Source organism: Halorhabdus sp. SVX81, assembly GCF_029207715.1.
Lineage (GTDB): Archaea > Halobacteriota > Halobacteria > Halobacteriales > Haloarculaceae > Halorhabdus.
Map to the genome: position 1 here is coordinate 567,602 of NZ_CP104322.1, position 114,078 is coordinate 681,679.

Sequence of the window (114,078 nt, forward strand, 5' to 3'; positions counted from 1 at the left end):
GCTATCGACCTGCCGTCGTTTGCACCGAGTATATCGACCTCTACGAGGACGTGATCTGATTTTCGCCATTTTGGGATCGCCCGGCATAGACGGTTGTCGTGCGACCGGCGACCGATTCCCAGGAGAACTGCCGGGACGTCTGGGCGAATGCATCTATGACGCGCCTCTGGACCTCCCGCTCGGAGTCGAACTTTCGAATTCGATCGGCCACTGCGCTCCCATCCCTCTCGGTTAGAAAGGCGTCTTCACACTCGATCATGTGCCGGAACGCGGGACAATCCGTCACGATCGCCGGGACGTGCCAGCTAAGCGTGTGGCTGAGTATTCCGGACATCGACGTATGGTGTTCGTAGGCGAGCACTACCACGTCCGCCTCCTGAAATGCTTCGAATAAGGTTTCCTCCGGGACGAACTCCGTAACCCATTCGATCCGGTCGTTGACTCCAAGCTGGTCGGCTATGGACCGGATTTCGCGAAAATATTCCTCGTTCCCGATGCCCCCGACGATTCTCAGTTCGACGTTCTCGATGGACGGGAGTGCACTTATCACAACCTCGTGTCCCTTTATGGGGCGAATCCCGCCTGGCAAGAGGATCGTGTCGATCTCCCGTGGATGTCGATCGACGTTGTCGCGTGCGACGACTCCGTGTTCGATAACGGTCACTTTCGGGTGGTGTCGCTTCCAGATCAGTTGCTTTCGACCGTCCGTATGGACGATGACTGTATCGACAAAGCAGTACAGCAGTTGATGATACAGGAACAGCAGCGTTGGGGCAGGGAGGTTGTCGAAGCGTTCGTGTTGTGTCATTACGACCCGGGTCCGCAACAGGATGCAGATACCCAACAGCAGCGGGAACGAGAGCAGATATCGACCGAAGGCGTACTGCACGTGGACGACATCGCGCCTGAACAGATTGCTGAGCAGCGTTCGATTCAACAGCGCGATCCCGCTTCCTCGGAGATGAATCGGCTCGTTGTCCCACGGGACGACTGCAACGTCGCATGAGTTGCGGAGCTTTGGAACGAGAGCCCGGCTGTAGGTTGCCAACCCGCCATTCCGATTCCAGGGGGAGATAAACGTAACTGTCGGTGGCTCGCCAGTCATTATTTATACCCGAGCGCTTCGAGTCGTCGCTCGATGTTTCCATCAACGTTTTCAGACGGACGCTTCCCATCGCCAGTCTCCCGTCGGATCCGCTCTTGGACGTGCGTTTCAAGTTCGGAACGCAATCCCTGATCGGCACAGTCCGCGTACTCGACGGCATTGGACCCACAGTCACGCTCGCACCTGCAGGTTTCCTGGTGTGTCCGTACCGCATATCGCTTGAGATGGCTGTGATTGTCTTCCCCCTGAACCTGAAGAAAGACGGGCCGATCCCCGTCTCGGTCCGCAAGCGCTGATTCTCCCGGGAGATCGGCGTCCCTTCCAATCATATCCAGTATCGTGGCTGCGATATCAAGTGTACTCGTCGGCGCTTCGAGCACGCTGGCTTTGTTCCCGGGCGGTTGCACGATCATCGGCACGTGTGTGAGTTCGTCATGCAAATACCGGGGATGCCCATAGCACCCATGTTCCCCGAAGGCCTCCCCGTGATCGGCTGTGATGAGGACGATCGCATCCTCCAGTAGCTCACGCTCCCGAAGCGACGCTAAAAACCGTCCGATATATTCGTCGTTGTATTTTATCTCCCCATCATATAGGTCAATCAAAAGGCGTTGCTCATCGTCAGTGATCGATTCCGGGTCGTTGATAGCTCGCTTGTAGAGACGTTGTGCTTCCCGTCCGGAGATCTCACGGTCGGCGTACAGCGTAGCGTATTCCGCTGGTGGATTATACGGTCCGTGTGTGTCCAGGTAGTGGTTCCAGAGGAAAAACGGCTCCCCGGTATCGATGGAGTCGAGCCACGCAAGCGCCCGTCGATTGATTTCTTCCGCTCGCGCGTAATGCCGGTTCCGGAGCTTATCAAGTGCCCGCTGAGCGAGCGCAATGATTTTGTGTTGTCCCAGGTAAAGGTCGTCGTCAAACGTGTCGAATCCCCGGTCGAAGTTGTAGGACCGAGAGAGGTATGGATTCGAGTGAAAGCCGGCGGTTGCATACCCGTGTTCCGAGAGCCTCGATGCGATCGTATCCGACACGAGGTGGTATTTCGAATCGATCGCGACATCCGGGTACTGGCCAGTCATCAACGCGGGGACTGCTTCTCGGGTGTGGGAACTCACGCTATACGCGTTCCTGAACCGCACCGATCCCTGTGCAAACTCGTCGAGTTCCGGCGTGGTGTTTCGTCTGTACCCATAGCAGCCGAGGTGATCTGCTCTGAGAGCGTCACATGATATGAGTATCACGTTGTTCGAGGACCCGGTCATTTGAACTATCCTATTGTTGGTTGTGTGATTTATTTGTTCTTTTTGATTTAGGAGAATTCAGTATGGCTCTTTTATCTGGCCCCACTATCCCGGCTGCAACGCAGAGGAGGCATCGCCCCGATCTTGACAAGTTACTGTACTTTCATAGGGTATATCAAACAGTGCTGAAATACTGTACGTACTCAGATGCGCATCCTGATGATCAACAAGCGCCCGCCCTATCGGAACACGGGCGCCGAGAAGGTATTATGGGGGATCGCCCGGAAACTGGTTGAGGCGGGCCATTCCGTGACGATTTTTTGTCCGACCCCTGCAGACCGGGAGAGCGAAACACATCCCGAAATCGACTTCCGATATGTGTCTACAGGCGGTGGCCCGGACAGAAGCATGATCGAATTCTTCCTGAAGGGCCCCCGGACGTATCCATCGGTATACCGTGACGTTTCTCCGGATCTCGTCTACGACAATCCATCGCCGTTTCCGTTCCACCTTGCCCACCTCTATGGGGACGCCCAGCGAATTACAAAGCTGCATGGGATCTATCGACGTCTCGCGTTCTCCTGTAAGGATCATCCGCTGGTGAAGGTCGGCACAGCTGTCGGTGATGAACTGTATCGGCTCTTTCGCGGTGAAGTTATCACGACAAACTCACTCTCGACAGCCCACCGAGCCAGACAGGTCTTTACTACTGACTCGAATCGTATCATCGCGAATCCGATCGGTATCGACGCTGCTGAATATACGTTCTCGATCCGATCCGATGAGAAACACGTGCTGAGTCTCTCGGAATTGCGCACCAGAAAACAGATCAACGTGCTCCTCAGGGCGTGGAAATACGTTGAGTCGGCCCACCCGGACGCCAGATTGACCGTCGCCGGTGACGGCCAGCAGCGGGACTCCCTCGAACGATTGGCAACCGACCTTGATTTGGAAACCGTCACTTTCGAGGGATGGGTCACGGAGGAACGAAAGCACGAACTGCTGGAGTCCGCAGCGATTTATGCGCTTCCGACGCTCTACGAGGGGTTCGGGTTGGCTAATCTCGAAGCGATGGCGTCCGGTTGTGCTGTCGTGAGCACTGATACATGGGGGGTCCGGGATTATCTTCGGGATGGGGAAAACGGGCGGCTCGTCCCGACAAAAGACCCGCCAGCGCTCGCGACGGTCATTGATTCATTACTGAGTGAGCCTGCACAGATCGAACGACTCGCAACCGCCGGCCGCGAGACTGCGGCCGAATATTCGATGGCGGAGAGCATTACTCGGGAAGTCCGACTCCTCGAACAGATTCACGAAGACGGAGATATGTTCGCCGAAGCGTGATCGCCTGGGTGATGAACCGGATGGGTTTTTAATTTAGGCCGATAATGGGTTCGTAATGACACGTACAGTTGTCATCGGGCTGGATGGCTCCAACTGGCCGCTCGTACAGCCCTGGATCGATGCGGGTCGACTCCCGAACTTCGCCACCCTACAAAGCGAGGGGTGCCACGGCATTTCCCGCTCGCATCTCCCCCCGGTAACCTGCCCGAACTGGAAGTGCTACGCTTCGGGCAAGAACCCAGGTAGGCTCGGCGTTTACTGGTGGGAACGCATAGACACGGAGAACCAGACGATGCAGCTTCCGGATGCAACGGACTTCATTGCTCCGGAGATCTGGGACTACCTCAATGACGAAAACGAAACAGCCGGGGTCATCAACCTCCCGATGTCCTACCCACCGCGGGACATAGATGCATTCATGATCGCCGGCGGTCCCCGATCGAGGGAGCAACACTACACGATACCCGAGACCTTGGAGGCGGAGATCGAAGAGCGGTTCGACTATCGCGTCCATCCCGAGAACGTACTGACGACGAACGAAAACGCGGACGCGGAAGTCGAGATGGTCTATGACTTACTGCGGACGCGGCTCCGTACGGCACGGACACTCCTCGAAGAACGCGACCTCGAGTTTCTTCACGTCACACTCTTTCATCTCAACGTTCTCCAGCATTACTTCTGGGACGCACAGGAGACCAGGCGGGCCTACGAGATCATCGACGAAGAACTGGAACCGTTTCTCGACGGTGAGTACAATCTCGTCCTGCTGTCGGACCACGGGTGTACCGATATCGATACCGTCTTTTACGTCAATACGTGGCTTGCGGAACACGGGTATCTTTCGACAAAAACCAGCGTATCGTCCAGACTTCACGATGCGGGTCTCACACAGGAACGCATCGCGAACATTATCCGAACGGTAAACCTCGAAAAGTACATCCGGCCGCTCGTTCCACGGTCGATCATCGAGCGATTCCCGACCGACGACGGCGTCGTTCGTGAAGCGAAACTCAACATGGTGGACTGGGGGAATACAACAGCGATCGGTAGCGGCCAGGGACTGATCTACGTGGTCGCGGACACCGACCGGGAACGGGAACGTATTCTCTCCGACCTGGAAGCGGAGCTATCGGCTGCCACGGCGTTGAACGGGGAAGCGATCACACGGGCGGTTCACCGCCGAGAGGATGTCTATGAAGGTCCGCACGTAGAGACGGCCCCGGACCTGATCTTCGATCAGCGCCCCGGCGTTCACACCAGTGAGGCGATGGGGCGGGACGAAGTCATGTCCGAGCCGACGAATTGGCGTGGCGAGAACGTCCCGGATGGCATGGTTCTGTTCCACGGTGAGGACATTCAGGCGGGTGAACTCGATCCGGTCCGGATAACGGACATCGCGCCGACGATCCTTCACTGGATGGGGCACCCTGTGCCAACCGACATGGACGGTGGGGTCGTGGATGCCGTGTTTACACCCGACAGTGACCCTGGAACACGTGATGTCACGCACCGTCCGCCGTTGCGTACCCAGGACGGGGCAAGCGAAGCGCTCACCGACGACGTGGAGGACCGGCTAGCGCAGATCGGCTATCTGGAGTAGTCGGTCCCGTTCGGCTGTAAGCTATCCGCAAGTCCGTCGAGTGTTTCGAAGGCATACCCGGCCTGTCTACTGCGTCGGAGAAATCGATCCAGCAGCTCGAACCCATGGTCGTTCCGCGCATAGATCGTCTTGTACAGCGGTGACAGCTCGCTGTAGGAGGGGGGCGTCACCAGGTCGTGCATGTGAACGTTGAAGATCAGCGTCCGCGGTGGCCTGCGTTCGAGGAGTACGGCAAACGGTTTGCCGAGGACTCGGACGTACGAAAGGGCCGTCGGGATCCGAACGGAATCAGCGTATACCGTAAACGGGATCTCGACGAGTCCAACGTCGGGGAGTACATGCGGGCGGGTCGGGAGATCGGTGTTGTCGAAGTGATTCGGCCGCCACGACGGAAACACACTCGCATCGAACCGGTACCCGTGGTCGGCCAACAGTTCATAATCGGCCGGTGTGATGTTCCCGTTCGGAAACCGATAGCCAGTCGGTTGCTCCCCGAAGAACTCCACGTAGCGCTCCGTACTTCGTGTGAGTTCCGTGCCGATCGATGATTCCGACCGTGGTCTGTGCGTGTGGGAATGTGGGTGAAACGCCACCTCGGTTTGACTCGTCTGTAAGGTCTCAACCACGTCCGGCTTGACCTCGAGGAGTTCGGTCTGGACGAACGTTGTCAGCGGGACTCCGTGTGTTTCGAGCAAGTTAACGAGCCGATCAACGTGTTCGACGGCTCCATACCGGTTCTCCGATAGCGCCGTGCCGAAATCGCACTCAAAATCGAGCGTCAGATAGACTGTCTGTTCGTGTGGCCAGTCGCGAAGGTCACGCTCAGTCTCACTCATATCGTCTCGGTGCGTTTAATCGAGGTGCTGGTTCAGCGAGTGTAAGATAATCGCCGTAAATGAAGCGAAGACACCTGCCAATCCGAAGAACACGGATGCGATTGCGATCCCCATCGGAAACGTTCCGGTGGCGATATAGTTCGAGAATGTCCAGTAGCCGAACCCGATGCCAAGCAGCGACAGACAGAATCCGGGGATCCCCAGAATCGTCACCGGCCGGTCCTGCTCGATGGTCCGTAGAATATTCATCACGAGCGTGATCCCATGTGAAATCGGGTTGATATTGCTCGCGTCTTCGACGTCGTAGTTCACCTCGGCCCCCGCTTCTTCGATATCGAAGTTATTGTGGTGGGCATGGTACAGGATGTCCGTACTTGCACTCATCGTGTCGCCGATATCGTCAGCGTCCGCCAGGCTGTCGATCGCGACGCCTGAATACAGCCGGAACCCGCTCTGGGTATCCGTGATCCAGGACGCCGGTCGAACCACGCCCAGGCTCAGGTTTGTCAATATGTTTACGACGCCGAGTCCGAAGCGCCGGTATAGCGGCGCATCGGTCCAGCCTCCGTCGGAAAATCGACTGCCGATGACGATTTCCGCGTCGGTTGCCTGTTGTGTTTCGACCAGCGCCGGGATCTCCTCCGGGTCGTGCTGTCCGTCGGCATCGACGATCACGAGCGAGTCAGCGTTTACTCGCGACGCGTTCTCGAAAATCGTCTTCAGCGCGCCACCGTAACCCTGGTTGGTTTCGTGTTCGATAACTGTCGCCCCGGCGCTGTCCGCCCGTTCCACCGTTCGATCGTCGCTTCCATCGTCGACGACGAGTACGTCATCGGCGTTTGGTTGTGCATTCGCGACCACATCGGCGATCGCCTGTTGTTCATTGTAGGCCGGGATTCCGACCAGAACGTGTGGCTCAGGGGGGAGCGGCGGTTCGTATGACGCTTCGATAACATAGTCTGCTCCGGTCTGCAGTCGTTGGGCACTTCTCTCGAAGTCAATCCTGTATTCGAGATCATCTTTGAGCAGGACTCCAGGATAGCCCGTCGTCCGTGCAAACAACGTAACGAGGTCGACAGGGTCCGCATCTGCTCGTTTCTCCGGTTGGATCACTGGCACCTCGAGTTGGGCAATGATATCCTTGATCAGGTCAGGAATCGTTACCGAGGAGTAGATAATCACGTCGTGGTTTGCCTGCTGGGCCCGTAGAATTGAGCCGGCAAGCCGGTCCAGGTCGGTGGTCTTCCTGAATTGAATGCCAACAACGGGGCTGTCAGTCGTTGTCTGTTCCTGGGAGAAGGTATCGACGATCGAATCGGGGCTCCCCGCTTCGTGCTCGGATATATCCTGGAATTTCATTGTTTCTCGTGTGCAGTCACTGGGGTCTCTGTTTTCGGACACCGCCTTTTGATAATATTGACAAATATACCGCTTTAGAAAGGCGACTGGTCGACCCAACTGCCCCGCGACGATCTACTGGCAACACGATGTCATTGATTCGGTCTTGCGTTGCTGGCTGTTGGTACTGTTTTCCGAGCAGCAGCCGGGTTTCACTTGGCTTGTGTTGCCCGATAATTCTCCCGTAAACAACCGATAATGGCTCTCTCTGACTGGCTCTCGGCGTCAGGGGTGCACGACATTGTGACCGACTGAACGTCGGATCTCGAGTTGAGCGGGGAGACCAACTCATTGACGATATGTTAGTAATGAATGTATTTAGTACTTGTTCTATAGTGGGGTATTTGCCAGAATACACATACTCTAATTTCACGTGATAGGACTTGTATACGAAATATGCTAATATCGGATTTAAATATCAATTCGTCTATTTGGGGGATGGGCGCAAACGATCGCTTGCATGTCAACCGAGGGACTACGTCGGCTTGATGGGCCGATCACGTTTCGGCGTCCGGGGTCACTGATCGGCACGCTTCGTCCCGATTCCTGTCCGATCAACTGCATCTCGAACGCGATCAATCCGCTCTCATACGTTACAGGATCTCACAATGTGGGCCGCTGGTCGGTTCGTTCAGTTCCGGGTAGCCGGACAACCGACCATCTTATTTACGTTCACCGAGTTCCTTCCGGTATGGTATCACGTTCGGACTGGCGGTTACTGCTGCCCGAGCGAGTCCGACGCCTTCCGTTCGATCTGGCGTTCGTCTTTACGTCCGTCGTCGCGGTCAACGTGGTTGTCTTTCTCCCCTTTCTGCGGGAGACACCACTCGTTGTGTTCGGGGTTCCGTTTGTTCTGTTTGTTCCCGGGTACGCGTTCATCGCGGCACTGTTCCCGGAACGTAGTCAGCGGCCTGCGGAGGAGAGGGCCGAGACGCCGGACGGACCTCGATCCACGACTGACTGGGGGATCGACGGAATCGAACGTGTCGTCCTCTCCGTTGGATTGAGTACCGCGGCCGTTCCGCTGCTCGCACTCGTGCTCAACGTTACGCCGTTCGGAATCCGTCCCGTTCCGATCATGGTGACAGTCAGCCTGTTCACTGTCGTGATGACAATCATCGCCGCGTACCGACGCCGGAAGCTTCCACAGGAGCAACGCCTTCGAGTCCCGTACCGCCAGTGGACCGAACTGGCCAGAACGGAACTGTTCGCTCCCGACAGTCGGACTGACGCCGCGTTGAACGTCCTCCTTATCGTGAGCATTCTGCTCGCGACAGCCAGTGTCGCCTACGCCGTCGCCGTCCCCAAACAGGGCGACGGGTTCACTGCAACGTATTTGCTCACGGAATCCGACGACGGCGACCTCGTCGCCGACAATTACCCGACGAACTTCACGGTCGGCGAGCCACAGTCACTGATCGTCGGTGTCTCCAACCACGAACACGAACGGACCGACTATACGGTCGTGGTGGAACTCCAGAACGTGACGCTGCTCACGAACGAGTCGGCCCAGGTCGATCGGATCCGACAGAATGCGACTCGATCGGGTGCCGTGTCGATCCACGTGGATCGGACCGTCGAACTCGACCGATTCACAGTCCCGCTCTCTCACAACGAGACCTGGCACCACGAGCACGCGGTCACGCCTCCGTTCGCCGGGGACGACCTTCGGCTGACTTATCTGGTGTATCGCGGCGATCCACCGGCAGACCCATCGACGAAGTCGGCCTATCGGTGGCTCGCACTTCGGGTCGATGCCGCCCCTGACACGTAGCGAGCGCACGCCCACCCGAGGGGTGGAGACCGTCAAGTCGCGTGTGCGGTGGCTCCCCGACGCTGCACAGCTATCCGCTCCATACCCAACGTCTATGTAGACCGAAATCTTGTTAATTGATAATGAGGGTACTATGTCCGGATCAGTGACTGTCGGGTGTCCATCCACGGGGTATCGAACATGAGCGTACTCAAACAAGTTGCTACCGTCGTCGTGGCGATCGTGATGGTCCTCTCGATCGCCGGGGCGAGCGCCGCCTTCGCGGTCAATGGGACGATTCTGAACAGCGATCACATCGCCGGGACGTTCGAGGACGAGGGTGTCTACGAATCGGTGGCGGCGGACGGCCGCGAGCGGATCAGCGGGGACCTAGACGACACGTTCGAACAACGAGCCGACGATATTCCGGCGGGGATCACCTTCGATATCGACGGTCAAGCCGCCGCCGAGGCGGCACTGACGGAGGCGTACGTCGCCGGGGAGTTCGCCACCAACATCGACCAGTTGCTCGCCTATCTGAAGGGTGACACCGCGAAGCTCTCCCTCCAGGTCGACCTGGTTCCGGTCAAAGTGTCGCTGGGCGAGTACGTCGCGAACGACACCATCACCGTCGACACGGTCGCCCTGGCGAACGAACGGGGGATCAACGTGACGACGGCCGGAGTGACGGTCGACAGCGAGCTGCTCGCCCGGCTGAACGAAGACCGGGCGGGCTACGAGCAGACCCGGATCCAACTCCGATCACAGGCTGTCGAGGGGGCGGACGTTCCGGTCTCTCTCGATGCCAACGGATCTGTCGTAGTCGATACTGCCACGTTCCTTCGACAAACGGCGTTCGACGCGGAACAGGACGGTGTCACGGTCGACACCGCGATGCTCCTCCGGATGAATGCAAACCAGTCCGGGTACGCCCACGCCCGGGTCGATATTCGATCCCAAGCACTCCGACAGACGGATATTCCCATGACAATCGCCGACGACGGCAGCGTTGCGGTCAATACAGTCAATATCAGCCAGGAGGCTAATTTCACGTCGAGTCAGGACGATGTGGCGATCGACGACGGGATGATCGCCCGGCTGAACGCAAACCAGTCCGGGTACGACGCCGTTCGTGTCGAGGTCCGCTCACAGGCACTTACGGCGTTCCCCGTCGACGTCGACGGCAACGGCACGGTCGTCGTCGAGACGGTCGACATCGCCCGGGAGATCGATTTCGAGTCCGACACTGCCGACATCGACGTCACTAACGACATGATCGAGCGGCTGAACGACGGGTCGGACGGATACGCGGCGGTCCGGTCGGACATCCGTGACCAGGTCCGGGACGAACTGCCACCGATGGCGACGTCCGCTCAGGTCGATTCCGCCCTGCGGGAGATCAATACCGAACTCACGGCGAGTGCGACCAGCCAGGCCCGTACTGACTACGGGGATAACGTCACCGAAGAGACGCTCGATGACATTATCGCGTTGCAGAACACGGTCATCGATGGGCTGACCGATCCCGATCTCACCGACTACGACGACTATGCGACCCGACGCGACGACAACGAAGCCACGCTTTCGGATTCGTTCGGTCGCGAACTCGACGATGGGCTCCGGGAGGCCAACGACGCGATCAAGACGGACGCCGCCGAGCAGGCCCGTACTGACTACGGGGACTCAGTCTCGAACGAGACGCTTGGTGACATCGTTGCCCTCCAGAATACAGTCATCGACGGCTTGACCGACCCCGATCTCACCGACTACGACGAGTATGCAACCCGGCGCGATGCCGACGAGACTGCCCTGGAGGAATCCCTCACCACTGAGTTAGAAGACCGGCTCGGAGATGTCAACGAAGAGATCAAGGCGGACGCTGCCGCGGAGGTCCAATCCGAGTACGGGGACGACGTCTCCGCGGAGACGCTGGCAAACATCACCGCATTGCAACATACCGTCATCGACGGGCTCACGCGACCAAATCGGACGTACGACGAGTACGCAAGCCAGCGTGACGCCGACGAAGCCGCCCTGGCGGCTTCGTTCGACCGTGAACTCGACGACAAACTCAGAGACGCCGGGACAGAGGTCAAAGCGGATGCCGCAGATCGGATCCGGAATGAGTACGGCGATGACGTGTCAGGGGACACCCTCGATGATGTCATCGCGCTGCAAAACACAGTCGTCGATGGATTGACTGACCCTGATCTCACGTACGACGCGTACGCCAGCCAGCGTGACGACGCCGAGGCTGCCCTGGAAGCGTCACTCGCCGCCGAACTCCGCGACCGGATCGACGACCAGGTCGACGATCGCATCGCACTCGGGAACGTCACCGGCGAGGGGGCCGACGCGCTCTCGACTGTCCGGAGCGGCGTCGGATTGGTCGGCTCGCTCGGACTCGTCCTGGGACTCCTCTTTTTGGCACTGGTCGGCGTCGTCTACGCCATCACCCGGTCGATCCACCGGACGGTTTCGACGACCGGGTATTCGCTGCTGGTCGCCGGCATTGTCGGCGTTGCCGTCGGGATCCTCGCGAACGCTCCGGTACTGGATCTCGTCGATACCGCCCTCGAATCGTCCGAGGACGAGCTGTCCGGCACCGGCGTCGGCGAGGCGATCCGAAGCATCATCGAGAGCCTGTTCGGTGCGCTGACGATGCAATCGGCCGTGCTTGCAATCGTCGGCGTCGTGCTCGTCGCGTTCGTCCTCGCCGAGAAGCGTGGCCATCTCGAGGCGCTGAAAGAGCGGGCGCGCGGTTCCTGACCCCTCGCTTTTGAAGCACCGTCTCCGTCCCGAATACACCCCTTCCGGAACCCACCCGCCAAGAGTTAAGTAGCGTCCGGGGCGTCCTGCAAACGATGACCGACGACCCCGAGGAGGGGATGCTCTCCTGGGACGAATCCGTCTTCCGGGACGAGCACGTCTTCGAAATCGACTACGTCCCCGAGACGTTTCGCCACCGCGAGAGCCAGATGGAGAGCCTGAAATACGCCCTCCGGCCCGCGGTGCGTGGTTCCCGCCCGCTGAACGTCATCGCTCGGGGCCCGCCGGGGACGGGCAAGACGACGGCGGTCCAGAAACTCTACGGCGAACTCGGCTCCCAGACGGACGTCCGGGTCGCCCGCGTCAACTGTCAGGTCGACTCGACGCGGTATGCGGTGTTTTCGCGGCTCTTCGAGAGCGTCTTCGAGTACGAACCGCCGGCCAGTGGCATCTCCTTCAAGAAACTGTTCGGCCAGATCACCGAGAAACTCGTCGACGAGGGCGAGGTCCTGGCCGTCGCACTGGACGACGTCAACTATCTCTTCTACGAGGGGGAGGCCTCGGATACGCTCTATTCGCTCCTTCGCGCCCACGAGGCCCACTCCGGGGCGAAGATCGGCGTGGTCGTCGTCTCCTCGGACCTGGATCTGGACGTTATCGAGGAATTGGACGGGCGCGTCCAGAGTGTCTTCCGCCCGGAGGAAGTCTACTTTCCGAAATACGACGAGCCCGAAATCGTCGATATCCTCGACGAGCGCGTCGAGCGTGGGTTCCACGAAGGCGTCGTCGACGCGCCGATTCTGGACCGCGTGGCCGAACTCACCGCCGAGCAAGGCGGGGACCTCCGGGTCGGCATCGACCTGTTGCGCCGGGCGGGGCTGAACGCCGAGATGCGTGCGAGCAAACACATCGAGGGAGAGGACGTCGAGGCGGCCTTCGAGAAATCCAAGCACGTCCACCTCTCCCGGCACCTCACGGGCCTCTCCGACAGCGAGCGTACCCTGCTGGCGGTGATCGCCGATCACGAGGGCGAACTCGCGGGCGACGTCTACGAGACTTTCAACGAGGAGACTGATCTCGGGTACACCCGGTATTCGGAGATCATCAACAAACTCGATCAACTCGGACTGATCGAGACCAGCTATACGAGCGTCGATGGCCGCGGGCGCTCGCGTGAACTTTCCCTGCAGTACGAACCGGACGCCATCAAAGATCGGTTATAGCCCACGACCGCTCTCCGGAGGTCGGCTGTTGGTCGTCCCGTCTCAGTCCTCTACCGCGACGTCGACAGGGCTGTCAGTCTCTTCGGGTGCGTCGATAGCGACGTCGGGTTGCTCATCCTCGTCAGTGAGTGCCCAGGCGAGCACCGAAACGACGATCGACACCACGATGCTCGCGATCACGAGCCGACCGATCGATCGACCGTCGTCGGCGTCGGCAGCCTCGTCCGCGACGGTCGCTTCGGGTTCCGGTTCGTCCTCGTTGGCCATGCCGGGGCCGATTCTCGCGTTGTCGAGGTGGACCTCGAACAGTGTCAGGTTTTCTAGTACCATATCGACACTTCGCCCGGGACTGGTATATACCTGCCGTGCGCGACGCACGTGCGCCGGTGGCGTGTCGACGACCGAACTGATCGGAAAGCGCGTGGGCCGGCCCTCGCTCAGATTCGGAGCCGGCGGACTGCTGTCGTTGCGTCGCTGAGGGAATCGTCGCTCGCGGCGGCGACGATCAGTCGGCTCTCGCCGTGGTCTACGTCAAGCGTTCCCTCGAAGGTCCCATCTTCGACCCGGATGCGCGTCGAATCCACCGGGCTCTTGACTGCCACTACCTGCCCGTCGGTCTCGCCGAAGACCTCGATACTGTTGCCGCGGAACGTCGTTTCGACCCGCAGGTCGGGACGCTCGGCGTCGTGTAGGCCCCGCTCGCGGAATCGGTCGGCGACGACTTCGGGCGTCTCGACGGGTTTGCCGGCGTCGATACCGTGGGCCAGCCGGACGTACTGGGCCATCGCCCAGGCCAGCGGCGTCGCCGACCCGGTCCCTTCGCCGAACTCCCAGCCGTAGTCGGTTTCGACATCCCGGTCCCAGACCTGCTCGGCGATCATCCGCCCCTCGTTGGCGAAGGTGGCCATCGCCCGCAGGCACCCCGCCGCGCCCAGGTCCGTCTCGGTATGGAGCTCGAACTCGCCGCGTTCGCCCGTCAACAGCGGCCATAGCCGCCCCTTCCCCGAGTGCTCGACCGACCAGGGGGCACCCTTATCACCCCGCTCGCGCTCGCCGTAGCCGTCGCCGTTGTACCGATAGAACCCGGCGGCCTCGCCCACGTCGACGCGGATCGTGTCGTCGACTTCCACGAGTGAGTTCCCGATCACGGGATCGTCGGCGGGCGTGATGCCCAACCGGACGAGCTCCAGAAAGCCGGCGTCGAGGACGTCGCGTTCGTCCAGTGTGGGTCCGTCGTTGGCCAGCGTCCGGAGGTAGCCGGCGTCCGGGTCGCCGTCGGCCGTCACCCGCACGTAGTACGGTGTCGTCGTGTGCCGATCCGTCCCGGTCGTCGTCGCGGTCCAGGAGTCGACCGACCTCGCCCACTCGTCGGCGACCGCCTGCCAGACCAGCGCGTCGGCGTCGTGATCAGTCTCGGCAGCGAGCTGACTCGCACAGGTCAACCCGGCGATCTCGGCTGCGATCGACGACGGCGAGTATCCCGACTCTTCCTCCCAACGTTCCTGGGCGGAGTCGGGGCCGTTGCGGGCGACGTAGTCGGCCGACCGGGCAACGTTGACGTAGTCGTAATCGGTGTCGGCAAAGCCGATCCCCTGGTTGGCGAGCTGGTAGGCCATCACCTGCGGGAACGAGATGTTGTCCATCTGTTCGCCACCCCACCGCGTCCGCCCGTCGACGTAGGTGTTCTGGGGGATAAAACCACGTTCGTCCTGCTGGTACTCGTAGATGTACTCGAGTTGGGCCTGGGCGATATCGAGCGCACCGACGGCCTCGAAGACGGTGAACACCTGATAGAGATCCCGTGACCACACGAAGTTGTAGCCGTACCCTTTCGGTTCGTCGGCGGGGACGGCCTCGCCCCAGGGAACCGATGGCGAGGCGATCGACGCGCCGTGGAAGGTCTTGTCCTCGACGGCGTAGAGACTCATCAGCGACGTGCGGTACTGGGCGGCAAGCGTCTCGTCGTCCGCGACGGCCCCGGGGAGGGGCTTGTCCGCCACGAAAGTCCGCCAGGTGTCGTCGTAGGCCGTGCCGACGGTCCCGAAGCCGCGTTCGAGCGCGCCAGTGGCCTCACCGAGCGCGGCAGCCGTATCCGCGTGCCGGGCGAATCCGAGTGCGATCGTCCCGGCCGTTCGGGTGCCGGTCCCCAGCCGGCCAACCAGGACGACGTTCTCGCCGTCGACAGTCTCTCGGGCCGGCGGTAACTCGCCGTCACGGTACAGCGCCCGGAGTTCCTCGCTGCCGGCCGTGGCGACTGTCGCCCACTCGAAGCGACTTGCCGCTGCCATCGCGATCGCCACCGAGTACGCCTCCCCATCGGCGTCAGCCAACAGTGTGCCGTCGGTCTCGCCGGTGTAACCCGTCGGATCGCGGGCGACCAGGTGATGGTCGCCCCGGTTGCCGAGTCTGATCCCCCGGTCGGCCACGGCCGTATTGGTGAGTGCGACGTCCGTGACTGCGTAAATCTCGTATTCGGTGTCGTCGGTCGCCTCGAACGACACGTCGGCGACGAGGGCGTCGTGGCTGGGATCGGTGACGTACTCGACGGTGAGTTCCCAGGTATGGCCCTGGCCGTTGCCCCCCTCCTCGAAGACGTGACGGAACCGAAGCGATTCGTCGTCTATCGGCTCGACGCGTCGTTCTAGGGTGTCTTCGGAGCGACGGTCCTCTTTGTGGGTTCGGATCGTGTATTCGCCGTCCGCCGACCGGACCAGGAAATCAAGCGTCCGGACGTTCATGAGGTCGACCCGCGGGAATCGCACTTCCGTGAGGGCTCCGCGGGTGAGTGTCGACCAGACGCGCGAGGGGTCGGCGGTATCGTGGTCGGCCGCGGTCACCAGCCCGAGTTTCTCGCCGGTCGTCCAGGTGGGTTGTTCGTCCGGTCCCTCGATCGCCGTTCGGGCCGGGAGTGCGGCCTGGTCGTCGAGCAGCGCTGTTGTGTGCAACCGCAATGCGTGTGCCCATCCCAGCGGTGCGGCGCTGTCGAGGTCGCCGTTGTCGAAGACCTGTTCGGCGAGGTAGCCTGCTTCCGTCGTTAGTGCCCCGTCCTCGTCGAGTAGCTCGTAGAGCTCGGCCGCCTGGTCGAGGAAGCGATCACCGTCCCGGTCGTGCGCGTCGAGCAGGACGGCTAGTTTCGCGGCGGCCACCGCCCCCCAACTCGTCGAGACCGACCAGATCTTCTCGTGGCCCTGGTCGTCACGACGCCACTGATCGCCTTCGTACCGGGCCAGACCAGCGACCGGACTCCCGTCAGGATCCCGATACAGCGTCCCGATCGTCGTCTCGACGTGAGTTTCGAGGCGATCGACCAACTCCTCGCCCAGGATCGTCCCCTCGACGTGATCGTACGCGTCGACCGCCTCGACCAGCGCCAGCCCGGCGCTATCGAGCCGACGGTCGGGTTCGGCGTCGTCCAGCCGCATCACGTAGGCCCCCATCTCGTCGTCCCAGAGAGTCGAGAGCCCGGACAACACCGCTTCGGCTCCACTCAGTGCCCGCTCGCGGATCGGCTTTCGAATCGGTGCTCTGGCGACTGACGACAGCGCCTCGATATAGGTGGCTGCCGTGTGGAGTGACTGCCCGGTGGCGTCCTCCCAGAGTGTCTGACAGGGAGATGGCAACCCGTTGTCGTCGATGTCCCGCACCAGCGCGTCGACGGCTTCGACGATCGTTTCTCGGATGGAAACGGTCACGTCGTCCTCGAGGTCGCCCTGGCGCTCTCGAAGCAGCGTCGCCAGGAACGCCGTCACGGAGGCGGTCTGGTCGGCCTGGTACTCCAGGGACTCGTCGTTGTGTTCGACGTTCGCGTTCGCCCAGCCCGGTGCTAGCGAGCCGTCCGAGGCCCAGACGCGGTGGGGCCAGGTCCCGTCGGGAAGTTGCTGGCGGCACTGAAAGCGGGCGCTGCGCTGGAGTGCGTCGAGAACGTCCATCTGGAGGCGGTCCCCGGCCGCAAGCAGTCGGTGAGCGATCTCGGCGTCGTCACGGAACCAAACGTAGCCATAGCCTCCTGAATTGGCGAAGAACGTGTCGAACTCCGGGGCTGCGATGTGGCCCCCGTCTTTCGCTTCGAGCAGGTCAAGCACTCGCATGTCCGTCCGAACCAGCGACGAACGGGGCGTCTCCTGGGGAACGGTAACAAAGGTGCGGTCGCGGGCCGCTTCCCGGAGGGCGTCAGCGCTCGCGTGCTCGCGCGCACAATTGCGGAGATCCGCAAGCGCCGTCCCCCGGTTGATCTCGGCGTGATCGGAGAGCTGGCTCACCAGCGTCGTCCGGTTGCTCCGGCCGGCCCGTTTGAGGGGTGCACTCACCAGGAAGTCCCCGCTGAGGCGGGTCTGGTCGTAGGCCTGTGTCGCCGTCCCGCGCGGGAACGAAACCGGCTCATCCCCCAGGATCTCCTCGAACTGCTCGGGGCGCTGGCCCTTGATCGATTCGAGCCCCGTCGAGGCCGCCAGGTAATCGTGTTCGCGCCGGTGATAGACTTCCAGCGCCCGCGTGCCGTCGGGCCCGCCGTCGTCGTGGATCAACGCTCCGACGCCCCCCTCCTTGCCTTCCGGGGCCAGCGTGAGGAAGGCGACCAGGCTGGCCGCTTCCGGGACGGCACCCCGAAGTTCGACGTGGGTGACGTGGGCCCGCCCGAGTGTCAGGTCGTACTGGTGGACGGTGTAGGCACCCGCGTCGTATTCCGTCTCGACGAGCCTGGTGTCCCGGTAGTAATGCTGGCGGATCGTCTCCAGGTCGTCGAACCACTGGACGCCCTCCGCCGTTTCGATCCCAAGCCGCGAGCGATCGAGGCCGTACAGCCCCGACAGCGGCGAGGAGTAATCCCGTATCGATCCGTCCGGCTGGACGTGGACCAATCGGTCCTCGTACCCCGAAAAGGATCCCTCGATGGTCTTGCTCTCGTCGGGAAAACGCCCGCTTTCCCCCTTGTATTCGTTGAGCGCCGTCTTCAGCCGCATGCCTACCTACAACGTACAGGCGCAGATAAACTTGCCACTCTGTTTAACTGACGTTTCCATTCGAATATACGTCCCACGTCGGTCCGCGGCGGCAACTGGCCCCCGACTGGTCGTCCACCCAGTGGCCACACAGCGCTCCGTTACGCCAGGACTGTGTCCGGGTCCGCCGGGATCACGGCGACGGTGTCGACCGTCAGCCCCCCGGCTGTCCCGATCGACCGTCCGGAGACGGCGTCGCGTGTCCCGGTGGCCGCTGGCAGGGCAACTGTCGCTGTCCCGGAGCCAAAGTGCAACACGACGGCGACCGCGTCGTCGTCGCGGACGCGACCGAACGCGACGACACGGTCCGCGTCGCCATCCCGGACGGCGTACTCGACTCGCTTGAAGTCCCCCTCGGGACCGAGTGCCGGTTCATCACGGCGGGTCGTCGCCAACTGCCGGACGAACGACTGCAACTCCTCGTCGGTGTGATCCCAGGCGAGGTCGTCGCGCTTGCCGCGCTGGCCGAACTCCTGGCCGGCGTACAGCATCGGTGCCCCGGGAAGCGTAAAGAGTGCGCCCGCGGCGGCTGCGGCGGCCGCCCGGCCACACTCGACGATGTAGCGCGTCTCGTCGTGGTTTTCGGCATAGAGCATGAAGCCGGCGTGGGGTGGGAATCCGATCTCGGCGCGCTCGTCAACGGCGTCGAGAATCCCCTCGGCGGGCGCGCCGTTCCCGACTCGTCGGAGAGCGGCGTAGGTCGTCGAGTCGAAGTGCATGTCGAAACACCCGCCCTGGAAATCCGGGATGTACGGGATCGTCTCGTCGAGTAGCAGGAAGTCGTCGTCGATCGCCTTCGCCCGGTCGTGGACCTCCCGCCAGAAGGTGTTCGGGACAGCCCACGCCATGTCGATCCGGAAGCCATCGACCAGCGGTGCCCACTGATCGATCGCGTCAAGGAGGTGCCGGCGGACCGGCAGGTGGGTGAAATCGAAGTTCGCGATGTGTTCCCACTCGAAGTACGTCTCTGGTTCGCCGGGGCCGCGCCACTCGTACCACTCGTGATACTCGCTGTCGGGATCGGCGACGGCGGCCTGGAAGTGTGGATGGGTCCGCGCCGAGTGGTTGCACACGAGGTCGAACAGGACGTTCATCCCGCGGTCGTGGGCCGCTTCGACCAACCGCTCGTAGTCCGACCGTGTCCCCAGATCCGCGGCGATCGAGAAGAAATCCGTGATGTTGTACCCGTGGGGCGCGTGATCGTTCTCCAGGACTGGCGTCAGCCACAACGTATTGACGCCCAGCGACTCGAGGTGGTCCAGGCGATCGATGATCGCGTCGAACGCGGACCGCTCGTCGCTTCCAGCACCCTCCCCGTCATCGTCCGGGTTCTGGCCCGCGAAGGTTCGGACGTAGATCTCATAGATGACCGCGTCTTCGGCCCACGCCGGCGGATCGTACAGATGGCTCGCGGAGACATCGCCAGCCGAACTCACCGCCGTTCCCGTCGCCTCGCCGCGCGCGAACTCCACGGCGTCGGGGACGCTGTAGCCGGTGTCCCCGACCGAAACAGCGTGCACCCGGAGTCGATCGCCGATCCCAGCCAGGGGAACTCGGAGTTCGGTGTCCGCGATGGCGACCGCGTCCCGGTCGACGGCGTCCCGATCGTCGAGCAGGAACTCCACGTCGAGATCGGACGGCGTTTCCGTCCCGTCGGGATGGGGGATCGGCGTGGCCCGGACGACGGCTTGTGCGCCCTCGATGGCGGGTTCGAGCCGAACGCGCGGTCGGCCGCCGTCGCCAGTCGGGACCGAGACGCCGCCACTCCCGGACCCCCTGTTTACGCCCGACCGGCCGCTGGCGCCCTCGCCGCTCTCGAAGCCGCTTCGGCCGGCCGAAACGCCTGATTCGCCCCCGGTCGCCGGGGAGCGTGACGAACCGAACGCACGAACGGTGAGCTCGTGGTCGCCGTCCGGTGCCGAGAGGTGGACGACGTAGGTCCCTTCCACGTCGGGTTCGAAGTGCTCGACGGCGGCGTCACCGACGGTTACTGTCGATCCGTCCGGTCGGTTCGCTACCGTCCAGGCGTAGGCCGCATCCGGGTCGGGATCGCGGGGGGCGAGTTCGATCGCCTCGCCAACGGCGACGAAGCGAGGTGGGCCAGGGTGGTGCATCCTACCTCGTAGCTAGATGACAGACGCCTTTGTCCTTGTGGTGGTGACAGACACTGCCTTCCACCCGTCAGAACGCTTAAGTCCGGACTCGACGGACATGTACCCATGGGTTCAGGTGCGTCATCGGGTGGGTCAACCGCGGAGACGCCCGTCAGTGTCACGACCGAGATCGAGGACGGTCGAACGATCGTGACTGTCTCGGGGGCTCGGAACGTCATCGTCGTCGTCAACTCCGCGTCCGGCGAGCGCGTTTATCTGCCGCCCGGCGAGACTAACGACGCGGGTGAATCGAGTCCATATCGTCCGACGGACAGCAGCGATAGCCCCTACGAAGGAATAGCGGACGACAGTCCCTACGGCTCGCGCCCCCAGCCGGACGCCACCCTCGGCGTCAATCCAACGGCCAACGGGTTTCGCCTAGTCCATCCCGAACCCGCCGATGACGTTCGATTTCTTCGGTGACGACTCCCCGTTGAGGCGATTCAGCGAACGACCGTCACCGGGACCGGTGCCTCACTGACCACGCTGGTCGCCACTGTCCCGAGCAGGCGGCGGCCTGTGTCTGTGCCGCTTCGATCACCCGCGCTGCCCTGGCTTGGGCCTCGTCGATCCGTTCATCTTCGGTCGGCATCACGCGGGCTTCACTCATCCCCGCATCGAGCGGCGTGATCACGTTCAGGACAGTAATCGGGCACTCGAATACGCCAGGGCGTGTTCGAGTGCCGCTTGCGCCAGCGTCGAGCCGTCGAGCGCCACGAGAACGTGCGATGGAGCCACGATCCGCTCTTTGTTCCGGATGGCCTCGTCCGCTCCGTCGATACGTGGTCTTTCACCGTTCGGACCGACGACCGCTACGCGTCGAGGATATCGTGATAGAACTCGACGTGCTCGTCGGCGACGGTGTCCCAGGTCCGCTCCTCGTAGGCGGGGAGGGGGCCGGCGTCGAGCGCGCGTCTGATTCCGTTCGCGATCGAACGGGAGTTCGGTTCGACCTCGACGATACACCCCTCGGGCAGGATCTCGGCCGCCCCCGACTCGCAGGCGACGACCCGGGTCCCGACCGAGAGGGATTCGACGATGGTGATACCGAAGGGCTCCGACAGCGACGGCGAGACGAAGACATCCGCACTCGCGTAGTAATCACCCAGTTCGGCCTCGGGTACGTAGCCGACGAACTCGACCATCGCCTCGATCCCCAGGATCTCGACGAAGCGCTTGAGGCGATCGGTCAAGTGCCCGGTGCCGCCGATGACGAGGGTGACCTCCTCGGCGTCGAGTCGGTCAAGCGCGTAGACGAGATGTTCGATCCCCTTCTGGTGGGTATGTCGCCCCACGAAAAATAGCATCTGTCCGTCGATTCCCAGCTCGGCGGCGATATCGCGGCCGGTCGTCTCGACCGAGGAGAAGCCGTTGTAGATCACCTGCGGGTCGCCGTCGTACTGTTCGCGGACTGACCGACGGAGGACCTCGCTCACGGCGATGAGGTGATCCGCCCCCTCGACGATGCGCTGTTCGGTCCGAACTTCCCGATCAGGGGGATTTCGATTTCGGTCGGACGTCAGTGAATGAAACGTCGTCACCCACTCGACGTCGTGGGTACTCGCGGCCCGGGACGCCGGTCCGTAGCCGAACCAGTCGTGAGTGTGGACGATGTCGGCGTCAGCGGCGCGGTCGGCGAACTCGCCTGCGAGTCGGTTGATCCGATCCGCGACGTCGCCCTCACCTGTCGGGACGCCGTGGATCCCGTCGCGATCCGGCGCGTACTCGGCCGGCAGCACGAGTTCGATCTCGACATCGTCGCGGGGTTGGAACTGCTCGAACAGTTCCCCGACCGCCGTGTCGAGACCGCCGCTCACGTTCGGCGGGAACCCCCAGCCGAGCATCAGCACCTTCGGTACCATTCGTTGTGAATGGTTGCGGTGGCGGTTACTTCACTGTTCGCTTCACCGAAACGGAATGTTCGGCCGAACCCCGGCCGGATTTTCGACGCCTGCCTCTCCCGGGCTGGATAGGGTGTCCGGCCCCCGCCACCCTAAATAGTCAGGGAGATGACAGTCACCGACTTCTTGGTGTGGGCCTTCGAACCGTCGGTCATGTTCGATCGGCAAAGCGGTGTGTTCCTGCATCTCACCTCACTCCCCGGCCCGCACGGCATCGGCGACCTCGGTGCTGGTGCCCGGACGTTTCTGGACGTGCTTGAGCGCGCCGAACAGTCGCTGTGGCAGTTCTGTCCCGTAACGCCGACGGTGGGGGTGCACGGCCACTCGCCATACGCTTCGCCGTCGGCGTTCGCCGGGAACCCGCTGCTCGTCGACCTGACCGCCCTCGTCGATCGCGGCTGGCTTGGGGCGAAAGCGCTCGAAGATCCGCCGGCCGATCCCCACACGGTTCACTACGACGACGTGGCTGCTTTCAAGCGTGACCGGCTCCGCATGGCTTTCGAAGGGTTCGAGGCGAACGCAGGCGAGGATGCGCGGGCGGCCTTCGACGCGTTCCGGGAGCGCGAATCGACGTGGCTCGAAGAGTACACCGTGTTCGCGGCGCTGAAAGCGGCCCACGACGGGGCACCCTGGGTCGAGTGGCCGGCCGACCTCGCCGGACGCGACGCTGGGGCACTCGCCGCCGCGCGCGAGAACCACGCCGACGCGATCCGGTATCACGCTTTCGTCCAGTGGATCTTCGACGAGCAGTGGCGTGACCTCCGGGCCGCGGCCGATGAGCGCGGTATCTCGCTGGTCGGCGACCTCCCGATCTACGTCGCCTGGGACTCGGCGGACGTCTGGGCGAACCCGGACGCATTCGAACTCGACGAGGCGGGACAGCCGACTGCGGTGGCGGGCGTGCCGCCGAACCCCGGCGACGACGGCCAGCGGTGGGGCAACCCGGTTTACGACTGGGAGACACTCCGGGCCGACGAGTACGGCTGGTGGCGGCATCGACTGGATCGGCTGCTCTCGCTGGTGGACATCGCCCGGATCGACCACTTCAAGGCCTTCGACGAGTACTGGGCGATCCCGGCGAACGCCGATGATCCGGCAGCCGGCGAGTGGCAACCCGGTCCCGGCGCGGACTTCTTCGAGACAGTCCGTGCAGAACTGGGTGAGTTGCCGTTCATCGTCGAGGACCTGGGCTTTCTCGACGAACGTATGGTCTCCCTCCGGGATCAATTCGAGTTCCCTGGTATGCGCGTGCCTCACTACGCCGACTGGTGTCAGGAAGGCCATCGCTACAAGCCGACCGTCTACCCGGAGAACTGCGTCGCCTATACGTCGACCCACGACACGGACACCGCCGTCGGCTTTTACGAGGACCTTCCGGCCGACCAGCGCGAGTGCCTGGAGTACGCACTGGCGACCGACGGCGAGGGGATCGCCTGGGACCTGATCGAGGCCGTCTGGCACTCCGAGGCGACACTGGCGCTGACAACCGTTCCGGACCTTCTCGAACGGGACAGCGAGGCGCGACTGAACCGCCCCGGGACCGACGAGGGCAACTGGACGTGGCGGGTGAGTGCCGACGAACTCGACGGGGATTTCGTCGACCGCCTGGCGTCGATCACCCGGACGGCTCTCCGCTAGTTCGGCACTCGCTCACATTTTCGCCCCGACCCGATCACTCCGAGTCGCGGTGCTGTTCCCACACCCAGGGGTCGGGTGGCGTCTGGGTGAGTGAGGTGTGGGCCCCGATCTGGGCGTTCGAGAGGTTGACGTCTTCGAGCTCGGTTTCCTCGTCGATGAGCGAGGAGATGATCCGGCAGCGTTCGAGGGATGCGTCCGGGAAGACGACCGACTGTTCGAGTTTCGAGTTGACGACCGTCGCGCCCTCCATGACGTGGACGTTCTCCCCGAGGTCCGACCCCTCGACCGTCGCGTCGGGATGGACGAGCGTCCCACCGTCGAGATACCACGCGACGGCGTCGAGATAGCCCTCCGGCGTCCCGATGTCGAACCATGCCCCCTCGAAGGGGAACGCGTACACCGGTTCGCGCTCGATGAGCCACTGAATGAACCAACCGGGTTCGTCGGGATTGTTATCGCCCGAGAGATACGTATCGAAGAGTCCCACCGTCTCGGCGGGGAAGGCATAGCACGCGATCGAGACGAGGGTGCTCGCCGGGTCGTCGGGTTTCTCCTGGAACGCGACGACGCGGTCGTCCTCGACGTCGATCACGCCGTACTGGGTTGCGCTCTCCAGGTCGCCGACGTCGTAGGCGGCCAGCGTCGGCCCGTCGTTGGCCTCGAAGGCGTCGACGAACGCCGAGATGTCGAAGCTGATCAGGTTGTCCCCGGCGATCACCAGCGTGTCGCTGTCGATGCCCTCGCGCTCGACCAGTTCGCCAAGCGCCCCGACGACGCCGAACTTCTCGTCCTCCGCGCGGGCTTCCTCGACGGAGACGCGTGGCTTCTCGAAGGGCGAGTCGGCCAGGTGGTTGCGGAACTCCTCGGCGAACTCCTCGTTGGTCGAGACGTAGACGTCCTCGATGCGGTCGTCGGCTTCGAGTTCCCGGAAGATGCGATCGATCACCGTCGTGTCGCCGATCGGCAGGAACATCTTCGGCCGGTTGCGGGTGATCGGCCACAGTCGTGTCGCGAACCCACCGGCAAGTACAACGGCATCCATGGATTGACAGATGGTGTCAATCCACTTTGGTGTGCCGGTGACCGCAACGCTTGTTCGAGCGTCGAGTCCGGCTTACGCTTCGAGCTCGAATCGACCGGTATCGACGAGGTCGTCGTCGGTCCAATAGAACAAATCGGGTTTGTGGATCGCATCCGTCGCCATCGCTAATTTGGCTCGGCTCCCGCATTACTGTTCCAAAGTCGATATTTTGGCCGCGGCTGTCGATGAAGTAACGCAGACACTGTACCGGGAATTGACCTTCAGCTACTGCACAAGAGCGCGGATTTTTAGTCCGGTGACCGACCGGATGATTCAGTTTGAATACCTAATCGGGATCAAACCTCACTTCTAGACCTCCGTACTCTCCGTTAGGATCAGATATTTGCACCCATGCAACTGGGCTTGCGACTCCTACTTCCCAATTGTCCACTCCCTCGGGCCCACTGACCTGTCCCATGGCAGTATAATGGCCAAGTACCTCATCTTCACTGTCTGTTGTTTCTGCTTTACGCACTACTGGCACGTCTTGCTCTATATATGAGTAGCCAGAATCTTCACCTTCTACATATACTATTTCAGATATGTTAAATGAATAGTTAAAACTTTCATCTCCTCTTATTTTCCTAACTACCGCGCGCCTGGCCCCCGATGCTAAAAGATCTCCTTCTACCACCTCCGAATTGTGCTTATCATTGTCCCCGCTACCGTTTATTCCCCCACTCGCCACTGTATTCAGGTCGAATTGCACGGCCGAGCCAGACTCTTGGTGGACCGCAATAATTTCACCGATTTCATGGGGTAGCCAATATCGGTCTTCATTGTTTTCAGAGACTTTTCCGTAGACCTGATTGTCTACGACAGTGACCCCGTCGTCGCTATCTATATCCAGCCCTTTCGGACTGCTATCCCAGCATGTCCCTACGTCGTTGGCCGTACCTGCGTTTGGAAGTATAATATCATATTCCCAACTGCTGCTGGTGGAGGCCACCAGCACTTCACCGGGCAGAGTTTCTACATCACTGTCACAATATTCGGTAGAATTCACTTCTTTACCGGCCAGCGTCTCTACTTCAGCTTCGGTTGCCGCTCCAGTACCGGTCGCAGCCATTCCACCAGCGATTCCGACCGCACCGAGAGCAGCTGATCGGAGGAACTGTCGTCGACTGGGTTTTCTCTCTCTCATAATCCATTTTGGATGTCCTGGCCCATTATTATAATATTTTTCTATATGATTCTGATATTTCGTCTTCGGTGTAACTAACAATCTCGTCCATACCTTTCTCCCCAATTAGCAGGAGCCGACTGGGCTGATGACAGGCCACCGGCGTCAGGAGATAACTGTCCCGTGGGTCGTCGCCGGCCGCAACGACACTGGTCCCCTCGATACCCCTATTCTCGGAGTTCGAACCGCGCGGTGTCGACGATATCGTCGGCGGCCTGGCCGACCATGAGATCGAATTCGCCGGGTTCGGCCGCCCACTCCTCGTCGGCGGTCCAGAACGCCAGGTCACCCTCGTCGATTTCGACCGTCACGGCCGCCGACTCGCCGGGTTCCAGATCGACGGTCTCGAAGCCAACTAACTCTTTGCGTGGTCGCGACCGGCTCCCCACGAGATCGTGGACGTACAGCTGGACGACGTCGCGGCCGGCGACATCGCCGGTGTTCTCGACCGTGACGGTCGCCTCGAGCGTCTCGCCGGACGAGAGCGCGTCCGAGGAGAGGCTCAGATCGGTGTAGGCGAAGTCCGTGTAGCTTTCACCGTGGCCGAAGGCGTACAGCGGCTCGTTGGGCACGTCGAGGTACTTCGAGGCGTAGTCTCTCACGCCCTCTCCCGGCGGCCGGCCCGTCGGCAGGCGGTCGTGGGCGACCGGGATCTGGCCCTCGTTGTAGGGGAAGCTCATCGGCAGATGGCCGCCCGGGACGGCCTCTCCGAACAGCGCTTCGGCGACGGCCGGGCCGCCCTCGACGCCGGGGTGCCAGACGTCGAGGATCGCCGGCACCGACTCGGCCAGCCACTCGATCGCGAGCGGCCGGCCGTTCATGAGCACGGCCACGACGGGCGTGTCGGTCGCTCCGAGTGCCTCGATCAGTCGCCGCTGGTCGCCCGGCAGGTCGATCTGACTCCGGCTCGCGGCTTCGCCCGTGATGTCGGCCGGCTCGCCAACCACGGCGACAGCCACGTCGGCGTCGGCCGCCGCGTCGACCGCCGCCTCGATTGATTCGTCCGTCACCTCGCCAGGGAGGCTATACCCCGGCGCGTACGGGACCTCGCGATCGAGGAATGATTCGAGTCCGTCCCGGATCGTGATGACGTCCTCGGGTCGCCCCTCGAAACTCCAGGCTCCGAGGGCGTCCTCGGCGCTGTCGGCCAGCGCGCCGATCACGGCGACGTCGTCGGCCGGGTCGAGCGGGAGCCGATCGTCCTCGTTTTCCAGCAGGACGAAGGACTGCCGGGCGGCCTCGCGGGCGGCGTCACGGTGCTCGTCGGCGAGCATCGCCTCCTCGCGACGGTGTTCGTCGAAGTACCGGTAGGGATCCTCGAAGAGACCAAGCAGACCCTTGACGGTCAAAACACGCCGGACGGCGTCGTCGAGTCGGGCTTCGCTTACGTCCCCGTCGCGGACGAGGTCGGCGAGTTCGTCGATGACGACTTCGCTTGCCATGTCGATGTCGGAGCCAGCCTGGATCGCCTTGCGTGCGGCCTCTCGGCGGTCACCCGCGGTCCCGTGCTGGATCTGCTCGCGGAAGGACGCCCAGTCCGAGACAACCAGCCCGGAGAAGTCCCACTCGCCTTTGAGAATTCCGTCGACGAGCGATTCGCTGCCGCTCGCCGGAATCCGCTCGTGGACGTTGAAGGCGTTCATCAGCGATCCGACGCCTTCCTCGACGCTGGCCGCGAACGGCGGCAGGTGGCGCTCGCGCAGGGCCGTCTCCGAGACGTTGACGGTGTTGTACTCCCGGCCGCCCTCGACAGCGCCGTAGCCGGCGAAGTGTTTCGCACAGGCGAGGATAGTGTCCGACTTGCGCAGATCCTCGCCCTGGAAGCCCCGGACGCGCGCCCTGGCGAAGGCACTCCCGAGTACCGGGCTCTCGCCGGCCCCCTCCATGACACGGCCCCACCGTGGGTCACGCGAGACGTCGACCATCGGCGCGAACGTCCAGTTGTGCCCGTCGGCGCTGGCCTCCGTGGCGGCGATTCGTTCGGCTCGCTCCGCCAGGTCGGGATTCCAGGAAGCGGCCTGTGCCAGCGGCGTCGGGAAGACGGTTCGGTACCCATGGATCACGTCGTAGCCGATCAGGAGAGGGATCCCGAGGCGACTCTCCTCGACGGCGCGTTCCTGCAGCCGGCGTTTCGTCTCGAGGTCGCTGACGTTCAACAGCGACCCGACCTCGCCGTCGGCGACTGCCCCCTCGAGTTCGTCACTCTCGTCTTCAGTCCCCGTGATGAAGTGTACGGAACGCTGATTGAGTTGGCCGACTTTCTCCTCGACGGTCATCGCTTCGAGTAGCGACTCGACGTGTTCGTCGATCTCCGCCCGGCGGTCGTCGTCGACGTACTGACCGAGCCGTTCGTCCGAGAGTTGCATGCTACTGATCACTATCTCCCGTGCCCATTTAATCTTTGCAGAATAATTTCATCCCAAAAGCAGCCACGATGCTTGAAGCCGGCCCGGTCAGCCGCTGAACCCCTTGGTCATCCGAAAAATATACGTTCATCAATACATCATATATCCGTTAAGTTGTGGGCGACACATCTGTCATCAAATACCTGCTGTCCCGGGGAAACGCGTTAGAAAGTTATTCAAGTCCCGTTTCCGTCATTTGATGTATGGCGAAGCGACACTTACATGATATCGATACGAGCGTCGATCCCTGGGAGTTCGTCGACGACGTGGGGACGTTTCGACTGGACGACCCCCAGCGGTCGAGTTACCTGTATTTCCCGCTGGTCAACGAGGCGGGCATCATGTCGGCGATCACGCCGACGCTCCACGGCGACGTCAACGCGAGCCAACACGAGTTCCTGACGCCACCGACCGCCGTCGAGGACCTCCACAACAAGCGCTCTGCCCGGAACTTCTGGGTGTACGAACACGGCGAGGGACCGTGGTCGGCCGCCGGCAACAGCGCCACACAGATTCCCGAAGAACGCCCCGGCGGCGCGGAGTCCGTCTCGATGGAGGGCGGCCTGCTGTATCACGAGATCACCCGCGAGAACGACGAACGCGGATTGCGTGCCGAGATCACCAACTTCGCGCCGGTGCGGCCCGACATGGTCGAACTCATGCGCGTGGCCATCACGAACACCGACGATGACGCGAAGACGATCACGCCGACGGCTGCCGTCCCCATCTACGGTCGCTCTGCGGACAACGTCCGGGACCACCGCCACGTAACGTCGCTGCTTCAGGAGACCTGGACCGAGGAGTACGGCGTCCTCGTGCGTCCGACCCTCTCCTTCGACGAGCGGGGCCACACGCGAAACGAGACGACCTACGGTGTCCTCGGCACGGAAGCCGACGGGACGGCCCCCGAGAGCTTCTACCCCGTCGTCGAGGACTTCATCGGCGAGGGGGGCAACCTCGAGTGGCCCGAGGCCGTCGTCGAGGACCTCGAGGGCGTCTCAGCCGGCACCGAGGTCGACGGCTACGAGAGTCTCGGCGGCCTCCGCTTCGAGACGACGGAACTCGAACCCGGTGAAACCGCCGAGTACGTCGTCATGCAGACTATCTGGGCGGACGACCCCGACCCCGCAACCCTGGTCGAGCGCTATGGCTCCAGCGAGGCCGTCGCCGAGGAACTCGCCGCCTGTCAGGATCACTGGCGCGAGAAATCCAGCGCCGTCGAGTTCGACACCGGCGACGACACCTTCGATCAGTGGATGCGGTGGGTCACCCTCCAGCCCGTCTTCCGTCGCCTCTTTGGCAACTCCTTCCTGCCCTATCACGACTACGGCCGCGGCGGCCGTGGCTGGCGCGATCTCTGGCAGGACATCCTCTCGCTGTTGCTGACTGAACCCGACAACGTCACCGACCTGCTGTACAGTAACTTCGCGGGCGTGCGCTTCGACGGGTCGAATGCGACGATCATCGGCGACGAACCGGGCGAGTTCACCGCCGACCGGAACAACATCCCTCGCGTCTGGATGGACCACGGTGCCTGGCCGTGGCTGACGACCCGCTTCTACCTGGATCTCAGCGGCGACCTACAGTTCCTGCTGCGCGACCAGCAATACTACAAGGACCTCCACGTCGATCGGGCCAGCGAGCAGGACGAGGCGTGGTCGCCCGAAGACGGCACCGAACTCTACACCGACGACGGCGACGTCTACGAGGGCACCGTTTTGGAGCACCTCCTCGTCCAGCACCTCACGCAGTTCTTCAACGTCGGCGAGCACAACGTGATGCGCTTAGAGGACGCCGACTGGAACGACGCCATGGACATGGCCCCCGAACGCGGCGAGAGCGTCGCGTTCACCGCGCTGTACGCCTGGAACCTGCGGGACATGAGCGACGTCCTCGAGACGCTGCAGGCCGAACTCGGCGTCGAGGAGATCGAGATCGCCCGGGAGATGCAGACCTTGCTCGATACGCTCTCCGAGCCGGTCGACTACGACGAACCCGAGGCAAAGCAGGCGCAACTCGACGTGTACCTCGACACCTGGGAGCGGACGGTCTCCGGCGAGAAAACCACCGTCGCGATCGACGACCTGGCGGCCGACCTGGAAGACAAGGCCGAGTGGCTCTACGAGCAGCTGCGCGACCAGGAGTTCATCGAGAACGAAGACGGCCACCAGTGGTTCAACGGCTACTACGACGACAGCGGCCGGCGCGTCGAGGGCGATCACGACAACGGCGTCCGGATGACCCTGACCGGCCAGGTCTTCACGCTGATGGGCGGGGTTGCGACCGACGACCAGGCCGACGCCATCGTCGAGGCCGCCGACGAGTACCTCTACGAGCCGAAGATGCGGGGCTACCGCCTGAACACCGACTTCGACGAACTCAAGACTGACCTCGGGCGTGGCTTCGGCTTCGCGTTCGGGCACAAGGAGAACGGCGCGATGTTCAGCCACATGGCCGTCATGTACGCAAACGCCCTGTACCGCCGCGGGAAGGTCGAGGCCGGCCACAGGGTCCTCTCGGGCATCTACGAGCAGAGCACGGACTTCGAAGTCAGCCGGATCTACCCTGGCATCCCGGAGTACTTCAGCGAGCGCGGCCGCGGGATGTATACCTTCCTGACTGGCTCGGGGAGCTGGCTGCTGTTGACGACCGTCACCGAGGTCTTCGGCGTGAAGGGCCGACTCGGCGACCTGCGCCTCGAACCCAAACTCCTGGCCGAGCAGTTCGAGGACGGCGAAGCGGCGGTGACCTGCCAGTTCGCCGACCGCCGACTCGACGTGACCTACCACAACCCTGACGCCGCCGACGTCGACGACTACGAGATCACTGAGGTCACGCTGAACGGGGATCGCGTCGAGTTCGAACGCACCGACGACGGCGTCGTGATCGACCGCGACGTCATGACTGGTCTGGACAGCGAGGCCGTCCACGACGTCGACGTCACGCTCGAATAGGGATCGACGGTCAGACACCACCTACACACAACCATGGACCGACATTCATTCGACGACCGCGACCGTTTCGTCATCACCGACTACGCCGACCGCGACCCCTTCGCCAGCTTCCTGCCCGGCATCGCCGGCGAGATGGGCATCCCGCTGTGGGTCCTGTACGTCAATCGCGGGCAGGCCATCACCAGCATGGGCGTCGGGGACAAGGACGGCGCGATCACCGAGTTCCTGCCGGCGAACAAGGCCTACCGACAGACCCACGAGGTGGGATTCCGGACGTTCCTCGACGTCGATGGGACGTTCTACGAACCCTTCGCACCTGACTCCGATGGCGACCGCCAGATGCACGTCGGCGCGAACGAACTCGAGATCGTCGAGACTCACGACGAATACGGCCTGGAAACGACGGTCCGGTATTTCACCGTGACCGAAGAACCGTTCGCCGGACTCGTCCGGGACGTCACGATCGAGAACGTCGGCGCGGAGCCGACCGACCTCTCGGTGCTCGACGGCCTCCCCGTCGTCGTTCCCGCCGGCGTCGAGGACGCCGAACTCAAGAACGTCTCCCGGACTGCCGAAGCCTGGATGGCCGTCAAACATCTCGACTCGGGCTTTCCCTTCTATCAGGCCAACCCGACGATGGGCGAGGACGCGACGCTCGAAGCAGTCGAGGGCGGGCACTTCTACACGGCTGTCAGCGACGGCGAACGCCTCGATCCATTCGTCGATCCGGACGTCGTCTTCGGACAGGACACCGCTCTGGAGCGCCCCGACCCGTTCCTCGAAGGCGGCCTCGACGCGCTCACAGAGGCCGACCAGATCACGGTCGGCCGGACGCCGTGTGGCTTCTTTGGCACCGAGCAGACGCTCGAACCGGGCGAATCCCTCTCGCTCGATGCCCTCGTCGGCCACGCGGCCGACCACGAAGGCGCACTCGAGCACGCCGATCGGCTCGACGCCGACTTCGTCGACGAGCAGCGCGAGCGCGCGAACGACCTCGCCCGGGATCTGACGGACCACGTCGCCGTCGAGACCGCCGACGACACCTTCGACGCCTACACCCGCCAGACGTTCTTCGACAACGTCCTCCGTGGCGGGTGGCCGGTCCTGCTCGGCGAGGACGACGATATCGTCCAGCACGTCTACTCCCGCAAACACGGCGACCTCGAACGCGACTACAACGACTTCTACGTCGCCCCCGAGTTCTACTCCCAGGGCAACGGCAACTTCCGTGACGTCCTCCAGAACCGCCGGGAGGACGTCTGGCTCAAACCCGGCGTCGAGGACTTCAACGTCGTCTCCTACATGAACCTCCTCCAGGCCGACGGCTACAACCCGCTGGTGCTGGAAGGTAATCGCTTCTTCGTCGAACCCGACGATCGCGAGGCGATCCTCGAGCTGGTCGAGGGTCCGGACGCCGTCGAAGAGACGCTCGAAGACGCGTTCACCCCTGGTGGACTTCTCACCGCCGCGATCGTCGAGGACGGCGGGCTGACGGTCGAGCCCGACGAGTTCCTCTCGGTCGCCCTCGAGCAGGCGACCCGGCACTTCGAAACCGCCTTCGGGGACGGCTACTGGGTCGACCACTGGACGTACAACCTCGATTCCATCGAGAAGTACCTCGACATCTACCCCGACCGCAAAGCCGACCTCTTCTTCGGCCGCGAGGAGTACACCTTCCAGGACACCCACGTCAAGGTCCGCCCACGGACGCTGAAGTACGTCGAGATCGACGGCGCGGTCCGGCAGGCGAATCCGCTCGAATTCGACGACGAGAAGCGCGAACTCATCGAGTCCCGTGACGCCCGGCCGTTCGCGGTCCGGACCGACGACGGGCATGGCGAGGTCTTCGAGACGAACCTCCTCGGGAAGCTGACCACCCTCGGGCTGGTGAAGTTCGCGACGATGGACCCGCAAGGCATGGGCATCGAGATGGAAGCCGGCAACCCCGGCTGGGACGACGCGATGGCCGGGCTGCCGTCGATCTTCGGCTCGTCGATGCCCGAGACGTACGAACTCTCACGGCTGCTCGCGATGGTCCGGGACGCCATCGACGACGCTCCCGAAGACGTCGACAGTCTCACACTCCCCGTCGAGATCTACGACCTGCTGGAGGCGGTCCGTGAAGCCCTTTCGTGGTACCGCGAGACCGACCGCGCCGAGCGCGATCACGCCTACTGGGACCGCGTCGCGACCGCCCGCGAACAGTACCGCGACCGCGTCCACTGGGGCTTCGACGGCGAGACCGTCGACGTCACGCTGTCCGAACTCGACGACGCACTCGCGGCCTTCGAGGCGAAAGTCGAGCAGGGCATCGCTCGTGCCAAGGACCGCAACGACGGCGAGGTCCCGACGTACTTCCGCTTCCACGTCGAGGAATACAGCGAACGCGAGGTCGGTGACGTTCCGGAAGACCTCGACCACGCCGGTCCGTTCGTCGAGGTCGAATCCTTCGAACCCGAGGCTCTCCCGCTGTTCCTCGAGGGTCCGGTCCGGGCACTCAAGAGCGGTGCCGAGGCCGACAACGCCGCGGCCATCTACGAACAGGTCCAGGATAGCGGGCTCTACGACGAGAAACTCGGCATGTACAAGGTCAACGCCGACCTCTCGGGCCAACCGTTCGACATCGGCCGCGCCCGCACGTTCACGCCGGGGTGGCTCGAGAACGAGTCCATCTGGCTCCACATGGAGTACAAGTACCTCAAGGCGCTGCTCCGGGCCGGCCTCTACGAGGAGTTCTTCGCGGACTTCCGTGACGCGGCAATCCCGTTCCAGGACCCCGAGCAGTACGGCCGCAGTCCGCTGGAGAACTCGTCGTTTCTCGTCTCCAGCGATCACCCCGACGAGTCGCTGCACGGCCGCGGGTTCGTCGCCCGGCTGACCGGCTCGACCGTGGAGTTCCTCAGCATGCTCCATCACATGCTGTTCGGCGAGCAGCCCTTCGCGCTCGAGGACGGCGAACTCACGCTGACGCTCGATCCGAAACTCCCTGCCTGGCTGTTCGACGACGGCCGGCTCACGGGCACGTTCCTGGGTGAGACTACCGTCGAGTATCGCAACCCTGCGAACGAAAACACGTTCGGCGACGGCGTCTCTCCGGCGAGCGTGACCGTCGAATTTGCCGACGACGAGGGACACAGTCCCTCGGACAGCCGGACGGCGTCCGGCGACGGCGAGACCGTCGAGATCGACGGCGCGACGATCGGCGAGCCGTACAGCCGACGGATTCGCGACGGCGAGGCCGAGCAAATCATCGTCGAACTGCGCTGAGACCGATTGGCTGGCCCCGACTCAAGCGTCCGCGGCCCACGGCTGTCCGTCAGCCATCCGATAGACGCTTCTCGCCGCCACCAGCGCGATCGCGATCTCGAGTCCGCCGGCGGTCAGGAACGCCGCGAGAAAGCCGTAGCGATCGGTGACGACGCCGCCGACGAGAAAGCCCGAGAGCATGCCGAGGCTGCCGAAGACGTTGAACCCGCCCATGGCCGCGCCGCGCTCGCTCGCCGGGACCAGGTCAGTCACGAGCGCCATCGTCGCCGGGGCGACCGCCGCCCCGCAGACGCCGACGACGACCATCAACGCCGCCGCGAGGACGAACACCGGCGCGAGGCCGACGGCGATGATCGTGACGCCGTAAAGAAGCGACCCGACGACCACCGGGACAAACCGACCGACTCGATCCGAGAACTGTCCCATGTGGTACTGCAGGGCCGCGAAGGGCAGGAAGAACAGCGCCAGCGTCACGCCTGCCACTGCCGGCCCAACGTCGAAGGCATCGGTGAAGTACGCGACGCCAGTGAGCGCGAAGAAGCCGGCCGTCAGGCGATCGATGAACCCGAACGCGTAGGGCACGAACAGCGCCGGCCGACCGCGTAGCCGATCGAGAAGCGGTGCGAGTTCGATGCTACCCTCGGGCGTCCGATCCGGGACCGTCGCCGCGAGCAGCGCTGCGCCGCCCAGGACGGCCGCACCGGCGTACAGTGGGCCCAGCGGGTCAACCGTGGACAGCAAGCCGCCAGTGGTCGATCCCAGCGCCGCACCGAACCCGATCGCGGCACCGGCAGCCCCCATGTTCCGCCCGTGGCCGCCCGTGAGGTCCATCAACTTCGTGATCGACAGCGAGAATGCGCCGATGGTGAACGCACCGCCGAGGACCCGTAGCGCCAGCACACCGCCGAAAGCCACGCCGAAGTCCGGGGCGAACGCCACGGCGAGGTAGCTGGCCGCGCCGCCCGCAGCGCCGGCGACGACCAGCGGCGTCCGTCGGCCGATGGCGTCGCTCGCCAGGCCCCACACGACCGCGACGGTGACGAACGCGCCGAACTCGGCGACCAGAAACCACGTCCGGGCCAGGATGGAGCTACCACCCCCTAAAGCGCGGACGACCTCCTCCAGGCCGGGATAGAGCAACACCTGCGAGACCAGTACCGCCCAGACGACGACCGCGAGACGCGTCCGCTCGGTCATAGGCGGTGTCCGGGTAACTGCCATCCGTCGTCGCGCTGCCCAGCACCGCTATCCGGGGCCGTCACAGCGGGCCAATCAGCCAGCACCCTCATCACCTGACTGGATGGGTCCGCCACGTTTCAATGGTCGGCCTCAACTCTTCCGGCGACGTGCCCGCCCCCACTCTTCCCCCCGTCGGACCGCGTCCGGGATCGATCGCGCTACAGCGACACTGGCTCGTACCACTCGGCGTCCGGGAGCGGTGGGTCACGATCGCTGTAGTACTTCCGGCCGATCGCCCCCTCGCTGACCGACGACAGCACCGTCTGGCGTGCCTCCCGCTGGCTCCGGAGCGTTCCGGCCTCACACCGATCGATGGCCTCGCCGACCGTCTCCTTGCCGGTCTGCAACGCCAGTACGTGATCCCCGCAATGCTCGACGACGTCCGCACACTTCGCCGGATATGACACGTCTTCGAGGGCTTGTTCGATATTGAGGTACATCACGACCCCGTTATGCGGGCGCGTTAATTGATACCATGCCATTATATAGTGGCCCTTTATATGTTCGTGTGACAGGACGGGTTCAACTACCCGGATCGGCCAGTGGGGATCGGCCTGTCCGCCGGGACGAACTGCACAGGTGGCCGTCATCCGGCGGCTGTTTGGTGTCTCTCCGCTGGTGGTCTTGCGATCCGCGCCAAGCGATGTCGTCCTGCGTGTGCGATCCGCGGATTGCCGAGTGACGGGCGTTGTCAGAGGGTGAAAAGCGCTTACAGGCCATCGACGCCCCAAAACAATCCACTCGTTTAACAGGCCTTTCCGTGCACTGTCGAAATGGGCCGGGACGCCCCCGTCCCCGGCCAGGAGAGGTCCCGGAGCTGTCTGGATCTCCATGTACGGTGTCGCCAACGGGTTCGCCCCCCGAACCCGTTGCACACCGATTATCGACGCCGGGTTTACCCCCTTTCCCGGCATCCCCTTTCCCCTTTTGCTGAACTTTCAGCCGTGGCTGTCCTGATGGCCAGCCACTCGTTGACGGGAACCGCCACTGCGTCTCCGAAGCGGCCGACGCCTGGGATGCAGCCGGAATGTGACGTGGGTCCTCGGTTCTGCGCACGCACGGAAGGGAACCACGGCTGGCTCACGATGCGTGTCTGTCCGCCCGTAGTGCTGTACGTGTTCGCGCACTCGCGCGGTTGTGCCTGCGGGAGGCGCGGCTACGCGGTATGGGATGCTACTGGTTAGGGGTGTGTGAGAAAATACCGCGAGAAGATAGATGCTACGGCGCTACGTCAGGGTTCCCAGCTCGTCAGGATCTCGGAGGTGTCGGAGTTCGAAGCGCGCCACACGAGATCGATCGAAGCGTCGTCGAGATCGAGGTTGCTAAGACTGTTGCCATCTGTGGCTTCCAAATTCGAATTCGACGGGCTAATTTCAACCGAGTTGCTGGCGGAGACGTCCGTGGTTCCACCACTTAGTGTTTCCCACGTGTATTCACTTTTCAATTTGTCTGTATCAGTGCTGTCTCCGTCGTTGGATTCCACGTTCGTTGCGCCATCAATCACGAAGTACAATTTCGCACCGTCAGCTCCACCACCGCCGTCGTGGGTGAACGTCACAACGTCTGCTCCTGATGAGGACGTATCACCAGTCACGTCCCAGTTCGTCGTCGGTGCTGTTTCCTCGTTCGGCCCCATGTTCATCACGAACGTCGCGATCACCGCGGCCAGAATCACGGTGATCGCCACCATCAGGATCACGCCGATGACCGGCGAGACACCGCGATCGTCGTCGAAGAGGTAGCCCTTTAGATCCATGGTTTAGGGCTCCCAGGTCGTGAGGACTTCGGAGGTGTCGGAGTTCTCAGCCTCCCAGATGAGTTCGACGGATGCGACGTTAGCGGTTTTGTAATCGGCCGAGCTACCTGCTGAATCCATCTCAGCATACGGGGTGATCGTTCCACTAAGGCCACTATTCCATGCGTCCGAGGTGTTGTAGATCCGGAACGAACTCGATGCATTGAGTGTCACATCACTCCCGAAGCCATTGCTACCTGTGAGCTCGAAAGTTTCTTGCGACGGACTTGAAAGACCGTCGTAGCTCACGACAACACTCAGTTTACTCGCTTCGGCACCACCACCGCCCGTGTGGTCGATCAGAATATGGCTGGATTCGTTCGTGACGTCCCAGCTCGCGGTGGGTGCTGTCTCTTCGTTCGGCCCCATGTTCATCACGAAGGTCGCGATCACCGCGGCCAGGATCACGGTGATCGCCACCATCAGGATGACCCCAATTACTGGCGATACGCCTGTGTCGTCGTCGAGTAGGGATTTCAAATCCATACAGTGATAGGATACACGACAGGGTATAAAAATCGGGACGGATCGTTTTGGGGTCGACAGGCTTTTTCAGCCCGTGTAATTACCGTCTCACTCCAGTATCATCATCTGATAATGGCTCGCCGTATGGCGATTCAGTGAACAGACGCCCCGTGTTACACGATTGCTCCGGGTCGGCGGATTCGATCCGTGATTTTGGGGGGTCTTGCTGGCATTGCACCGCCGAAAAATACTTTTGAACTTACAATTGGTGGTGTAACGACCACCTCCACCAGTCCGTCACCGGCAATGCTGCCGTGGTGGGTGCCGCCTGCTCAGGACGTCTGTTCGTCGCAGAAGTAGTCCATCCTGGATTCGAACCAGGGTCGCGAGCCCCAGAAGCTCGCAGGATTGGCCACTACCCTAATGGACTCCGTGCATTCGAAGCGTCGCGGTTCCACAACTAAACCCTGTCGCTTTCGTGTGGCCCTGTTATTCATTCTCGACCGTTAACTCCGCATGCTCGGGTACTTCATAATGTTCTTTCCGATGACAGTTTGCACACAGCACTTGACAGCTATCGATTTCGTCTTTGATTTTCTGTTTCGCGTATCCGTTGGCGACCATCTTCGAAACGCCGAGTGTTTTCTCGTCTGCGTTTACGTGGTGAAAATCGAGCGCAGCCGGATTTCCTTCGCCACAACGTTTGCAGCGACAGTGTTCGGCTTTATAGTCGTGTAACCACCCGCGACGTCTCGCACGCCGGCGGTCCTTCTTGGCGATGTCTCGCTCTCGATTTTTGTAGTACCATCGCATGTTTCCGGACAGTTCTTTCCAGTCTTTCTCAGCTGGTAGTTCGACCCAGTCCGGCTTGGGTTGGACGTCAATTCCCCCATTTTCTCCTTGCGCATACGTCTGGAGACCTGCCGCTTCTTTCGCCTCGTTCCACCCACCGACAACCCGAAGAATGGTAGAGGCCGACGGCGTCAGTCCGAGCGCCTCGTACTCGGCTTTCGTCGGTGATGCCCCCAGACGCTCTGCCGCGTCCTGGATCGCGCGGATACAGTCTTCCCGACTCGTCATACGCCCCTTCCTTGCGTTGTCCCATAAAAAGTCCGGGCGAAATGCAGATGCTTGTCCCTGTCTTATACAGCCGTGTGGACCGCCAGACGATCATCGCGGAACTCGACGTCACCTCCCCACGGGTTGTGCTCGGCCCGACGCTCGCGAGCGACTACGACGTCACCGTCTATGCCGAACGGCTGCCCGTCTCCCACGAGGGGACGACCTGGTTTCACGTGACCGTCCTGGCTGCGGACTTCGACGCGTTCGAGGAGGTCCTCGCGGCGGATCCGACCGTCGCCAACAGCGAGGTCTTCGCTGCCTACGGCGACCGGCGGACGTACCGGCTTACGATCGCGCCGGAGGTGCCGGTGCTGACCGAACACGTCGCCAGTTTCGGCGACGAACTGCTCGACCTCCGTTCGACCGCGGACGGCTGGCGCGTCCGTATTCGAACGACCGACCGCGGCTCGATTCGCGAATTTCTGGCGTTCTGTGCCGAGCAGGACATCGACTGCCGACTCGCCCGCGTCTTCGAGGCGAGCGATCCGGTCGGCGAGATGGCCGTGCCCGTCGAACGCGACGCATTCGACATCCTCCACACTGCATACGACGCCGGCTACTTCGAGGTCCCACGCGAGACCTCACTTGCCGAACTCGCCGACCGCTTCGACGTCTCCGAGTCGACGATGTCCGTCCGACTCCGCCGGGCGCTGGGTCACGTCGTTGCAAGTCTCGTCGCCGCGGACGCATCTGCCGAGACGACTGACAGCGAGTAATCGGGTTTCGAGGCCACCGGCGCCTTGCTTATAAAGTCCGGAATAATTCGACAGAGATGGCATCCGATGGTACCGCCTACCATGTACTGTCATGAAACGGAACGTAACTATCGATGCCCGTGGCGGCCAACACGATCGCCCTGACGTTCGGCTAACCGTCGAGATCGCCGGACGGCGACTCGTCTATGCGGAAAGCGATCTCGAGTCCGTCGGCTTTACCGCAAACGAGTTATAAGGAGACCTCTTCGAGCGAGTCGGATTCGGCGGTGACCTCCTGGTTGAACGCCGCGACGAAACCGGCGAAGTTCGGGGCGTGAGCGCGCAGGTCATGCGCCGAGGGGGGCTGATACTGTGAGAGGAGATAGATCCCGCCTTCGCCGCCGACCCGGAGGTAACTGGTCCGGCCGTCCTCCCACTTGAGTTCCCAGCGTGAGCCCCCGGAGCCGGAACTACTGCGTCTCGATCCGCCGGAGCCACCGTTGTCTGTCACGCGTGCCGAAAACGTCCCGTAGTCGCCGCCCTCGTAGCGCTGGAGCTGGCGCGCCATAGCGTCGGTCGCCTCGCGCATCTGGCCGAGGATCCGTTCGCGTTCCGCGACCACGCTATCGACCGATTCGATGGCGGGGAAGTCGCTGTTCACGTCGTCGAGCACGCCCGCGAGCGAGCGGACGTGGTCGTTGAACGCCGCCACGAACGCGTCGTAATCCGCCATCGCCGTTGCGAGGGCGTCCGGCTCGGGCGGTTGCTGGGTCGAGACGACGTAGACGTCCGCCCCCCGACCGTCGAAGCGGAGGTACTGGACGTCGCCGGCCTCGTATTTGAGTGTCCAGGTCCCCGCCTCCGTCTCGAAGTCCGCCTGGCCGTAGTCGCCACCCTGCAGCCGGGCGAGTTCGCGGGCGATCCGGCCGGCGTGTTCGGTGACTTCGGCGACCACCTCGTCGCGGCGCTCGGCGGCGGCCTCGGTCCCGACGATCTCGCTGTCCAGACCAGTCGTCATTGCCACTGGAGAGGAACTCAGAGCGGATAACGCCACCGAGTCCGATGCTGTCGATCGCGGAACCGACACCTACTTTCCGGTCTGCGTCTCAGGAGGGAACATGTACGTCGGACGATTCGTCGTCGTGGCCCCGGAGGTCGGCGCGTATCGCGTCTCCTCCCGTTCGTTTCCCAACCGCAAGGCCGTCGATCGCGACGGGACGATCACCGTCGCGCCGACGGCCGAGGCCCCCGAGACGGATAACCCCTACATCTCCTACAACGCGGTCCGGCTGACCGACCGCGGCGCGGTGATCGGCAACGGCAGTCATGTCGATCCCATCGCCGAGAAACTCGCCCTTGGAACGCCGGCCCGGGACGCGCTGGCCGAGCCCCTGAAAGCGCTGGACTTCGAGAAGGACGACTACGACACGCCCCGGATCGCCGGCATCGTCGGCGTTAGCGAGGACGATCCCACTGCTGGCGAGGCCGGCGCAGCCATCGGGATCGTCCGTCGGGACGCGCTGGTGGTTGAGGCCGTCGAGGAGCCGACGCTCGTGGCGACCTACGAGCGTGACGACCCGGTCCCGTTCGAGCTCGGGGCGAGTGACGCCGCGGGCGCGGCGCGAGAACTCTACGACCACGAGTTCGAACACGCGGTCTGTGCGGCCGGTGTTTCCGGGTCGGCGGGCGACTACGAGACGGCGATCGTCAACGAGTGATCGACGGGTAGCGTCAGGTCCGTTTTTTCAGCGGTGTCGATACCACGTCAACCGGAGTCAGATCCGTCCCGGGCGACAATTCGGTAGTCACACATTCAGTCGAGACGATCAAGCGAGCCGTGGAGTTCCTCGTTTTGGATGTGGGTGCAAAACTGTGCACAGAGTCGACAACAGTCGATACCGTCAGTAAACGTTCGGACGCTGGTGTCCCAGCGAGCGTGCACGGATCCAAGCATCGCACTCCGCACTGATGGTTCGGTCGCGACCATGATCCGTCGCGTTCGCTCCGGTGGAATCGCATCTGTTGCAGGTCCGTACATATCATCTGTCGATAACAAATCTTCGAGAACACTCCCGATCTCGATGCCGACACCGAGGTTGTCACCGACCTGTGGGGCGATAAACACTATTGCATTGCTTGCCCGTGCAAAGGCGATACTCTGACTCGCTGCATCCATTTCATCGAGCGGGATCCCGACGTCAATAGCCAGAAACGCGTTGAAGCCACGTTCGCGCAGGCAGTCTCTCGTTTCTTCTAGGAGCCGCAGGACTTCGTCTTCGGCGTATTTACCACTGTCTTGGTCCCACGTGGCAAACGATGGGGCATCAGTTTTGACGTCGGCGTCAGACGGTAGCAACGAATCGACCTCGAACGTTCGGTATGGCCCCATCAGATAGACGAGAAACCGCTCTCTCCTGACCGGGGCGAGGGAGTCCGAGTCGCCGACAGCACGAGGAAGGTTCTCGATAATCCGCTGTCGCATTCGTGTTGAAATTACTTAATGATGGTATATAAATCTTCGTCTTTTCAAGAACTCTCTAGTCAAGAACGACTAAGTATGTGGCATCCGATTACTGAACTGAGACAGTTCCAAATGTCAGAGACTGATCGCCACCAGACAGACGAGGTTCGTCAGCCGGAGCCCCCGCTGCCGGAAGAGAGCGGATTGACGCTCGAGGAGTACCTCGCGATGCAACAGGCGATCGGCCACCAGACGCGGTTTCGAATCGTGCGCGCACTTGTCGCTAATGACGAACTGAGTGCCACCGACCTCAAGTCGACGGTCGAAGCCGAGCCCGGGAATTTCCACTACCACCTCGAGCAACTGGTCGACGTCGGACTCGTCGACAAACGGAAGCGACGAACTGCCGATAGCAAGGGATTTTTCACCTACTATCGACCGACAGCGATGGGTCGTGGCATCCTCGAGTATGGCGTCGAGGAGCTGATGCGGCGCGAACGCGAATTCGACGACGCCTACTCGTAGATGCCGTGAAAGTGATCAGTCGCTCGGGACGACGTTCGGCCCCACCTCGCGGTCCCGGACGAAATGGACGACCGCGTAGACGAACGGCGTGTCGAACACCGCGACGCCGATTTTGACGAGGTACTGACCGACGATCAACCCGGCGGCGTCACCCAGTGGTATCCCCTTGAAGAGGATGAAGGCGACGGTGATGAAGATGACCGTGTCGACGAACTGGCTCGTCGCCGTCGACCCGACGTTGCGCAGCCACAGGAGTCGGCCGTCGGTGCGGTCCCGAAGCCAGTGGAACGTGAAGACGTCGAGGTTCTGGCTGACGAGGTAGGCGAGCATGCTCCCGGCGACGACGCCCGTACTCGACCCCAGCACGCTGGCGAACGGTGACTGGTCGACGGGCGAGCCGACAAAGATGGGTGCTTCGATCGCGAGCCATACCAGCCCAAGCAGGACGAAGTTCATCGCGAAGGCGACGTTGACCAGCTTGGTCGCCTCGCTGCGGCCGTACAGTTCGGCGTAGCAGTCCGATGCGAAAAAGGTCACCGCGTAGGCGAAGGCGGCCGCCGGGACGATCAGCGTCGACCCCCTGAGCGGGAGCGAGAACGGGATCTCGATGCCGACGAGCTTGCTTGCGGTCACCTGGGAGGTGATCAGCGCGGTCACGAAGACCGCGATCAGCCCGAGGCGGGCGAGCGGCAACGGCGGTGCGGATCGCTCAGCGCTCATCCGTCTGCCTCCCCTGGCGCTCGTCGATTTCGTCGAGTAGATCCAGCGTCTTCCGGATCGAGGCCCGGATCGCCTCCGAACGGTTGACGAACTTGCCGTCCTCGCCGACGTGATCGTCTAAGTCCGCCAGGAGTTCTGCCGGTACTTCGACGCTTATCTTGGGCATACTGGGGACTTCTCTCAAGAATACTTTAGCCTCGCGGTTCGCTCGCGACACTCGTCACTCAGATATCTATTTACCCGCCGCAGTCGTAGGTCTCCTATGGCAACGATTCTCGTGTGCTACGGCACCAGCGAGGGCCAGACCGAGACGATCGCCGAACGGATCGGCGACCGGCTCACCGAACGTGGCCACCGCGCGCCCGTCCGGAACGTGGCTGAGAACGACCTCGACCCGACCGGCTACGGTGCCGTCGTGATCGGGTCGTCGATCCACATGGGGAGTCACCAGTCAAGCATCGAGGGGTTCGTCCGCGAAAACCGCGAGGCGCTCGCCGGTCGTCCGACGGGGTTCTTCCAGGTGTCGCTATCATCCGCCACCGACGACCCGGACCGGCGTGCCGAGGCTGCGGGCTACGTCGAGGACTTCGAGGACTCGACGGCGTTTCATCCGGACCGCGTCGGCCTGTTCGGCGGCGCATTGCGGTACTCGAAGTACGGGTTCCTCAAGCGGTTGTTGATGAAGCAGATCGCAAAGCGGGCAACGGGGGATACGGACACCTCGCGGGACTACGAGTACACTGACTGGGACGAGGTCGAGGCCTTCGCCGAGGACTTCGCTGCGTTCGTGGAGGGACATCTCGGCGAAGCCCCGCCGCGGACCGAGTGAGCGGTCGCCCGCGAACCGGGGGTGTTGGCGACCGTGAGTTTGATACGAGAACCGACAGTATCTACTGACAGAGCGGCCACGTTTCAGGTAGACAGATGGTCGAAGCACTTCTCGTCGTCGGGATCGTCATCACCGCGTTCGTCGCGTACAACATCGGCGGCGCGACGACCGGCCCAGCCTTCGGTCCCGCGGTCGGCGCGGGCGCGATCGGCAAGGTCGGCGCGGCCGCGCTGATGTCCGTTAGTTTCTTCGTCGGCGCGTGGACGATCGGCCGGGAGGTCGTCGACACGCTCGGGACGGAACTCGTCACCGATCCGACGATCTTCAGCCTGCCGGTCAGTATCACTGTCCTGTTTTTCATCGGCGGGGCGCTGTTGATCGGCAACCTCTCGGGTGCGCCCGCCTCGACGTCGATGACTGCCGTCGGCGCGATCGCGGGGCTCGGCATCGCCTCCGGGACGCTCGATCTCACCGTCGTGGGCGAGATCGTCTCCTGGTGGATCGTCTCACCGGTGATCGGCTTCTGGATCTCTGCGGTCATCGGCCGATACTTCTATACGCACCTGCGACGACTCATCGCGATCGATCAGTCCGAGGGACCACTGTTGACGCTCGACCGTGAGGGTGGGCTCCCCCGACCCGCTCCCGGCCCGAACACGTCCCGTCGCGAGATCGTCGGGACGGTGGTCCTTGTCGCGATCGGGTGCCTGATGGCCTTCAGTTCCGGGACGAGCAACATCGCCAACGCGATCGCGCCGCTGGTGGGTTCGAACGAGCTCAAGATGAACCCCGCTATCCTTCTCGGCTGTGCGGCCGTCGCCGTCGGGGCCTTCACGATCGCTCGCCGGACCATGGAGACGCTTGGCAACGACATCACCGATCTGCCGCTGACCGCGGCGATCGTCGTCGCTGTCGTCAGCTCGACGATCGTGATCGCGCTATCGGCCGCCGGCGTCCCGGCGAGTTTCGTCGTGATCGCGACGGTGAACATCGTCGGTCTGGGGTGGGGTCGGGCGACCCGCGTGGTCAAGATTGAGGACGCCGTCGTCGGCGACGAAACCCCACCGGTGTCGGTCGGGGCGCTGGCTGCGGACGACGACGCCCCGACGGTGGGGAAACCGGAGCTGATCGAGGACGAACACGACCCGGAGCCGATCGGGGATGAACCTATGCAGGAATCTCCCGCCGAGTCGGACCTCTTCGATCCATCGACGACCGCACGGGTCCTGCTCATGCAGAATCTGGTCCCCGCCCTCGCGACGATCGCTTCCTTCGGGACGTTCGAACTGCTGTTTGTCGTCTGATACTCAGATGACGTCGTTCCGGCGAGTATTCTGACCGCCGCTGGTCTCGGTGGCTCTTCTCGGCCGAAACGGGTTTGCCAGTCAGGTCGTCGCTGGGGTCAGCGGCCCCTTTCGTCTCCCGCCGAATGTATACAGCCAGAGGATGCCCAGCCCCAGGAGATACGAAAGCGATGCCGGAATCGCAACCAACAGTAGCGAGAACATCCCGCCGGGGGTGACCACCATTGCCAGCGCGAACAGCGCCAGGACGACCACGCGCCATCGGGCGGCCATAGTCTGATACGAGACGAGGCCGCCACGGTGAAACAGCAGCATCGTGACCGGAATCTCGGCGAGCAGGCCGATCCCCACAGTGGTGAACACCAGCAACCACCCGAAGGTATTGACCCGATACTTGACGACCATGTGTGCATCGATCGCGTCGGCGGCGAGCCACGACATGACTCTGGGTGCGATGAAGCTATACCCGATGTAACTTCCCAGGCCGATGCCGACAACGAGTGACCCGCCCCAGACCAGGAGCGTCCGTCGGTCACCGGTCACCCACTCGCGGTCTTTCAGGGCCGGCCAGACGTAATAGCAGACCAACGGGAGAATGGCCACCACGCCAAGCAGTGTGCTGACCTTGAGTTCGAACACGAGGTGCTCGACGGGATGCAACACGGCGATATCTCCCTGAGCGATCATATCGGCCGGGAGTCGCCGGAGGAAGTCCTTTCGGATGTAGTTGATGCCACCCATATAGAGTGCCCCGAACGCTGCGATAAACACCGCCATGAAGACGGCAACGAGGACGAACATCTTCGAGGTGAGTGACTCCAGAATGAACCGCAGATCGTAGTAGTACCCGCCGATATCGTCTTCGGTCGTTTCGTCTTCGGTGAACGCGTCGACGACTCCCGTTGCCGTACCCGAGACGATTCCCGAGTCGTCCGAGCTCTCTTCGTCAGCTTCGTCCGCGTTTTCCTCCTGTTGGGCACGCTCGTTGGCCTCGTCGAACCGTTCGAGGATGAGTTCGGCCTTCTCGTTGTTGCCGTTCTCTAAGGCCTGGTTGATGTAGCTGAGCGCCTCGTGCTCTTCGAGCGCTTCAAACGCTTCCGGTGGCGCGGCCTCGATCCCGGCCCGGTCGAGGTTTGTAAGATCGATCTCGGTTGGATCTCCCATCGTCGCCATCGCGATGCCGGCCTCCTGCTGTACTTGCTTGGCGACCGATCGATACCCGACCCAAGCGACCACGGGCACTGCAAGAGTGGCCGCGACCAGTGCCGCTGCGTACGACTCCGGGAGTCCCAGGGCGGTTCCGATCGTCGGGACCGGTCCGAGGTTGCCAGGAGCGATTGCGAGCCCCTCGTTGATCACACTTACGCCGCCCGCAGCGAAGAAGCCATAGACAACCGCAAAGGACGCGATCGCCGCCCCAGCGAGAACGTTCCACCGCTCACGGAGCGTGGCCGTCACGTTGACCTGCCCGCGTGATCGTTTGGCACCGACGACGAGTTTCGTGATCCGCAGACTGACGGCATAGAGCGCGACCAGCGGCGTCGCCCACATCAATTGTGTCAACGGTTCCGGTGGCGTAAACATCGCCCCTGCCGCATAGAGGCCCAACACGGCGTGCTTCCAGCGGTCCCTGAACGTCTCGTAGGGGACAATCTCGGCGTACGCGAGCGTACTCATCACCAGCGGGAGCTGGGCTGCGATGCCAAACGAAAGCGCCAGCAGGAAGATAAACTCGACCCACTTGACGATGTGATACGTCGGGACGAATCCGGCCTTGATCGCGTTTGACGCCAGAAAGCTGAACATGATCGGAAAGAAGACGGTATAGGAGTATGCGACCCCACCGACAAACAGCACTAGCGTGGCCATCACCAGCAGCACGAGCTTCCAGCGGGCAATCGGGGCCTGTGGCAACCAGCCCCGCCGTCTGAGCGCGTCACGCGAGAAATACAGGAACAACGGAACTGAAAACAGTGCGCCGACGATGAGCCCAATCTTCACCTGCAATAGAATGACATCGAACGGGGAAACGACGACGACGTTGGTTCCCTCGCGGACTTCATCAGTCATGCCCGCGAACAAATCCGCTTTGAGTCGGTCCCACACGTACGTCTGCAGTATCCAGATCGACCCCACGAGTCCGAAGACGAACGCGATAAAGACCTTCTGGATATCCTGCTGTGCAGACCGAAGCATCGCTCCCAACGTTTCTCGACCACTCGCAAGTGTGCGACGTGTACCGTCGTCGATCGCTCCGGACATCTTCGTTCGGGGGACTAACGAACTCGCCGTTATCAATTTATTCATCGACGTATCGGTCTGCCGGTGTGACTCCGTTCTGCGGACACGAAAAGAAGGCTTACAATAGGGGGGTGCAAACTCGCCGAAACGATGACCGACGGCGACAGTCCTGACGACGAGGACGACGCTCCGAATGGCGGCCATGATGCTGCCGACACCTCGAGGGATACCGCCGTCGATTCGGGCGACACCCGGGACGACGATACCGGAAGTCCAGCGGAACCAGACGATCAATCCGACGAGTCGACGGACGGTCCTGTCCCCGATGGGACCGACTCGGACCAAGCCGAACCTGCAACCGTCGAGGACACTGACGCCACCGCGGCCGATCGCGGTGATCGCTCCAGCAGCGCTGGTGAGGCAGTTTCCGATGGCGAGAGTGACAGCGATTCGAGCCAACAACGCGAGGCGACAGCAGACGGCGACACGACAGACCAAGACAACGACCCAGCTACGGATCCCGGGGATATCGCGGCTGGGCCGACCGAGCCGGTCGGGATCGAAGACGAACCGTCCCGTCAGGAGCCGCCACGGGAGACCTTCGACTCTGATCCCACCGAGACGACGGCCGAAAGCACAGCCCCGGATGACGAGGAAATGCCGCTGGCCGATCACATCGAGGAGATGGTCCGCCGGCTCGGCGTCGTGCTCGTGTTGATGGCTGGCGTCAGCGCCGTGGTCTTTCCCTTCGGCGAGCAGATCATCAACACCATCTGGTATTCGTTCCTGCCGGGAACCTTCGAACAGTGTCCGACGACGGGTTCGGTCGTGACTAATACGGGCGCGACGATCAGGCCGGCCTGTCCACGGGTGTACAATCCGCTTGCGACGATCCTCGCGCGATTCAAGGTGGCGACGCTGGCCGGGTTCGTCGTCGCGCTTCCGGCGTTTGTTTACGAGACGTACCTGTTCATGCGCCCCGGTCTGTTCCCCCGTGAGCGTCGGTACTATCTCGCTGCTGTGCCAACGAGTCTCGTGCTCGCCACGGTCGGGCTGGCCTTTGCCTACCTGCTTGTCCTCCCCGCGATCTTCACGTATTTCCTGTATTACTCCGAGAGCGCGGCGGACATCGCCTTTGGCTTGACAGAGACCTTCGACATTATGGTCCTGATGATGGGCTTTTTCGCCGCCATCTTCCAGATTCCACTGTTCATCATGCTCGCGATCATGATGGGTGTGACCTCCCGGCAGTGGCTGGCCGACCGCCGGTTGCTGTTCTGGGCGGCCTTCGGCGGGATCGCGTTCATCTTCAATCCTGACCCGACCGGGATGGCCCCGTTCATCGTCGCGGCGACGATGATCGCGCTGTTCGAGGGGACGCTCCTCCTGTTGTCCTGGACCGGCAGCGAAGGGCTGGTCCCCGCTCCGGATGCAGTGTCGGCTCGCCGACCCTACGCCTGGCTGCTCGCGGTGGTCACCGGCTACCTCGCCAGTGACGCCCCGCTTCCGGCGGGCTATTACGACCAACTCCCCGGATTCGTCACTGGCTTCATCGAGAGCAACGGTCTGGTCGGGATAACGCCGCTCGTCGTCGGTGGCGCACTCATTGCCGTCTACGAGGTCTTGACGGTGCTCCTGCGGCAGTATCTGCCAATGGGGCGGGTCAAACTGGCACTGTTTACCGGTCGTATCTCGGTACTTCGGTTCCGTGCACCGGTCTGGCTCCTCTCAATTGTCGTTGGCTACTTCGCGAGTCCGGAGCCGTTCCTGCTCGATCGCGCGGGTGAAATCGCGCTCGCGCCGATCGAGGCGGCCGCGCTCGCCGGCGGGTTGATCGTCGCCTTCGAGATGACCCTCGCGATCTGGCGCTTCGTTCGGCCGGAGGAGGGCCAGCGTCTGCCCCTCGAGCGGTGATCGACTGCAGTCGGTTGGCCAACCGTCACGCAACTGTCCGACGATTGTGAGCGATGTTTTCGCGTCCCGGTCAGGCCAGTTACCGTGTGAACTGACCGAAATACTCTTATACTACAATTGACTACATTTGATTACAATATGCCGGTCCTCCTCAACGATCACGATTCCGACCTTACCCTTCGGCCAGGGACAACGAAGTCGGATATCGTCGCGTACCTCTATCGAAACCCCGAGTGGGGATATTCCCCGAAGGACATCACGGAGGCCCTCGACATCCCCCGCGGGACTGCCACGACGACCCTCAAACGGCTGTACGACGACGATTACGTCGGGAAAACCGACGACGGCTACTACCACGCCCTGGGCGAACGAGATGACATTCGACGGTATGTCTCTAGCCTTGAGCAGGCACATCGACTGTTCGGTCACCACCGCGATGCGGACGCCACGCCGGAAGAACCCGAGAAACAGATCGCTGAAGACCGCACTGACGAGGAACTTGATGCCGAACTTGCGGCGTTAGAAGACGAGATCGGCGACAGCGATGAGTAAACTATCAGCAGGAGACGTGTGTTGGGCACAGGACCCGACGGGAGCTCATCCGAAGCGACCGATCATCGTCCTCGCTCACGAGACACACCCGTTCAGTGCGACTGACTGTACGGTGATGTGTGTCGGGACGAGCGCCGGCAAGTATCAGCAAACGACACCCGAACTCGAAGACGAACATCTCAGGGACATCTCCTTTACCGATACGTCCTATCTGATGCCGTGGGCGCTGTACACGATCCCACCGGGGACGATTAACGGACAGACGAAGGGAGAACTGACGGAAGAGGGGCGGAGACTCGTGAAGAAGTCACTCATCTCACTCATGCCGTGACTGGTGGGCAGTAAACCCGGCCACGGTTTGCGTGCAGTTTCCGACACACACCGGGAGTACGTCGCCCTCGCTGCTCGCGGGTCGTTCCTCCCCGCTCGCATTTTTCGAGACCTCCCTTCGGTCGGCCTCGCCCTCGCTGCTCGCGGGTCGTTCCTCCCCGCTCGCATTTTTCGAGACCTCCCTTCGGTCGGCCTCGCCCTCGCTGCTCGCGGCTTCGCCGCTCGCTCATTCCGAGGGCTCGCTTCGCTCGTCCTCGCTAGGACTCACACTCCCCGTCCGATACCCCTCCAGGTCGAGCGTGACGTGCTCGAATCCCAGATCGCCGATGTGCTCGCGCGCCGCGGCAACGAACTCCGGATCGAGCGCCGCTTCGAGTTCCTCCTCGCCAACCTCGATCCGGGCGATGCCGTCGTGATCGCGGACGCGGAACTGCTCGAAGCCCCACGTCCGGAGGACGCGTTCGGCCTCCTCGATCCGCGTGAGTTTCTCCTCGGTGACTTCCAGGCCGGTCGGGATGCGCGAGGAGAGACACGCCATCGAGGGCTTCTCGGCCACGGAGAGGTCGTAGTGACGCGCGATCTCCCGGACTTCCTCCTTCGTGATGTCGTGTTCGAGCAAGGGGGAGACGGCGTCGAGTTCCTCGACGGCCTGCAATCCGGGGCGGTGTCCCTCGCCGGGGTCGGCGGCGTTCGTCCCGTCACAGACTGTCTCGATGCCGAGCTCCTTGGCCCGGTCGTACATCGCGGAGAGGCGCATCGACCGGCAGTGATAGCACCGGTCGCCGTCGTTTTCGATGAACGCCTCGCTTTCGAGTTCGGAGAACTCCACGATATCGTGACGGATGCCGATCTCCTCGGCGACACGCTTGGCCTCCTGCAGTTCGGCCTCGGGGAGCGTCTCGCTTCTGGCGGTGCAGGCGACCGCGTCCGCGCCGAGTGCGTCTTCGGCGATCGCGGCGACGACGCTCGAATCGACCCCGCCCGAGAAGGCCACGAGGACGCCGTCGCGCTCGGCCAGGTCGGCGCGGGCCGCCCCGCGTTTGTCCTCGACGGACCGCTGGGTGGATTCCATCGGGCCGTAGTAGGAAATGGACGCGCAAAAGCCCGTTGTCCCATGGTGGGGGTGGTCTTTGGTTAATCGAGTCACGGTTGGGAACAGCCAGAAAGCCCCCCAAGGCCGGTTGGTCAGCCGGCATGGGCAGGACTGAAAGGGGCGAGGCGTGCGCGGCGGTGCAACCGCCGCGACCATTCGAGGCCGGCTCGCCGACCTCGCGCTCGGCGACGGCGCGAACGGGCAAGCACTGTCGTCCGAGAGAGCGAAGCGCGCGACCGGCGCACCGAGCCGACCGCATCGGGGCATTCTGGCTGTTCCAGGCGATCCCTGCGAAACGACACACTACCCAGGGCGGGGCGACGGGACAGCCCCCGGCCACGAAACTGCCGGGAGCCCAACGGTTACCCCCCGGCGTCCCCGCCTTCCACTATGGATCTCTCGCTGGTCGATCTCTCGCCGGTCCCCGAGGGCGGCACCGCGACCGATGCCTACGCGAACACCGTCACCGCCGCGAAACAGGCCGAGGAACTCGGCTACTCGCGGGTCTGGGTCGCAGAACACCACGCCATGGGCGACACCCTCGCCGGAACCACGCCCGAGGTACTGCTCGGCCATCTCGCGGCCGAGACCGACTCGATCCGGCTTGGCTCGGGAGCCGTCCTGCTCAATCACTACAGCCCCTACAAAGTCGCCGAGGTTTTCGGCGCGCTCGACGGCCTCGCGCCGGGCCGAATCGACGCCGGACTCGGACGGGCCAACGGCTCGCCGGCTGCCGATCGCGCCCTCGGGACCGAGCGCCGGGTCGAGAACCCCGACGCCGAGCACCGCGAGAAGATCGAGTCCGTCGTTGCCCACCTCTACGACGCATTTCCCGACGACCACGCCTACAGCGACCTGAAAATCCCCCGCTCCGGCGAGGAGCCGCCGGTCCCGTGGGTGCTCGGATCGAGCCCGTCCAGTGCGAAAGTCGCCGGGCAACTCGGCTTGCGGTACTGTTTCGCGGCGTTCATCCGCCCGGGCTTCGCGACCCAGGCCTTCGAGACCTATCGCGAGCACTTCGAGCCCGCCGACAGCGACGGCGGCCTCGACGAACCGGAAGGGATGGTCGCCGTCAACGCCATCGCCGCCGAGACCGACGCGCAAGCGGCGCGCAAGCGGGCGGTGGCCGAGGCGTCCTTCCAGCGGATGGCACGCGGGGTCGTCGGCTCGACGCCCTCAATTGAGGAAGCGATCGACGAACTCGGCGGCGTCCCGGACCCGACACCGGCCACCCTCGACCCTGGCGAGTGGCCGCGGGCCATCTCCGGGAGTCCCGAAACGCTGTCCGGGTTGCTCGAACAGCTGTCGGACCGGGTCGGCGTCGAGGAGGTCATGATCCAGCAGGTCGTCGCCGATCACGACGACGCGCTGCGCTCGCACGAACTACTGGCTACAGGGGTTGATCTCTCACCTCGCCCCTGACTGGAGCGGGCACATCGTCGGCTTGACGTGTGGCTTGTCACGGGCTCGCAAGTATACCGGCGGAAGGCAGAATTAAGCATATCTGGACCCTAGATAGGGTAATGGAAACGGGTGACGCGATCGCTCGAAAAGCCTTCGAGAAGGCGGCCACGATCATGGTCGTCCTCGACGCTGACGGGGTCATCCAGCGCATCAACGACCGTGGGTGTCAGGTACTCGGATACGATCGGTCGGCCCTGCTTGGAGCAGACTGGTTCGAGACAGTCGTCCCTGCGGGTAGTGATGTCGATCTGGACGCTTTGCTTGGGGCCGTTCAGGGAAACGAGTCTGTCGACATCCACGAGAATACGGTCCGGACCGACGACGGCGAGATTCGATGCATCAAGTGGCACGTCACTGGCCTTCGGGACGACGCGGGGAACGTCACGGAACTGCTCGTCTCGGGATCGGACATCACCGAGCGCGAGGAGACCGAACGCCGGCTCCGCCGGTACGAACAGACCGTCGAGAGTTCGACCAATCAACTCGCAGTCGTCGACCGGGAGTACACCTACGAGTTGGCCAACCGAAACTACCGGCGATTCCACGGCCTGGGCGAGGAGATCCCGGCTGAACTGACGATCGCCGACGTCTACGGGACCGAAACTTTCGAAGCGATCAAGCCCGCCGTCGACCGGGCGCTGGCCGGCGAATCGCTGGCCTACGAGACCACGCGTCCCGGCCCGGACGGCGACGATCGCACGTTCGACGTCCGGTACTTCCCGCTCGTGGCTGACGACGACACGGTGGAGGGTGCCGTCGCCGCGTTGCGGGAGGTCACCGAACAGCGGGCACGCGAGCGCGAGCGTCGGGAAACCAGAGACACTTTCGAGGGCCTGTTCCACGGGATCAACGACGCCGTTTTCGTTCACGATTTCGACGGTCAGTTTCTCGCCGTCAACGAGACAGCCCGTGAGCGGCTCGGATACGACGAGGGTGAACTCCTCGGGATGACGCCCTGGGATATCGACGCCAGCGAACACGCGGACTCGATCGACGAGCGGATCGAAACGATCCTCGAAGAGGGGGAGCTGACCTTCGAGGCCGTCCACATCACGAAGGCCGGCGAGCAAATCCCTGTCGAGATCACGTCGAGTCTGGTGACGTACTTCGGCGAGGAGGCGATTTTGAGTGTTGCCCGGGACATCACCGACCGCAAGGAGCGAGAACGACAGCTCGAGCGGGAGGTCGATCGGCTCGCGGAGTTCGCGGGCGTTATCTCCCATGATCTGCGAAACCCCCTGAACGTCGCCCAGAGCCGACTCACGCTCGCCGCAGAGGAGTGTGACGAAGACCACGAGCACCTCAAACCGATCGATCGGGCGCTCGGCCGGATGGAGGCGATCATCGAGGATACGCTTACGCTCGCCCGTCAGGGCGAGACTGTCGGCGAGACCGAACCCGTTCACGTTGCCGACGTCGTCGGGCAGTGCTGGGGCGCGGTGGCGACGGGCGAGGCCACCCTCGAGATCGTCGATGAGTTCGCGATCTGGGCCGATCGTGACCGCCTCCAGCACGTCTTCGAGAACCTCTTCCGGAACACGATCGAACACGCCGGCAACCAGGCCACGATCCGGATCGGCCGACTCGAGGGCGGGTTTTACATCGAGGACGACGGACAGGGGATCGACCCGGCGGATCGCGAGCGCGTCTTCGAGCCCGGGTATACGACCCAGGAGCGGGGCACCGGCTTCGGGCTCACGATCGTCCGCCAGATTGCCGAAGCCCACGGCTGGACCGTGACGGCGACCGACGCCGAGACAGGCGGCACCCGCTTCGAGTTCATCGGCGTCAACATCGTCGAGTAAGTCGGTACGTTCCCGGGTGATCGCCTGCTGGGACGGGTTAGTTTTTGCAGTATTGCCAATGGTGTCCACAACAGGTAAATGGTCAGCCGCCGAACGTATGGGTACAATGGAACCAAACGTCGGCTCACTGGATCGAAGCGTCCGCATTGCGATCGGTATCGTCCTCGGGATCGTCGGGGCTGCCGTCTTCGCCGGCCCGCTGTCCAGTCTGGGAACGATCGTCGGCGCGATCGCGCTGGTCGCCGGGGCAGTCATGCTCGGGACGGGGCTGACCCGCCAGTGCATGCTCTATCGGCCGCTTGGCATCGACACCTGCGAACGATAGTTCCCGGCGGACACAGAACTATCGGACGAGCCGTGGCCGGAATCGAGACCGTTGTTCTCCATCACTACTTGGGGAGTGACTGGGCGATCGGGCAGGACGTGAGGTTTTTTCTCACGGGGCATCGAGACATCGATAGATGGACCTGACGGCGATCCCCGGCGTCGGCGAGAAGACCGCCGCATCGCTTGCCGAACTCGACGATCCAGCGGCGGCGATCGAGAACGGCGACGTCGCGGCCGTCGCGCGGGCACCCGGCATCAGTCAGGGTCGTGCCGCCCGGATCGTCCGCGCGGCGATCCGCGAGCGCCACGGCGACGCGGGCGAGTTCCTGGCGACGGCGCGCGCCCGGGAACTATACCAGTCTGTGCTGGACTTGCTCGAAGCCCGCACAGTGACCGACTACGCGGCTGCACGGCTCGAAACGCTGTATCCAAGCGCCAGCGACTCACGTATCGCGGAAGTCCGCGCCCTGAGCGAACGTGCGATGGAGCGCGATCCCGACGAAGCCGTCCTCGGGGTACTCGACGACGTCGAACCGCTCGAAAGACCGGGCGACGTCCGAGTTCGTGATCGATGTCTCGCGACGACAGACGGCGAGACCTACGCGCAAGCCCGCGAGGCGATCCCGGAGTTGAGCGTCGAAGTCGTCGAGGATAGCCGTGATCTGGCGGAACTCGCCCGCGGCTATGCGACAGTCGTAGCGCTCGACGATTCCTTCGCCGGTGTTGACGTCGAGGGAGACGTCCGCGTCGAACCGGATGCACTCGACGATCCGGCGTCAGTCGTGCCCGAGCGTCCGCTCGCCTTTTTCGCACACAACCGCGACCGCATCCTCGCTGCGATCGCCGTCCACCGGACGGTTGCTCTCGACGCATCTTGTGACCTCGACACGCTCGAAGCCGCGCTGGATCGACTCGATGCGGAAGGGATGCCGACTGGCGACGACGAACTCCGGCGGCTTCAGACGGCTGTCGACGACCTCGACGCCGCCGTGAGCGAGGCCGAATCGGTCGCCAACGACCGCCTCCGGGAAGCGATCGAAGCGCAGGACGTCACCATCGAGGGGGCGGACCTGCTCTCGCTGGTCGAGCGCGGTGCGGGCGTCGACGAGGTGCTTTCGAGGGAACTGGCCGACGAATACGACGACGCCGTCGAAGCGGCCCGCGAGCACGTGATCGACACACTGGATCTGCGGGACGTCGCTGACATTGCGAAGCGGGCGTTCCCGGACGAACCCACGTTTCCGGTCGAGCGTGAGGAAAGCGTCGTCTCCCGGCTCCGGGAGGAGCTCACGACCGCCCGCGATCGGCGGGCCGAGCGGCTCAAGCGGGAACTGGCCGACGACCTGGCGTCGATGCGCGAACCAGCCGAAGCGCTCGTCGACGCCGCACTCGAACTCGACGTCGAACTCGCCATCGCCCGCTTGGCTGCCGATTTCGACGCCTCAATGCCCGACATCGGTGGCGATGGAATCACGATCGAGGGCGGGCGATCGCCGCTACTCGACGTGGACTTCGAGGACGTGGAACCGGTCGATTACGCGGTCGACGGCGTTCGCCTCCTCTCGGGGGTCAACAGCGGCGGGAAGACCTCCACGCTGGACCTGCTCGCGCTGATTGTCATCCTCGCGCACATGGGGCTGCCGGTGCCCGCCGAACGGGCCCGCGTCGGGCGGATCGACGCCCTCCACTACCACGCCAAGACCCAGGGGACACTCGACGCCGGGGCCTTCGAGAGCACGTTGCGCTCCTTCGGCGAACTGGTCACTGACGCCGCAAGCGAGGGGGAGACGCTCGTGCTGGTCGACGAACTGGAGAGCATCACCGAACCTGGCGCGAGCGCGAAGATCATGGCCGGCATCCTCGAGGCGCTGGCCGAGCGCGACCAGACGGCCGTGTTCGTCTCCCACCTCGCCCGGGAGATCCGCGAGACGGCCGACCAGGACATCGGCGTCGACGGCATCCAGGCGCTGGGACTGGTAGACGGCGAGTTACAGGTCGATCGGACGCCCCGGAAGGACACGCTGGCGCGTTCGACGCCGGAACTCATCGTCGAGAAACTCGCGGAGGATGGTGGGGATGGCACTGGCGTGGCGGAGTTTTATGGCGACCTGCTGGCGAAGTTTGAGTAACGGGCCCGATGGCTCGCTCCGATCACCGCGGTACGGCCCGCGTCGCCGCTGCCTTGAACGCCGCGACGACCGCGACGCCGGGTGAAAGCTCCAGGTTCGCGACGCTCGTCCGGGTGACGGTCACGCGCAGGCGAATATCCGACGCGACCTCGACAGTGACGTGGGCGATGGCTTCACCGTAGTCGATCGCCGCGACAGTGCCGTGAAACCGGTTGCGGGCGCTGGTGTCGGCGGCCGGCGGTGCCGTATCCGGGCGGTGAAGCGTGATCGCGTCCGCGCGAAAGAGGACCTGGACGGCCTCGCAGTCCTCGGCCAGCAGCGCGCGGACGGTCCCTGCGTCGGTTTCGACGGTGGCGAGTTCCCCCTCGCGGTCGAGGACGCGACCGTCGATGGCCACCTCTTCGGTCCGGGCCGAGTCGTCGAGGACGGCCTCCAGGCGCTCGAAGCGAGCAAGCAGCTCCCGGGCGTCCTCGGTCAGCCGGCTGCCACCCCCTCCCGAACCGCCGCGCCGGCGCTCGACGAGTCGCCCGACGGCCGACTCCAGATCCGTCAGGCGGGCGTGGGACCGCGAGTACGATCGGCCCAGCGCGTCGACGGCGGCGTTCAGCGACCCCTGCTCGTCGATCGCCCGGAGGAGCGCGGCGTCCGCCCTGTCGAAGGTGACGCCGTCGATCCGGAGATGGGCCTCGAAGCCCGCATCCATGTTCCACCCTTCAAATGGACGGCCCATAGCCCTGTCGACCCGGTGTCGTTGCCCCGATTCCTGGGTTCGGGACAATCGTTATGTTCCTACAGACACATCGCCGTTATGTCTTCGATGAAACAACGCGCGAAGGGGGCCGACGGGACCCGGACCGGTGGGAAATCTGCCCCCAGTGCCGTCGCCGGAGCACACACGCGTCGGGGCATCCTGACCGGCGTGGCCGGGCTCGCGACGGGTTTTTTGGCCGGCTGTCTGGGGGGCGAGCGGACGGCATCGGTCCTGGCGGCCGGCAGTCTCGCGTCGGCCTTCGGTGAGACGGTCGGGCCGGCTTTCAAGCGGGAGCGGGGGTACGCCTTCGAGGGGGAGTATCGCGGTTCGAACGCCGTCATGCGGATGGTGGCCGACGGCCAGCGCAAACCCGATGCGGTCGTCAGCGCCGACGCGGGGTTGCTCCGGGAGCGTCTCCGGCCGGAGACGGCCGACTGGGACGTCGTTTTCGCGACCAACGCAGTGGTCATCGCCTACAACCCATCCACGCCGGCCGGGTCCCGCCTGGCCGACGGCGAGCCCTGGCCGACCGTCCTGGCCGACGCCGACGCCGAAATCGGCCGGACGGACCCGGACCTCGACCCGCTTGGGTATCGGGCTGTCCAGCTGTTCGACCTCGCGGCGCGGTACTACGATCGCCCGGAATTGGCCGATCGACTGCGCGCGAACACGACGGTCGACCCCCAGGAGGCTCACCTGCTGGCGGCCGTCGAAACCGGCGACCGGGCGGCCGCCGTCGCCTACCGGAACATGGCTGTCGACCGCGACCTCCCGTTTCGCGACCTGCCGCCGGAGTTGAACTTCGCGGACCCCGCGCTCGCCGACCACTACGCCACCGCCACGTACACGACCGAGGAGGGCCGGGAGATCCGGGGGCGACCGATCCGGTATAATGCGACTGTGCCCGCCGGCGCGCCCCGGCCCGAGGCCGGACGGGCGTTCGTCGGCTTCCTGGCGCGACGGCCCGACCTATTGGAACGGGCTGGCCTGGTCGTGCCGGCAGCGCTCCCGCGGGCGAAGGGGGACCCACCCGGGGGTGTCGTGCCGTGAGTCGGGCCGTCCCGACCGGGGTGTGGTCGCCGTGAGTTACGCCGATCGGCTTCCCGCCTTGCCACCCGGCCGTGAGGAGTGGGGGTCCGACGCACGGAGACAGCGCGTTGGCCTGGCGCTGTTCGGTGCCGTCCTCCTCGCGGTGCTGGCGGTCCCGTTCGTCGGGTTCTTCGCCTTCGTGGGCGTCCCGGCCCCGGCGGCGTTCACGGACCCAGACGTCCTCTCGGCGATCCGGGTCTCGCTGCTGACGGCCCCTGTCTCGACGGCCATCGCGACGGTGTTCGGCGTCCCGCTGGCGTACGTCCTCGCCCGCGAGCAGTTCCCCGGCAAGCGGATCGTCGAGGCGCTGGTCGTGTTGCCGCTGGTCACGCCGCCAGTCGTTGGCGGGACGATGCTGCTGTCGGCCGTCGGCCGGTTCACGCCGCTCGGGCGGGCGACCGCCGCAGTCGGTCTCGACATCACGGGCGGGTACGCGGGCGTGATCCTGGCCCAGACGTTCGTCGCCGCGCCGTTCCTGATCGTGACCGCGCGCTCGGGCTTTGGGGCCGTCGACGAGGACCTCGAACGGGCCGCGCGCAACCTCGGCAAGGGGCCGCTGGCGACCGTCCGGGAGGTGTCGTTACCGCTCGCTCGCGGGAGTATCCTCGCCGGGATCGTCCTCACTTTCGCCCGGGCGCTGGGGGAGTTCGGCGCGACGATGATGGTCGCCTACCAGCCACACACACTGCCGACCCAGATCTGGGTGACGTACATTTCGGGCGGCGTCGAGGCGACAGCCCCACTGGTGATCGCACTGCTGGCTGCTGGGCTGGCGGTCGTCGCCACCCTGCAGTACGTCGGCGCGTCGATCGGGGTCGATCGATGACGCTACGCGTGTGCGATCTCCGGGTCGATTACCCGGCGACGACCGTCGGCCCTCTCTCGTTGACGGTCCCGCCCGGCGTGACCGCCGTGCTTGGTCCCTCTGGGACCGGGAAATCGACGCTGTTGTCGGCGATCGCTGGCTTCGAGGAGCACGGCGGGACGGTTATCCTCGACGGCGAGCGGCTGGACGGCCGCCCGCCGGAGGACCGAGCGGTCGGGATGGTCTTCCAGGACGGGGCGCTGTTCCCGCATCTGTCCGTCCGTGAGAACCTGGCTTTCGGTTCGAACGACGGGGACGACATCGAGACGGCGGCCAGCCGACTCGAAATCGACCACCTGCTCGACCGAGCTCCCGAGACGCTCTCGGGCGGGGAACGACAACGCGTCGCACTCGCCCGCACGCTCGTGGCCGATCCCGACGCGCTCCTGCTGGACGAACCGCTGTCGAGCCTCGATGCCCCCATTCGCCGGCGGCTACGCGTCGTGTTGCGCGAGGTGCTGGCCGACCTGGCGGTGCCCGTGCTCTACGTCACCCACGACAGACAGGAGGCGACGATCGTCGGCGACCGGCTGGCGGTACTGGTCGAGGGCGCGATCGTCCAGACCGGCCCGGTCGAAACAGTCGTCGAGTCGCCAAAGACACCACAGGCGGCCCAGTTTGTCGGCTACGAGACACTCATCGACGGGACCGTCGTCGAGCGGGGCGATGATTGGGCAGTCGTCGATGTCGGCCCGACGACAGTTCGGGTTCCCGACGATGTCGGGGTCGACGAGGTGACGATAGCGGTCCGGCCCGCCGACGCGACGCTCGCGCCGTCGAATTCAGCAACGGCACTCGACTGCCGGGTCGTCTCGATCACCGCCCAGCACGGCGACGCGCTGGTCGATTGCGCCTGGCCCGGCGGCGATCCGATCCGGGCGCGGGTCGATCGGGCGGCAGTCGCGGACCTGTCGGCGGGCGATCGCTGCCGCGTCGGGATCGATCCCGAGGCGAGTCGGCTCCTCCCACAGGAGGGGTGAGCGGGCTCGCTACTTCGAGCGGCCGGTGATCGTCACCGGCAAGTCGGCGTCGAGCACGACCGCCTGGGTGACGCTGCCGTACAAAAGCGAGCCGAACGGCGAGCGCTTGCGACCGCCCAGGACGAGCTGGTCAGCGGGGAGTTCCTCGGCCACGTTCAGAATCTCCGAGGCGGGATCGCCGATCCGGGACTCGACCTCGTATTCGACGTCGGTCCCTTCGAGACGCTCGATCGCCGCCTCGCCGCCGGGGACGTCCGCCACCGTCTGCCCATCGGCGTCGGCCTCGTCGGCGAAGACGTACAGCACCGTCACGTCGACGGATTCGGCGGCATCAGGCAGGGCCTTGACGGTCTCGGCCTGGGCTGTTCCACGGGCGCGACTACTGTCGACCGGCATCAGTACCGTGTACATCAATCGACGAACTCGACCAGAAAGTGGAAATAATAACCGGAAAATGGCAATAGTTGCGACGTCGTTTGGGCGTCCAATCGGTAATTCGGAATAGAATTAGACGTATGTCGAACGTCTCCGTCACCGAAAGCGGTCGTCCGCCCGGCGCTGCTCGACCGCGTCGTCGCTCGCGGGGATCCAGCTGTCGTCGACCCTGTCGGGCACGTCGAAGCGGCCGACCAGCGGTTTCACGTCGAGCAGCGGGGTCCCGTCGACCACGTCGATGCCCGAGACCTCGATGGTGGGGCCGTCGACGGCCTCGATCCGAACGACCGAGAGGCCAACGTTGTTGGGCCGTCGTGGGGCGCGCGTGGCGAAGAGGCCCCGCGGCTGGTCGTCGAGGAACGGCTCGACGGAAAGGGGCGCGTCCGCGGGCGATTCGTGGAAGTGATAGAGGAGGATACAGTGCGAAAAGCTCCCGAGGTCGGCCAGGCCCGCGGCGTAGTCCTCCTCGAGTTCGACGGTCCCGCATGCGTCGGACCCGGCCGGCTGGATCGGCATCTCGACCGCCGACTCGAACGCCGAGTGGATCGTCCCGATCGGTTCGTAGGTGATGGATTCGTCGGTCATGGCTGTCGCTCATCGCCCGGGCCCGTCAATCTCCCGGTCCGACCCCGGGTTAGTCCCGGAACCGGGCGGTGACGAGCATTGTTCGGCCAACCCGTCCAGCAGAGTGTCGCAATACGACCGCAAGTCTTCGAGCCGGTCGGCCGCCGGGAGCAGGGTTTCCGGATCCTGGACGGACGGTCCCGGGTCGACCTCGGTCGCTTCGATCAGCGCCGCGATGCTTTCGGCAGTCGCCTCCGGGTGACACTGGAACCCGACGACCCGATCCTCGGAGACGAACGCCTGATTCACGCAGGCCTCGCTGCTGTAGAGTCGATCGGCCTCGTCCGGGATCGCGAAGGTGTCGCCGTGCCAGTGGAACACGGGGAACCGATCGGGCAAATCCGCCGTCGGCGGCCACTCGCGGGCGCGATCGGTCGCCTCGATCGGGTACCAGCCGATCTCGCGGCGGTCGTGCTCGCGAACCTCGGCCCCCAGGACCTGGGCGAGCAACTGCCCACCGAGACAGATCCCGAGGACGGTCTTGCCGGCCGCGATCGCCTCGGCGATGAGTCGCTTCTCCGCGTCGAGCCAGGGATGGGCCTCGGTGTCGTGGACGCTCATCGGCCCGCCCATGACGACCAGCCAGTCGAACTCGGCAGGTTCGGGCAGCGGATCGCCGTCGTAGAGGCGCGTGCCGTCGATCGTGTGGCCACGGTCGCGCGCCCATTCGGCGATTCGACCGGGGCCCTCGTGGGGGACGTGCTGGAGGTATTGAATGTGCATGCGTCGACGGTCACCTGGGGGTTCGATCAGCGTTGGCCCTGGCACAGATCACGCCCGCGGAAATCCAGCCAGCGTCGACCACGGCAGGGGTCAAGCGTCCGAGTGTGCTCACGGCAAGTCGCCCTCCCGCGTGGTGGCGTCCTCCCGGTCGGCCAGCGCCCGTGCGGTGCTGCCGGAGTGTTTGCCGATCGCGATCCGGCGGGACTGGCCGACCGCCGAGGGGTCCAGCCCCTCGTAGGTCGCCGGGTCCTCCAGGAGTGCGTCGACGTGGATGCCGGACTCGTGGGTGAAGGAGTGCTCGCCGACGACCGGCTGGGTGGCCGGGAGGTCGAGGCCGCTCCGTTCGGCGACTGCCCGCGCAAGCGTCGATAGCCCCGTGGTGTCGATCCCGGTCTCGACGCCGTGGATCGCCTCCAGCGCGACAACGACCGGTGCCAGCGCGGCGTTGCCGGCCCGTTCGCCGATGCCGGTGACGGTGACCGCGCCCACGTCCGCCCCGGCCGCCAGGCCCGCGAGCGTGTTGGCGACGGCGAGCCCGCAGTCGTCGTGACAGTGGACGCCGACCTCGGTGTCATCGGCGAGTGACTCATCGACCGCCCCGACCAGCCGAGCGATCGCGGTCGGACTCGCACCGCCGGTCGTGTCCGGCAGATGAACCCGCGAGGCACCGGCCCGCTCGGCTGTCCGGGCGAGTTCGCGCAAGCGATCGATCGGCGTCCGGGTCGCGTCCTCCGCCGAGACTGTCACCGCGATATCGCGGGCGAGCGCGTGTCTGACCATCGACCCGACACGATCCAGCAGGCCGCCCACGTCCCAGCCGGTCTTGGCGTCGAGGTGGCCGTCGCTGGCCGGCGCGACGATCGTCACGCGGTCGACGCCGCAGTCAGCCGCCGCGTCGATGTCGTCCGGATCAGTGCGGGCCAGCGCCAGCGTCTCGGCGTCCAGGCCCGCGGACGCGATCTCGGCGACGGCCTCGCGTTCGGCCGGCGAGATCGCAGGGAATCCCAGCTCGATCTCCGGGACGCCCGCGCGGTCGAGCCGGGTTGCGATCTCGAACGTCTCCTCCGCGTCGAACGTGACGCCCGGGGTCTGCTCGCCGTCCCGGAGCGTGGTGTCGTACAGCGTCGGCTCGCCGTCGATGTCCGGATTGTAGGGGCTCGTGTTTGCGTTCATGGGCGACGCGGGGAACGCACGCTAGCGCACCCCTCCCTCCAGGTCGGTATCCAGCGTCGTGTTCGAGACGAGTCGCTCGTTGCCCCCGCGGAGGAAGGCGTTGACCACGTCGTCGAGCAGGTTGATCGACCCGCGGTAGCCGACCGTCGCGCGGCGATGGTAGCCAAAGCGGTCCTCAACGGGGAACCCGGTGCGCACCAGCGGGATGTCCTGCTCGTCAGCGAGGAATTTGCCCTTCGACGGGCCGACCAGCAGATCGACCGGCTCGTCGTCGAGCATGTCCTCCAGTTCCTTGAGATCGGACTCGTGGCGGACGTGCAGGTCCAGATCGTGGCGATCGGCGACCGCGAGCATGTCCTCGGTCCACGCGTCGGATTCGAAGGACGTGAGCGCGTGGACCGGTTCGGACCCGGCCTCGGCGAGGAACTCCGTGATCCCCTCGATCCAGTCCGGGTCGCCGAAGACGCCCACGCGCAGCCCCGAGAGGTACATGTGCGCGTCGACGATGGCGTCGAGCAGGCGGGCGCGTTCCTTCTTCAGACGCTCGGAGCGATCGAGGCCGGTGATCTGGGTGACGGCCTCGACGAACCGATCGGTGTTGCGCACGCCGACCGGCATCGGCCCGACGCTGACCTGCTGGTTGTACTCCTCGCCGAGGATCCGTGCGCCCTCGCCGCCGACGTGCTTCTGGAGAGCGACCGTCCCGCGGGAGTTCGCGGCGTCCTCCAGATCCTCGATCGGCGTGCCGCCGGGCGGGTGGTCGGGGTCGTCCGCATACAGGCCGCCGTCCAGGGGGTCCGAATAGTCGGTGAGCCACAGCGGGTTCGCGCCGATCTCCTCTAGGATGTGGCGGATCTCCCGGATGTCGCCCGGATCGACCCACCCCGGGATCACGTTCAGCCGGTTGGTCGGCTTGCCGGGTTCGGGGAAGCACTGGACGACCTCGGTGACGAAGTTGTCCATCCCGGTGATGTGGGTGCCGACGTAACTCGGCGCGTTCACCGAGAGGATCGGCACGTCCACCTCCGGGTTGGTCGCCTGGTACTCCATGACGATCCCCTCGATGTCGTCGCCGATCGTCTCGGAGAGACACGTCGAGATGCCCGTGATCATCGTCGGGTCCACCCGCTCGTAGATGTTCTCCAAGCCCTCGATGAGGTTGTCCGCCCCGCCGAAGACCGTCGAACCCTCCGTCAGCGAGGTGACGCCCGTCTCGACGGGCTCCTCGAAGTGGCGGTTCATCTCGTGGCGCGGGTAGGTCGCACAGCCGTTCGACCCGTGGATCAGCGGGACGCCGCCGTGGACACCCAGCGTGCCGATCATCGCACCGATCGGCGCGCACATCCGCACGGGATTGATGAAGCCGGTGCGGTCCTGCGAGCAGGCTTCGGCCCCGTCGGGGACGCCCTCGGGAACTTCGTCAGTGTCACTGCTCATAATTAATCTGCCACCCCCGAGGCGTCGCCGACGTGATCGAGCACGTCCGGACTCCCGTCGCCGCCGAACGGTTCGGCCTCCTCGCCGACCAGGTCCCAGACGGGGTTGTTGACGGCCTTGTCCATGTCCTCGGCGAACCCGAGCAGGCCGCGGAAACCGGCGTAGGGCCCCGAGTCGTAGCTGTGGCCGTTGACGAAGCTGATGCCGCGCTTGTAGGCGAGGAACTTCTCCTTGTTGCCCGAGATGAACAGGTCGATGTCGTAGTCAGCGAGGATCTCCTCGAGTTCGGGGCCGTTGGGGTTGTCCACGACCAGGGTGTCCTCGCCGACGCGTTCGAAGATCTTGCGATGGTCGTCCTCGTGGCCGAACGTCGAGCCCACGGCGACGACGTCCATCCCGAGGTCCTCCTCTAACATCGGCGGCCAGTGCCAGCACCGCGGGCCGCCCTGGTAGATGAACACCCGGTTGCCTTCCAGGCGGTCGCGGTAGTACTGGAGTTGCTCGTCGATGGCGGTCAGTTCCGAATCGATGACCTCCTGGCCGCGCTCCTCGATGTCGAAGAAGTCGGCGACTTTCTCGATGGCTTTGGACATGTGGCGGGTCCCCCAGAAGGAGACCTCGATCGAGGGCGTCCCGTAGGCGTCCTCGATCATGTCCGTGATGTAGCCAGCCGAACGGGCGCAGTGAACGACGTTGAGGCTTGCCTTCGGCATCTGGCGGATGCTCTCCAGATCGCCGTCGCCGGTGAACGTGACGTTGATGTCCAGGCCCAGCTCCTCAAGCGGCGGCCGGATGACTTCCAGGTCACCCTTGATGTTGTATTCGCCAACGATGTTGATCGTCATCTCCTCGCGTTCGGGCGTCTCGGCGGGGTCGATCAACTCGTCGAAGATGACGTTGTTGCCGACGTGGTGGCCCTTCGACTGGCTGACCCCCGAGAACCCGGCACACGGGAAGAACGTCACCGGCACGTCGTCGTCGATTTCCTCCTCGGCCCGTTTCGCGACGTCGAAGCCGTCGTCACCGATGAGAGCCGGTGAGCAAGTGTTGTACACGAAGATACCCTCGGCGTCGGGGAATTCCTCGTGGGCCTCGAGGATCGTCTCCAGCAGGCGGTCCTCCCCGCCCATGATGATCTGGTTCTCCTGGAGGTTCGAGACGAAGACGTTGTCCATGTGCTGGCTCGTGTCGCTGGCCAGGTGGGGCCGGTAGCCCCAGGAGTAGTACGCACACCCTGTCGGGCCGTGGGTGACGTGCAGGACGTCTTTCACGGGCCCGCCCACGACGCCGCGACAGCCGGCGTAGGTACACCCGCGCTCGGTCATGTCGCCGGGCGTCGTCGGTTCGTTGCTGTCGATACACTCGCCGGGATTCTCCGGGTCGTACTCCTCGGATCCCTTCCGCACGACGTGGTCGTCGCGGTCCGGGATCGGGTCGTTGCAGTTCAGTCTCATGGCTGTCCTCCGGTGACGTTGACTGACGCGAGCGAGCGGTCGTCGGCCAGCATGCCGGCCGCGTCGGCCCGGCACTGCTGGCAGTTGCGGAACTGGTTGAGGTGGCCGCCACAGGCCTCACGGACGGCGGCCACCTGCTGGTGATCGGGCGATTCGTGCTCGGCGAACTCGGCCATCGGAATGAGTGGCGTGACGTTGTGGACGTACGCCCCGAGGTCGGCGGCTGTCTCGGCGACGGTCGGCAAATGATCCTCGTTGACGCCGGGGATCAGGATGGAGTTTACTTTCACGACCATCCCGCGATCGACGGCCTTGCGGATGCCTCGCAGTTGCTGGAAGAGCAGCAACTGGAAGGCCTCTTGTCCCTGGTAGACCGTCCCCTCGTAGGTGACGCCGCCGTAGATCTCCTCACCGATGTCCGAATCGACGGCGTTGACGGTGACGGTCACCGTCTCGACGCCCAGGTCGTCGAGGCGATCGACGCGATCGGGCAGGAGCAGGCCGTTCGTCGAGATACAGCCCTTCAGTTGCGGATGCCGTTCGTTCAGCAGTTCCAGGGTCTCGAAGGTCTCCTCGTTGGCCAGTGAGTCGCCGGGGCCGGCGAACCCCGCGACGGTGATCCGGGATTCCTCGTCGAGGATCTCGCCGACGCGATCGACCGCCTCCTCGGGCGAGAGGACGTCCGAGGAGACGCCGGGCCGGTTCTCGTTCGGACAGTCGAAGCGCCGATCGCAGTACCCACAGGAGACGTTGCAGTCGGGCGCGACCGGCAGGTGAATTCGGCCGAACTCCTTGTGGGTTCCGTCGCCGTAGCAAGGGTGATCGGCTGTCCCGGACTCCTCGGCCGCTTCAACGTGCGGGTCGTCGGGTGGTTCCGCGGCGGCCTCGACGTGCGGGTCGTCGGGTGGCTCCGCGTCCATCAGTCGGCGGCCTCCCCCTCGGCGGCGTTGGGCGTGACGACGCCGTACTCGCGCATCAGCGATTCGAGTTCCTCCTGTTCCATCGGATCGGGGACGGTGTAGGTGTCGTTTGTCTCGATCTTCTCGGCCAGTTCCTTGTACACCTGGGCCTGATCGACGCTGTCGTCCCAGTCGATGACGGTCTTCTTCTGGATCTCGGCGCGCTGGACGTCCTTATCGCGCGGGATGAAGTGGATCATCTGGGTGTTGATCCGGTCGGCGAACTCCTCGACGAGTTCGCGTTCGCGTTCGACGTTCCGGGAGTTGCAAATGATCCCGCCCATCCGGGCGTAGCCCCGGTTAGCGAACTTCTGGACGCCGATGGCGATGTTGTTGGCGGCGTACAGCGCCATGTACTCCCCCGAGACGACGATGTAGATCTCGTCGGCGTAGTCCTCGCGGATCGGCATCGCAAAGCCGCCACAGACCACGTCGCCCAGCACGTCGTAAAAGACGTAATCGAGGTCGTCCTCGTAGGCCCCCTTCGCTTCGAGGGCCTCGATGGCGGTGATGACGCCGCGGCCGCCACAGCCGACGCCGGGCTCTGGCCCACCGGCCTCGACGGTCTTGACGCCCTCGTAGCCGTCGATCATCAACTCGTCGAGGTTCAATTCCTCGGGGTCGCCCGCCTCCCGGACCTGGTCGAGGACCGGTTCCAGGCGTTCGCCCCGGCGGAGCAGGCGGGTACAGTCGGCCTTGGGGTCACAGCCGACGTCGAGGATGTTGTGGCCCTTGTTAGCGAGTGCTGCGGCGGTGTTCTGCTGGGTCGTGCTCTTGCCGATCCCGCCCTTGCCGTAGATGGCGATCTGCCGTGGACCGTCGTCCGCGTCGTCACTCATCGGGCGTCACCCCAGTTCTCGTGCATTCGATCCTTTCGGACGTCGATTCGTTCGGTTCGGTAGTCGTTGCGTACATCGTGCGTTCCTCCCGGAAGCCGGCAATGGTTTCCGGCTCTCGGACATCCGGCCCTCTCGCGAGAGGGAATATAAAACATTCGGCTAATTTACATCCACAATCTAGCGATACTAGGAGAATATAATGCCGTTATCCTATATGATTGCCCAATTAATTGCGGAGATTGACGAGATACTCAAAAAACGTTCGATAACAGCGATAATAGATAATCGGTTTTATCTCGACAGCAGAACGATCGGACGTGAGCGTCGGGCGTCCAATGTACAGCCCGAACCGTCCCTAAAGATCCATCCCGCCGTTGACGTCGATCACCTCGCCCGTGATGAACGACGACCGCTCGCTCGCGAGGAAGGCAACGACGTCGGCGACTTCCTCGACGTCGCCGATCCGGCCGAGTGGGGTGTCTTCCTCGACCTGCTCGATGATCGACTCGGGCAGGTCGGTCACCATGCTCGTCTCGATGAACCCCGGGGCGACGCAGTTGGCCGTCGATCCCTCGCGGGCGAGTTCCTGGGCGAGCGTCCGGGTGAACCCGAAGATGCCGGCCTTCGCCGTCGCGTAGTTGGCCTGGCCAAGGTTGCCACCCTTGGCGACGATGCTCGAAATGTTGATCAGGCGACCGTCCTCGGCCCCCGCAATGTCGTCGTAGAAGGTCTGGGTGCAGTGAAAGGCTCCGTCCAGGTGGACGTCGAGAACGGTGTCCCACTGCTCGTGGCTCATCTCCTTGAAGAAGACGTCCTGATTGATGCCGGCGTTGTTGACCAACACGTCGACCGTGCCGAAGGCGTCTTGGATGTCCTCGGCCATCGCCGCCACCTGTTCAGGTTCGGTCACGTCGGCTTTGACGGCGATCGCCGACCCACCGGCGTCTTCGATCGTCTCGACGACCTCACGGGCGGCTTCTCCTGAACTCCGGTAGTTGACAGCGACCTCACAGCCCGCGTTGCCGAACCGTTCGGCGATCCCACGGCCGATTCCTCGCGATGCGCCGGTCACGACGCAAGTCTTCGCTTCCATATTGGCCGATCAACGTGACGAGTGAAAACGATTCGCTGTGACGCAAATTTAGCCAGACGCACTCTGGTGTCACCAAGCGCCTGTCCGACCTGTCCCGTCGTGGTGGATACCATGTGGAACTCTCCCGTGTGAGACCGTTACATTGATAGGGGTATATCGTGAACAACCAGCGTGGTACACAATGTCGATGGGCGCGTACGATGACGAGGAACACGAACGCCGTGAACGCAAGAACAGTTCGGTCGACGCGAGTTTCGACGACGACCGGACGGACTACCACGGCAGTGTCGACTACGAAAGTGAGGACTCGACCGAGGAACTGCTGGAGACGTTCAAGGAGATCCAGTCCGACTGATTTGCCGTGCAAATTGGTACTGTCTGTCCCCAACCAGTAGCGATGACGCTCTCTTTGTTCGGGCCCCGCTCGAACGCGATCACTGACTTCCGTCCCACCCGGGCGTGGGCGTGGCTCCGCGCCGGGTTTCGATCGTCCGTGCGAGCGTCGGATCGGCAGCGCTGGTTTCCGCCCGTCGTCGCCACTCGGCTATGGCCTCACTGATCCATGACTCGGTGGTTGCTGCCCGCTCGCGAACCTGCTCGTACCGCCTCGGCTCGACCTCTAAGGTGCCCGGACTCGACGCTGCCGCGACCGCGATGAACTCCGCGCGGTCGTCCCGCGTCGATTCGCCATCGCGAAGCCTCGTGATGGCGTCCCCGATCCGATCCGGATCCGGATGTGCGAAGACTGTCTCCCCGATCGCCGCGGGACCGAAGTTCGGCGTCGCATCTTCCGGGGGCTCGTCGTCGAGCAATCGATCGCCGCCGTGTTCGGCCTCGACGCGTTCACACTCCGTTTCGACATCGAGGACGAGGTTCTCGCCAGGGTAGATTTCGCAGGTCTCGGGATACCGGTCGGTGTTGTGGATTCGACACTGCAACGTCGTCGGGTCCAGAAAGACGCAACTCGACAGCCAGGTCGGTTCGTGGCCGAACGGAGCCACCGGCTTCGGGACGGATCGCAGGCCAACGAAAAACGCCGGGCGGCCGTCGATCGCTGCCACCGAGACTCCGCCGACGTCGATGCCATCCTCGCTCGCGAACAGTCTGGGGACGAGTGCGTCGGCCAGCCCCTCCTCCACGAACCCGCGGATCGCCTCACGATGGAGGGGAACGAGGTTGTACTCGTCGTCGAGTGGTTCGTAGGGGCCGCGCCGCTCGTGATCGATGTCCTCCGCGGCGAGCGGTCGCCAGTCGATGCAACAGCCCGCACACCCCTCGCAATCGACCTCCATGTCCCGGTGGACGCTATCGTGAACCAAAGACGTGTGGGTGGGATCGGATCACTCGACCACGGGACCGGGCGACGGCGGGTGTTCGGGTGATCGACGCTGTCGATCGGTGTGCTTAGGATCGTCCGTCCATTTCCCAGGAGCGTGGATCCCTCCCGTATCGAATCGGCGTTTCCCGCACCCTCCTATCGCGGCAACCAGGAGGACGCCCTGCGTCGTATCCGGGCGGCCTTCGAGGACGGCAACGACGTCGTGCTCGTCCGCGCCCCGACGGGCAGCGGCAAGTCCCTGCTGGCGCGGGCGATCGCCGGCTGTGCCCGCGGGGGGAGCCAGGCCAGCGCGACCGACCCGATCGGGGCCTACTACACGACCCCGCAGGTCTCCCAGCTCGACGACGTGGCGAGCGATCCGCTCCTCGACGATCTTTCGATCATCCGCGGGAAAGGAAACTACAAGTGCATCCTCTCGGGGGAGACCGACACGCCCGTCACGCAGGCCCCCTGTGCCCGCGAGCGGGAGTTCGACTGCCAGGTCAAACACCGGTGTCCGTACTTCTCGGACCGCTCGATCGCCGCCAACCAGTCGATCGCGGCGATGACGCTCGCCTATTTCATGCAAACCGCCGGCTCGGACGTCTTCGGCACGCGCGACGTGGTCGTGATCGACGAGGCCCATGGCCTGGGCGAGTGGGCCGAGATGTACGCCGCGATCGATCTCGCGCCCGACACGGTCCCAGTCTGGGACGAACGCCCGCCCCCTGAGATCGACGACGTCGAGACGGCCGCCGACTACGCCGCCGGCCTCTCGCGGGTCTGTGATCGGCGATTGACCGACCTCCGCGCACAGGTCGAACTCGAACCCGAGGAGGCCAAAGAACGCGACCGGCTGGAGGAACTCCGGTCGGATCTGACGTGGTTCCAGGAGGCCGTCCGCGATCCGGACAGCCCGACGACGTGGGTCGTCGATCAGCCCGACGGCGAGGGCACCCGGACGACGTGCAAGCCCCTCAATCCCGAGCGCTTTCTCTCACACACGGTCTGGGATCGCGGGAACAAGTTCGCGCTGCTCTCGGCGACGATCCTCAACAAAGAGGCGTTCTGTGCGAGCGCCGGCCTCGATCCTGACCGCGTGGCGCTGGTCGACCTCGAACACACCTTCCCCGTCGAGAACCGGCCGCTGGTCGACGTCACTCGGGGGAAGATGACCTACGAGGAGCGCGAGGCGACGATTCCGAAGATCGCCGAGACGCTCGTCTCGCTGATGGCGCGCCATCCCGAGGAATCCGGGCTGGTGCACTGTCACTCCTACGCGATCCAGGACGCTCTCGAAGCCGAACTCGCGGCACTCGGGGTCGAAGACCGCGTTCGCTCTCACGACAGCGAGGATCGCGACGGCCAACTCGCCGCCTGGAAGCGCAGCGACGATCCGACGGTCTTTCTCTCGGTGAAGATGGAAGAAGCCCTGGATCTCGACGGTGATCTCTGTCGGTGGCAACTGCTCTGCAAGGCTCCCTACCCCAACACGCGGGATTCGCGGGTCGCGCGTCGCCTGGAAGACGGCGACTGGGCGTGGTACTACCGGAGTGCGCTCCGGACGGTGATCCAGGCCTGCGGGCGGATCGTCCGCTCGCCCGAGGATCACGGGGTCACCTACCTCGCGGATTCGAGCCTGTTGGATCTCTTCGATCGCGCCCGGACCGACATGCCGGGGTGGTTCGCCGACCAGGTCGATCGGATGGAGCGCCCCGATCTCGCCGATCCGGATCCTGACGCTGCGCTCGCTGGACTGACCGACGGCCGGTCGAGCGGTCGGTCGGGGTCGGGAGGCTCGCGCCGCTCACGACGCAGTTCCCGGTCGGGATCGAATCCCGTCGCCGATGTCTGGGACACGGAGTGATTTTGGGTCACATGTTGTCGGCTTTCGACGGGGGACGCTGCGACGAATCGTCCCGTCGATCCCGAGTGCGTCCGCAGTCACGATCGGGCAAACCACGGAACTGGAACGACCCGCTACACGATGTAAATCCGCTTGACGGATTCTCGAACGGGATCGGTGTTTGCCGGGGCACTCGACGCACTCAAAACAGGCTGGACGCCGCGTAGGCGAACGACGACCCGACCATCAACACCACGAGGATGATCGCGAGGATCTGCTGTCGGTCCATATCGGGGCTTGAGCGCCGGGACGAATAGGTGTTACCCTCTCGGGACTGAAATGCTCACCCTCACCGGATCCGTGCGTCCACGACGACGTGTTCGACGCCCTCGCTGTAACTCTTCACCCGACGAGTGTCGAGTACTTCGACCGACCGGCCTCGATCGCTCGCGGCCGCCTCCAGCCGATCGATCGGCCGGTCGAACACCAGGTCTTCCGGCGTCGCTTCGTGAAGGTGCACCGTTCCCCCTGATTTCAGCGCGTCGAGGGCGCTGTCGAGGTACTCGTAGGCGTCGTAGTAGCCCATGACGACGCGATCTGCACTGACCCCATCGACCACATCACGACAGTCGGCCCGATAGGGCTGGACACGGTCGGTCACGTCGTTGAGCCGGGCGTTCTCCAGCAGGTACTGGAACGCGGTCGGGTTGCGCTCGACGGCGACCACGTCCCCGCCGGCCCGGGCCATCGGCAGCGTGAAGTAGCCGATCCCGGCGAACATGTCGAGGACGGTCTCGCCGTCACTCACCACTTCGGCCATGCCTGCCCGCTCCTCCTTGTTGCCCGGCGAGAACATGACTTTCGCGAGGTCCAACGCGTAGCGCGTGCCGTGCTCGGTGTGGATCGTCTCCGTATCGCCCTCGCCGGCGAGCACGGACACGTCCGGCTCGCGGTGCTCGCCGGCGATCCCGTGGCGTTCGAGGACGGTGTCGGCCTCGCCGTGGAGGTCGAGGAGCGCCTCGCCCAGTTCCTCGGGCCGCGGTGCGTCGCCGATCTCGACGAGGATCACGCTCCCGACGACGGCCCACGACGACGGCGCACGGTCGACCTCCGCTCCGGTCCACCCGCGCTCGCGGAGGTGATCGGCCAGCGTCCGCAGTCGAGGATCGCCGACCTGCCGGACGACTTCGTGAAAGTCGACGGTTTCGGGGACGGCCGTCACGGGGATCGAGACGCCGCCGTCGCCGTAGGCCCGGACGCGCCGGTCTGCATCGTAGACGCCCTCGTCGGTCAGGGCGTCGATGGCTTGCTGGGCGCGGGGTTTCTCGACGACGACAGCGAGCTCACCCTCAGATTCCCCGGTGAGAACCCCGGCCCCTTCACTTTCGCCGCTGAGAACCTCGGACACCTCCTCTTCGTCGTCCGGAATCGGACTGTCGTCACTCATCGTTGATCTCGTCCGCGTCGTCGCTCGGGAGGACGTGCAACCCGGCTCGTGATTTCAACACTGGTACCGTCTCAGCGTCGGCGTCGAGATAGTCGGGCCGCGGGATCGACTTCGTCTCGTAGGTCTCGGGATCGAGCACCTGGACGGCGTGATCGTCCTCGACTGCCACCAGCGTCGTCTCGACGCCGTCCGATTGACCGCCTAGTCGTCGGGCGTCGGGTGCATCACCCGCCTCGAAACTCGCCTCGTAGGCGTCGCCGGTCTTCAGCCGCGTTCCCTTGAGGTTGCCCTGGACGCTCCGAACGATGACCGGGCCGTCGCCGTCTTCGGGATCGATGACCTCGCCTGGTCGATAGGGCGGCAACCGGACGGCGTAGGTCACCCGGTAGACTTCGTTGCCGTCCTCGTCCTCGGTGATCAGCGTCTCCGAGTCCGAAAAGGAACCGCCGAACTCGCCGACGATCCGGCTGGCGATCTGCTTGCCGATGTTCGTCGTCGAGACCTTGATGTTCACCCCGTCGTCGTCCTCGCCCACCTCGGTGACAAACGCGTCACGAGCGCCCGTCGCCTCCATGTCGGCGACGATTTCGTGGGCGATCGCTTGGGCACGTTCGATCTCGTCGTCGGTCGGCGTCCGGTCGCGTGCCCGCACCTGGACGGTCGAGGCGTAGGACCCACCGGCGATCCGGCCACACCGCGTGCAGACTTGCCGGGAGACCTTCACGGGGACGACGACCTCCTCGGTGACCGCCGTCCCGCGGACGACCCCCGAAAACGTCGCGTGCATCCGGATCGTGTTGCGGTCGACCTGCTCGGGCGCGACCTGCCAGGAGACGTCGGTCGCATCGAGGTGGACACCCAGCGACTCGCTGGTTTCCTCGATCGCGACGTCGGTGTAGTCCTCGGCACCGACGTCGAGCCAGCGGTTGCCCCGGTGGACGGCCCCACACCGCGAACAGACGCGGACCTCGATCCGCTCGGGCGCGTCCACGAGGTCGAACTCCTCGAAGTAGCAGGCGTCACACAGCACGCTGTCGGGATCGTGCGCGCCAGGCTGGCCCGGCCGCTCGGTCGGGTCGCTCTCGATCGCATCGCCACACCGCGGACAGAACGCACCCGATCGCGTCATTACACTGCGGTAGGGGATTGGTCTGTAAAAACGGCGCGGGTTCGAACTTAGCCGACAGAACGTAGCGCTTTGATCGGTGCTTATCTGAACACCGCCTTGTATTCCGCACCAACAATTAAGATGTTGCACTTCGTAACAACAACCGTGCCCGGAGATGATCTCGCCCAGCCCGTCATCGAGGTCACGAAGGACTTCGGTGACCGCTATGCTGAGATCAATGCCTACCGGGTGCCCGAATCAGATCGGTATCCGGAAGAGATCAAGTACTCGATGCAGTATGGCAATGCTGCAGGGGAAACGATCCTTCGCTACGACAACTTCCCTGACCACCCGGATACGGCACGCCATCACAAGCATACGGCCGACGGGAGTGTCGATGACGTCGAGTTCAACGGGCTGGAGTCTCTCTTCCAGCAGTTCAAATCAGAGGTGATCGAACATGGCCACGACTGGTAACGATACTGACCGTACGCTTCACGTTCGCTTTCGCGAGGGTGACGACGAGCAACTCTCGGACACGCTCGCCGCCCTCGACCGAGGCGAGACACCCGACCCGCATCTCGAAGTGGTCTACACGGACCCCGCGGACGTACACAGCGTAACACGACCGAAATCACTGGAACTGCTGCGGGCGATTGTCCAGCACGAACCCGGGAGTATTCGTGAGACTGCACGCCTCGTCGAACGTGACGTGAGTCAGGTCCACCGTAATCTGACCGAACTTTCGGAGTTGCATTTGATCGATCTCGTCGAAGAGGGCCATGCCAAACGGCCGGTCGTGTGGTACGACGCGATCGATATCGATCTCCCGCTGGTGGCATCGGCCAGTGATTCGGACGAAGCTGTCGTGTAGTTTCTCCGTTGGGCATTCTGCCGACACCGTCACCCGGAGGGGTTTTCTTTCCCGATCACCTACGAGTGTCCGTATGCAGTGGCAACCGGACTGGGGGCTGCGCGGGCGCATGGTCGTGACGATGTTCCTGCTGTTTGCCCTCTACATCGTGTTCGTCGGGGTGCTTGCGAGTGCCGGCGTCGGCCTCGTGGGTATCGTCGTCGTGATGGGTATCTTCTCGTTCGGTCAGCTGTTCTTCAGCGACAAACTCGCCCTGCGAAGCATGGGCGCGAAGAAAGTCGACGAGAACGAGTACCCGGAACTCCATCGGAGCGTCTCCCGGCTGGCCCAGCAGGCCGACCTGCCGAAACCCGACATTGCAGTGGCAGACTCGTCGGTCCCGAACGCCTTCGCGACCGGTCGTTCGAAGAAGAACTCGACGGTCTGCGTGACGACGGGCATCATGGAAACCTTAGAGCAGGACGAACTGGAGGGCGTCATCGCGCACGAACTCGCCCACATCAAGAACCGCGACGTCGTGGTGATGACGATCGCTTCGTTCCTCTCGACGATCGCCTTTCTGATCGTCCGGTGGGGCTGGCTGTTCGGCGGCGGACGCAACCGCCGGGGCGGTGGCGGCGGGATCTTCGTCGCCATCGCCGTCTCGCTGGTCGTCTGGATCGTCTCCTACGTCCTGATCCGCGCTCTCTCCCGGTACCGGGAGTACGCCGCCGATCGCGGCGGGGCGATCATCTCCGGCCAACCTTCGGCGCTGGCCTCGGCGCTCGCGAAGATCGACAACCGGATGGACCGCGTTCCCAAGGAGGACCTGCGGAGCCAGTCGGAGATGAACGCCTTCTTCATCGTCCCGATCTCGAAGGGGATGATCGCCAACCTCTTTAGGACCCACCCCTCGACGGAGAAGCGAATCGATCGCCTCCAGGAACTCGAACGCGAGATGGAGACGGTCTGACAGCCGGATCGTTCTTTCCCTCGAATTGTCCTATTCTGCTCCCGCCGCCAGCCTTATATTGAGTTATGTATAATTCATAACCAGGATGGCGCAGTCCCCACCACAGTCGGGTCAGTCACCCATTCGGCAGCTACAGACAGTTGCCGACCTCCTGGAAACGCCGGCACTCGCCCGGGTTTACGCCCAGGTTTTACGGGACGGTCCGGTCACTGTGTCCGATATCGTCGACGCACTCGACATTCCGCAGGGGACCGCCTACGAGTACGTCCGGAAGCTCGAAACGGCCGGATTGCTCGAGAAAACCCGCGACCAGCGTCCGTACGAATACGACGCCGAGCCGATCGCCCTCACGCTCTCGGCTGCCGAGGAGACGCGAACGATCACGCCGGCACTGATCGCGGCCGTTGCCCGTCGCGAAGCGGACGAGGACATCGACGTGTACATCAACCGACACGGTCTCGACGGCCTCGCTGTCGCGCTCGAGTACGCCTTCGAGTACGTCGAGGGCACGGTCAACCATCGCATTGCGGCCCGGGAACTCGATCTCTCACCCCTCGAAGCCGAGATCATCTTACAGGCGCTCGAACCAGTCGCCACCGAGTACGCTGAAGAACGTAAATGACGACTGTCTACGTCGCTGATACTGGTGTTTTCGTTCGCTGTGGCGGGCCTGAGAAAGACAAATCCCAGCGGCTGCGCCGGGCTGTTCGACAGGCAGACATCTCCCTGCGAATTCCACAACGCGTCTACGAGGAACTCGGTGGCGATACTGCTGCGGAGGAATACCCCTCGAGACGTGCCGTATTCGGCTGGCATCCGATCGGGCTGGATCGTCGTCGCCGACGAACTCGACTACACCAATCCGTTGGTTTCGACGGTGATGGACGAGACACGCAGATTCATCGCCAGCGAGACCGACCGCGACGAGGATCGCATCGAGAAGGCGGACACGGCCCTCGTTGGGCTTGCCGGACAACTTTTGGATGCCGGCGAGGCGGACCGCATCGTGCTGTTGACGACGGACAAACCGGCGGGACGAGCGGCTGTGCGCTTACTTCCTACCCACGGCTTCGAGGACTGTATCAAGTTCCGATACGTTAGCGAGGTGTTTCTGGAGACGATCACTGTCGACGAATTTCGTTGAGATTCCGCATTCCGAAGGCGGCATATCGGAGTTATTTTCTTGCGACGGTGACAACGAACCGCGTCCGCATGCAACTCGAGGCCTTTCCGTCCGTGTCTTTGCACAACGTCGCCGAACTCGCCCCGGCCGACTGGACCAACGGCGGCGGCCATCTCCATCGCGTCCCGCGTTCGGTGGCCGCGAATCTCAACGTCATGGCCCGCGACCGCGTCCAGAGCCCGACAGGTAGCGAGATTCGGTTCGTCCCCGACGGCGAGGACGCGACCGTCGAGGTGACGCTCTCGGCTGCGGGGGAGACGACCGTCCAGCCCTTCTGGGGGCCGTTCCAGGGGGCCGAACCGTTCGAGATCGGCCCGGACCCTTCGACGCACTCTTTTGCCGTCCCCGACCGGATCCGAAACCTCGATCCGGCGGCTGCCGAGAACGCCGCGTATGACACCCGAATCTGTCGCCTTCGCTTCGACGCGTGGTCCCGTGTCGCACTTCACGACGTTGCCGGCGACGCTCGTCCACCCCGAGACGCAGAACTCCCCGAAACCCGGTATCTCGCTTACGGCACCTCCATCACCGAGGGGGCGCTCTCGAATCCACACCTGGCGTACGTCGCCACCGCCGCTCGACAGCTGGGTGTCGATCCGATCAACCTCGGCATGGCCGGCTCGGCGTACTGCGAACCGGCCATCGCCGACCACATCGCCGGTCGCGACGACTGGGACGTCGCGACGATCGCCGTCTCGGTCAACATGTCGAATCGGGGATTCACTGTCGAGCAGTTCCGCGAACGCGCCGATCAGTTGCTCGATACCGTCGCCGGCGCACACCCAGAAAAGCCGATCGTCGCCGTCTCGCTGTTCCCGTATCACGCCGACGTCGTCGCGGGCGACGATCCCGAACGGGCGGCGGCCTACCGGGAGACGCTCGAAACACTCGTTGCTGACTCAGCGCACGACAACCTCTCGTTTATCGACGGCTCGAAGCTGCTCTCCGTGCCCGGACTGATGGACGACATCCTTCACCCCGGCGACGCCGGGATGGTCGAGATCGGGCACAACCTCGCCGACGAACTCGCGCCGCTGGTGGAGTGAGTCACAGCCCACGCCGCTGTCGAGCAATCACATCCACAGCAACTGTGCGTGGCGGGTCCCGTCGATGTCGAGGACGTTCGCTTCGTCGACGAACCCCTCTTCGATGGCGACCTCGACCGCCGTCGACCCGACGAGGTTCGCCGTGTCACACCGAGCCAGACTCGCAGCGACCGCCTCGGTGCTCGCCGAATCCCCGCCGTAGAACTCCTCGGTCACCGCAAGTGAGAGTTCGCCGTCTTCGAAGGTCTCGCCCAGGACGTCAGCGTCACACACCGAAACGAGCAGTCCCTCCTCGGTCTCGCGCTCGGTGAGCAGGAGTTTGGCATCCGCCGGCGCGTCCGTTCCCTCGTCGTCGGTCATCTTACTCGTAGAGTTCCGTCTGGGCACCGTCGTCGATCAACTCCTCTTCGGTCTCCTGGCGGAGTTCTTCGGCCTCCTCGACGAGTTCCTCGGCGCGTTCGTCCTCGCCGACTTCCTCGTGGGCGCGGGCCTTCTCCTCCAGGAGGGTCGCGTTGCGAAAGCCGAGCCGGATGGCGTTGTCGAAGGCGTCGATGGCTTCCTCTGCGAGGCCGCGTTCGAGCAGGAAGAAGCCGCGGTTGTACCACGCTTGCGGGAATCGGGGGTCGATCTCGACGGCGCGTTCGGCGTGTTCGAGCGCCTGCTCGGAGCGGCCGGACTCCCAGAGCGCGTACGCGAGGTTGGTCTCGGCCGTCGCGGCGTGCTCGGAGTCGGGATCGATCTCGATCGCCTCCCGGTAGGCCCCCATCGCGGCGTCGTACTCCTCGAGTTCGGCGTGAGCGGCCCCTTTGTTCGCCCAGGCCTCCTGTGCGACCGAGTCGTCGTCGGCGTAGCGGGCGGCGCGTTCGAGGGTCTCGGTCGCCTCCTCGAAACGCTGGATCCGGGTGTAGCTGATCCCGACGTCGAGCAATTCCTCGGCGTCGACTTCGTCCCCGCCGATCGATCGCTCGTCGAGGAGGTCGCTCACGACGCGGGAGTCGACCGGGTCGACGCTGTCGGGATCGACGTTGAGCTCCGGCGGTTCGAGATCGAACCCCTCGTAGGGCTCTGAAAAGCCCTGGCCCTCCGAGAACTCGTGGTCTTCGGGTTCCTCAGTCATGTAGACCGTCTATGGCAGTCAAATGGTTAAGGCCTGCGTCACCAATGGCTGATATGGGCAAGCGACTGTTCGTCAGCATCGACCTCGACGGCCTCGCCGAGGCGATCGCGGCCGTCCAGGATCGCTTCGAGGGTGCTTCGGGGCTGAACTTCGTCGATCCTGCACAGGCCCACGTCACGCTGAAGTTCCTGGGCGATACCGACCCGGACCGCCTCCCCGAACTCACCGATGAACTCACCGCGGCAGTCGAAGAGAGCGGCGTCGCCCCCTTCGAGGCGCGCTTTGGTGGCCTCGGCGCGTTCCCCAGCGAGGAGTACATCACCGTCGTCTGGGTCGGCGTCCGCGAGGGCGGCCCGGCGATGACAGCCCTCCAGGCCGCCATCGAGGATCGAACCGTCGCGATGGGCTTTGACCCGGAAGACCACGAGTTCACGCCCCACGTTACCGTCGCCCGGATGGACCACGCGGGCGGGAAGGAACAGGTCCAGACCGTCCTTCGCGAGGCTGATCCGACCGTTGGTACGCTCGACGTCACCGAGGTCTGCCTGACCGAGAGCGTCCTCACCGACGATGGCCCCGACTATTCGACGCTCGAATCGTTCGAACTGTGACGCCTGTGGTGTGTAATATAAGGAATATGGTGTATTCTGGAACAGGGAACTGCCAATAAATATCGGCTCTCATCGGATTAGATGGCTATTTAGGCCGGACAAACGACTTAGGCCAACCAAAATTGGTTGGTATATTGATAATTCTTAAGTGCGTCCCGGCCCAACTATCGTTCAATGAGTTTGCTGGCGAATCTGACGCTGGTGTTCGTCGCGGGATTCATCACCGCGCTGGCGACCGGGCTGGGCGCGCTGCCGTTTTTCCTGGTCGAGGACATCAGCGACCGGTGGTACGTCGCGCTGTGGGGGCTCGCTTCGGGGATCATGGTGGCGGCGTCGCTCTTTGGCCTGATCTTCGAGGGGCTCGCCGAGGGGACGGCGATCGAGATCGCGATCGGGATGGCGGCGGGCGTCGTACTGGTCATCCTCGCCCACCGCGTCCTCGACGGTGCGGAGATCGACCCCCAGGAGTACGCGGAGGCCGATTACAAGAAGCTCGTGCTCATCCTCGGCATTCTGACCGTCCATAGCTTCCCCGAGGGCGTGGCCGTCGGCGTCTCCTTCGCCGAACTGGGTCTGGAAGGGGCCCAGGGACCGATGGTCCTCGGCGTGACGGTTCCGATCCTGGCGGTGTTCATGACGATCGCCATCTCGATCCACAACGTCCCGGAGGGGACGGCGATCGCCATCCCGCTACGGTCGATGGACGTCGGCGAGTGGCGGATGGTCTGGTGGGCGGTGTTTTCGAGTCTCCCCCAGCCGATCGGTGCCGTCCTCGCCTTCGCGTTCGTCCGGGTCGCCAGGGACTTTCTCCCCTACGGCTTTGGGTTCGCTGCGGGGGCGATGATCTACCTCGTCCTGACGGAGTTCATTCCCGAGGCCTTGGAGACGGGGGCGGACCTGCCCTCGCGGGGCCGGCCCGAATTAACTGCCGGCGTCGTGGTCGGGGTGGCCATCATGGTTCCGCTCGCGCTGGTGTGAGGGTCGAAAGAACACAACTATAAACGACGACAGCGAACGATGGCCTACAATGGGTAAGAAATCAAAGGGCAAAAAGAAGCGGCTGGCGAAACTCGAACGCCAGAACAGTCGCGTCCCTGCGTGGGTCGTGATGAAAACCGATCAGGACGTACAGCGGAACCCGAAACGACGCCACTGGCGACGGAACGATACTGACGAATGAGCGCCGAAGAATTCGAGGAGCGGGTCGTCACCGTCCCGCTTCGTGACGTCCAGGCAGTACCGAACGGCGAACGAGCCGGCACGGCGATGTCGCTCATCCGCGAGCACCTCGCACAGCACTTTTCGGTCGCGGAGGATGACGTCCGTCTCGACCCGTCGATCAACGAGGAGATCTGGTCGGACGGCCGTTCGAACCCCCCGAGTTCGATCCGCGTTCGTGCTGCGCGCTTCGAGGAAGCGGGCGAAAGCGTCGTCGAAGCCGAACCCGCAGAGTAACCATTGCTCCGCACGGCCTTCGCCGGATCGGCGTACGTCGGTGTCTACGCACGCGCTACTGACGAGTACCTCCTGATCCGGCCCGACGCCGAGGAAGACGTCACCGAGGCCTTTGGTTCGGAACTGTCCGTCCCGATGGTCGAGACGACGATCGGCGGTGCCGGAACGGTCGGCGCGCTCGCCGTCGGCAACGAGAACGGACTGCTCGTCACGAGTCGCGTCACGGATCACGAACGCGACCGCATCCAGGACGTGATCGACGTGCCCGTCGTCGAACTTCCGGGCCGTATCAACGCCGCCGGGAACGTGGTCCTCGCCAACGACAACGGCGCGTTCGTCCACCCTGACCTCCCCCGGGACGCCGTCCAGGCTGTCAAGGATGCGCTCGACGTGCCGGTCGAACGCGGCGATATCGCCGGTGTCCAGACGGTCGGGACGGCTGCGATCGCCACCAACCGCGGTGCGCTGTGTCATCCCAAGGCGACCGACGCCGAACTCGACCGGGTCGCCGAGGTACTGGATGTTCCGACGGACGTCGGGACGATCAACTACGGCGGCCCGCTGGTCGGCTCCGGCCTCGTCGCCAACGCCGAGGGCTACGTTGTCGGCCAGGACACGACCGGCCCGGAACTCGGCCGGATCGAGAGTGCCCTCGGGTACGTCGACTGATATCAGTAGTTTCTTGGGCTCATTCGTTCACTACTACTGTCATGAGTGGGTCCAGCGTAACCGGACAAACCGTGGTAATCACTGGGGGGGCGGGGTTCATCGGCAGCCATCTCGCCGATGCACTCGTCGAAACAAACGATGTGATCGTTCTCGATGACCTCTCGACAGGGGCACGCGAGAACGTCCCCGACGGCGCGACGTTCGTCAAGGGCGACGTTCGTGATCCGGCGACAGTCGCCGAGGTCACTGACGGTGTTGACCTGGTCTTTCACGAAGCCGCCGTCGTCAGTGTCGAGCAATCGATCGACGAGCCCGAATTCTGTCACGACGTCAATTTCGACGGCACGCTTCAGATACTCGAGGCGGCAAGACGGGAAGATGCCCGCGTCGTCTTCGCCTCAAGTGCAGCGATCTATGGCGAACCGACGTCCCTGCCGCTCACGGAATCCGAGCCGGTGGCTCCACAGTCGCCGTACGGGATCGATAAGTGCTCAGCCGACCAGTACCTCCGGACCTATCACGACCTTTACGGCCTCGAAACGGTCGCGCTCCGGTATTTCAACGTCTACGGACCGCGCCAGACGGCGAGCGATTACAGCGGCGTGATCAGTATTTTCCGCGAGCAAGCCCAGGCCGGCGAGCCGATCACTGTCGACGGCGACGGGACACAGACCAGGGACTTCGTCCACGTTGCGGATGTCGTTCAGGCGAACCTCCGGGCAGCGACGACCGAGCACGTCGGCACTGCGTACAACGTCGGGACTGGCGAAGAAACCTCGATTCGGACGCTCGCCGAAACGACCCAGCGGGTCACCGACAGCGACTCCCCGATCGTTCATCGCGATCCGCGGCCGGGCGATATTGCACATAGTCGGGCCGACGTCACGAAAGCCCGCCAACGGCTGGGATACGAACCGTCGGTATCTCTCGAAGACGGCCTGGCAACGCTGGTCGGTGAGTGATCGTCACCTCTGGTCGGTATCGCCGCCGGCGATTGTCCGAGTAACGTCCGTCAATACGTTCCAGATCTGTCGAACGACGATCTGGACGTCGAACCAGAACGACTGTTCACGGATGTACTGGAGGTCATACCGGAGCTTCTCGATCGGTTCGATGCTCGTGGCCTGGTGTATCTGTGCGAGGCCGGTGAGTCCCGGTTTGACGAACCATCGTTTTCGCCAGGCGTCGACGGTCGTCTCCAGGTACTGTTCTTCCTCTTCTGTCCAGACGGCACGAGGTCCCACGACGCTCATGTCCCCGACGAGAATCGACCACAACTGTGGGATCTCATCGAGATGCGTCTGCCGAAGGAACCGCCCGACCCGGGTAATCCGATCGTTCGTGTCGTCGTCGGTCGGTTCGATCGACGCCCCCTCCGGCACCATACTCCGGAACTTATAAATAGTGAACGTATCCCCGAACGTGGCTGTTCGATTCTGACTGTAGAATATTGGACCGCCGTCATCAAGTTTGATCGCCACCCCGACGACGGCGATCACTGGAGAGAGAACGACGAGTCCGCCCACGGCGAACGCGATATCGAAGAGCCGCTTGATAAGGTGGTCCTGCCAGTCCCACGGTTCCAGGTCGACGTCGACCAGTTCGCCGCCGGCCGTTCCGTCGGTCAGTACGACATCGGCGTGATCACGATGGACTTTCGCGGCGACGCCGTACTCGTAGCAAGTGTCCAGCGCCCCGAAGAACTCCGCACGATCCGGGCGATCGAACGCGAGGATGGCCGTGTCCACATCGTAATCGAACAGGATCTCGTCGAGACGCGAGAGGCCGCCGAGATACGTCAGGTCCCCAATCGCGTCGGACTCTTTCCCGCCGTCTGTCTGAGGACGCATCGGGGTGAGATCAGTATTCCCCACGTACGCCGAGGGTGGTGAGACATAGCCGATCACGGCCCCGTCGACTGCGGCTAAGATATCTTTGATCGTCTCTGGGTCGTCGCCGATGATGACTGTCCGTTCACCAGTTCCCGCCGGACGGCGGCGGATGGCGACAAACCAGAGCGGGAGCACGAAGAGGAGAAGCCCCCCAGCAACCAGCAGCGTCGCCCGCGGAAGCCGGTAGGTGTAATCGAAGTAACCTATCGTCGCAAGCGAGAGGAGGGCAAGTATCGTCCGGCGGCCAGCGTCCATCCACGTATCGAGGATCCGACGCGGGCGCGGCTTGTACAGCGGAACCATTGCCACGAGAACCACAACTGTCGTCGTCGTCGCCTCGAAAAGGAGTTCGTCGCCCACTGCACGATCAGCGGGGAGGTTCGCCAACACCGGAACGAACTCTATCATCGAACGCACGGCTGGTTCGTTGGCTAGGACAACTGTCACCAAGGCGATCACAGCGGTGCCGAACACACCCGAAGTCCGGTACCGCCAGTGTGGCTCCATTGCTACAGAATCCGATACCGTGGCGAATAAATCCTGTGTCAGACATGTATCGCTTCTTCCGAGTAGATATCTGCCCCGTCGCAGACTCGTAACTACTATCTGACAACCCCCACTGGAAACCTGTAGTAATGGACATAATCGACGAACATGGGAACCTCTTTGGCATCGTCAATGTCATCGATGCGCTGGTCGTCCTCTTGCTCGCCGCAGTCGTCGTCGCCGGTGTCGCGCTGGTCGTTGGGCAAGGGCCGTCAGAAACGGCATCTTCGACTGAAGATGTTCCGATTACCGTTCAAGTTGAAGATACCAAACCGTATGTTGCCGCAGCAATTCCCGAAGGTGCCATTGAAACCAAGGAGTCCATCATTTCTGTTGACGATAAATCTGTCGAGCCGTCACGTGTCGTCGTGAGGGCTGATAACGGGACGTTACATGAACGCGCCCATCCTTTGAACAGAACCGTCACCATGGACGTAACACTCTCGGTTAGCGAGGCACTTTCCGATGGGCAAGCGGAGTATCGCTTCAACGGCCAACCGCTAGAAGTCGGTCGTACGCTTACCCTGGACCTCGGCCGCGTTTCCATAAGCGGGATCGTCACCGATTTTGAATTTGACGCCGAATGACCGACCAATATCTGACGCAATCGCGGGTCGTATCCACGCTCGGTCGATACAGTCGAACCCTTAAAACAGTCGTCCGGCAAGCCAGCCGTACGTCTCGTCTGCGCTCGCTCTGTAATACTTTTTCACGGCGGTACGGTACTAGTCAACGAACGTCAACCGTCCGTGTACTGGTTCGATCGATTGGTCGCTTTACCCGCCGCTCGCTTCTTTACCGCTGGTTGACTGCTGAACCTGATCCCGAGATGATCGTGATCGACCTCCGTGGGACTCACACTGTCGGACCGATCATCACGCTCCTTGATACTCTTGTTTCCATTGTAGCTCCCTGGTTTCGCACGTCCCGTCTCAAGCAGGCGAGCAAGTTCGCCGGCGGTCAAGAGACTATCACGACGAACTCCCGAACTCTACAGGTACTTCGAACGGTGCTCGAACCGCCAGCGCCGCCGGAGGGGGATGGGAACTCTGACTTCCGGAACTGATTGCTGATCGGCGTCACTCGACGGTCACGCTTTTGGCCAGGTTCCGGGGTTTGTCGATCGGCCGGCCGAGTTTCGCGGCTGTATGGTAGGCCGCGAGTTGCAATTGGACGTTCGTCAGTATAGCGGCCGTCCGGGGTGAACTTTCGGGAACCGACAGGACGTGATCGGCGTAGCGTTCGACGTCGCTCTGCCCGTCGGTGACCGCAACGACCGGTGCGTCCCGCGCCTCGACTTCCTTGACGTTGCCGATGGTTTTGCGTGCCTGTTCGCCGTCGCCGGTCACCATCGCAAACACCGGCGTGTTCGCCGTCACGAGCGCGAGCGGGCCGTGTTTCAACTCCCCGGCGGCGAATCCCTCCGCGTGCTTGTACGTGATCTCCTTCATCTTGAGTGCGCCCTCCAGGGCGACGGGGTACTGGAGCCCCCGACCGAGGAAGAAGTAGGCGTCGCTGTCGAGGTATTCCTCGGCGACCGCTTCGGCCCGTGATTCGTCGAGGACTTCCTGGACGTCGGCGGGGAGATCCCGTAGCGCGGCGATGGACTCCCGGTCGTCCTTGGAGGGAACCATCCCGGTTGCGAGCAGGTTCAGCGCCGTCAACTGGGAGGCAAAGGTCTTGGTCGCGGCCACCCCGATCTCCGGGCCGGCCTTGATGTAGAAGACGTGATCACATTCCCGCGAGGCTGTCGAACCCACGACGTTGGTGACTGCGAGTGTGGTCGCGCCCTTCGAACGGGCCGCCCGCAACGCCGAGAGGGTATCGGCGGTCTCACCGCTCTGGGTCACGCCGATGACCAGATCGTCGCCGACCGGCGGCGGCGCACTCGCGTACTCGTGAGCCAGGAACGCCTGGGCGGGGATACCGGCGTCACGGAACAGCTGTGCGCCGTATAGCGCCGCGTGATAGCTCGTCCCACAGGCCACCAACTGGACGCCGCGTGGATTGAGATACGCCAGGTCGCCGATATCGACCTCGCCGGCGAGTTCGTCCACCCGTTCGGAGAGGCCCTGACGCAGTGATCGGGGCTGTTCGTTGATCTCCTTTTGCATGAAGTGATCGTACCCCGCCTTGCCCGTCTCCTCGGGATCCCACTCGATGATATCGACGGGCTTCTCGACGACGTCGCCGTCGATCGTCGAGACTGTCCAGCCGTCGGGATCGAGGCGGGCGAATTCACCGTCATCCAGATAGACCACACGGTCGGTGTACTCACGGAACGCCGGGACGTCGCTGGCGAGATAGTAGGCGTCGGCTGGCCCGTCGCCCTCGGCGCTACCGAGGCCGAGCACAAGCGGGGAGTCGTTACGGACCGCAAAGACCGACTCGTGGCCGGCGATCACGACGGCGACGGCGAAACTCCCCTCCAGTCGAGAGACGGCGTTTCGCACAGCGGTCTCGGGCTCAGCGCCCGCCTCACGGGCTTCCTCGATCAGGTGCGGGACGACTTCGGTATCCGTCTCGCTCTTGAACTCGTGGTCGGCACCGAGCTCGTCTTTGAGTTCCTGGTAGTTCTCGATGATCCCGTTGTGGACCACAGCTACGTCGCCGGTACAGTCGGCGTGAGGATGGGCGTTTTCGTCAGTCGGCGGCCCATGGGTGCTCCAGCGGGTGTGGCCGATCCCGACCGGCCCGGACGGCTGCTCGAGTTCGACTGCTGCCCGGAGTTCGTCGATCGTGCCCGAGCACTTGGTGACCTCGATGTCGCCGTTTCCCAGGGCAACGCCTGCCGAGTCGTAGCCGCGGTACTCAAGCGTCGAGAGTCCCTCGACGAGGACGTCGGTCGTCTCCGCGTCACGACCGACACAGCCGATGATACCACACATCAGCGCCGCACCTCCGCACCTTCCGTAACGCAGCCCTCGACGCTGACGCCGGTCGCGAGGTGGGCGTTCGGGCCGACCAGTGTCCCCGGCGCGAAGCTGACGTTCCCCTCTGCGGTGACTCGGTCGGCCAGCAGCGCACCGAGCGGTTCGTCCTCGAAGATCTCCGTGCCGACTCGCACTTCCGAGGGGCCGCCCGAGACGACGGTGTTTGGACCGACGGTGACTGCCTGGCCGATGACCGCATCGAGCAGGGTCGATCCCGGGCCGACGCGTGCGTCGTCGTCGAGGACGGTTGTCCGAAGCGTCGCGTTCGAACCGACGGTCGCGTTCCGGCCGAGCGCGACGTTCGGTCCGACTACCGCACCCGGGCCGATCTCACAGTCCGGGCCGACAACGGTCGGCGGTTGGATCGTTGCCGCCTCGTGGACGGTCGCGCTCTCGTCGATCCAGACTCGCTTGTCCGATTCCGGCGGATTGATCCGTCCGTTTGCGAGGACCTCCTGTGCCAACTCCAGCAGGTCCCACGGGTAGGTCGCATCGACCCACGTCCCGTTCGTCTCGACGGCACCGACGCCTTCCTCGTCTACCATCCGCCCTAACGCGTCGGTCAACGTGAGTTCGCCGGCCTCCCGGGGCGTCGCTTCGATCACGTCGAAGATTGATGGCCCGAACGCGTAGACCCCCGCGTTGATATAGCGATACTCGCCGGCGTCCGGCTTTTCGACGATATCGGTTACCGTCCCGTTCTCGACGACCACTGCCCCGTAATCCGTTGGATCGGGCTCGTCAAGAACGGCCAACGTCGCCCTGTCGTCGCTCTCAGCGAACCGGTCTGTGACGTCCCCGATAATCGTCGGATCGATCAGCGTGTCGCCATTGACGACCACTACCGGCCCCTCGATGGCTTCCCGGGCCTGCAGCAGCGCATGGCCCGTGCCGAGCTGTTTTTCCTGGTGGACGTATATGATTGGGCACCCACGGTAGGTCGGTCCGACGTGATTCTGGACCCGGTCACGTTCGTACCCGACGACGATGACGATTTCGTTGATCCCGTTCTCGACTAACGCGTCGAGGACGTACTCAAGGATCGGTCGGTTCGCCGCTGGGAGCATCGGCTTCGGTCGATTTCGCGTCAACGGACGGAGTCGTGTCCCTTCCCCGGCTGCAAGAACAACGGCTGTATGGCAGCACATACTGGATACAAGCGGGGACTTGATTTTAATCTGATGGGTTCCGCAAGTGCTGTCCTGTCCGTGCCCCCTCACGAGTGAAACTGGATGAGTCCACTCGTCTCAGTCATTGCGATCCCATCTCTTCGCTGGCGACCTGTCGACCTCGGGACGTCATCTCGACTTCGGTCCGCTCGCGGATCGTCTCGATCACGTCGAGTTCGATCAGCCGATCGAATATCGCCTCGATGTCTGTGACGTCTTCGTCGACGAAATCCGGCAGGTCAAAGGGTGAAACCCCCGAGTGTAGCGCCATCACGATCTGTTGCTCGGTCGGCGAGAGGTCGAGGTTTGCACGGTTTCGTTCGACACCCTCCTCGAAGATCGCTTTCAGGATCGTCACCTGCTGGCCTTCACCGGCGATGTGGGTTTCGACGCTCCGATCCTCGCTGTCGGTGTGTTCGACCTCGAAGATCCGTCGTTCGCCACCGTCGACCGTTCGCTCGTCGGTCTCGACGTCACCGATATCGTCGCGCTCGATGGTGACATACTGGCCGTCAGCGACTGCGATCTGTACCGCCTCGTCGGTGAGCTTGATCTTGGCCCGTTGCCACTCAGCACCCTGGACAACGCCGCCTTTCACCGCTGGATGCTGGACATAGATGATCGTATTGTCGAGGAACGCCCGGTAGAGATCCGTCTCGAAGGCGTCCTGTTCGGGTGCCCGGAGGAGGATGATGTCGTCTTCCAGATGGAGCGTGACGTAACTCGCAACGCCGGCCGCGTTCTGGTTGACATCGTAGCGGCCACCGATGTCGTCGATGTCGCCCAGGGGGAGCACCCGTTTCTCGTCGGTGATGAGGGCGATGCGCTCGGTCGTGAGGACGATCCGGCATTGCGTCCAGTCGGCATCCTGGATGTCCCTGCCCTCCGTGACTGCCTGCAGGTACTGCCCCCGGTCGTCCATCAGTTTGCGCTCGCCCTCACTCATCGTTTGGTCTCGCTATCCTGACGCTACGCCGCCCGGGTGATTATGCGTTACGGCCCTGGGACTCTCTATCGGTATCCACGTATTGACAGGTACTGGAGCACGTGTGTTTGAGAGCGCTCTCGACGACGGTCCCGCCGTTGTTCGACGTAGCAGCCAAAAAATGAAAAACTGCGCGGACAACCGCTTTCGGCGGTCAGTCGTGATTAGATGGACGCTTTACTGCTGGCGGCGGACGGCGAGCAGTGCGGCACCCATCAGGGCGACCAGCGCGATCACAGCCGTGAAGCCGGGACCGCCGGTGGTCGTGGTTTCATCGTCAGATTCGAGCTGCTCGTTGAGGTCCTCGATCGTGGAGTTCTTCTCATCGAGCAGACTCTGGAGATCCTCGTTGTTCGCTTCCAGGGTCTGGACCGAGAGGTTCAGCGAGTCAAGCTGTTCCTGAAGGTCAGACATTGCGGTGGTCTGGTTGAGGACTTGACTCTCGAGCTCCGCGATCGTGGAGTTCTTCTGTTCGAGCAGTTCCTGGCTTGCGCCGCCACTCTCGTTGACCTGCGTGCGCAGTTCTTCGATGGTGGCGTTCTTCTGCTCGAGCATCATCGTCGTCTCGTTCAGGAGCGTCTCGAGTTCGGAGACGCGCTGTTCGAGCTGAGCGACGTTGCCGGAGGTTTCCCACTCGGGCGTGTCTGCGAAGACGGCGTCGACTTCCACGCCGTAGGCTGCCGAGACAGTGATCGTCGCGTTGTCGCCAACGCTGCGGTCACTGAAGTCGTAGCTGACGTTCCACGTGCCGTCTTCACTGACTACCACGTTCTCGGCGATGGCGAGCGAGCCACCGGCGAGGACGCGGACGTCGAACTCACTACCGGGTGCGACGTTCGCACTGCCGCGGATTTCGGAGTCTTCCCCGGGCACTATCTGGTAGGGTTCTTCGACCGTGTTGGGACTGGCGTCCGCATCGACGAACTCGAAGCTCGCCGAGACGTCGCCGTCGTTGTCCCAGTACGGGTTCCTGTCAGCGTTGATGTCGAGGGTGCCCTCGAACATCTGGCCGACGTTCTTGTTTTCGAGTTCGCCCTTGTCGAGGATGAAGTAGACTCGGTCGTTGTCATCGCTCGCGAGGGGCGTCCCGCCAATGTCGCCGGGGTTGTTCTGGACAGCCTCGTCGACCGACCAGTTGATGCCCGCAGCGTCACTCTGTCCCTCTGCGATGGCACCGAAGACGCCGCTGGCGTCGAAGGCGACGACGACTTCGTCAGTGTAGCCGTTCTCGGTCGTGGCGACTTCGCTGACCTCGGTCGTGTTGCCTTCGATGGCGGCGACCTGGGTTGCGTCGTCGTCGTAGTTGCTACCGTCGAAGGCGTCGTGGTTCTCGGGACCGACGAGGACGGTTGCACCGTCAAGCTCCGGCTGCTGGAGGTTGAGCGATGCGGCGTCCTCGGCTTCACCCGAGTCATCGCCGTCCTGGGCGATGAACAGCGTGAAGGTACCGGGGTAGATCGGATCGTTGTAACCGAGGGTGGCGGAGTCGTCGTCACCTTCGGCACTGGCCGTACCCGTGTACGTGTTGAGGAGGACGGTCACGGAGCCGTCGCCGTCACCGTCTGTGACGTCGATCGTTTCCTCGTTGAAGCCTTCTCCGTCGAGCAGAAGGTCGACTTGGTCCGTGCCCGTGATGCTGAGGTCGACCTCGACGATGTCACCAGCAGTCTCCTGGTAACCAGCCGAGCCGAGCTCGAGATTGGTGTCAGGCTTCTCGTTGACGGTGACGTCACCGAGGTCAACGATAATGCCTGTGTCGAGGTGGACTGCCTCTGCGCTGTACGTATCTGCGTCGAAGTCGCCGGCACTGAACTCGGCGGAGGCCTCACCGTTACTGTCGATCGTGTCGAACGCAACTTCGTCGCCAACCTGGAAGGCGACCTTGCGGTCGATCCGGTTGGACTCGGCCGAGAGCGTCGTCGTGCCGTCGTTCTTCGTGATCTCGGTGTCGCTGATCGACGCCGAGAAGTCAAAGGAGTCGAAGCCGGTTAGGTCAACCGTGACGTCACGGTCGTCGGGGGAGAACGTGAAGTTGTGCGGCTCGTTGGCAAGACCATCAGTCTCGACAACGCGAACCTTGCTGTTGTCGCCCGTGCCACGTTCGTAGAGGAACGTACCGTTTTCTGCGACCTGGATCGTCGTATCCGGCTGCGTTGCCAGCAGGGCAATCTGCTCACCCTTGTATGCCGACGTGTCTCCTGCAGCCCCATCGGTTTCGGCAAGAGTCGTCGTCGTACTCGTCACGTCAAGCGTACCGTTGACGACATCTCCATCAACGTCACCGAAACCAACCTGGGTGATGTTTGCGGGATTAACGCCGCTCAGATCAAGGTACAGAGCACCGTCCTCGGTACTGATCGTGTCGATCGCCTCGGCATTACCGTTGCCGGTGTCGTTGTACAAGGTGTCGTCACGAAGCGTGACGTTCACCCATTCGTTGTCGTTATCCCAGTCCTGACCTGGGTCAACGGTCTGGTTGAAGACGACTTCTACCGTGGTTGTTCCACCATACTCGTACGCTACCGCTGAATCTCCCTCAAGCGCTGTTGAGGAGTTATTCGCGGTTGCCGCTGCGGCTGCACCACTGAACGCGACGGTTCCAGCGAAGACGCTGAAGACCATCAGCGCTGTGAGGAACAGCGCGCGAAGTTTCTCTGTTGTATCTGTCATAGTTGTCGTGTGTCTCTGTCCCCGTCAGCGCCCTGCCACCGAGGACGCACTGCACCTGCCCCCAGTGGTAGACGGGACTGACGGTTCACGTTGTAATCCATCTACCACATATGATAAATGCTTTCTGGTTCAGACCAGGTGTGTCCAACCCCCGCAACCGGCCCGAGTGGGCTCAATCCCCCTATTTTCGCCGCTTTCTCACCTACTCTCAACGGGCGTCTCCACAAAGCATTTAAGAGGGGTATCGATATCGCCCGGAAATCGCGTGAATTCACGTCATTCTGTAGGCCGGTCGTATTTCCGTGTTTCGACACCCGGCGGTCGACTACTCGTCGACCGTCCTACAAAATTTCATTGCGCACGCACTGGGTCGTCCGGATCGTCGAACGCCGAATCCAACAACTGCGAGCAAAAGCGGTACCGACGACGGATCCCGGGCGTCGTCGTTACTGGTAGAGCTTCCGGAACAGCGCGAGGGCGTCGCCGACGTCGACGCTGCCGTCGCCGTCGAAGTCGTAGGCGTCGGCGTTGGCCCGCACTGACTCGTGATTGCGATTGTTCAACAGCGAGCGCACGTCAGCGATGTTGGCGTTGCCGTCGCCGTTGACGTCCTCGTGGAGGCCGTCGCCGTCGGGATCCTGGGACGGGCCGCTGCCGCCGGGCAGCGTACCGGGCGCGGTCTCCTCGCCGTCGTCCGCACCATCGTCTTCCTCACCGTCGCCGTCTTCGACCTCGCCGAGCGTGACCGTCACGGTGTCGGTGCTGTCGTCGATCTCGATCTCCCGTTCGGCGGTCTGTTCGCCGTGGGTCGCCGTGATCCGGTAGGTGCCTTTGAATCCGTCGGTCGCGTAGACGCCGTCGGCGTCGGTACTGCCGGATTTTTCGGTCCACCACTCGTCGAAGACCAGATCTTGCCAGACGCCGAAGGCCGGTTTCTCGTTCCACTGGGCGTCGAAGAAGGGCGCGTCGTCCCGCCAGTGGAGGTCGTCCTTGAAGCCCCACACCATGAAGGTGTCCACGTTCGGATGGCTGAACGTCACCTTGAGGAACCGCTTGAAGAAGGTGGCCTTGTCGGCTTCCGGCCAGGTGTCGTCGGCCATGTCGAACTCGGTGATGCGGATGCCCGCACCGTGGCCGGTATACAGCTCCAGGGCATCCCAGATCTCGGTCGGGGTAAGCGCCATCGACTGGTTGAAGTGTGACTGCAGGCCGATCCCGTCGAGCCCGACGCCCTCTTCGACCAGGAACTCGGCCATCCGGTTGTGGTCCTGGCGCGTTTGCTCGATGGGACCCTCGATGGTGTTGTAGTCGTTGATCGCGATCCCGACATCGTCGGGCACGGTGTCCTCGGCGTGGTTGTGCCACTCGGCGAGAACGGGTGCTTCGACGGGGTTGATGTCGAGTTCCTCGTCGGGACCGACGCCGCGGACTGCTTTGATGAACCCGGGCACGTGAGTGGTCTCGTTGTGGACCTCCCACTCGTCGATGACGCTGCCGTAGTCCTTGAAGTCCGCGTAGTGGTTGATGATCTCCTCGATGTGCTCGAACGTTCGATCGCGGACGTACTCCGGATCGAGTTCGGGATCGTCTACCTCCGACCACTCCCGGCCCATCGCCGCGACAACATCCGCCGGTACGGCGTACGAGTCAACGGCCGCCCATAGACAGACGTGGCCACGGATGGACATGTCCTGTTCGACGAGCCACTCCGTGGCCGCGTCGGCGGTGTCCTGTGCCTCCTCGAAGAAGCGCCACTTGTGGTGGTTGCCCAGGACGGCGGTGTTGAAGTTCTCCGTGATGACCTCGCGGTATTTATCCCCGGGCTCGGTGTTCGGGATCAGGTGATCGGCGGTGACCTCCGTCCCGAAGTTGAAGTCGTGTTCCTGCATGGCGACCTCGACGTCGGCACCCTCGACGGCGTTGCCGCCGTCGTCGACGACTTCGACCCCGAAGTCGGTCTTGCGATGGTCCTCGATCCGGGCGTCGGCTTCTTCCTCCCACTGCTCGCTGATGGCCTCTTCCCAGGCGGGGAGGTCACCGACGGCTACTCCCTGCGCGAAGTCGATGACGGCGAGGCCGCCGATGTCGACGGTCTGGGCCTTTGCGCCGAGCCAGATCTCGGTCCACCATTCGCCGGATGCAGCGTCGCTGCCGTACTCGATCGGGAAGTAGTACCGCTTCCACTCGCCGGTGAGCGAGGGGCCCGATTTGGTGACGTAATTGGACGACTCGTTGCCCGTTCCCGTCGATTTGTAGGTGATCGTGGAATCGCCTTCCGGATCGCGCATGTACGCGACGCCGAGCAGCACGTCGCCGCTCGATAGCCCACGGTTCCCGTAGGACTTGAAGCTGATCAGCCAGTCGTCCTCGGCCGGTTCGGTCACTTCGATCCGGGTCGCCTCCGAGAACGGCACGTCGTCGCCGCTGACGTCCAGGGACTGCTGGTTGGCGAGGTCCGCACTGCCGCCGCCGAGTTCGTACGTGTCGAAGACGGCCGCCTCGGTCGTGCCGTTGACGAACTGACCGGCACCGCCGAGGTTGTATCCCTTGAGGTCGCTGATGAGCTCCGAGTAATAGGCGTCGTCAGTCTCCGACCACATCTCGTAGCCATCGCCCGTACTCGGCGCGCCGCTTGGGAGATCGCCGACCGCGACGTCTGCGTCACTGTAGTCGATCAGCGCCATCCCGCCGAACTCGACGGTCTGCTGGGCCATTCCAAGCCAGAATTCGACGTATGGGGTGCGAGAAGTTCCCGGCTGGGCCCCGACTTCGATCGGGAAGTAATAGCGGGTCCACTCCTCGCCCGGCTGGACAGTCGTGGTGCCAGTGATGTAGTTGGCATCCTGGTATTGCGTGTTGCCGTCCTCGTCCACGTACCGATATTTGAAGAAGCCCTCCGTCTCCGCGTTCTCCGACTCGCTGCGGATGTACCCGACGCCGAGGAGGACGTCCCCTTCCTCGAAGGACTGTTCTTCGAGGAATCGCTGGTAGGAGTACGTCCAGGAGTCCGCGCCTTCCTCGTTGACTTCGATGCGGACGCCCTGGGTGATCGGGACCGAGTCGTTGTCGACGGAGATCTCCGAGAGGGTGCCGCTGTCACCGGACTGGAACTCGAAACTGTCGATCGTCTCCTGTTCTGTTGCCCCATACCGGAACGACCCGGCAGGCAGATCGTACTTCTCCTGGAGCTCGCTCCGTAGTGTCTGGTGATAGTCGTCGAGATGATTGTCGGCCACCACCGACCCGATTGACCCCGATCCAACCGCCGTTGCCGCCCCGAGTGCCCCGACGGACTTCAGAAACGTCCGTCGATCGCCATGAATGTGTAATCGATCGTCTGTCATCTGTGTATAGCGCTCGATCTGTTCGTCACGATTTTACTTAGTGTTTTGGGAAAAATAGTCGTTGAATCGCCCAACTCGCCTTCGACATTCACAGAACTTTATAATTTTCTGATATTATTTCCCGTCTCGGAACATGTCGACGACGTTGCAGTCACTGCTCGTTCATCGCCTCGCTGGCCATATTACGGCCCTGGGCGTTGAGCGAGACCTCGGTACGAGTGCGCACCTCGTCGACCGCCCCGACTTCGAGGAGTTTCCCGTAGATCTCTTCGACTTCATCGACGCTGAGACCGACGAAGTCGGCCATTTCGAACGGGGATACCCCCGAGTAAAGCGCCATGAGAACTTGACTCTCCGTCTCCGTGAGTTCGTATTCGTCGTCACGTTCGGCGACGCTGACTTCGAAGAGTTTCCGGAGCACTGACGTGTGCCGTTCGGTCCCCGAGAGGTGGGTCTCGACACTTCGACCATCGTCGTCGGTGTGTTCGATTTCGACGACCGGTCGCGTCTCGCCCATGACCGATCGCGTCCCTGTCTCGACGGTCCCCACGTCGGCGAAGTCACTGGTGACCCGCTCGCCGCCGGGAAACGTCAGCGTAACCTCCTCTTCAGTGGCCGAAAACCGGGCTTTCGTCCATTCGGCGTCGTCCTGGACGACCCCGCCCACGACTGCCGGATGATTGACGAGGACGACTTCACCGGCGAGATTTGCCCGACAGTACGTGCTCGGAAAATCACTCTCGCTCGTCGGTGATATCTCGATCACGGTCGAGCCGACCCGGAGCGCGATCGCGTCGGTGGCAATCTCGATCGCATCGAGATCGTTCGGGATCGTCACCCGCCCGTGAGGCAGCGACCGATTCGACCCGTTGCCCGCCAGAACGAGCCGCTTGTCGGTCAGGACGATGCGTGAGGACTGCCAATCGGGATCGTTGACCCGCTGGCCGTCGCGGCGGACCTGCCGGTAGTCTCCGGCAACGTCCAGGATTTTTTGTTCTTCCTCACTCATGGGCCCGCGTGCCTACCCGGAAGTTAGCCACTCACGGGCATATAAGTTCTCACCGCCGAGTGCGATATCGTCCACAGTCGGTGGCGTTACCGCGATAACCGCTCGCCCACCCTTTCCCGATATCGGCCGGCGAGTTCGGCGACGACGAGCCGGTCACGCGGATCGACCCCCAGGACGGCCAGCGTCCCGACGTAGGCTCCGATCCCGACGACGCTACCGAGCCCTGCCACGGCCACCCCGTCGCCGAGGGACCGGACGCCAAAGAGGACCGCGAGCATGACGAGACCGGCCGCGATCGGCGTCCGGAACGCCGCGTCGAAGGGCCACAATCCCTCGAAGCGTCTGAGCAGCAGGACCTGCAGGCCGTTCTGGACGGCGATCGCCAGCGACGTGCCAAGGGCCGCCCCGGCGAGGCCGAACGCCTGGATGAAGGTATACGTCAGGGCGACGTTGAGCACCGCCAGCAGCCAGTCGAGTGCCATCCGGGCGTACTGGTGGTCGGTCATCATCAACAGCCACCCGGTCGCGCCGACCGCGCTCCCGACGAAGACACCGCCGAGGTAGACCACCAGCGGAACGTATCCACGGACGAACGGCTCACCGAACACGCCGAGGAATACCCGTCCGTAGACGACCTGGATCGCGAGGATCGGGATCACAGTCGTGACGATCAGCCGCGTGGCCGAGCCGTAGACGGCGTTCAACGTCTCAATCTTCCCCTCGGCGTAGAGATCCGACGCGACCGGCGGGAGCAACTGGTTGAACGACAGAAGCGGGATCCACGCGATGGCGACCAGCACGAGCACGACGTTGTAGATCCCCGCCGCCACCGCCGTCAGCAACGCGCCGACCAGCAGGAGGTCGACCCGGTTTTGAAACACCTTTCCGAGGCTGCTCATCGCGACCGGCGCGGCGTGATCGAAAAAGCGCCGAGCTTCGGCCCCCGCGCCCCGCAACGACGGCGTGATACCGGTCGATCGAACGGTGATCGGGACGCCCACCACGACGAGGATCGCCATGCACGCCACGATCGTTCCGGCGACGCCCACGACCGAGAATCCGAGGGAGAGCGCCACGAGCGCACCGACTAACCGCGCGGCTGGCCGGAGGATCTTGTTGAATAGCACCTCCCCGCGGGCTGAGCCTGCCGCCCGGAAGGTCGCGGCGGCAATCATCACGACCCCGATCAGCCCCACCAGCGTGCCGAACAGTCCCATCGCACGAGGGAAATCGGGGTGATCGAGCGTGAGCCGGTTGAGCCACGGGGCTGCGAGCCAGACGCCGATCGCGATCGCCAGCCCGAAGCCCGCCGTCGTGGCGTAGGCCAGGCCAGTGACCCGCGACTGGGTCGCTGGCTGGTCCTCGGCGGCCGGAAGGTATCGCTGCAGCGTCGGCACGCTTCCGAAGGTGACCAGCCGCACGAGTAACCCCGCGATCCGCCACGAAAGCGCGTAGACGCCGTAGACGACGGGGTCGAGCCCGCGCGCGAGAACGAACTCCGTGCCCGTCGAAAGCGCTCGCTGGATCGAGACGCCACCCGACGTGACGACCGCCCCGTGGACGATCGTCACCAGCGCCTCGCGCTCGTCGTCAGGTATCTCCGAATCAGTTTCACTCACAGATCAACGCTACTTCGGGGGAATCAGCTCCCGCAAGTAAACGATTCGAAAGCCGTCTCGCCTTCGATTCTACACCACTGCGATCGCGAGTCCGCTGGCGACCGCGAGCAGCCCGAACGCCGTACAGACGGCCCAGAACGCCAGCCGACGAACCAGCACGACCAGCGTTCCGACGGTCAGATAGCCCACGACCGCGCTGACCGCGAGTGCGACGACCGCCGCGACCGGCTCGATCCCGGGCAGCCCGGTCTCGACGAGCACCAGCACGCCGGCCGCCAGGGCGGCGGGGATCGACAGCAGAAACGACAGCCGGAGCGATCCCTCGCCGTCGTGGCCCCGGAGCAACAGCGCGCTCACGGTCGTCCCGGACCGGGAGACACCGGGCAGAATGGCGAGGCCCTGGAGCGCGCCGACGAGGACGGCGTCGACGGCGTCGGGGTCATCGCGACGCCCGCCCGATCCCTCGGCGACGTACTGGATCAGCCCCGTCACGACCAGCAACGCGCCGATAAGCGCGACGAACGCGCCGCCCGACAGCGCCGAGACGAGTTCCTCCAGGCCGAGGTAGGCGATCCCGCCCGTCACAAACGAGGTTCCCATCGCGAGCACAACGAAGGAGAGGTCCGCGCCGGCCGGTTCGAAGGCCGCCTCGGGTCGCCATTCGCGGACGTCCCCGAGGAGATCCCGGACGTCCGCCCGGTAGTAGACGGTCGCCGCGAAAGCGGTCCCGACGTGTAAGAAGAGCGCGAACTGCGTCGCCTCCAGGGCGGTGTCGCCGACCGCCGTCCGGGCCAGCGCCAGCGCGCCCTCGCTCGAAACCGGGAGCCACTCCAGGGCTCCCTGGACGGCACCCAGCAGTGCCGCGAGTAGCGTTTCATCCATGTCTGTCTCGCCGGACAGCCGACACAAAGCCCGTTCGGTTCGCGGCGTGGACGGCTCGGAATAGCGAGCGGCCCTGATCGTGGCCGAGCGTGACTCGAAAGGGAAATACGCCCCTGCCGATACACTCCCCCTATGGATCTCCTCGCATTCGCCCGGGCCGCGCGAGCAACTGGCCCGATCTGTGACGCGTGTCTCGGTCGCCCGGTCGCCGACCGGAGTTTCGGACTCACGAACACCGAGCGCGGCCGTGCGTTACGGACCACCGTCGCACTGGACGACGACGAACCGATCGACGCTCCCGACGAGTGCTGGGTGTGTGAGGGTGCCTGCGAGGATTTCGACGACTGGGCCGACCGCGCCGCCGACGCCATCGCCGAGTACGACTTCGACACCTACCAGGTCGGGACGCGCGTCCCCGCACTGATCGAGGAGAACGAGCGCCTGCTCAGAGAGGACGCCGGCCTCGAAGCTGACGCGGGCGAACCGCTCAAGGGGGAGTTCAACCGCGAGGTCGGCAAGCGTCTGGGCGGGCAGATCGACGCCGCGGTCGATTTCGAACGCCCTGACGTTCAGCTCCTGCTCGACCTCGAAACCGACGCCGTGGAGGTCCAGGTCAACTCCGCGTTCGTCTACGGTCGCTATCGGAAGATCAAACGCGACATCCCCCAGACGGAGTGGCCCTGTAACGACTGCAACGCCACCGGCACCGTCGACGGCAAGCCCTGTGACGGCTGTGACGGGACGGGCTATCGCTACGACGAGAGCGTGGAGGAACTCACCGCGCCGGTCGTCCGCGAGGCGATGGACGGCTCCAGGGCGGTCTTCCACGGGGCCGGCCGCGAGGACGTCGACGCGCGCATGCTCGGCACCGGTCGCCCGTTCGTGATAGAGGTCAAAGAGCCCCGGACCCGCGACGTAGATGTCGAGGACCTTCAGGTCGACATCAACGACTTCGCCGACGGGAAGGTCGAGGTCGAGGGGCTCGCGCTCGCGACCCACGACATGGTCGAGCGCGTCAAGGAACACGACGCGAGCAAGACCTACCGGATGACCGTCGCGTTCGAGGAGGATGTCGACGCGGCGGACTTCGAGGCGGCCCTGGACACCCTCGAAGGGGAGACGATCGAACAGCGGACGCCCAACCGCGTCGCCCATCGCCGCGGCGACATCGTTCGAACCCGTGACGTCTACGCCATCGATGGCAAACTCGACCCGGACGGCGAAGGGATGGAACTGGCTGTCGGAGCGGAAGCCGACGACTCCGGCACGTCCACAGCCAACCACGCCACGATCGAGGTCCACGGCGAGGGCGGCCTCTACGTGAAGGAACTCGTCTCCGGCGACGAGGGGCGAACCGAACCCAGTCTCGCCGGGCTGCTCGACATCGCTGCCGAGGTGACGGCACTCGATGTCCTCGATGTCGAAGGCGAGGACGAACCGTTCGAACGCGAGCCGTTCTTCCGGGACGCCCGAGCGGAATGACGGGGAGTGGCGACGGTTCGACCGCCGGTGAGGACTCCGCCGACGCGGACGAGCACGCGCCCGGCGAGCGAACGTGCCTCGATGACTGGACCGACGACGGGAGCGATCTCCGGGCCGGCGTCGACGAGGCCGGCAAGGGGCCGGTGCTGGGATCGATGTTCGCGGCCTGCGTCGTCGCCGACCCCGCCGATCTGCCCGACGACGTCGACGACTCGAAGGACCTCTCGGCCGAGCGCCGCGAGGAACTCGCGGCCGTCGTTCGCGATCGAGCGCACGCCGTGGCAGTCAGCGAGATCCCGGTCGCGCGGATCGACGACCCCGAGACCGACATGAACACGCTCACCGTCGCGGCCCACGCCGAAGCACTCGAACCAGTCGCCAGCGACGGACTCACCGCCTACCTCGACGCCGGTGACACCAACGCCGTCCGCTTCGAGCGCCGTGTCGCCGACCGGATCGAGGCCGATCTCGATCTCCGGGCCGAGCATGGCGCTGACGCGTCCTATCTGATCGTCGGGGCGGCGAGCATCATCGCCAAAGTCGAACGCGACGCCCATGTTGCGGAGCTTGCGGCCGAGTACGGCGACCTCGGCAGCGGCTACCCCGGCGATTCGACGACTCGCGAGTTTCTGGAGGACTATATTGAAGCACACGGCGAACTCCCGGCGTGTGCGCGAGAGTCGTGGCAGACGAGCCGCGACGTCCGTAACGCGGCCGGGCAGGCCGCTCTCGATGATTTTGATTGATGGGCATATTCAGGGGGTGGTGTTCAGATAAGCACCGATCAAAGAGCCTATTTCTGCCGGCGAATCGGCTAAATCCTGGTGGCCTGCGAAAATCGAAGATTTTCGGGCGACCAGAAGACGCAGTCTTCTGGTAAAATGAAAGGGCGAGGCACGCGTGGCGGCTGCGAGGCGGTTGCACCGCCTCGAATGGAGACGGCGACGCCGTCTCCCTGCCGCCACGGTTTGCGGAGGTCGGCGACGCCGACCTCCCTTTCCGGGAACCCCGGCGACGCAAGCCGCGAGGCGGCAGAGCCGCCTTGCGAGGCGGTTTCACCGCCTCGAACTCGCGGCGCACAGCGCCGCGCATGGCCCGTGCGAACGGGCGCTTCGCGCCCGTGAGCAGACACTGCAGGCCGCAAAGCGGCCGAAGTCGTTCGAAAGACCTGCGGTCTTTCGTGATGACGAGAGAGCGAAGCTCTCTCGAACCACGCACAGCGAGCCGCGGGACCGGAACTGACGAGGGCTTTCTGGCTGGTTTCAATCATCTCGAATCCTTATCTGAACACTACCATTCAGGGTGCGAACATCCGGCTGCCTTCTCCCACGACGATATTCCTGAACCTTCGCGCTGTGATCGCTGTCTATTCCCGAATAGATTCGACCGTACGGGATCTCAGTGAGGATTGTGGGAAGATTTTTACCCACTCCCCAACTAGTCATACCCACATGAGCAAAACCGCCGAGGCCGACGATCGGGGGCGGATCGTCATTCCGCATGAAATCCGAGAGAAGCACGGCGATCGGTATCGGGTCGTTGAACTCGATGATCGGGTCGAACTCATTCCGATCAACCGGGATCCAATCGAAGGGCTTCGAGATGCCGTCGGCGATACGTTCGACGGAAATTCGATCGCCGAGATCAAAGAGCAGGCACGGACGGCCGCCAGGGAAGCTGCGGTCGAGGATCTCTCGGACTCGTCGCAATGATCTACGCCGATACCGACTTTTTCATCGCGCTGGTCAAAGACGACGACTGGCTCCAGGAGCGTGCTGTCTCGATCGCCCGGGAGAACGATGGGCAGATCTACACGTCACGGGCAACGCTGCTCGAGTTGTTGATGATCTCCGACCGATTCGAGTTCGATCGCTTCGAGGCACTCAGCTACGTCCTCGAAATCGCGGACGTTCCCGAGGACGAATCCGTTCTCTTTCAGGCGGCGGATTACATGGAGCAGTACGACCTCACGGCATTCGACGCCTACCACGTCGCCTATGCTGACGCCGATCCCATCGTCTCCTCGGACAAAGCGTTCGACGACCTCACCGACGACCGTATTCCGATCGAAGCAAAATCCCAGTAATTGCGTTCCTGCACGCGGATGCTCTTCCCGCAACGCGTTTTCTCTCTTACTCCCGCAACGCGTCCTCTCGCTCGGCTCCTTCCAGGGTTTCCTCCTCGACGTGGGTCGCAACCACCGCCGGCTTGAACGCGCCGCCGTCGAAGAGGTCGTGCTCGCCGACGGAGGACTCGACAAACCGCTGGAATGCCCGACGTTCGGGCGGCAACTCGCCGTAGAGAATCTCTTCCTCGACCAGGTCGTAGACTGGAATCCGGGGGGATAACAGCGTATCCTCGCCGACCACCGAGTTCTCGCCGACGACGAACCCCGAGGTGACCCGACTACCGGCTCCCAGTGCCACGCCGTCCTCGACGATCACCGGCGCGTCCTCGACGGGTTCGAGCACGCCGCCGATGACGGTGTTCGCGCCGAGTTTCACGTCGTCGCCGATCTGAGCGCACGACCCGACGACATCGTTCGAGTCGACCAGCGTGCCGTCGCCGACGTGCGCACCGATGTTTACGAACGCCGGACTCATCAGGATCGCGTCGCTGCCCACGTAGGCACCGCGTCGGATGACGGTCCCGTCAGGTGTGTTTCGGGTGCCACGCTCGCCAAGGTCAGCAGTCTCCCGAAGGGGAAGCACGTCGTGATAGGTCACGTCGCCGTACTCGCGGGCCTGGGTGTCCCGCAGAGTAAAATTCAGCAGGATGCCCTGCTTGACCCAGGCGTTGGCTTCCCAGGTGCCCTCGCGCTTTTCGGCGGCTCGTACCTCGCCGGCCTCCAGTGCTTCGAGGAAGCGATCCAGGGTGGCCTGCTGGTCCTCAGTGAGATCAGCAGGTGTCAGGTCGTCCGATCGATCCCAGAGCGTCTCGATATCGCTTTCCAGACTCATGTTAGCCCTCGATTACATCCCCGAAGGTATAGAATCCGTGATCGCGGCCAGCGATCCAGACGGCCGCGTCGAGTGCGCCAGCGGCGAAAACCCCGCGATCCTCGGCGCGATGGGTCAGCGTCACCACTTCGTCGTTGCCGGCGAACAGAATCTCGTGCTCGCCACGGACATCCCCGGCTCGTCGGACGTGGACACCGACCTCGCCGTCCTCCCGCGGCTGCATCCCTTCCCGACCGTACGTTTCCTCGAAATCCCGTTCCTCGGCGAGCGCGTCGAGGAGGGTGTTTGCGGTCCCGCTCGGCGCGTCCTGCTTGCCGTTGTGGTGGGTTTCGGTGAGTTCGACGTCGTAGCCCGGCAGCGCCTCGGCGGCCGCCCGGACGGTCGCGAGGAGGGCCTGGATCCCGCGGGCGAAGTTCGCGGCCTTCAGGACGGCCACGTCCTCGCTGGCCGCCTCTAGCGCGTCTAACTGGTCGTCCTCGAAGCCAGTCGTCCCGGTCACGAGCGGGACGCCCGCCTCGGCGCAGGCGTCGGCCAAGGCGACGGTCGCCTCGGGGACCGAGAAGTCGACGATCGCGTCGGGCTCGTGGGTCGCGAGCAGCGTAGCGATGTCCTCGGGCTCGTGGACCGGCATGCCGGCGACCGTCTCGTCGTCGGTGGCGTCGACGGCGAAGACGACCGTCACGTCCTCGCGATCGCCCGCCGTCTCGATGATTGTCCGTCCCATGCGACCTGCCGCGCCGGTGACGCCAACTCGTATCATACCCCTCGCTCCGTCCTCGGTCCCGGAATGGTTATCGATCCGTCGTCTCGACCGGCGTCTCGACGTCGATCGGATCGAGGTCGTCGAGCACGTCCCGGAGGTGGGCCCGGTGCTCCTCGGCGAGCCGGGTCAGGGGCGACCGGAGTTCCGGCGAGCCGTGGCCGCGGATCGCCATCGCCTCCTTGACCGGGATCGGGTTCGTCTCGATGAACAACGCTCGGGCGAGCGGCCCGAGTTCGTGATGCAACTCCCGAGCGCGTTCGAAGTCACCCGCCAGCGCCGCCCCGACCATCGCACAGGTCCGGACCGGCTCGACGTTGGCGACGACGCTGATCGCCCCGCGCGCGCCGATCGACAGCATCGGCAGCGTCAGCGCGTCGTCGCCCGAGAGGACGGTGAAGTCCTGCTCGCGGGTCCGTTCGACGATCTCGGTGATCTGGCCGAGATCGCCAGAGGCGGCCTTGAACGCCTGAATGTTCTCGTGGTCGGCCAGCGCGACCGCCGTGTCGGGGTCGATGTTCCGGCCCGTCCGTGAGGGGACGTTGTAGACGATCTGTGGCAGGTCGATCTCGTCGGCGATGGTCAGGTAATGTTCGCGGAGCCCGCGTTGTTCGGGCTTGTTGTAGTACGGCGAGATGAGCAGGAGGGCGTCCGCCCCGGCGTCTCGTGCTCGGCGGGACAGTGAGAGTGCTTCGCGGGTGTTGTTGCTCCCGGTGCCGGCGATGACCGGGACGTCCTCGAGTGCTCCGGCGACGGCCTCGATCACTTCGACGTGTTCGTCGTGGGATAGCGTCGCGCTCTCGCCGGTCGAGCCGACGGGGACGACCCCGTCGACGCCGGCCGCTTCGAGCCGCCGGGCGTTCGCCCGCAGTTGGTCGAAATCGATGCGTTCGTCGTCTTCGAAGGGTGTCGTCATCGCGGGGTAGACGCCTTCGAACAGTGGTTGTGGTGGCATGGATGTGCGTGAAGTACTGGGTGATTACGGCGCTACATCAAAAAACCGACCCGAAACGAGGTCGCTACCCTCGCCTCGAGCCACTCAGGCTCGCTTCAGCTTCGGACGCGACGTGTGCCGACAACCCCTTTCGTTCCGATCGGCCCCCTCCCCGTGACTCGGCTGACCGATTGTAGCCTGCAGTCGGGGTGTCGGCGTCATGTGTCTATTTCTCCCGCCGGATGACTTAGTGGTTACGTTCGTGACTGCTTGCGAACATGAGTTATTGATTGTGAGAATTAGGTCGGCACAGTCTTCCGTGTATACACCAACCATCGGGAAGTACAGCGTATGGACTGGCAGTTGACGCTCGGTGCCGCGCCGTTGTTCGCTGCGACGCTGGTTGCCACAGCTGTCGCTGTCGCCGTCTACAGGAACCGCCACGCGCCGGGAGCGCGCGCACTTGCCGTGATCGCCGTGTTCGCCGGGTGGTGGTCGCTGTCGGCCGGTCTCGAACTCCTCTCGACGGACCCGCTCACGAGCGTCGTCCTGACGAAAGCGTCCTACTTCGGGATCGTCATCGTCCCTGTCGCCTGGGTAGTGTTCGTCCTTGCGTACACAGGCCGGTGGGCCTGGCTTTCGCGTCGCCGGATCGCCCTGCTCAGTGTCGTCCCCACGATCACCGTCGTGGCGGCAATCACGAACGATCCCGCCGGTATCCACTCTCTCTTCTGGCGCGATCTCGCGATTGTCACGGACGCCACGGGAGCGATCCCGGAATCACGATACGGCCCGCTGTTCTGGATTCACGCTGCGTACTCCTACTTGTTGCTTGCCATCGGGTCGTACTTGCTGATCGAACTTGTCGTCACCGCGGATCTGCTCTACCGGGCACAGGCGAGCGTCCTGTTGATGGCTGTCCTCGCGCCGTGGAGTGCGAACGTACTGTACCTCTCCAACCTGATCCGGACGCCGTATGATCCCACGATTCTCGGGATCGTCCTGACCTGTTGTCTCCTGCTGGTGACAGTGTATCGTCACCGCTTTCTCGAAATCGGCCCGGCAGCGAGATACCTCGCTCGAACCGAACTGATCGAGACGCTCGACGACCCGGTTGTCGTGATCGATAGCGAGCGTCACGTCATCGAATTGAACCCCACGGCGGTGGATGTGTTTGGCGTCGAACGCCCGGACGCGATCGGTGGTGATCTGGCCGCTGTCAGCTCGAAACTGTGTGACTGGCTCGACAGCGATCGCGTCGAGGAAACGATCGTCTACGAAGTCGGGAACGTCGACCGGTACTACGATGTCCAAGCTACCCCACTGCCCCAGGGAACCAGCACGGACTCGGGGGCGCTGCTCGCGCTGCGGGACGTGACCGCCCGCCAGCACAACCGCCAGCAGGTCAGTGTGCTCAACCGACTGCTCCGACATAACCTCTCGAACGCCGTTACGACGATCCACGGAAACGCTGAGTACGCCGCCGCCAGAGCCGACGACGACGAGGTCCGCGACCGAATCCGGGTCATCAGGGACAACGCCGCCGCGATGATGGACAAACAGGAGAAACTCGATCGGATTCTCCGAACGTTCGAACGCGAACGGTACACGTGTACGTCTCTTGACACCCTGTTGGGGGAGGTCGTCACAGACGTCCAAACGGCACATCCAGCCGCCCGGATAACCGTCGACCTCCCCGACGCAACACTTTCGTTCGACGGCAAGGAACGACTCCGGTTCGCCCTGAAGGAACTGCTGACGAACGCGATCGAGCACACCCCGGGTGACGCCCCGACGGTGAGCGTCACCGCGACCGTTGTCGAGGACCAGGTCCAAATCACGGTCCGGGACCAGGGTCCGGGCATCCCGGATCACGAACTCGAACCGATCACCGATGGGCAGGAGACCCAGCTATCACACGGCAGCGGCGTCGGACTCTGGCTCGTCTCCTGGATCGTCCACTCACTCGATGGTGCTGTCGACTTCGAAACCGGCGAGGACGGGACGACGGTCACGTTGACTGTGCCCGGTCGTGAGTGATCGCACGGACGGTGGGTCAGTCGCCGTCCCCGAAACCCACCGCGTCGGCATCTTCCCGTACCCGACGCGTTGCGTCGTCGATGTCGAATTCCCGGACTAGCTCGCCGTCTCGAAGCAGTGGCTCGAACAACGATTCGGCGTCGGTGGGACCCGGTCGGCTCGCGAGTCCGACCTCGTGGCCCCCATCGGGCGTCCGATAGACGGCCTTCTTCCCCGAGAGCTTGCCCCGCTTGGCGACCGGCTCGCCGTCGATCGTGACGATGTCCAGCGCGAAATCCTTCGGATCTGCGTTGGAGACGTACCCGCCGACGCCGAACCCGTCGGCAACGTCTCGGAGTGCTCGAAGGGTTGTGGGATCGAGCCCGCCGCTGAGGAAGATGCCAACGTCGTCGTGTCCGCGGGCGTCGAGCTCCCACCGGACTTCCTGGACGATCCGCCGGAAGTCCCCGCGGCGTGAACTCGTGGTATCCAGCCGGATGCTGTCGAGGTCGGGAACGGCTTCGACGGCCCGGATCGCCTCCTCGACTTCGTCGCTGTAGGTGTCACACAGCGCGACCCGCGGGACGTCGGGGCCAACAGCTTCGTCGAAGGCCCGCCAGGCGTCCTCCTGGTTGCCCCGGCCAAAGCAGATCACCAGCGCGTGGGGCATCGTCCCGCCGGCCTCGTAGTCGATGGCTTCGCCGGCGGCGACGTTGGAGATACCGTCGAGCCCCCCGAGCAGTGCGCTGCGTTCGACCATCGCGCCAAGCGACGGGTGGACGTGCCGGGACCCGAAGCTCAACACTGTCGAGTCGGGAGCGGCCCGGCGAGCACGGAGCGCGTGTGTCGCGATCCCGGTGGGGTGGGAGAGAAACCCAAGCAGTGACGTTTCCAGGCGAGCGAACTCCCGATACCGGCCTTCGATCCGCATTACCGGCCCGTGATCGAACAGTTGCCCTTCAGGAAGCGCGTCGACGTCGACGGGGTGTCCTTCCAGCAGGTGGGCGGCGTCTTTCAGCCCGGCGAGGACGGCAAACTCGCCGGTCGGGAACTGGTCGGCCGAGACCTCCGCGACGACTGACGGATTCTTCCCGGCGTGTTCGAGCGCTTCCATCGTCCGATCGAAGTAGGCGTCGGTCGCCCGTCCCGCACTGATCGCCTCGGGGCCGACGATGTCGAACGGCGTCTTCTCGGTCATCCTGCCCGTCGATTCTCGTCGCGTACAAAAAACCTCCCGGGTCGCCGCGTCGCGCTCGTGTTACCGCCGGCGGAGTGCCAGCAGTGCGACGGCGAGAAGACCGATCAGCGCACCCGTGGCGACGAATCCGGGGCCGTTCGTCGTCGTGTCGGTTGGCTCGTCGGTGTCCGTCACCCCATCGGTGGTCTCGTCGTCCGTCGCCGTCTCGTCGGTAGACTCCGTGGTCTCGGTCTCGCTGTCGTCTGTGGCCGTCCCGTCGTCGGTCGCCGTTTCCGTCGGCTCTTGGACATCCGGCGCCATCGCGTGCACTGCCGAGAGTTCCCCGACACTCGGCGCGTTGACGATCGTGAACGTGTCGCCGTCCCGATTCAGGTAGAACGCGTCGTTGAACTCCTGGTCGTCGGGAATATGGTAGACGTTCTCGTGACCGTCGACGGATTCAGCGCCGTGGAACGCAAGGAGTTGCTCGTAGCCCTCCTGGAACTGTCCGGCGTCCGCCGGCGAGTCCCAGAGCATCTTGTAGACGTAGCCAGTCTCGTTGGTCGCACTCGACTCGTCGGTCACGTATGGCATGAGTTTGTCGCCGTCCCAGCCCGCCGTGTAGGTGTGATTGTAGTCGTACGGGTCGAACTCGTCGACGCCGCCGCCAACCTGGTTGATATGGCTATTGTAGGGGATGATCCGATTCGAGAGCGATTCGTAGCTCGGATACCAAAGCGCCACAAACAGCCCTGCCTCACCGAAGGAGGCGTGGTTGATACTCCCGTTGATCGCAAGCGGCCGCCAGCGGTCGTCGCTGGTGTCCTCGATCGACACCGGTGTCGGCTCGTCCTCGCCGTATTTCTCGGGGTGGATCGTCTGCTCGGTCGAGTTTGGTGGGCTCTCGTAGACCGCGTTCACCGCGTCCCAGCCGTCCGATTCGTGGATGTCCCGCACGAACGACGGGCCATCACTGTAGGGCTGGAGCGTGATCTGGAGGAGACCGATGTGGATGTCGGCGGTTGACCCGCCCTGTGATCCCTCGGGCATGATACAGTCGCCTTGCCATTCACCCTCACACCGTTCCTGGTAGAGGTAATCGACGTAGTTGCCGTCGCCTTCGATGATCCCGTCTTTCGCGTTGTGGAGCTCCTGGGTCGACTGGTTGAACGACGAGATGTTGAACCGCTGGTCCTGGAGGGCGTGAAACAGCTCCTGGGCGAGGGTGATCTCGTTCATCTTCGGCGTCGACGTGTTCTCCGAGACAATCTTGATCTCGCCGGCTGACGGGTCGTAGAACCCGCCCACGCTCCCGGCCTGATTCTGCCCTTGGACGCCGATCGCGTCGGTCGACTCGTTGACCATCAACAGCGCCTCGTACTTGACGTTCTGGTGGAGACGGGTCGCGGTGGTCACGTTCGCCGTCTGATTTTCGACCCGCTCGCTGAACTGCTCACGGGAGATCACTTCGACCGGCGGGGCCTCCTCGAACTCCAGGCGACGGATCTCCTCGACGCGTGCCATCCCGCGAGCGACCACCGCGTCGAGTTCAGAGTCGTTCAGCCCATCGTCGGGCGTGACGGCAATCGATTCGTTGTACCAGTAGCCGTTCTCCCAGCCGAGAACGTCCGCGTCGGGATCCGGCGGATGCTGGTCAGCGAGCGTGGCATCGTCCGTCGTCTTCGAGAGGTGCGTGGTGTTCGGAGGGCTGTCCGTCTGGGCGGTGGCGGCTGCGTTCGGGGACCCGGCCGCCGCGGCGACTGGCACGCCGGCCAGTGCGACCGCGAGGACCACGGCGATAATCCGTGTTCGGTGGACCATACCCCGTCTGGGGGCGAGTCGGTTAAAAATTCTCGGTGCCGGTGGTCGCCTGACCAGCCCCAGGCGGAATTTCCACCCAGCTTGGCTCGTGTCAGTCTGGACGGGTGGCCATCCCGAGCAGCGCGACGAGGGCGAGGATTGCCGCCCCGAAGGTAAATCCGGGGCCCGAGGCCGTCGTCGTCTCGGTCGACTGTTCGTCGGTCACGTTCCGGTTCTCGGTGGCTTCCGACTCGTCTCCGGTCTCGTCACCGCTCTCTGTCGGGGTATCCGGCTCCTCGGTTGCTGTCTCAGTATCCGTGGTCGTGTCGTCTGTCGTCTCATCGGATTCTGTCGTCGATTCGTCCGCTTCTGTCGTCTCGCCTGCGGGCGTCGACTCTTCGGTTTCAGATGTCGTCTCTTCCGCTTCGGGGGCTGCTCCCTCCCGGACGGCCGAAAGTTCCTCGACGTTCGGTGCGTTGACGATCGTGAACCGATCGCCGGTCCGATTCAGGTAGAAGGCGTCACTGTACCCACTTTCGTTGGGGATCCGATATGTGTCGTTGCGTCCATCGACGGACTCCGCGCCGTGGACTGTGAGGAGGCGTTCGTATCCTTCCTGGAACTCTTCGGCGTCTTCCGGCGAGTCCCAGACCGTCTTGTAGACGTAGCCGGTCTCGTTGGTCCCACTTGAGTCGTCGGGTACGTACGGGATCAGTTTGTCACCATCCCAGCCCGCCGTGTACGTGTGGTTGTAGTTGTACCGATCGAAGTCCTGGATCTCGCCATCCGGCCCGTAATTCATGTGGTTCCGCAACGGGATGATCGAGACGGCTCCCTGGGTTTGCATCGCCGGGTACCACAGCGTCACGTACAGCCCGGCCTCGCCGACGGACGCGTAATTTGGGCCACTCTCAACCGAAAGCGGCCGCCACTCCTCGGCACTTCGATCCGGCACAGTGATATTCGCGGGTGTATCCCTGGGGTACTTCTCGGGGTGAATCGTCTGCTCGGTCGAGGCCGGCACTTCGTCGTAGACCGCGTTCACTGCCTCCCAGCCGCCCTCCTCACGGAGGTCTTGGACGAACGGCGGGCCATCGATATAGGGCTGTAAATATATCTGTAAGAGCCCATAGTGAAAGTCGGGTGTCGAGGTCGATTCTGCAGTGTTTGGCATGAGACAGCTGCCGGCCCACTCGTTCTGACAGCGCTGCTGGTAGAGCCGGTCGACGTAGTTGCCATCTCCTTCGACGATACCATCCTTGGCGTTGTGCGCTTCCCGTGTCGTGTGGTTGAATATTGCCTGCCCGAATTGCTGATGCTGGAGCGCGTGATAGAGCTCCTGGGAGAGGGTGATCTCGTTCATCTTCGGTGTCGAGGTGTTCTCCGAGACGATCCTGATTTGTTCCGACACGGGGTCGTAGAATCCGCCGATGCTACTGCCCTGATTGTCGGCCTCTACCGCCACTGCATCAGTCGACTCGTTGACCATCAACAGGGCTTCGTACGTGACGTTCATCCGCAATCGCTGCGCATCGGTCTTCGTCTCCGTACTGTTGTCGACAGTCGTTTCGAATTCCTCTCGACCGATGACCTCGACAGGGACGGTCTCCTCGAATTCGAGGCGTCGGATCTGCTCGACGCGGGCCATACTCCGGTTCACAACCGCCCCGAGTTCGGACTCGTTCAGCCCGTCCTCGGGCGTGACGGCAATCGTCTCGTTGTACCAGTAGCCGTTCTCCCACCCGAGGACGTCTGCTGCAGGGTCCGGCGGGTGGGTCTCGTTCGGTTCCGTTTCGTTCTCGCTTGCCTGGGGTACGTCGCCGACTGTGAGTGAGTCACTCGTCGTCGGGGTCGGTGCGTCGGTCGCTGCCGCCGTCGCGACCGTCACCGGCTGGAGGGCCAATGCGATCACTGCGACAGCGGCCATGAGTTTGGTGCGGGAAACCATGCGACCGACGATCGATCCTCCGTATACTGATAACCAGTTGCTG

The 114,078-nt window shown here is 63.7% G+C and carries 97 protein-coding genes, 1 tRNA gene and 2 pseudogenes (1 of these 100 running past the window's edge); 46 read left to right on the top strand and 54 right to left on the bottom strand.

Annotated features, from left to right (window positions below):
• Nucleotides 1–59 carry the final stretch of a glycosyltransferase family 4 protein gene (locus SVXhr_RS02745; protein WP_275739209.1) on the top strand. Its footprint begins 1,117 nt before the window's first position, so 59 of the gene's 1,176 nt are visible here — the last part of the coding sequence; its start codon lies off the left edge, out of view; it ends in the stop codon at nt 57–59.
• Here the strand turns inward: SVXhr_RS02745 and SVXhr_RS02750 are convergent.
• Together SVXhr_RS02750 and SVXhr_RS02755 are read right to left on the bottom strand one after the other, a co-directional pair.
• Complete coding sequence (locus SVXhr_RS02750) at nt 41–1,048, bottom strand: glycosyltransferase (RefSeq protein WP_275739212.1); 1,008 nt, start codon at nt 1,046–1,048, stop codon at nt 41–43. The two genes, SVXhr_RS02745 and SVXhr_RS02750, sit on opposite strands and share 19 nt — an antisense overlap.
• 56 nt (nt 1,049–1,104) lie before the next feature.
• Nucleotides 1,105–2,367 carry a sulfatase gene (locus SVXhr_RS02755; protein ID WP_275739214.1) on the bottom strand — a complete coding sequence of 421 codons (1,263 nt, stop codon included), beginning with the start codon at nt 2,365–2,367 and terminating at the stop codon, nt 1,105–1,107.
• 198 nt (nt 2,368–2,565) lie between these two features.
• Here SVXhr_RS02755 and SVXhr_RS02760 point away from each other — a divergent pair, with 198 nt between their 5' ends.
• Both SVXhr_RS02760 and SVXhr_RS02765 read left to right on the top strand, forming a co-directional pair.
• Nucleotides 2,566–3,690 carry a glycosyltransferase family 4 protein gene (locus SVXhr_RS02760; RefSeq protein WP_275740857.1) on the top strand — a complete coding sequence of 375 codons (1,125 nt, stop codon included), beginning with the start codon at nt 2,566–2,568 and terminating at the stop codon, nt 3,688–3,690.
• A 55-nt stretch (nt 3,691–3,745) separates the two neighbouring features.
• On the top strand, nt 3,746–5,290 hold the full coding sequence (locus SVXhr_RS02765) for an alkaline phosphatase family protein (RefSeq protein WP_275739215.1): 1,545 nt from the start codon (nt 3,746–3,748) through the stop codon (nt 5,288–5,290).
• On the opposite strand, the gene SVXhr_RS02770 is transcribed toward SVXhr_RS02765, so the two are convergent.
• Together SVXhr_RS02770 and SVXhr_RS02775 are read right to left on the bottom strand one after the other, a co-directional pair.
• Nucleotides 5,278–6,126, bottom strand: coding sequence for a polysaccharide deacetylase family protein (locus SVXhr_RS02770; RefSeq protein WP_275739217.1), 849 nt, complete (start codon nt 6,124–6,126; stop codon nt 5,278–5,280). The genes SVXhr_RS02765 and SVXhr_RS02770 overlap by 13 nt on opposite strands.
• A gap of 15 nt (nt 6,127–6,141) precedes the next feature.
• Nucleotides 6,142–7,485 carry a glycosyltransferase family 2 protein gene (locus tag SVXhr_RS02775; protein ID WP_275739219.1) on the bottom strand — a complete coding sequence of 448 codons (1,344 nt, stop codon included), beginning with the start codon at nt 7,483–7,485 and terminating at the stop codon, nt 6,142–6,144.
• Between the two features lie 730 nt (nt 7,486–8,215).
• On the opposite strand from SVXhr_RS02775, the gene SVXhr_RS02780 reads away from it, so the two are divergent.
• The 3 genes from SVXhr_RS02780 (at nt 8,216) to SVXhr_RS02790 (ending at nt 13,269) form a co-directional block, all read left to right on the top strand.
• On the top strand, nt 8,216–9,298 hold the full coding sequence (locus SVXhr_RS02780; RefSeq protein WP_275739221.1) for a DUF1616 domain-containing protein: 1,083 nt from the start codon (nt 8,216–8,218) through the stop codon (nt 9,296–9,298).
• A gap of 180 nt (nt 9,299–9,478) precedes the next feature.
• A complete protein-coding gene (locus SVXhr_RS02785; RefSeq protein WP_275739223.1) occupies nt 9,479–12,046 on the top strand; it encodes a hypothetical protein in 2,568 nt (855 codons plus the stop codon).
• Nucleotides 12,047–12,141: 95 nt separating this feature from the next.
• A complete protein-coding gene (locus SVXhr_RS02790) occupies nt 12,142–13,269 on the top strand; it encodes an ORC1-type DNA replication protein (RefSeq protein WP_275739225.1) in 1,128 nt (375 codons plus the stop codon).
• A 42-nt stretch (nt 13,270–13,311) separates the two neighbouring features.
• Here SVXhr_RS02790 and SVXhr_RS02795 read toward each other — a convergent pair whose 3' ends face one another.
• The 3 genes from SVXhr_RS02795 to malA form a co-directional block, all read right to left on the bottom strand.
• Nucleotides 13,312–13,599: a hypothetical protein gene (locus SVXhr_RS02795; RefSeq protein WP_275739227.1), complete on the bottom strand. Its 288-nt coding sequence runs from the start codon at nt 13,597–13,599 to the stop codon at nt 13,312–13,314.
• A gap of 107 nt (nt 13,600–13,706) precedes the next feature.
• Nucleotides 13,707–18,227 (bottom strand): glycoside hydrolase family 15 protein, encoded by a 4,521-nt coding sequence (locus tag SVXhr_RS02800; protein ID WP_275739229.1) that lies wholly within the window; start codon nt 18,225–18,227, stop codon nt 13,707–13,709.
• A gap of 140 nt (nt 18,228–18,367) precedes the next feature.
• Entirely contained in the window at nt 18,368–20,380 is a 2,013-nt protein-coding gene (gene malA / locus SVXhr_RS02805; protein ID WP_275739231.1) for an alpha-amylase MalA, read from the bottom strand.
• 105 nt (nt 20,381–20,485) lie between these two features.
• Between malA and SVXhr_RS02810 the strand changes: the two genes are divergently transcribed.
• The gene (locus tag SVXhr_RS02810; RefSeq protein WP_275739233.1) at nt 20,486–20,842 is read left to right on the top strand and encodes a hypothetical protein; all 357 of its coding nucleotides are present in this window, start codon (nt 20,486–20,488) and stop codon (nt 20,840–20,842) included.
• 20 nt (nt 20,843–20,862) lie between these two features.
• Here SVXhr_RS02810 and SVXhr_RS02815 read toward each other — a convergent pair.
• Nucleotides 20,863–21,157: pseudogene (locus SVXhr_RS02815) on the bottom strand (universal stress protein).
• Between the two features lie 74 nt (nt 21,158–21,231).
• Nucleotides 21,232–22,281, bottom strand: coding sequence for a glycosyltransferase family 4 protein (locus SVXhr_RS02820; protein WP_275739235.1), 1,050 nt, complete (start codon nt 22,279–22,281; stop codon nt 21,232–21,234).
• Between the two features lie 147 nt (nt 22,282–22,428).
• On the opposite strand from SVXhr_RS02820, the gene malQ reads away from it, so the two are divergent.
• The gene (malQ, locus tag SVXhr_RS02825) at nt 22,429–23,958 is read left to right on the top strand and encodes a 4-alpha-glucanotransferase (protein WP_275739237.1); all 1,530 of its coding nucleotides are present in this window, start codon (nt 22,429–22,431) and stop codon (nt 23,956–23,958) included.
• A gap of 34 nt (nt 23,959–23,992) precedes the next feature.
• On the opposite strand, the gene SVXhr_RS02830 is transcribed toward malQ, so the two are convergent.
• The 3 genes from SVXhr_RS02830 to SVXhr_RS02840 all read right to left on the bottom strand — a co-directional run bounded on the left by SVXhr_RS02830 (nt 23,993) and on the right by SVXhr_RS02840 (nt 28,588).
• Complete coding sequence (locus SVXhr_RS02830; RefSeq protein WP_275739239.1) at nt 23,993–25,000, bottom strand: NDP-sugar synthase; 1,008 nt, start codon at nt 24,998–25,000, stop codon at nt 23,993–23,995.
• Nucleotides 25,001–25,325: 325 nt separating this feature from the next.
• A complete protein-coding gene (locus SVXhr_RS02835; protein WP_275739241.1) occupies nt 25,326–26,108 on the bottom strand; it encodes a hypothetical protein in 783 nt (260 codons plus the stop codon).
• Between the two features lie 281 nt (nt 26,109–26,389).
• Nucleotides 26,390–28,588: a glycoside hydrolase family 3 N-terminal domain-containing protein gene (locus SVXhr_RS02840; RefSeq protein ID WP_275739243.1), complete on the bottom strand. Its 2,199-nt coding sequence runs from the start codon at nt 28,586–28,588 to the stop codon at nt 26,390–26,392.
• A gap of 242 nt (nt 28,589–28,830) precedes the next feature.
• Between SVXhr_RS02840 and SVXhr_RS02845 the strand changes: the two genes are divergently transcribed.
• Together SVXhr_RS02845 and SVXhr_RS02850 are read left to right on the top strand one after the other, a co-directional pair.
• The gene (locus tag SVXhr_RS02845; protein WP_275739245.1) at nt 28,831–31,581 is read left to right on the top strand and encodes a cellobiose phosphorylase; all 2,751 of its coding nucleotides are present in this window, start codon (nt 28,831–28,833) and stop codon (nt 31,579–31,581) included.
• Between the two features lie 33 nt (nt 31,582–31,614).
• Nucleotides 31,615–34,848 (top strand): hypothetical protein, encoded by a 3,234-nt coding sequence (locus SVXhr_RS02850; RefSeq protein ID WP_275739247.1) that lies wholly within the window; start codon nt 31,615–31,617, stop codon nt 34,846–34,848.
• Nucleotides 34,849–34,869: 21 nt separating this feature from the next.
• Here the strand turns inward: SVXhr_RS02850 and SVXhr_RS02855 are convergent, their stop codons facing one another.
• The 6 genes from SVXhr_RS02855 to SVXhr_RS02880 form a co-directional block, all read right to left on the bottom strand.
• Nucleotides 34,870–36,045 carry an MFS transporter gene (locus SVXhr_RS02855; RefSeq protein ID WP_275739249.1) on the bottom strand — a complete coding sequence of 392 codons (1,176 nt, stop codon included), beginning with the start codon at nt 36,043–36,045 and terminating at the stop codon, nt 34,870–34,872.
• A gap of 200 nt (nt 36,046–36,245) precedes the next feature.
• Complete coding sequence (locus tag SVXhr_RS02860) at nt 36,246–36,527, bottom strand: DUF2795 domain-containing protein (RefSeq protein ID WP_275739251.1); 282 nt, start codon at nt 36,525–36,527, stop codon at nt 36,246–36,248.
• A gap of 791 nt (nt 36,528–37,318) precedes the next feature.
• Nucleotides 37,319–37,843 carry a type IV pilin N-terminal domain-containing protein gene (locus tag SVXhr_RS02865; RefSeq protein ID WP_275739253.1) on the bottom strand — a complete coding sequence of 175 codons (525 nt, stop codon included), beginning with the start codon at nt 37,841–37,843 and terminating at the stop codon, nt 37,319–37,321.
• A 3-nt stretch (nt 37,844–37,846) separates the two neighbouring features.
• A complete protein-coding gene (locus SVXhr_RS02870) occupies nt 37,847–38,368 on the bottom strand; it encodes a type IV pilin N-terminal domain-containing protein (RefSeq protein ID WP_275739255.1) in 522 nt (173 codons plus the stop codon).
• A 336-nt stretch (nt 38,369–38,704) separates the two neighbouring features.
• Nucleotides 38,705–38,777 (bottom strand) — tRNA-Gln (locus SVXhr_RS02875).
• Between the two features lie 59 nt (nt 38,778–38,836).
• Nucleotides 38,837–39,427, bottom strand: a complete 591-nt coding sequence (locus tag SVXhr_RS02880; protein WP_275739257.1) for an HNH endonuclease — start codon at nt 39,425–39,427, stop codon at nt 38,837–38,839.
• A gap of 74 nt (nt 39,428–39,501) precedes the next feature.
• Here SVXhr_RS02880 and SVXhr_RS02885 point away from each other — a divergent pair, with 74 nt between their 5' ends.
• Both SVXhr_RS02885 and SVXhr_RS02890 read left to right on the top strand, forming a co-directional pair.
• Nucleotides 39,502–40,185: a helix-turn-helix domain-containing protein gene (locus SVXhr_RS02885; RefSeq protein WP_275739259.1), complete on the top strand. Its 684-nt coding sequence runs from the start codon at nt 39,502–39,504 to the stop codon at nt 40,183–40,185.
• A 91-nt stretch (nt 40,186–40,276) separates the two neighbouring features.
• Complete coding sequence (locus SVXhr_RS02890) at nt 40,277–40,420, top strand: hypothetical protein (RefSeq protein ID WP_275739260.1); 144 nt, start codon at nt 40,277–40,279, stop codon at nt 40,418–40,420.
• Here the strand turns inward: SVXhr_RS02890 and SVXhr_RS02895 are convergent.
• Nucleotides 40,415–41,182 carry a hypothetical protein gene (locus tag SVXhr_RS02895; protein ID WP_275739262.1) on the bottom strand — a complete coding sequence of 256 codons (768 nt, stop codon included), beginning with the start codon at nt 41,180–41,182 and terminating at the stop codon, nt 40,415–40,417. The genes SVXhr_RS02890 and SVXhr_RS02895 overlap by 6 nt on opposite strands.
• A 100-nt stretch (nt 41,183–41,282) precedes the next feature.
• Here SVXhr_RS02895 and SVXhr_RS02900 point away from each other — a divergent pair, with 100 nt between their 5' ends.
• Nucleotides 41,283–41,882, top strand: a complete 600-nt coding sequence (locus tag SVXhr_RS02900) for an IMP cyclohydrolase (RefSeq protein WP_275739264.1) — start codon at nt 41,283–41,285, stop codon at nt 41,880–41,882.
• A 95-nt stretch (nt 41,883–41,977) separates the two neighbouring features.
• Here SVXhr_RS02900 and SVXhr_RS02905 read toward each other — a convergent pair whose 3' ends face one another.
• Nucleotides 41,978–42,646: a hypothetical protein gene (locus tag SVXhr_RS02905; protein ID WP_275739266.1), complete on the bottom strand. Its 669-nt coding sequence runs from the start codon at nt 42,644–42,646 to the stop codon at nt 41,978–41,980.
• A gap of 111 nt (nt 42,647–42,757) precedes the next feature.
• On the opposite strand from SVXhr_RS02905, the gene SVXhr_RS02910 reads away from it, so the two are divergent.
• Nucleotides 42,758–43,150, top strand: a complete 393-nt coding sequence (locus SVXhr_RS02910; protein WP_275739268.1) for a helix-turn-helix domain-containing protein — start codon at nt 42,758–42,760, stop codon at nt 43,148–43,150.
• 15 nt (nt 43,151–43,165) lie between these two features.
• Here SVXhr_RS02910 and SVXhr_RS02915 read toward each other — a convergent pair whose 3' ends face one another.
• Nucleotides 43,166–43,870 carry a queuosine precursor transporter gene (locus SVXhr_RS02915; protein WP_275739270.1) on the bottom strand — a complete coding sequence of 235 codons (705 nt, stop codon included), beginning with the start codon at nt 43,868–43,870 and terminating at the stop codon, nt 43,166–43,168.
• Nucleotides 43,860–44,036, bottom strand: coding sequence for a ribbon-helix-helix domain-containing protein (locus SVXhr_RS02920; protein WP_275739272.1), 177 nt, complete (start codon nt 44,034–44,036; stop codon nt 43,860–43,862). The genes SVXhr_RS02915 and SVXhr_RS02920 overlap by 11 nt, the downstream gene beginning before the upstream one ends.
• Before the next feature lie 96 nt (nt 44,037–44,132).
• Here SVXhr_RS02920 and SVXhr_RS02925 point away from each other — a divergent pair, with 96 nt between their 5' ends.
• Together SVXhr_RS02925 and SVXhr_RS02930 are read left to right on the top strand one after the other, a co-directional pair.
• Nucleotides 44,133–44,699, top strand: coding sequence for a flavodoxin domain-containing protein (locus SVXhr_RS02925; RefSeq protein WP_275739274.1), 567 nt, complete (start codon nt 44,133–44,135; stop codon nt 44,697–44,699).
• A gap of 95 nt (nt 44,700–44,794) precedes the next feature.
• Nucleotides 44,795–46,003, top strand: a complete 1,209-nt coding sequence (locus SVXhr_RS02930; RefSeq protein WP_275739276.1) for an inorganic phosphate transporter — start codon at nt 44,795–44,797, stop codon at nt 46,001–46,003.
• An 81-nt stretch (nt 46,004–46,084) separates the two neighbouring features.
• Here the strand turns inward: SVXhr_RS02930 and SVXhr_RS02935 are convergent, their stop codons facing one another.
• Nucleotides 46,085–48,265: a twin-arginine translocase subunit TatC gene (locus SVXhr_RS02935; RefSeq protein WP_275739278.1), complete on the bottom strand. Its 2,181-nt coding sequence runs from the start codon at nt 48,263–48,265 to the stop codon at nt 46,085–46,087.
• Between the two features lie 129 nt (nt 48,266–48,394).
• On the opposite strand from SVXhr_RS02935, the gene SVXhr_RS02940 reads away from it, so the two are divergent.
• The 3 genes from SVXhr_RS02940 (at nt 48,395) to SVXhr_RS02950 (ending at nt 51,041) form a co-directional block, all read left to right on the top strand.
• Nucleotides 48,395–50,158, top strand: a complete 1,764-nt coding sequence (locus SVXhr_RS02940) for a twin-arginine translocase subunit TatC (RefSeq protein WP_275739280.1) — start codon at nt 48,395–48,397, stop codon at nt 50,156–50,158.
• A 138-nt stretch (nt 50,159–50,296) separates the two neighbouring features.
• Entirely contained in the window at nt 50,297–50,710 is a 414-nt protein-coding gene (locus tag SVXhr_RS02945) for a MarR family winged helix-turn-helix transcriptional regulator (RefSeq protein ID WP_275739282.1), read from the top strand.
• Nucleotides 50,703–51,041: a hypothetical protein gene (locus SVXhr_RS02950; RefSeq protein ID WP_275739284.1), complete on the top strand. Its 339-nt coding sequence runs from the start codon at nt 50,703–50,705 to the stop codon at nt 51,039–51,041. The genes SVXhr_RS02945 and SVXhr_RS02950 overlap by 8 nt, the downstream gene beginning before the upstream one ends.
• A gap of 225 nt (nt 51,042–51,266) precedes the next feature.
• Here the strand turns inward: SVXhr_RS02950 and larE are convergent, their stop codons facing one another.
• The gene (larE, locus tag SVXhr_RS02955) at nt 51,267–52,112 is read right to left on the bottom strand and encodes an ATP-dependent sacrificial sulfur transferase LarE (protein WP_275739286.1); all 846 of its coding nucleotides are present in this window, start codon (nt 52,110–52,112) and stop codon (nt 51,267–51,269) included.
• Nucleotides 52,113–52,523: 411 nt separating this feature from the next.
• Here larE and SVXhr_RS02960 point away from each other — a divergent pair, with 411 nt between their 5' ends.
• The 4 genes from SVXhr_RS02960 (at nt 52,524) to SVXhr_RS02975 (ending at nt 57,858) form a co-directional block, all read left to right on the top strand.
• Entirely contained in the window at nt 52,524–53,555 is a 1,032-nt protein-coding gene (locus SVXhr_RS02960) for an LLM class flavin-dependent oxidoreductase (RefSeq protein ID WP_275739288.1), read from the top strand.
• 101 nt (nt 53,556–53,656) lie between these two features.
• Nucleotides 53,657–55,402: a PAS domain S-box protein gene (locus SVXhr_RS02965; protein WP_275739290.1), complete on the top strand. Its 1,746-nt coding sequence runs from the start codon at nt 53,657–53,659 to the stop codon at nt 55,400–55,402.
• 97 nt (nt 55,403–55,499) lie between these two features.
• Nucleotides 55,500–55,727: a DUF2892 domain-containing protein gene (locus SVXhr_RS02970; protein ID WP_345799499.1), complete on the top strand. Its 228-nt coding sequence runs from the start codon at nt 55,500–55,502 to the stop codon at nt 55,725–55,727.
• A gap of 136 nt (nt 55,728–55,863) precedes the next feature.
• Complete coding sequence (locus SVXhr_RS02975; RefSeq protein ID WP_275739294.1) at nt 55,864–57,858, top strand: helix-hairpin-helix domain-containing protein; 1,995 nt, start codon at nt 55,864–55,866, stop codon at nt 57,856–57,858.
• A gap of 22 nt (nt 57,859–57,880) precedes the next feature.
• Here SVXhr_RS02975 and SVXhr_RS02980 read toward each other — a convergent pair whose 3' ends face one another.
• Nucleotides 57,881–58,561 (bottom strand): TOBE domain-containing protein, encoded by a 681-nt coding sequence (locus SVXhr_RS02980; protein WP_275739296.1) that lies wholly within the window; start codon nt 58,559–58,561, stop codon nt 57,881–57,883.
• Nucleotides 58,562–58,675: 114 nt separating this feature from the next.
• Between SVXhr_RS02980 and SVXhr_RS02985 the strand changes: the two genes are divergently transcribed.
• From SVXhr_RS02985 to SVXhr_RS02995, 3 genes are read left to right on the top strand one after another with little or no spacing between them, the layout of a single operon-like run.
• On the top strand, nt 58,676–59,659 hold the full coding sequence (locus tag SVXhr_RS02985) for an extracellular solute-binding protein (protein WP_275739298.1): 984 nt from the start codon (nt 58,676–58,678) through the stop codon (nt 59,657–59,659).
• A gap of 58 nt (nt 59,660–59,717) precedes the next feature.
• Nucleotides 59,718–60,524, top strand: coding sequence for an ABC transporter permease (locus tag SVXhr_RS02990; RefSeq protein WP_345799506.1), 807 nt, complete (start codon nt 59,718–59,720; stop codon nt 60,522–60,524).
• Nucleotides 60,521–61,543 (top strand): ABC transporter ATP-binding protein, encoded by a 1,023-nt coding sequence (locus SVXhr_RS02995; protein ID WP_275739301.1) that lies wholly within the window; start codon nt 60,521–60,523, stop codon nt 61,541–61,543. Before SVXhr_RS02990 ends, SVXhr_RS02995 begins: the two co-directional genes overlap by 4 nt.
• 9 nt (nt 61,544–61,552) lie before the next feature.
• On the opposite strand, the gene SVXhr_RS03000 is transcribed toward SVXhr_RS02995, so the two are convergent.
• The 9 genes from SVXhr_RS03000 to SVXhr_RS03040 all read right to left on the bottom strand — a co-directional run bounded on the left by SVXhr_RS03000 (nt 61,553) and on the right by SVXhr_RS03040 (nt 70,280).
• Entirely contained in the window at nt 61,553–61,954 is a 402-nt protein-coding gene (locus SVXhr_RS03000; protein WP_015788778.1) for a universal stress protein, read from the bottom strand.
• Between the two features lie 120 nt (nt 61,955–62,074).
• Complete coding sequence (gene tsaA / locus SVXhr_RS03005) at nt 62,075–62,563, bottom strand: tRNA (N6-threonylcarbamoyladenosine(37)-N6)-methyltransferase TrmO (RefSeq protein WP_275739305.1); 489 nt, start codon at nt 62,561–62,563, stop codon at nt 62,075–62,077.
• Nucleotides 62,564–62,572: 9 nt separating this feature from the next.
• Nucleotides 62,573–63,325 (bottom strand): type 1 glutamine amidotransferase, encoded by a 753-nt coding sequence (locus tag SVXhr_RS03010; protein WP_275739306.1) that lies wholly within the window; start codon nt 63,323–63,325, stop codon nt 62,573–62,575.
• A 108-nt stretch (nt 63,326–63,433) separates the two neighbouring features.
• Nucleotides 63,434–64,498 carry a 2-isopropylmalate synthase gene (locus tag SVXhr_RS03015; protein WP_275739308.1) on the bottom strand — a complete coding sequence of 355 codons (1,065 nt, stop codon included), beginning with the start codon at nt 64,496–64,498 and terminating at the stop codon, nt 63,434–63,436.
• Between the two features lie 21 nt (nt 64,499–64,519).
• Nucleotides 64,520–65,935: a nitrogenase component 1 gene (locus SVXhr_RS03020; protein ID WP_275739310.1), complete on the bottom strand. Its 1,416-nt coding sequence runs from the start codon at nt 65,933–65,935 to the stop codon at nt 64,520–64,522.
• 2 nt (nt 65,936–65,937) lie between these two features.
• Nucleotides 65,938–67,389, bottom strand: coding sequence for a nitrogenase component I subunit alpha (locus SVXhr_RS03025; RefSeq protein ID WP_275739312.1), 1,452 nt, complete (start codon nt 67,387–67,389; stop codon nt 65,938–65,940).
• Nucleotides 67,386–68,309 carry a radical SAM protein gene (locus SVXhr_RS03030; protein ID WP_275739314.1) on the bottom strand — a complete coding sequence of 308 codons (924 nt, stop codon included), beginning with the start codon at nt 68,307–68,309 and terminating at the stop codon, nt 67,386–67,388. Before SVXhr_RS03030 ends, SVXhr_RS03025 begins: the two co-directional genes overlap by 4 nt.
• On the bottom strand, nt 68,309–69,187 hold the full coding sequence (gene nifH / locus SVXhr_RS03035; RefSeq protein ID WP_275739316.1) for a nitrogenase iron protein: 879 nt from the start codon (nt 69,185–69,187) through the stop codon (nt 68,309–68,311). The genes SVXhr_RS03030 and nifH overlap by 1 nt, the downstream gene beginning before the upstream one ends.
• Before the next feature lie 355 nt (nt 69,188–69,542).
• Entirely contained in the window at nt 69,543–70,280 is a 738-nt protein-coding gene (locus tag SVXhr_RS03040) for a beta-ketoacyl-ACP reductase (RefSeq protein ID WP_275739319.1), read from the bottom strand.
• 181 nt (nt 70,281–70,461) lie between these two features.
• Between SVXhr_RS03040 and SVXhr_RS03045 the strand changes: the two genes are divergently transcribed.
• Nucleotides 70,462–70,635, top strand: a complete 174-nt coding sequence (locus SVXhr_RS03045; protein ID WP_275739321.1) for a DUF5786 family protein — start codon at nt 70,462–70,464, stop codon at nt 70,633–70,635.
• A 79-nt stretch (nt 70,636–70,714) separates the two neighbouring features.
• Here the strand turns inward: SVXhr_RS03045 and SVXhr_RS03050 are convergent, their stop codons facing one another.
• A complete protein-coding gene (locus SVXhr_RS03050) occupies nt 70,715–71,572 on the bottom strand; it encodes a YkgJ family cysteine cluster protein (RefSeq protein ID WP_275739323.1) in 858 nt (285 codons plus the stop codon).
• A 141-nt stretch (nt 71,573–71,713) separates the two neighbouring features.
• Here SVXhr_RS03050 and SVXhr_RS03055 point away from each other — a divergent pair, with 141 nt between their 5' ends.
• A complete protein-coding gene (locus tag SVXhr_RS03055; RefSeq protein ID WP_275739325.1) occupies nt 71,714–73,465 on the top strand; it encodes an ATP-dependent DNA helicase in 1,752 nt (583 codons plus the stop codon).
• Nucleotides 73,466–73,793: 328 nt separating this feature from the next.
• Here the strand turns inward: SVXhr_RS03055 and SVXhr_RS03060 are convergent, their stop codons facing one another.
• Together SVXhr_RS03060 and SVXhr_RS03065 are read right to left on the bottom strand one after the other, a co-directional pair.
• Nucleotides 73,794–74,891 carry a class I SAM-dependent methyltransferase family protein gene (locus SVXhr_RS03060; RefSeq protein ID WP_275739326.1) on the bottom strand — a complete coding sequence of 366 codons (1,098 nt, stop codon included), beginning with the start codon at nt 74,889–74,891 and terminating at the stop codon, nt 73,794–73,796.
• Nucleotides 74,884–76,020, bottom strand: a complete 1,137-nt coding sequence (locus SVXhr_RS03065) for a 60S ribosomal export protein NMD3 (protein ID WP_275739328.1) — start codon at nt 76,018–76,020, stop codon at nt 74,884–74,886. The genes SVXhr_RS03060 and SVXhr_RS03065 overlap by 8 nt, the downstream gene beginning before the upstream one ends.
• A 144-nt stretch (nt 76,021–76,164) precedes the next feature.
• Between SVXhr_RS03065 and SVXhr_RS03070 the strand changes: the two genes are divergently transcribed.
• The 6 genes and pseudogenes from SVXhr_RS03070 to SVXhr_RS03095 all read left to right on the top strand — a co-directional run bounded on the left by SVXhr_RS03070 (nt 76,165) and on the right by SVXhr_RS03095 (nt 80,054).
• Nucleotides 76,165–76,476 carry a DUF6516 family protein gene (locus SVXhr_RS03070; RefSeq protein ID WP_275739330.1) on the top strand — a complete coding sequence of 104 codons (312 nt, stop codon included), beginning with the start codon at nt 76,165–76,167 and terminating at the stop codon, nt 76,474–76,476.
• Nucleotides 76,460–76,873: a transcriptional regulator gene (locus tag SVXhr_RS03075; RefSeq protein WP_275739332.1), complete on the top strand. Its 414-nt coding sequence runs from the start codon at nt 76,460–76,462 to the stop codon at nt 76,871–76,873. Before SVXhr_RS03070 ends, SVXhr_RS03075 begins: the two co-directional genes overlap by 17 nt.
• A 73-nt stretch (nt 76,874–76,946) precedes the next feature.
• Entirely contained in the window at nt 76,947–77,825 is an 879-nt protein-coding gene (gene htpX / locus SVXhr_RS03080; RefSeq protein ID WP_275739334.1) for a zinc metalloprotease HtpX, read from the top strand.
• A gap of 85 nt (nt 77,826–77,910) precedes the next feature.
• A complete protein-coding gene (locus SVXhr_RS03085; protein WP_275739336.1) occupies nt 77,911–78,447 on the top strand; it encodes a helix-turn-helix domain-containing protein in 537 nt (178 codons plus the stop codon).
• Nucleotides 78,444–78,969, top strand: a pseudogene (locus SVXhr_RS03090) (hypothetical protein). Before SVXhr_RS03085 ends, SVXhr_RS03090 begins: the two are co-directional and overlap by 4 nt.
• Before the next feature lie 68 nt (nt 78,970–79,037).
• Nucleotides 79,038–80,054 (top strand): SGNH/GDSL hydrolase family protein, encoded by a 1,017-nt coding sequence (locus SVXhr_RS03095; RefSeq protein ID WP_275739340.1) that lies wholly within the window; start codon nt 79,038–79,040, stop codon nt 80,052–80,054.
• A gap of 27 nt (nt 80,055–80,081) precedes the next feature.
• Here the strand turns inward: SVXhr_RS03095 and SVXhr_RS03100 are convergent, their stop codons facing one another.
• Complete coding sequence (locus SVXhr_RS03100; RefSeq protein ID WP_275739342.1) at nt 80,082–80,414, bottom strand: DUF424 family protein; 333 nt, start codon at nt 80,412–80,414, stop codon at nt 80,082–80,084.
• A gap of 1 nt (nt 80,415) precedes the next feature.
• Nucleotides 80,416–81,171, bottom strand: coding sequence for a tetratricopeptide repeat protein (locus SVXhr_RS03105; protein WP_275739344.1), 756 nt, complete (start codon nt 81,169–81,171; stop codon nt 80,416–80,418).
• 53 nt (nt 81,172–81,224) lie between these two features.
• Between SVXhr_RS03105 and thpR the strand changes: the two genes are divergently transcribed.
• The 6 genes from thpR (at nt 81,225) to SVXhr_RS03135 (ending at nt 84,868) form a co-directional block, all read left to right on the top strand.
• Nucleotides 81,225–81,782 carry an RNA 2',3'-cyclic phosphodiesterase gene (gene thpR, locus SVXhr_RS03110; protein WP_275740859.1) on the top strand — a complete coding sequence of 186 codons (558 nt, stop codon included), beginning with the start codon at nt 81,225–81,227 and terminating at the stop codon, nt 81,780–81,782.
• 174 nt (nt 81,783–81,956) lie between these two features.
• A complete protein-coding gene (locus SVXhr_RS03115; RefSeq protein ID WP_275739346.1) occupies nt 81,957–82,760 on the top strand; it encodes a ZIP family metal transporter in 804 nt (267 codons plus the stop codon).
• Nucleotides 82,761–82,809: 49 nt separating this feature from the next.
• Complete coding sequence (locus SVXhr_RS03120; protein ID WP_275739348.1) at nt 82,810–82,962, top strand: 50S ribosomal protein L39e; 153 nt, start codon at nt 82,810–82,812, stop codon at nt 82,960–82,962.
• Complete coding sequence (locus SVXhr_RS03125) at nt 82,959–83,237, top strand: 50S ribosomal protein L31e (RefSeq protein ID WP_275739350.1); 279 nt, start codon at nt 82,959–82,961, stop codon at nt 83,235–83,237. Before SVXhr_RS03120 ends, SVXhr_RS03125 begins: the two co-directional genes overlap by 4 nt.
• A gap of 3 nt (nt 83,238–83,240) precedes the next feature.
• Nucleotides 83,241–83,906, top strand: coding sequence for a translation initiation factor IF-6 (locus tag SVXhr_RS03130; RefSeq protein ID WP_275739352.1), 666 nt, complete (start codon nt 83,241–83,243; stop codon nt 83,904–83,906).
• Nucleotides 83,907–83,947: 41 nt separating this feature from the next.
• Nucleotides 83,948–84,868 carry an NAD-dependent epimerase/dehydratase family protein gene (locus tag SVXhr_RS03135; RefSeq protein WP_275739354.1) on the top strand — a complete coding sequence of 307 codons (921 nt, stop codon included), beginning with the start codon at nt 83,948–83,950 and terminating at the stop codon, nt 84,866–84,868.
• 3 nt (nt 84,869–84,871) lie between these two features.
• On the opposite strand, the gene SVXhr_RS03140 is transcribed toward SVXhr_RS03135, so the two are convergent.
• Entirely contained in the window at nt 84,872–86,305 is a 1,434-nt protein-coding gene (locus SVXhr_RS03140; protein ID WP_275739356.1) for a sugar transferase, read from the bottom strand.
• A 128-nt stretch (nt 86,306–86,433) separates the two neighbouring features.
• On the opposite strand from SVXhr_RS03140, the gene SVXhr_RS03145 reads away from it, so the two are divergent.
• Nucleotides 86,434–86,931 (top strand): DUF4330 domain-containing protein, encoded by a 498-nt coding sequence (locus SVXhr_RS03145; protein ID WP_275739358.1) that lies wholly within the window; start codon nt 86,434–86,436, stop codon nt 86,929–86,931.
• A 492-nt stretch (nt 86,932–87,423) separates the two neighbouring features.
• On the opposite strand, the gene glmS is transcribed toward SVXhr_RS03145, so the two are convergent.
• The 8 genes from glmS to SVXhr_RS03185 form a co-directional block, all read right to left on the bottom strand.
• Nucleotides 87,424–89,232, bottom strand: coding sequence for a glutamine--fructose-6-phosphate transaminase (isomerizing) (gene glmS / locus SVXhr_RS03150; RefSeq protein ID WP_275739359.1), 1,809 nt, complete (start codon nt 89,230–89,232; stop codon nt 87,424–87,426).
• Nucleotides 89,232–90,425: a bifunctional sugar-1-phosphate nucleotidylyltransferase/acetyltransferase gene (glmU, locus tag SVXhr_RS03155; RefSeq protein WP_275739361.1), complete on the bottom strand. Its 1,194-nt coding sequence runs from the start codon at nt 90,423–90,425 to the stop codon at nt 89,232–89,234. Before glmU ends, glmS begins: the two co-directional genes overlap by 1 nt.
• A 103-nt stretch (nt 90,426–90,528) precedes the next feature.
• Nucleotides 90,529–91,392, bottom strand: a complete 864-nt coding sequence (locus SVXhr_RS03160) for a CheF family chemotaxis protein (RefSeq protein ID WP_275739363.1) — start codon at nt 91,390–91,392, stop codon at nt 90,529–90,531.
• Nucleotides 91,393–91,608: 216 nt separating this feature from the next.
• Nucleotides 91,609–94,101, bottom strand: coding sequence for a BGTF surface domain-containing protein (locus tag SVXhr_RS03165; protein WP_275739365.1), 2,493 nt, complete (start codon nt 94,099–94,101; stop codon nt 91,609–91,611).
• Between the two features lie 446 nt (nt 94,102–94,547).
• Nucleotides 94,548–97,445: an endo-1,4-beta-xylanase gene (locus SVXhr_RS03170; protein WP_275739367.1), complete on the bottom strand. Its 2,898-nt coding sequence runs from the start codon at nt 97,443–97,445 to the stop codon at nt 94,548–94,550.
• Nucleotides 97,446–97,596: 151 nt separating this feature from the next.
• A complete protein-coding gene (locus SVXhr_RS03175; RefSeq protein WP_275739370.1) occupies nt 97,597–98,454 on the bottom strand; it encodes a CheF family chemotaxis protein in 858 nt (285 codons plus the stop codon).
• Nucleotides 98,455–98,540: 86 nt separating this feature from the next.
• On the bottom strand, nt 98,541–100,073 hold the full coding sequence (locus SVXhr_RS03180) for a lipopolysaccharide biosynthesis protein (RefSeq protein WP_275739372.1): 1,533 nt from the start codon (nt 100,071–100,073) through the stop codon (nt 98,541–98,543).
• Nucleotides 100,074–100,142: 69 nt separating this feature from the next.
• Nucleotides 100,143–100,955: an undecaprenyl-diphosphate phosphatase gene (locus tag SVXhr_RS03185; protein ID WP_275739374.1), complete on the bottom strand. Its 813-nt coding sequence runs from the start codon at nt 100,953–100,955 to the stop codon at nt 100,143–100,145.
• A gap of 132 nt (nt 100,956–101,087) precedes the next feature.
• On the opposite strand from SVXhr_RS03185, the gene SVXhr_RS03190 reads away from it, so the two are divergent.
• From SVXhr_RS03190 to SVXhr_RS03205, 4 genes are all read left to right on the top strand, one after another.
• Complete coding sequence (locus SVXhr_RS03190; RefSeq protein WP_275739376.1) at nt 101,088–102,437, top strand: tRNA pseudouridine(54/55) synthase Pus10; 1,350 nt, start codon at nt 101,088–101,090, stop codon at nt 102,435–102,437.
• Complete coding sequence (rnhB, locus tag SVXhr_RS03195; protein WP_275739378.1) at nt 102,434–103,183, top strand: ribonuclease HII; 750 nt, start codon at nt 102,434–102,436, stop codon at nt 103,181–103,183. Before SVXhr_RS03190 ends, rnhB begins: the two co-directional genes overlap by 4 nt.
• Nucleotides 103,184–103,888: 705 nt before the next feature.
• Complete coding sequence (locus SVXhr_RS03200; protein ID WP_275739380.1) at nt 103,889–104,149, top strand: AbrB/MazE/SpoVT family DNA-binding domain-containing protein; 261 nt, start codon at nt 103,889–103,891, stop codon at nt 104,147–104,149.
• Entirely contained in the window at nt 104,146–104,523 is a 378-nt protein-coding gene (locus tag SVXhr_RS03205; RefSeq protein WP_275739382.1) for a PIN domain-containing protein, read from the top strand. The genes SVXhr_RS03200 and SVXhr_RS03205 overlap by 4 nt, the downstream gene beginning before the upstream one ends.
• Before the next feature lie 46 nt (nt 104,524–104,569).
• Here the strand turns inward: SVXhr_RS03205 and SVXhr_RS03210 are convergent, their stop codons facing one another.
• The 3 genes from SVXhr_RS03210 to dapA are packed head-to-tail and all read right to left on the bottom strand — an operon-like array spanning nt 104,570 to nt 107,112.
• Nucleotides 104,570–105,397, bottom strand: a complete 828-nt coding sequence (locus SVXhr_RS03210; RefSeq protein ID WP_275739383.1) for a 2,3,4,5-tetrahydropyridine-2,6-dicarboxylate N-succinyltransferase — start codon at nt 105,395–105,397, stop codon at nt 104,570–104,572.
• Nucleotide 105,398: 1 nt separating this feature from the next.
• Nucleotides 105,399–106,157, bottom strand: a complete 759-nt coding sequence (gene dapB / locus SVXhr_RS03215; protein WP_275739385.1) for a 4-hydroxy-tetrahydrodipicolinate reductase — start codon at nt 106,155–106,157, stop codon at nt 105,399–105,401.
• Nucleotides 106,158–106,188: 31 nt separating this feature from the next.
• Complete coding sequence (dapA, locus tag SVXhr_RS03220; RefSeq protein WP_275739386.1) at nt 106,189–107,112, bottom strand: 4-hydroxy-tetrahydrodipicolinate synthase; 924 nt, start codon at nt 107,110–107,112, stop codon at nt 106,189–106,191.
• Nucleotides 107,113–107,442: 330 nt separating this feature from the next.
• On the opposite strand from dapA, the gene SVXhr_RS03225 reads away from it, so the two are divergent.
• Nucleotides 107,443–109,131, top strand: coding sequence for a histidine kinase N-terminal 7TM domain-containing protein (locus SVXhr_RS03225; protein WP_275739388.1), 1,689 nt, complete (start codon nt 107,443–107,445; stop codon nt 109,129–109,131).
• Between the two features lie 16 nt (nt 109,132–109,147).
• Here SVXhr_RS03225 and SVXhr_RS03230 read toward each other — a convergent pair whose 3' ends face one another.
• From SVXhr_RS03230 to SVXhr_RS03240, 3 genes are all read right to left on the bottom strand, one after another.
• Nucleotides 109,148–110,308, bottom strand: coding sequence for a nicotinate phosphoribosyltransferase (locus SVXhr_RS03230; protein WP_275739390.1), 1,161 nt, complete (start codon nt 110,306–110,308; stop codon nt 109,148–109,150).
• A 60-nt stretch (nt 110,309–110,368) separates the two neighbouring features.
• Nucleotides 110,369–112,108 carry an Hvo_1808 family surface protein gene (locus tag SVXhr_RS03235; protein ID WP_275739392.1) on the bottom strand — a complete coding sequence of 580 codons (1,740 nt, stop codon included), beginning with the start codon at nt 112,106–112,108 and terminating at the stop codon, nt 110,369–110,371.
• Between the two features lie 91 nt (nt 112,109–112,199).
• On the bottom strand, nt 112,200–114,035 hold the full coding sequence (locus tag SVXhr_RS03240) for an Hvo_1808 family surface protein (protein WP_275739393.1): 1,836 nt from the start codon (nt 114,033–114,035) through the stop codon (nt 112,200–112,202).
• Nucleotides 114,036–114,078 lie beyond the last annotated feature (43 nt).

What these genes read in the sequence shown, in the direction of transcription:
- SVXhr_RS02755 (WP_275739214.1), bottom strand. Translation starts at nt 2,367, where the DNA reads ATGACCGGGTCCTCGAACAACGTGATACTCATATCATGTGACGCTCTC.
- SVXhr_RS02760 (WP_275740857.1), top strand. Translation starts at nt 2,566, where the DNA reads ATGATCAACAAGCGCCCGCCCTATCGGAACACGGGCGCCGAGAAGGTA.
- SVXhr_RS02765 (WP_275739215.1), top strand. Translation starts at nt 3,746, where the DNA reads ATGACACGTACAGTTGTCATCGGGCTGGATGGCTCCAACTGGCCGCTC.
- SVXhr_RS02770 (WP_275739217.1), bottom strand. Translation starts at nt 6,126, where the DNA reads ATGAGTGAGACTGAGCGTGACCTTCGCGACTGGCCACACGAACAGACA.
- SVXhr_RS02775 (WP_275739219.1), bottom strand. Translation starts at nt 7,485, where the DNA reads ATGAAATTCCAGGATATATCCGAGCACGAAGCGGGGAGCCCCGATTCG.
- SVXhr_RS02780 (WP_275739221.1), top strand. Translation starts at nt 8,216, where the DNA reads ATGGTATCACGTTCGGACTGGCGGTTACTGCTGCCCGAGCGAGTCCGA.
- SVXhr_RS02785 (WP_275739223.1), top strand. Translation starts at nt 9,479, where the DNA reads ATGAGCGTACTCAAACAAGTTGCTACCGTCGTCGTGGCGATCGTGATG.
- SVXhr_RS02790 (WP_275739225.1), top strand. Translation starts at nt 12,142, where the DNA reads ATGACCGACGACCCCGAGGAGGGGATGCTCTCCTGGGACGAATCCGTC.
- SVXhr_RS02795 (WP_275739227.1), bottom strand. Translation starts at nt 13,599, where the DNA reads ATGGTACTAGAAAACCTGACACTGTTCGAGGTCCACCTCGACAACGCG.
- SVXhr_RS02800 (WP_275739229.1), bottom strand. Translation starts at nt 18,227, where the DNA reads ATGCGGCTGAAGACGGCGCTCAACGAATACAAGGGGGAAAGCGGGCGT.
- malA (WP_275739231.1), bottom strand. Translation starts at nt 20,380, where the DNA reads ATGCACCACCCTGGCCCACCTCGCTTCGTCGCCGTTGGCGAGGCGATC.
- SVXhr_RS02810 (WP_275739233.1), top strand. Translation starts at nt 20,486, where the DNA reads ATGGGTTCAGGTGCGTCATCGGGTGGGTCAACCGCGGAGACGCCCGTC.
- SVXhr_RS02820 (WP_275739235.1), bottom strand. Translation starts at nt 22,281, where the DNA reads ATGGTACCGAAGGTGCTGATGCTCGGCTGGGGGTTCCCGCCGAACGTG.
- malQ (WP_275739237.1), top strand. Translation starts at nt 22,429, where the DNA reads ATGACAGTCACCGACTTCTTGGTGTGGGCCTTCGAACCGTCGGTCATG.
- SVXhr_RS02830 (WP_275739239.1), bottom strand. Translation starts at nt 25,000, where the DNA reads ATGGATGCCGTTGTACTTGCCGGTGGGTTCGCGACACGACTGTGGCCG.
- SVXhr_RS02835 (WP_275739241.1), bottom strand. Translation starts at nt 26,108, where the DNA reads ATGGCTGCGACCGGTACTGGAGCGGCAACCGAAGCTGAAGTAGAGACG.
- SVXhr_RS02840 (WP_275739243.1), bottom strand. Translation starts at nt 28,588, where the DNA reads ATGCAACTCTCGGACGAACGGCTCGGTCAGTACGTCGACGACGACCGC.
- SVXhr_RS02845 (WP_275739245.1), top strand. Translation starts at nt 28,831, where the DNA reads ATGGCGAAGCGACACTTACATGATATCGATACGAGCGTCGATCCCTGG.
- SVXhr_RS02850 (WP_275739247.1), top strand. Translation starts at nt 31,615, where the DNA reads ATGGACCGACATTCATTCGACGACCGCGACCGTTTCGTCATCACCGAC.
- SVXhr_RS02855 (WP_275739249.1), bottom strand. Translation starts at nt 36,045, where the DNA reads ATGACCGAGCGGACGCGTCTCGCGGTCGTCGTCTGGGCGGTACTGGTC.
- SVXhr_RS02860 (WP_275739251.1), bottom strand. Translation starts at nt 36,527, where the DNA reads ATGTACCTCAATATCGAACAAGCCCTCGAAGACGTGTCATATCCGGCG.
- SVXhr_RS02865 (WP_275739253.1), bottom strand. Translation starts at nt 37,843, where the DNA reads ATGGATCTAAAGGGCTACCTCTTCGACGACGATCGCGGTGTCTCGCCG.
- SVXhr_RS02870 (WP_275739255.1), bottom strand. Translation starts at nt 38,368, where the DNA reads ATGGATTTGAAATCCCTACTCGACGACGACACAGGCGTATCGCCAGTA.
- SVXhr_RS02880 (WP_275739257.1), bottom strand. Translation starts at nt 39,427, where the DNA reads ATGACGAGTCGGGAAGACTGTATCCGCGCGATCCAGGACGCGGCAGAG.
- SVXhr_RS02890 (WP_275739260.1), top strand. Translation starts at nt 40,277, where the DNA reads ATGAAACGGAACGTAACTATCGATGCCCGTGGCGGCCAACACGATCGC.
- SVXhr_RS02895 (WP_275739262.1), bottom strand. Translation starts at nt 41,182, where the DNA reads ATGACGACTGGTCTGGACAGCGAGATCGTCGGGACCGAGGCCGCCGCC.
- SVXhr_RS02900 (WP_275739264.1), top strand. Translation starts at nt 41,283, where the DNA reads ATGTACGTCGGACGATTCGTCGTCGTGGCCCCGGAGGTCGGCGCGTAT.
- SVXhr_RS02905 (WP_275739266.1), bottom strand. Translation starts at nt 42,646, where the DNA reads ATGCGACAGCGGATTATCGAGAACCTTCCTCGTGCTGTCGGCGACTCG.
- SVXhr_RS02910 (WP_275739268.1), top strand. Translation starts at nt 42,758, where the DNA reads ATGTCAGAGACTGATCGCCACCAGACAGACGAGGTTCGTCAGCCGGAG.
- SVXhr_RS02915 (WP_275739270.1), bottom strand. Translation starts at nt 43,870, where the DNA reads ATGAGCGCTGAGCGATCCGCACCGCCGTTGCCGCTCGCCCGCCTCGGG.
- SVXhr_RS02920 (WP_275739272.1), bottom strand. Translation starts at nt 44,036, where the DNA reads ATGCCCAAGATAAGCGTCGAAGTACCGGCAGAACTCCTGGCGGACTTA.
- SVXhr_RS02925 (WP_275739274.1), top strand. Translation starts at nt 44,133, where the DNA reads ATGGCAACGATTCTCGTGTGCTACGGCACCAGCGAGGGCCAGACCGAG.
- SVXhr_RS02930 (WP_275739276.1), top strand. Translation starts at nt 44,795, where the DNA reads ATGGTCGAAGCACTTCTCGTCGTCGGGATCGTCATCACCGCGTTCGTC.
- SVXhr_RS02935 (WP_275739278.1), bottom strand. Translation starts at nt 48,265, where the DNA reads ATGTCCGGAGCGATCGACGACGGTACACGTCGCACACTTGCGAGTGGT.
- SVXhr_RS02940 (WP_275739280.1), top strand. Translation starts at nt 48,395, where the DNA reads ATGACCGACGGCGACAGTCCTGACGACGAGGACGACGCTCCGAATGGC.
- SVXhr_RS02945 (WP_275739282.1), top strand. Translation starts at nt 50,297, where the DNA reads ATGCCGGTCCTCCTCAACGATCACGATTCCGACCTTACCCTTCGGCCA.
- SVXhr_RS02950 (WP_275739284.1), top strand. Translation starts at nt 50,703, where the DNA reads ATGAGTAAACTATCAGCAGGAGACGTGTGTTGGGCACAGGACCCGACG.
- larE (WP_275739286.1), bottom strand. Translation starts at nt 52,112, where the DNA reads ATGGAATCCACCCAGCGGTCCGTCGAGGACAAACGCGGGGCGGCCCGC.
- SVXhr_RS02960 (WP_275739288.1), top strand. Translation starts at nt 52,524, where the DNA reads ATGGATCTCTCGCTGGTCGATCTCTCGCCGGTCCCCGAGGGCGGCACC.
- SVXhr_RS02965 (WP_275739290.1), top strand. Translation starts at nt 53,657, where the DNA reads ATGGAAACGGGTGACGCGATCGCTCGAAAAGCCTTCGAGAAGGCGGCC.
- SVXhr_RS02970 (WP_345799499.1), top strand. Translation starts at nt 55,500, where the DNA reads ATGGGTACAATGGAACCAAACGTCGGCTCACTGGATCGAAGCGTCCGC.
- SVXhr_RS02975 (WP_275739294.1), top strand. Translation starts at nt 55,864, where the DNA reads ATGGACCTGACGGCGATCCCCGGCGTCGGCGAGAAGACCGCCGCATCG.
- SVXhr_RS02980 (WP_275739296.1), bottom strand. Translation starts at nt 58,561, where the DNA reads ATGGATGCGGGCTTCGAGGCCCATCTCCGGATCGACGGCGTCACCTTC.
- SVXhr_RS02985 (WP_275739298.1), top strand. Translation starts at nt 58,676, where the DNA reads ATGAAACAACGCGCGAAGGGGGCCGACGGGACCCGGACCGGTGGGAAA.
- SVXhr_RS02995 (WP_275739301.1), top strand. Translation starts at nt 60,521, where the DNA reads ATGACGCTACGCGTGTGCGATCTCCGGGTCGATTACCCGGCGACGACC.
- SVXhr_RS03000 (WP_015788778.1), bottom strand. Translation starts at nt 61,954, where the DNA reads ATGTACACGGTACTGATGCCGGTCGACAGTAGTCGCGCCCGTGGAACA.
- tsaA (WP_275739305.1), bottom strand. Translation starts at nt 62,563, where the DNA reads ATGACCGACGAATCCATCACCTACGAACCGATCGGGACGATCCACTCG.
- SVXhr_RS03010 (WP_275739306.1), bottom strand. Translation starts at nt 63,325, where the DNA reads ATGCACATTCAATACCTCCAGCACGTCCCCCACGAGGGCCCCGGTCGA.
- SVXhr_RS03015 (WP_275739308.1), bottom strand. Translation starts at nt 64,498, where the DNA reads ATGAACGCAAACACGAGCCCCTACAATCCGGACATCGACGGCGAGCCG.
- SVXhr_RS03020 (WP_275739310.1), bottom strand. Translation starts at nt 65,935, where the DNA reads ATGAGCAGTGACACTGACGAAGTTCCCGAGGGCGTCCCCGACGGGGCC.
- SVXhr_RS03025 (WP_275739312.1), bottom strand. Translation starts at nt 67,389, where the DNA reads ATGAGACTGAACTGCAACGACCCGATCCCGGACCGCGACGACCACGTC.
- SVXhr_RS03030 (WP_275739314.1), bottom strand. Translation starts at nt 68,309, where the DNA reads ATGGACGCGGAGCCACCCGACGACCCGCACGTCGAGGCCGCCGCGGAA.
- nifH (WP_275739316.1), bottom strand. Translation starts at nt 69,187, where the DNA reads ATGAGTGACGACGCGGACGACGGTCCACGGCAGATCGCCATCTACGGC.
- SVXhr_RS03040 (WP_275739319.1), bottom strand. Translation starts at nt 70,280, where the DNA reads ATGGAAGCGAAGACTTGCGTCGTGACCGGCGCATCGCGAGGAATCGGC.
- SVXhr_RS03045 (WP_275739321.1), top strand. Translation starts at nt 70,462, where the DNA reads ATGTCGATGGGCGCGTACGATGACGAGGAACACGAACGCCGTGAACGC.
- SVXhr_RS03050 (WP_275739323.1), bottom strand. Translation starts at nt 71,572, where the DNA reads ATGGAGGTCGATTGCGAGGGGTGTGCGGGCTGTTGCATCGACTGGCGA.
- SVXhr_RS03060 (WP_275739326.1), bottom strand. Translation starts at nt 74,891, where the DNA reads ATGAGTGACGACAGTCCGATTCCGGACGACGAAGAGGAGGTGTCCGAG.
- SVXhr_RS03065 (WP_275739328.1), bottom strand. Translation starts at nt 76,020, where the DNA reads ATGACGCGATCGGGTGCGTTCTGTCCGCGGTGTGGCGATGCGATCGAG.
- SVXhr_RS03075 (WP_275739332.1), top strand. Translation starts at nt 76,460, where the DNA reads ATGGCCACGACTGGTAACGATACTGACCGTACGCTTCACGTTCGCTTT.
- htpX (WP_275739334.1), top strand. Translation starts at nt 76,947, where the DNA reads ATGCAGTGGCAACCGGACTGGGGGCTGCGCGGGCGCATGGTCGTGACG.
- SVXhr_RS03085 (WP_275739336.1), top strand. Translation starts at nt 77,911, where the DNA reads ATGGCGCAGTCCCCACCACAGTCGGGTCAGTCACCCATTCGGCAGCTA.
- SVXhr_RS03095 (WP_275739340.1), top strand. Translation starts at nt 79,038, where the DNA reads ATGCAACTCGAGGCCTTTCCGTCCGTGTCTTTGCACAACGTCGCCGAA.
- SVXhr_RS03100 (WP_275739342.1), bottom strand. Translation starts at nt 80,414, where the DNA reads ATGACCGACGACGAGGGAACGGACGCGCCGGCGGATGCCAAACTCCTG.
- SVXhr_RS03105 (WP_275739344.1), bottom strand. Translation starts at nt 81,171, where the DNA reads ATGACTGAGGAACCCGAAGACCACGAGTTCTCGGAGGGCCAGGGCTTT.
- thpR (WP_275740859.1), top strand. Translation starts at nt 81,225, where the DNA reads ATGGGCAAGCGACTGTTCGTCAGCATCGACCTCGACGGCCTCGCCGAG.
- SVXhr_RS03115 (WP_275739346.1), top strand. Translation starts at nt 81,957, where the DNA reads ATGAGTTTGCTGGCGAATCTGACGCTGGTGTTCGTCGCGGGATTCATC.
- SVXhr_RS03120 (WP_275739348.1), top strand. Translation starts at nt 82,810, where the DNA reads ATGGGTAAGAAATCAAAGGGCAAAAAGAAGCGGCTGGCGAAACTCGAA.
- SVXhr_RS03125 (WP_275739350.1), top strand. Translation starts at nt 82,959, where the DNA reads ATGAGCGCCGAAGAATTCGAGGAGCGGGTCGTCACCGTCCCGCTTCGT.
- SVXhr_RS03135 (WP_275739354.1), top strand. Translation starts at nt 83,948, where the DNA reads ATGAGTGGGTCCAGCGTAACCGGACAAACCGTGGTAATCACTGGGGGG.
- SVXhr_RS03140 (WP_275739356.1), bottom strand. Translation starts at nt 86,305, where the DNA reads ATGGAGCCACACTGGCGGTACCGGACTTCGGGTGTGTTCGGCACCGCT.
- SVXhr_RS03145 (WP_275739358.1), top strand. Translation starts at nt 86,434, where the DNA reads ATGGACATAATCGACGAACATGGGAACCTCTTTGGCATCGTCAATGTC.
- glmS (WP_275739359.1), bottom strand. Translation starts at nt 89,232, where the DNA reads ATGTGTGGTATCATCGGCTGTGTCGGTCGTGACGCGGAGACGACCGAC.
- glmU (WP_275739361.1), bottom strand. Translation starts at nt 90,425, where the DNA reads ATGTGCTGCCATACAGCCGTTGTTCTTGCAGCCGGGGAAGGGACACGA.
- SVXhr_RS03160 (WP_275739363.1), bottom strand. Translation starts at nt 91,392, where the DNA reads ATGAGTGAGGGCGAGCGCAAACTGATGGACGACCGGGGGCAGTACCTG.
- SVXhr_RS03165 (WP_275739365.1), bottom strand. Translation starts at nt 94,101, where the DNA reads ATGACAGATACAACAGAGAAACTTCGCGCGCTGTTCCTCACAGCGCTG.
- SVXhr_RS03170 (WP_275739367.1), bottom strand. Translation starts at nt 97,445, where the DNA reads ATGACAGACGATCGATTACACATTCATGGCGATCGACGGACGTTTCTG.
- SVXhr_RS03175 (WP_275739370.1), bottom strand. Translation starts at nt 98,454, where the DNA reads ATGAGTGAGGAAGAACAAAAAATCCTGGACGTTGCCGGAGACTACCGG.
- SVXhr_RS03185 (WP_275739374.1), bottom strand. Translation starts at nt 100,955, where the DNA reads ATGGATGAAACGCTACTCGCGGCACTGCTGGGTGCCGTCCAGGGAGCC.
- SVXhr_RS03190 (WP_275739376.1), top strand. Translation starts at nt 101,088, where the DNA reads ATGGATCTCCTCGCATTCGCCCGGGCCGCGCGAGCAACTGGCCCGATC.
- rnhB (WP_275739378.1), top strand. Translation starts at nt 102,434, where the DNA reads ATGACGGGGAGTGGCGACGGTTCGACCGCCGGTGAGGACTCCGCCGAC.
- SVXhr_RS03200 (WP_275739380.1), top strand. Translation starts at nt 103,889, where the DNA reads ATGAGCAAAACCGCCGAGGCCGACGATCGGGGGCGGATCGTCATTCCG.
- SVXhr_RS03205 (WP_275739382.1), top strand. Translation starts at nt 104,146, where the DNA reads ATGATCTACGCCGATACCGACTTTTTCATCGCGCTGGTCAAAGACGAC.
- SVXhr_RS03210 (WP_275739383.1), bottom strand. Translation starts at nt 105,397, where the DNA reads ATGAGTCTGGAAAGCGATATCGAGACGCTCTGGGATCGATCGGACGAC.
- dapB (WP_275739385.1), bottom strand. Translation starts at nt 106,157, where the DNA reads ATGATACGAGTTGGCGTCACCGGCGCGGCAGGTCGCATGGGACGGACA.
- dapA (WP_275739386.1), bottom strand. Translation starts at nt 107,112, where the DNA reads ATGCCACCACAACCACTGTTCGAAGGCGTCTACCCCGCGATGACGACA.
- SVXhr_RS03225 (WP_275739388.1), top strand. Translation starts at nt 107,443, where the DNA reads ATGGACTGGCAGTTGACGCTCGGTGCCGCGCCGTTGTTCGCTGCGACG.
- SVXhr_RS03230 (WP_275739390.1), bottom strand. Translation starts at nt 110,308, where the DNA reads ATGACCGAGAAGACGCCGTTCGACATCGTCGGCCCCGAGGCGATCAGT.
- SVXhr_RS03235 (WP_275739392.1), bottom strand. Translation starts at nt 112,108, where the DNA reads ATGGTCCACCGAACACGGATTATCGCCGTGGTCCTCGCGGTCGCACTG.
- SVXhr_RS03240 (WP_275739393.1), bottom strand. Translation starts at nt 114,035, where the DNA reads ATGGTTTCCCGCACCAAACTCATGGCCGCTGTCGCAGTGATCGCATTG.